Source organism: Pseudomonas sp. AC083 (assembly GCF_979253165.1).
This window is the reverse complement of the sequence record NZ_CEEDDH010000005.1, coordinates 90,076-203,424: the sequence shown is the minus strand read 5'-3', so window position 1 is coordinate 203,424 and position 113,349 is coordinate 90,076. Positions and strand designations below refer to the sequence as shown.

The window sequence follows — 113,349 nt, the reverse complement described above, 5'->3', positions numbered from 1 at the left end:
CACCATCAGATTGCACAGGAAGCCCAGCACCAGCAGGCCGGCGAGGATGTACAGGGTGATGTCGTAAGCGGCAGCGCGTTCCACGCCGATGCTCAACTGATATTCACGCAGGTAGTTGACCAGCACCGGACCGAGCACGCCGGCAGCGGCCCAGGCAGTCAGCAGACGACCGTGGATCGCACCGACCATCTGCGTACCGAACAGGTCGGCCAGATACGCCGGAACGGTGGCAAAACCACCGCCGTACATCGACAGGATGATGCAGAACGCCGCCACGAACAGCGCAACGTTGCCCAGATGGCCCATGTTCGGAATCAGCGCGTACAGGGCAAAACCCAGCGCGAAGAACACGAAGTAAGTGTTCTTGCGGCCCAGGTAGTCGGAGAACGAGGCCCAGAAGAAGCGGCCACCGATGTTGAACAGGCTCAGCAGACCGGTGAAGCCCGCTGCGATCGCCGCGATCGAGGCCAGTTGGCCAGCGTCGAGTTGACCGAACGGTACATCGACGCCCAGCAGTTTGCCGCCGAACACTTCCTGCAACAGTGGCGAAGCCATGCCGAGGATACCGATACCCGCCGACACGTTCAGGCACAGCACCAGCCAGACCAGACGGAATTGCGGGGTTTTCCACGCTACGTTCACGTGGACGTGACGGTTGGTGATCATGGCGTTGGACGCTTTCTTCGCCGGAGCGGTCCAGCCTTCAGGTTTCCAGCCGGTTGGCGGCACGCGGTAGGACAGTGCGCCACCGATCATGAACACGAAGTAAATGGCCGCCATGGCCACGAAGCTCTGCCATACGCCCACGCCTTCTGGCGATGCGAAGTGGCTCATCAGTGCAGTCGCCAGTGGTGCGCCGACCATCGCGCCGCCACCGAAGCCCATGATCGCCATGCCGGTCGCCATGCCGCGCTTGTCCGGGAACCACTTGATCAGGGTCGACACCGGCGAGATATAGCCCAGGCCCAGACCGATACCGCCGATCACGCCGGAGCCGATCCACATCAGCCAGATCTGGTGGGTATAGATACCCAGCGCGGAAATCAGCAGACCGCCGCACCAGCACAAGGCCGAGACCACGCCCGCTTTACGAGGCCCGGCGTGTTCCAGCCAGCCACCCCAGATCGCTGCCGAGCAGCCGAGGAAGATGAAGAACAGCGTGTAGATCCAGCCGAGCATGGAGATCGGCCAGTCGCAGTTCGACGAAAATACCTGTGCGATGAAGCTCATGTCCGGCGCGCAAGCCACCGGCGCGGTAACGCCGAGTGCCTTGGACAGCGGCAACCAGAACACCGAGAAGCCGTAGGCCATGCCGATGCACAGGTGAATGGCCAAAGCGGCCGGTGGAACCAGCCAGCGGTTGAAACCGGGCTTGGCGATGATGCGTTCCTTGGACAGGAACGCAGGCTGGTCGGCCTTGAGGCCGTCCGCCGTGATGCTCGTGCTCATTGTGTATCCCCCAATTGTTAGTATGGTTCGCCAGCCACTGCTCACCCTCGGCCTTATGCACGCAGGGCATGACCGTTTTTTTAGGTGAAGCTCCTTGAAGGCGCGACGTTAAGTCGCAGACGGGCGGACGAACTAGCGAAGGTTACCATTCTCAGGTGACAGAAAAACCAAACTGATATCACCTTTTTTCAAGTCATCTGTTCTCGTACGACTCGGGAAGCCGTCAACCCCGCGTCTGCAAAGGCACCACGCCGTTTGCTACTTGTCCCATTTATGCGTGTGAAAAGTTACCCGTCGCCTGGGCGTGACTGAACGACGGGTGAACCAAGCGCAAAAAATGGCGTCGCAAGCGGGGGCCGGATTGCGCCCTCTGGCGCCCGCCGGGCATCCTCAAGCGCAGGCCCTGTGGCGAAGTTGCAGGTGCCGCCGCCGACCCTCGGCAGATGACGCCGCACCGAACCGGGTGCCGGCAGCGCTATACTCCCCGGCCATATGACCAATTCGACTAACTACAAGGACTCGCCCATGAAAGCGTTCGGCAAAATCCTGGGTCTGGTACTTCTCGGGCTGTTGCTGATCATTGTGGCGGCAGGCTTTGCCCTGACCCACCTCTTCGATCCCAACGACTATAAAGACGAGATCCGCCAGATTGCCCGCGACAAGGCCCACATCGAGCTGACGCTCAATGGCGATATCGGCTGGAGCCTGTTCCCGTGGCTCGGCCTGGAATTGCACGAAGCCAGCGTCGCTACCCTGGCCAAACCTGCCGAACCGTTTGCCGACTTGCAGATGCTCGGCCTGTCCGTGCGCGTGCTGCCGTTGTTACGCCGCGAAGTGCAGATGAGCGACGTGCGCGTCGAAGGCCTCAACCTGCGCCTGAACCGTGACAAGAACGGCCACGGCAACTGGGAAGACATCGGCAAGGTGCCTGTGGCGCCGGGCTCGACTCCATCCGCCACAGCGGGCGCGACCGCCAGCGAGCCGACCGTCGCCGTGGAAAAACCGGCGCAACCGATCCGCCTCGACATCGACAGCCTGACCGTCAACAACGCCCGCGTTGAATACACCGATGAGCTGACCGGCAAGCAGTTCAGTGCCGAAAGCATTCAGTTGAGCACCGGCCCGGTACACGATTCGACCAATATCCCGGTGAAAGCCACCGCGTTCCTTGGCACCAACCAACCGGTACTGCGCGTGCGCACCGAGCTCAACGGCGAGCTGCGCTTCGAGCGCGCCTTGCAGCGTTACAAGTTCGAAGACCTGAAGCTGACCGGCGAACTCGCTGGCGATCCGCTGCAAGGCAAGACCATGACCTTCTCCGCTCAAGGTCAGTTGCTGCTGGACAAGGCAGCGAATGTCGCCGAATGGACCGGCATCAAGATTTCCGCCAACCAGTTGCGCGCCCTGGGCGAGCTGAAAGCCAACGACCTCGACAAGACGCCACAGATCAGCGGCGGCATTTCCATTGCCCAGTTCGATCTGGCGAAATTCGTCGACAGCATCGGCCAGACACTGCCGGCGATGGGCGAAGGCAGCCTGAGCAAGGTCGAACTGGTCAGCCGCGTTGCTGCCACTCCGACCAGCCTGTCGTTCGACAACATCAACCTGAAACTCGATGACAGCAGCTTCAGCGGCCGCATCGCCATCGAGGACTTCACCAAACAATCGCTGCGCGCGATTCTCAAGGCCGACACGTTCAACGTCGACCGTTACCTGCCACCGAAATCGGCCCAGGCCAACAGCGCCACGCAAACCCGTCAGGCCGAAGTCGCCAGCACCGAGGCCGGCGCCGTCGCAGGCACCACGCCGCTGCCGGACAAACCGAGCAAAACCGCCTGGAGCACCGAGCGCCTGCTACCGGTCGAACGCCTGGCCAAACTCGACGTCGATGCCGACCTGACTTTCGGCCAACTGACCCTCGACAAGCTGCCGATCCAGAACGCCGCGCTCAAAGCCACCGGCCAGGGCGGCCTGCTGACGCTGACTAACCTGAGCGGTGATCTGTACAACGGCGGCTTCGTCGCCAACGGCACACTCGACGTGCGCCCAAGCGCGCCGGTGCTCAACCTGCAGACCCGGCTCAACCGCGTGCCGGCGGAAAAAATCATCGAAAGCCAAGGCAAGAATCCGCCGGTCAAAGGTCTGGTAACGCTGACCAGCAGCCTCACCGGCAGCGGCAACAGCCAGCAGGCGCTGATCGATACGCTGAACGGCAACGCCAGTTTCGTCATCAACAACGGCGTGCTGCTCAACGCCAACCTTGAACAGCAATTGTGCAAAGGCATCGCCACCCTCAATCGCAAATCCCTCAGCGGCGAGCCACGGGGCAAGGACACGCCGTTCGAAGAGCTCAAGGGCAACCTGACCGTGCGCAACGGCGTCGCCAGCAACCCCGACCTGAAAGTGCGCATCCCCGGCATGACCGTCAACGGTGACGGCGACATCGACCTGCGCGTGCTCGGCATGGACTACCGCGTCGGCATCATCGTCGAGGGCGACACCAGCGCCATGCCCGACCCGGCCTGTCAGGTCGGCGAGAAATTCGTCGGCATCGAGTGGCCACTGCGCTGCCGTGGCCCGCTGGAACTGGGCGCCAAGGCCTGCCGCGTCGACAATGACCGTCTCGGTCAGGTCGCCAGCAAGATGGCTGGCAACAAGCTCAGCGAGAAAATCGACGAAAAACTGGGCGACAAAGTCAGCCCGGAATTGAAAGACGCGTTGAAGGGGCTGTTCAAGCGATGACAGCGGAGCAATTTTCCACGGCGGTGCTGGAGTGGTTCGACCGCCATGGCCGCCACGACTTGCCGTGGCAGCAGGACATCAATCCGTATCGGGTCTGGGTGTCCGAGATCATGTTGCAGCAGACTCAGGTCAGCACCGTGCTCAACTATTTCGAGCGTTTCATGGCGGCGCTGCCAACAGTCGAAGCGCTGGCCGCAGCGCCGGAAGACGAGGTGCTGCACCTGTGGACCGGGTTGGGTTACTACACTCGCGCACGCAATCTGCAGAAGACCGCGAAGATCGTCGTCAGCCAGTACGCTGGCGAATTCCCGCGCGACGTGGAAAAACTCACCGAGCTGCCAGGTATCGGCCTGTCCACCGCCGGGGCGATCGCCAGCATCAGCATGGGCCTGCGCGCGCCAATCCTCGACGGCAACGTCAAACGCGTACTGGCGCGCTTCACGGCGCAAGAGGGCTACCCCGGCGAACCGAAAGTCGCCAAACAGCTGTGGGCCAACGCCGAGCGCTTTACCCCCCATGATCGGGTCAACGCTTACACCCAGGCGATGATGGATCTTGGCGCGACACTCTGCACGCGGAGCAAGCCGAGCTGCCTGCTGTGTCCGCTCAAGCGTGGCTGTGAAGCGCACATGCTTGGCCTGGAAACCCGTTATCCGATTCCCAAGCCGCGCAAGGCCATCCCGCAGAAACGCACGCTGATGCCAATGCTCGCCAACGGCGAAGGTGCGATTCTGCTTTATCGCCGCCCCTCGACGGGCCTGTGGGGCGGTTTGTGGAGCCTGCCGGAACTGGATGATCTGGAAGATCTGCAGCATCTGGCCGATCAGCACTCGCTGACCATGGGCCAGCAGCAGGCGCTGCCGAGCCTGGTGCATACCTTCAGCCATTTCCAGTTGTCCATCGAACCGTGGCTGGTTCAGGTGCAGGAAGCCAGCCATCACGTGGCCGAGGCCGACTGGCTCTGGTATAACCTCGCCACCCCGCCGCGCCTGGGCCTTGCTGCCCCGGTCAAGACCTTGCTCGAACGCGCGGCCGCCGTCTTGAATGCAGGAGAATCGCCATGACCCGCACCGTAATGTGCCGCAAGTACAAAGAAGAACTGCCCGCGCTGGAACGTGCCCCTTTTCCAGGTGCCAAGGGCCAGGATATTTTCGACCACGTCTCGGCCAAGGCCTGGGCCGACTGGCAGAAACACCAGACCCTGCTGATCAACGAAAAGCGCCTGAACATGATGAACGCCGAAGATCGCAAATACCTGCAGGGAGAAATGGACAAGTACTTCTCCGGCGAGGAATACGCCAAGGCCGAAGGCTACGTGCCGCCCGCCGAATAACCCGCAGATTTCGTAAGCGACGGAATTAATTTAAGAAATTTTCAAAAAGTCGTTGACGTAAATCCGAAAAACCCTTTTAATGCGCCCCGTTGCCCAGATAGCTCAGTCGGTAGAGCAGGGGATTGAAAATCCCCGTGTCGGCGGTTCGATTCCGTCTCTGGGCACCAAATACCGAAAACCCTGAATCGCAAGATTCAGGGTTTTTTTATGTCCGGGATTTGATGGACACTGCTTACCCTTTACGGAAAAGGGCCATCACTCGATGAATCAGAAACGAACCCGCGTCCCCCTGCCCCATCCTCCGCCGTATCGGCAAAGCCGCTTGTGTTATTGGCTGACCGTCATCGCCGGCGTGCTGATTGCCATTGCCGTCTGCCTTTCAATCTACATGCTGATCGAAAGCTGGATCAGCGGCTCCATTACCACCAACAATCGTGGGCCGCGCAGCACCTACACCTTGGCACTGCAACCTCGGCGATACTGGTTCGAGTTCGTTTGGCAGAGCTTCTGGACGGCATTCATGCTGGCCATTGGTGTGTTTGGGTTGTGGATTTATCGCAAAGGGCGGGTGCGCGAGCAGAGGCCGAAGCGCAAGCGCACAAGTCAATAGTGCATGCCGCCTTCACAGAGTGTTGATGTAATCGACGGGCAACAAGACTGTATCCACAGCGGCATCCACTGGCAGGGATACAACAGTGATGACCGGGCAGACGATCATCATGTAACAGATGATCGCTGCCGGCATGCCATCGCTGCCTCCTCCCCGAACACCGAGCAGGTGTAGGCCGCCATCGACCCCTCGGTAATATTCGGCGTCGGACAGACCATCATTCAAGCGCCCGATAAACGTTCCGCAGCCAACCAACAGCAGTGCCAGGCCTATGACACAGCCAATTCGCAGAATCCCTTTCAAAACAGCGCTTCCTTACGTCACAAAATACTGGGCGCGGGATTGTACTCGTGCCTTTCGCTCGTGACTGCTCTACCTGCTGACTCGGCATATCGGTTAAACCAGATTGCCTGTTGCGCGACGGCGCATTCGAACGCGGTCATGTTGGCATTACGCCGCTGCGCGTTGCATGAACTGGAGCGGATGTGAAATGAACTGTCTCTCGGACTTATGTAAATCGTGACGCAGCGCGTCACCAATTCGATCACATTGAATTCGGAACGCACTGCGTTCCGTATGTTGGTCGGCGCCAGTTCCAGGCTCATTCTCGATCCACCTTCGCAAAGGCCGAGCACTTATGAACAAATGCCTTTCGACCGACCCGGTAACCATTGGCGAATCGTTCATAGAGAACGCAGCCGACGGCTACGCACTCGGCGGCTTCACCTGGCGCCACAGTTCGCCCGATCCACAGCGCCCAGTGGTCATCATCAACGCCGCCACCTCCGTGCGCTGTCGGCACTATTCACGGTTCGCGGCCTATCTGTTCTGCCACGGCTTCGACGTGATGACCTACGACTACCGGGGCATCGGCGAATCCCGCAGCGAATCGATCAAAGGGCTGCGTGCCTCGTGGACCGACTGGGGCGCGCTGGATTTCGAAGCGATGCTCAAACGCGCGCAGCAGGAGTTTCCCGGTCAGCCAATCGATGTGGTTGGCCACAGCTTCGGTGGTTGCGCGGCGGGCTTGGCGGAGTCGGGCAAAGTGATCCGACGGTTGGTAACCGTCGGTGCGCAGTTCGCTTATTGGCGCGATTACGCCCCTGAACAGCGCTGGCGGATGTTCGGCAAGTGGCATGTAGTCATGCCTTTGATGGCGCTGCTCTGCGGCTATTTCCCCGGCAAACGGCTAGGTTGGCTGGAGGACACGCCAACCGCCGTAGTCCGCGACTGGAGCACGCCCACCGCACGTTACGAGCAACGCCCAAGCGGTCGCGCACTGATGAAAAAGGCGGGCGCCCTGCCCTTCGATGGCGTCCGCGCGCAGACCCTCGCCATCAGCCTCAGCGATGATCCTTACGGAACGATCCCGGCGATCGAACGCCTGCTCGGCTACTTCAGCAACGCGGCAAAAACCCATCTGCGCATTGCGCCGCAGGACATCGGCGAACGACAAGTCGGACATTTCGGCTTTTTTCGCAGCGCATACCAAGCCACACTATGGCCAATTGCTCTGACCTGGCTGCAGACCGGCGCACTGGCCGCCGATACACCCGGCCGACAAGTGCCACGCAGCTGAGCCCCTCTCAACGCACGACGGAACACATCATGGCCTCCGCCAACAAGCAGCAAAAACGCGCCACCCGGGCCAAAGCCAAGGCCAAGCAGAACCGCACCAAGCGTGCCGAAGCGCCGGTCGAGCTGGACCCGAACGACGACCGCATCGATTTCGAATCGGTGGACCTGACCGAGCTGTTCAAGAAAATGATCGACGCCGAGAAGATCAGCCAACAGGCCATGTGCACCGCGTTCCTTGAAGATCCGCTGCTGGAACTGGTCTATGAGCAGGAAGGTGAAGAAGGCGCGATGGATTTCATCCTCGCCGCGCTGATCGAGTATCGCCAGTGGTCGCAGGAAACCGACGAGGCCGGCGCGCTGGCGTGGATCGAATCCCCGGCATTCCAGGCTGACTATGTAGCGGCATCCGACGCGATCGCTGCACAAACCCAACAGAAGAACTGAGCTCCCATGGCATCCCTGAACAAGCAACAGAAACGCGCCAAACGCGCCAAGGCCAAAGCCAAGCAGATCCGCATGGTCGGGCGCAAACCGCTGGATCAGGACGAAGATCTCGGCCACCTCGCCGAGCCGATCCCGGAATACACCCTGGCGATGTTCAGCAAAATGCGCGACGCCGAAGCCGTCAGCCGCAACGAAATGTTGCTGACCCTGCTGCGCGAACTGGCCTTCATCATCGTCGACCATCCTGAACTGCTCGACATGGAAAACGCCGACAACGAAGGCATGGCCGCCACCCACCTGGCCGCCGACATGCTGATCGACTACCGCATGTGGGCCGACGGCATGACCATCGAACAAGCCCAAGCCTGGCTGAGCGAGCCGCAGTTCATTACGGATTTCGGCGTGGCGCTGGATGTTTATGGCAAGTCGGTAGAGCCCCAGGAAGACAAGAGCGAATAAGCCCTTCTCAGAAACAAAAAACGGCCGCTAGTCATCCCTGACAGCGGCCGTTTTTGTTTGGATGGCCTAGCTACTCTTTGTCCGGTGACGATGTATATCCCATTGACATATCCCCAGCACGATCTATCCTGAGCTAATCACAGGAACAGACCCGGGAGCTCGAATATGGAGCAGACCACAATTTTCATGAGCAACAGAAGTCAGGCAGTCCGACTGCCAAAGGCAGTTGCGATGCCCGGCGACGTTAAACGAGTGGAAGTCATCGCGATTGGCAGAACACGCGTCATTACGCCTGCTGGAGAAAGCTGGGATAGCTGGTTTGATGGCGACAGCGTCAGCCCTGATTTCATGGCTAACCGTGAGCAACCCACTGAACAGGAGCGCGAGTCGTTCTGATGATCAAGTACATGCTGGATACAAATATCTGCATCTTCACCATCAAGAACAAACCACAAATTGTCCGGGAAGCCTTCAATCGACATTCCGGGCAGTTGTGCATCAGCGCTATCACGCTTATGGAGCTTATTTACGGTGCTGAAAAGTCGGCGGCCCCGGAGAAAAATCTGGCAATTGTTGAAGGATTTGTCGCGCGACTGGATGTCTTGCCTTTCGATAACGACGCAGCCGCACAGGCCGGGATGGTTCGATCTGAACTCGCGAAGGCTGGAACGCCGATCGGGCCATACGACCAAATGATCGCTGGCCACGCACGCTCACTTGGACTCATTGTAGTGACGAACAACGTACGGGAGTTTCAACGCGTTTCCGGTTTGCGAATCGAGGACTGGGTTTAACCTGACTGGAAAGCTCAGAAACAAAAACGGCCGCTAGTCATCCCTGACAGCGGCCGTTTTTACATCACGCGTTGCAGATCAGTTCAACACCACCGCACCACGCTTCTCCAGCTTGCGACGGCGCGACACCAGCAGACCAGCGGCTACCACCATCAGACTCAGCAGGCCCGTGGCAAGGATTTCCACGCGGTGGGCTTCCTGGAACAGCATGATGGTCAGCGCGGCGACGATGAAGATGATCACCGCCCAGGTCAGCCCCGGGAACAGCCACATGCTGAAGACGATCTTCTCGCCGCGCGCCATGCGCTGCTTGCGCATGCGCAGTTGCGAGAAGGCGATCACCAGGTACACCAGCAGGGCGATGGCGCCGGAGCTGGCCAGGAGGAACTCGAACACCGCTGCCGGAGCCACATAGTTGGCGAAGGTGCAGAGAAACGCAGCGCCGGTGGACAGCATCACCGCCCAGTAAGGCGTGCCGCTCTTGTTGGTGCGGGTCGACATGGCCGGGGCATCGCCGCGTTTGCCGAGGGAGAACAGCATGCGCGACGAGGTGTACAGCGCCGAGTTCAGGCAACTGGTCACCGCGACCAGTACGACGATGTCAACGATCATCTTCGCATTGGGAATGCCCATGCGCTCAAGTACGGTCTGGTAGGAACCGAGGTTGGCCAGGGTAGGATCGTTCCACGGCACCAGCGCCACCACGATGAAAATCGAAACCAGATAGAACAGGCCGATCCGCCAGATCACCGAGTTGGTGGCCTTGGAGATCTGCTTGCCTGGGTCCTTCGATTCCGCCGCCGCGATGGTGACGATCTCGGTGCCCATGAACGAGAACATGGTGGTCAGGATCGCGCCCAGCACAGCGCCCATGCCGTTGGGCAGGAAGCCGCCACTGTCGAACAGATGCGACACACCGCTGACCTGACTGGTCGGCAGGAAGCCAAAAATCGCCGCCAGACCGAGGCCGATGAAGCCGATGATCGCCAACACCTTGATCAGGGCGAACCAGAACTCGAACTCGCCGTAATTCTTCACGCTGAACAGGTTGGTCACGGTCAGCAGCATGGTGATGACCAGCGCGAAAGCCCAGATGTCCACGCCCGGGAACCACGCATGCAGGATGGTCGCGGCGGCGTTGGCTTCCAGCGGAATCACCAGGACCCAGAACCACCAGTACAACCAGCCGATGGTGAAACCGGCCCAGTGACCGATCGCGCGGTCAGCGTAAGTCGAGAACGAACCAGTGTCCGGCGAAGCCACGGCCATTTCGCCGAGCATGCGCATCACCAACACCACCAACGTACCGGCGGCGGCGTAAGCCAGCAGCACGGCCGGGCCGGCGGCAGCAATGGCGTGGCCGGAGCCGACGAACAGGCCGGCGCCGATCACACCGGCGATCGACAACATGGTCACATGACGCGGTTTGAGCCCCTGTTCGAGGCCAGTGGAGCTTGGGGTACTGCTCATAGAGACTACCTTTGCAAGGAAAGCGAGTGCATCCGGCGCGTCTGAAAATTCTTTCTCGTAAAAAGAATCCAACGGCCTGTTCCTTATTCTGCACGCAACATTTGCGCCAAAATGTTTCAAGTCCTTGAGTGCCGGGGGCTCCGGCATCCGATGCAAGTCTTTGAGTTTAATGGCTATTCGCCAGAACGTTACCCGGCGACTCACTTTCAAGACGAATCCGCGCACCAGAAACACACAGAAAAAGTGTGCGACGCACAGAAAAAGGGCGAATAAGGAACGTTCGGCCGGATAGCGCTTCCAACACCCCGCCAAAGCTGGCAACATCGCGCCTTTTTTTACGCGGCACCCACGGGTTTGCATGATCAAACACCCGTTCGGTTGTTGATGGGGCGACAGTCTGCTGCGCCGATGCGACAACCCGCCACATGCCACCCGTTTACCGCTCGTAGCGCTGTTGGCTGCCATTGAAACGCTATGCTAGCTTGGCCGCCTCGCCAGGAAGGCCCGCCAACAGCAGGAGCGCAACATATATGAGGAACGCACATGGCTGAGGCCACGCCCGCGCTTGAAATCCGCAACTTGCACAAACGCTACGGACAGCTGGAGGTGCTCAAAGGCATCTCGCTGACCGCCCGCGACGGCGACGTGATCTCGATCCTCGGCTCTTCCGGTTCCGGCAAGTCCACGTTCCTGCGCTGCATCAACCTGTTGGAAAACCCGCATCAGGGCCAGATCCTCGTGGCCGGTGAAGAACTCAAGCTCAAGGCCGCGAAGAACGGCGAACTGGTCGCCGCCGACGGCAAACAGATCAATCGCCTGCGCTCGGAAATTGGTTTTGTATTTCAAAACTTTAATCTGTGGCCGCACATGAGCGTGCTCGACAACGTCATCGAGGCCCCGCGCCGCGTGCTCGGCCAGAGCAAGGCCGAGGCCATCGAAGTCGCCGAAGCGTTGCTGGCCAAGGTCGGCATCGCTGACAAGCGCCACGCCTACCCGGCGCAATTGTCCGGCGGCCAGCAACAACGCGCCGCCATCGCCCGCACGCTGGCAATGCAGCCGAAGGTGATCCTGTTCGACGAACCCACCTCCGCGCTTGACCCGGAAATGGTTCAGGAAGTACTTAGTGTCATCCGCGCATTGGCCGAAGAAGGCCGCACCATGCTGCTCGTGACCCACGAAATGGGCTTCGCCCGCCAGGTCTCCAGCGAAGTGGTGTTCCTTCATCAGGGCCTTATAGAAGAGCAAGGATCGCCACAGCAGGTGTTCGACAACCCGCTTTCGGCGCGCTGCAAACAATTCATGTCCAGCAACCGCTAACGGAGCAACATGCATGCAGAATTTCAAGAAGGTCTTCCTGGCCGCAGCCGTCACCCTCGCATTCAGCGCCGGTGCCATGGCTGAAACCCTGAAAATGGGCATCGAAGCAGCCTACCCGCCGTTCAACAATAAAGACGCGAGCGGCCAGGTGGTCGGCTTCGACAAGGAAATCGGCGACGCCCTGTGCGCAAAGATGAAAGCCGAATGCTCCGTCGTCACCTCTGACTGGGACGGCATCATTCCGGCGCTGAACGCGAAGAAATTCGACTTCCTGATCTCCTCGCTGTCGATCACTGAAGAGCGCAAAGCAGCGGTGGACTTCACCGATCCGTACTACTCGAACAAATTGCAGTTCATCGCGCCGAAAAACGTCGACTTCAAGACCGACAAGGACTCGCTCAAGGGCAAGACCATCGGCACCCAGCGCGCAACGCTGGCCGGCACCTGGCTGGAAGACACCTACGGTGACGATATCAAGGTCAGCCTCTACGACACCCAGGAAAACGCCTACCTCGACCTCACCTCCGGTCGTGTCGACGCGATCCTCGCCGACAAGTACGCCAACTATGACTGGCTGAAAACCGACGCCGGCAAGAACTACGAGTTCAAGGGCGATCCGGTGGTGGAAAGCGACAAGATCGGCATCGCGGTGCGCAAGGGTGACGACGAACTGCGTAACAAGCTGAACGCCGCACTGAAGGAAATCGTCGCTGACGGTACCTACAAGAAAATCAACGACAAGTACTTCCCGTTCAGCATCTATTGATCTGACCTGTGGGACCGGCGCCGTGATCGAGCGGCGCCGGCTCCCGACTTTGCCTGCCGCAATTTGAACAGAAACCCATGATTATCGACCTCTACGGATTCGGCCCGGCGCTTGCCGCCGGTGCGCTGATGACCGTCCAACTGGCCCTCACCGCCCTGTGCCTGGGCCTGGTGCTCGGCCTGCTCGGCGCCTTGGCCAAGACTTCCCCGTACAAGCCGCTGCAATGGCTTGGCGGCACTTATTCGACGCTGGTACGCGGCGTCCCGGAATTGCTCTGGGTGCTGTTGATCTACTTCGGTACGGTCAACCTGATGCGCGCCCTTGGTGAGTATTTTGGCAACCCCGACCTGCAACTCAACGCCTTTGCCGCCGGCGTGATCGCACTGGGTCTGTGCTTCGGCGCCTACGCCACGGAAGTGTTTCGTGGTGCCCTGCTGGCCATTCCCAAAGGTCACCGTGAGGCCGGCCAGGCCCTGGGCCTGTCGAAATGGCGGATTTTTACCCGGCTGATCATGCCGCAGATGTGGCGCATCGCCCTACCGGGCCTGGGCAACCTGTTCATGATCCTGATGAAAGACACCGCGCTGGTCTCGGTCATAGGCCTGGAAGAAATCATGCGCCACGCGCAAATCGGCGTGACCGTGTCGAAACAACCGTTCACCTTCTATATGGTCGCCGCGATCATGTATTTGGGCCTGACCGTGCTGGCGATGGCCGGCATGCACTTTCTGGAAAAACGCGCCGCTCGCGGCTTTGCGAGGAGCGCGCAATGAACTGGGAAGTCATCATCAAGTGGCTGCCGAAACTGGCACAGGGCGCGACCCTGACGCTGGAACTGGTCGCCATCGCGGTCATCGCCGGCCTGCTGCTCGCCATTCCCCTGGGCATCGCCCGTTCTTCGAAGCGCTGGTACGTGCGCTCGCTGCCTTACGCCTACATCTTCTTTTTCCGCGGCACGCCGCTGCTGGTGCAGCTGTTCCTGGTCTATTACGGCCTGGCGCAGTTCGACGCGGTGCGTGAAAGCGCGTTGTGGCCCTACCTGCGCGATCCGTTCTGGTGCGCGACCGTGACCATGACCTTGCACACGGCGGCGTACATCGCCGAGATTCTGCGCGGTGCCATTCAGGCGATTCCACCGGGCGAAATTGAAGCCGCGCGGGCCTTGGGCATGTCCAGGCCGAAAGCGATGTTCTACATCATCCTGCCGCGTGCCGCGCGTATCGGCCTGCCGGCCTATAGCAACGAAGTGATCCTGATGCTCAAGGCCAGCGCGCTGGCCAGCACCGTGACCCTGCTGGAACTGACCGGCATGGCGCGCACGATCATTGCGCGCACCTATCTGCCGGTGGAAATTTTCTTTGCCGCCGGCGTGTTCTATCTGGTCATGGCTTACGTGCTGGTTCGCGGCTTCAAGCTGCTGGAACGCTGGCTGCGCGTCGATGCCTGCCAAGGCCGCTGAAACGTCCCACGTGCTGACGGGCGAGGCCCTACTCGCCCGCTTCACCGCGCTGGATGCTTTTTTGATTGAGCATCAGGCACTGTGGAAACCTCGGCCGTTCACTCACCTACAACTTCCATGGGAAGCATCCTACGCGGAGTTGTCTGCGTGGCTACGCGAGCGGTCGCTGGAAGATGCAGAACGCGCGCATAACCATCCTGCTGATCTTGTCGATGCGCCAGAGCCGTTCGCTTCATTGGCGAAGTTGTCGGCAGAGTTGAGCGCGGTCGGTGAGTTGCCAGGGCATGCGCTGGAACCTGCGGGCCATCGATTGAATGTCGATGTTCCAGGGCGCAAGTGGCAGCAGATTGAAGCGTTTGCCAGTCGCTTGTCTTTCGCCTCGCAGCCGACGCATTGGCTGGACTGGTGCTCCGGCAAAGGGCATCTGGGACGCCGCCTGTTGGGTGCCGGGCAACAATTGACTTGCGTTGAATACGATCCTTTATTGGTCGCCAGCGGTCAGGCACTGAGTCAGCGTCATCACTTGCACGCCCTGCATGTCGAACAGGATGTACTCGCGGCGGATGCCCCAGCCGTATTGAACGCCGCGCACACACCCATCGCCCTCCACGCCTGCGGTGATCTTCATGTGCGCTTGATGCAATTGGCCAGTGCCGCAGGTTGCCAGCAAATGGCGATCGCGCCCTGCTGCTACAGCCGCATCAGTCGTAACGAATATCAGGCCTTGTCCTGCGCAGGATCGGCATCACTCCTACACCTGTCGCTGGAAGATCTGGCGTTGCCGATGAGCGAAACCGTCACCGCCGGTGCGCGCGTCCGACGTCAGCGCGACACCTCGATGACTCGTCGCCTGGCTTTCGACCTGCTGCAACGGCAAGTGCGCGGCGTCGATGAATACCTGTCAACGCCCTCCCTGCCCAGCGCCTGGCTGGACAAACCGTTCGCTGATTACTGTCGCGATCTGGCTGTGCTCAAAGAGTTATCCACAGTCGGCTCGCCAGATTGGTGGACACTCGAAGCCGCCGGTTGGCAGCGGTTGGTCGAAGTGCGCAACCTCGAATTGCTTCGCGGTTTGTTCCGACGACCGCTGGAGCTTTGGCTGAATCTGGATCGGGCACTTTTCCTCGCAGAACAGGGATACGTCGTACGCCTCGGCACCTTTTGCGACACCTCACTCACACCGCGTAACTTACTGCTCCTCGCCGAGCGCGCTTAAATATTAAAGCCTGTGGATAACTCTGTTGATGGATTTGCCGTGGATCCAATATCTGCCCCTGTTTCGTCGACTTAACAACACTGGTCATTTTTTGTTCACATAAATAAAAACCGGTAAAACAGGGATTTGCGAACAAGATGAGAATGGCTTCACAAAACCTCGCCCAAGCAGTACTCGCGCCTCTCAGTTGTGCATAAGCTGCCAATCAAAACGACATAACCGACGAATATTGGGCTAGCCGAGTGAATAACTAAAGGGTCCCGAAAGCCCAGACTCAACTGTACGCCCTGCATAAATGCCTTACCGCGCGTGAGATACAAAAGCTGCGTATAAATTTGCGCACGGCCTGATTTTTCCGGAATGCAAAAATAGTCTGAATTCAGGGGTTTACAGGATCTACCCAATCGCTATAATCGTCGCCCACACGCCGGTATAGCTCAGTTGGTAGAGCAACTGACTTGTAATCAGTAGGTCCCGGGTTCGACTCCTGGTGCCGGCACCATACAAAACAAAGCCCCTGCAGAAATGCCGGGGCTTTGTTGTTTCTGGCGTTTGGAGCTCACAAGGCCCTCGCGGATGCGAGGGCTTTTTGCGTTTCACACCTGACTGATTTCGAGCACATACGAAATCCTCTGCTCGTTCGCACTCCAGACATAGCGCAAATGCTTGCCCTGCTTCGGAATCGATACCGCCGGCGGGCGGAACGCTGCAACGCATTCATGCCCGGGCAACCGCACGCTGTTATAGAGCAAGCCCCACGATTCACCATCGCGCAACTGTCGCGCAAATACCTGCGATGGCCCATAGGCTTCCGGATCGGGCTGATGCAAATGTTCATAGCCTTGGCGAACGTCATGCAGCGGCTTTACCACCCGATTGATGTAAGTACGCATGGTCAATTCGAGATCGGCTTCCCGGGTCGCCGCGAGAAAGCGTTCCTGATGAAAACAGGTTTCAGCGATGGCCGCACTCTGGCTGCTGGCGGCGTAATAGACGCCGAAGGTGCCGTCACTGAAACGGCTGCGTTTGCCGACGTGAGTGAACGCGGCCATCACCGGGCTGGAACCAGGGCCGGACAGGCGATCTTCGGGACGTACGCGGGCCAGTACGCCAGCCTGTTCGACCAGCCGATCGTTGGTCAGCGCTTCAATTGCGTAGGCAACTTCGAGGTCTTCGGCGTCGAGCACGTCTTCGAACAGTGCAATCGGCGGGAAGCTGCTGTTGACGATGCGATACGCCCGCGGCCATGGCACATCCACCAGCGTCGGCGCTTTCAACCGCGCACTCCGTCGAGGTAGCGGCGCACATCGGCGATATCGACCACCCGGCCCGCCAGCATGTAATCCAGCGCGGTTTTGCCATTGAACGGTGCCGCGGTGTTGGGGCTGCTGACCCAGGCGTAGGCGCGTTCGCGGCTGTTGCTGAAGATGATGCTCAACGCCTTGTGAATGCCCATCAGATAAGAAATGCGCTCAAGGGTGTCGTGGGGCAGGCGGATGTTTGGCAGGTGTTTGTATTTATAGAATGTGGTGTTGCCGACTCCACCGAGCAGGGAGCGTTGTTGCTCGGCGCTACAGCCCCAATGCTCCATGAGGCTGAAGAAGAACTTCAGCGCAACGCGCCCGGCTTCGGGGGCGTCGAGTTGTTCGCGCGGGTTGAACGCAGTAGATGAAGTTGGCATTTGGCCGCCTCCAGAGAAATCATCATGCTTTGAGGTTAGTACATATCTGTACATTTACTCAAAATTAATACACAGATGAACAACCGTGCAGACTGAAAAATCCATACTGCTTGCACACATTTTTTGATCTCCATCACCCTCATCCCAGCGAAAACCCCGATCCTCTGTCAGCCTCCAGCCATCGGCGGGGAAATCAATTCGCTACTAAATCCGCGACAACTATGCTCAGGTGCAGGAATATAGCCGGCATATGGCGCCGTTTCGGTCGTTTCGTAAACAACAATACCCAGCCCACTTCAGAGGGCATTACCCATGGATAGCAGAACCTTACGCAACCTCATGCGCATCGTGCAGACCGGCTCGCTGTCGGCCGCAGCCGAGCATTCGTGCCTGACCGTGCAGGCGTTGGCCGCACAGTTGAACAAGGTCGAAGAGCAGTTCGGTTTCCGCTTGTTTCGCCGTTCCAACAAGGGCCTGACGCTGACGCCGCAAGGCACGGAGCTCACGCCTTACATCGACAAAGTGTTGATCGCCACGCGACAGATGGAAGAAAAGGTCGAGGCGCTGAAGGTACCCGGGCAGCGCACGTTGAAGGTGGCGTTGAACAACACCCTGTCGCCTGATTTCAACCGACGCATGATCGGACGCCTGATCGAGGTGTTTCCCGATTACCAGATGGAATTCAGCTACGCCGAGTCGATGGAAAACCTCAGCAAGCTGAAGAACGAAGATTTCGACCTTGCCGTGCTGATCGGCCCGCAGCGGCCGGGGCTGCCGAGCATCGTCCTGCCGGAGGTGCAGGTGCAGGTGGTCGGTGCGCATTGCGGTCAGGAAAACGATCCGCTGACGTTGCTGGGCAACAAGTTTCAGGTGCGTCCTGCGGAAGATTGTCCGTATTCCCACAGTTTTCTGCGCTTTCTCGACGCCGGACTGGGCAATCACGAGAACGGCCAGCGCATGGTCTATTCCTGCAGCGAAACCCTGACGCTGTCGTTGATCACGCAGATGGATGCGGTCGGCATGGTCTCGCGTGAAGCGGCGCAGAAGAACGGCCTGACGATTTTTCCCGGTTTCGAGGATTTCCTCGAAGTGCGCCTGGCGGTAAACAACCCGGAGTTGTCCCACCAGGCGCTGAACGACGTCGTTGATCTGCCGCTACATGAACGAGCCGAGCGCAATGTACGCAGCCGTCCCCACCGCCACACTGAGAAAGAGGTTTTTGCTGAAATACGCACATAGCAACGTCGGAATCGCGGCATAGAATTCCGGGCGATCGAGCTGGATCTGCCGGTCCTTGATCAACAGGGGCGTGAGGCTGATCGCAGCGACGATCGCCACCGGCAGATATTCCAGTGCGCGCGCCACGAAGGGCGGCCAGTGGTCGGTGTTGATCTGCAGTGGCAAGGCGCGCGGCAGGAAGGTCACCGCCATCATCAGCACCACCACCAGAATCAGGAACGTTTGGTCAGGCATACACCCACTCCGCAGCCCACGAACGTGGCGATGAATACGTTGAAGGGCGAACTGCCGATCAGGCTCAGCGCACCCATGCAGACCACGGCGGCAGCGGCAGCGATCAGTTTGTTGCGCGTGTTGCACAGCGAGACCAGCACGTAGAGCATCATCGCCGTCAGTGCATAGTCGAGCTGATATTTGATCAAGTGCGCCGCGTACTGCGCGCAAACTGCGCCAAGCAAACCGCCGAGTACCCACGAGGTGTGACAGAACAGGTTGAAACCGATCAGATAACGCACGTTGACCGGCGCGCCTGTGCCGAGCTTGACGCTGTGAAAGGCGAAGGACTCATCCGTCAGGCCACCGGCGTAAGCCCAACGCTCCATGCGGCTCAAGCCCAATGCACGCAGGGCTTTGGCCATGTACACCGACATCAGCATGTGCCGCGCATTGATCAGGAAAGTGGTCAGCACAATGGTGGTCAGCGATGCGCCGCTGGAGATCAGCGCCAGCGCGGCGAATTGCGAAGCGCCGGCATAGACAAACAAGCACATCGCCACCGGCAGCCACATCGGCAGGCCGGCGTTTACCGCCATCAGCCCGAAAACAAACGACACGGTGAAATACCCGGCGACCACCGGGCTGGCTTCGGCAAACGTGCGCGACGGCTGATGAGTCGCCATCAGCGGCGCGCTGCCGGACCTTTCATTCATAGATCCCTCTCAAATGTTCGTTCGCCGTGAGGCTCGCAAAAACCCTGGGCAGTCCAGAATCGCTTGCCCGCGAGGTTAGCATCGTCGACGAACAGAAACATCCGCAGCACCCCGACCCGTTTCATGTCGGACGACGCTGCTTCAACCAGACGCTGGCCCACGCCCTGACTGCGGTAACGCGGACTCACGGCCAGATGATTGATCGTGCCGCGACTGCCGAGCATGCCGCCGAGCACCGCGCCGACGATCTCGCCAGCCACATCGAACGCCAGATACGCCGTGGTGGTTTTCTGGATCAACACGCCGCGCAGGCATTTGGCGTCCTGCCATTCGCAGAACGACACTTCGTCGAACTGGCGGAAGAAGCGCTCCATGCGTTGCGCATCCTTGGCAGTTGCGCGGCGCAGTACCACTGGCGTCGAGCACTCGACGCCGTCGATTGGGGTGATCTGATTAGCGAACAATGTCGAAAGCGGTCCCGGGCCGCGAGAAGGAAATCGCCAGAATCTGCCGGTACGCCATGGCATGGGTGTGGGTATTGCGCGCCGGGGTCACGTAGTGGCGCATGTCGCGATCGAGGAAGTAGGTGGTGTCGAGAATTTCCTCGTAGGTGGTCGCCGCCAGTTGCTGCTGATGGATGTCATACAAACGACTCTCAGCACCCTCGACATTATTGCGCCCCCAGAAGTGCACGCCGCTGAACGGATAGCCGTCGCAATGAATGCCTTCAGGGGTGATTTCCAGCTGTTTGCCGGGTTTGATCTCGATGCGGATCTGATGGATCTGGCACTGCCAGATTTCATCGTGCAACTCTTCCGGCAGGACACTTTTGTACACTTCGAAATCGGTGTCGATCAGGCTGCGCATCACCGGCGAAGAGATCACTTCTTCGGAAAAGTCCTGAAAGTGTCGTACCACGCCACCGACGTAAGCGTTGTTCTCTTTCGATTGCACGTAAGCGCGGTGCTCAAGTTGCTTGAGCTCACGGGTTTTCGGATTGTATTCAAAGTCGCTGTAACGACGATAACGCATGCCGGCTTCGGCCTGACCGTAGTAGCTGTCAGGCTCCATGTTTTCCCAACTTTTGGTCAGTCTGACGAAGTCGGCAAAATGACCGTAGAGATTGAAGTCACCACCCTGGACGTTGACAAACTTGTCGCGCCGTAGCGATTCGCCCACTTCTCTGTTCAAAACGATCATTACCAAATTCTCCGCTGCGTTGAACGCCCTAATCTATTGGGTGGAGAATTTGCGTCCATGAGAAAGAATTTCAGGCATTTGAAGCACTGCTTGAAACGGAATCTGCAGCGCTTGAAAAACGACTTTTACATGACAAGAACACCGGTTATTTGCGGTTCGCGCTGAAAAACCGCCGAAAAAAAACCCCGAACGAATCGGGGTTTTCTCATGTTTCTTACAGCGGATCGATCATCAGAAGATGTTGATCGGATAGTCCACGAATACCCGCAGCTCATTACCGCTGACGTTGTACTCGCTGGATTTCTGCGACACGCGCAGGATCGAGCTACGCAACTTCACGCTCAGGTCTTTGGCCGGGCCACTTTGCACGACGTACTTGAACTGGTTGAAGATCTCGCGCTCGGTGCCGCCTTCGCTGGTGGACGTGGTGATGTTGTCGCCGCGCACGTAAGCGAAGTTGTAGCTCAGACCCGGAACGCCGAAAGAACCGAAGTCCAGACCGTAACCCAGCTGCCAGCTGCGTTCGTCTTCGGCGTTGAAGTCAGACCAGTAGGAGTTGGCCAGGTAGATGGAGTTGCCACCGTCGCCGACACGACCCTGGTCTTTCTGATAGCCGCCATAGGCGTAGCCCAAGTTGCTGTCGCCAGTGGAACGCTGATGCGCCACGGTGAACGAGTGCGGGCCGGTGGCGAAAGTGGCTGCCAGGCTCCAGATCTTGTTGTCGTCGCCAGTTACACCGTTTTCGCGGACATAGGAGCTGTCCAGCTTGGTGCGATAGCCGTTGAAATCCAGGGTCAGGGACTGATCCTTGTTGAACGGAATCACATAGTTGGCATTCACGTACTGTTTCTTCAAGACGTCTTCAACGTCGGACGCATACAGCGCGCCTTTGAAGTGTTCGGTGAACTGATAGCTGCCGCCCAACACGTTGATCGATTTCAGACCGCCGCTGTCGCGGCCTTCATCGCTCTTGCGCGATTCGGCGGTGAAACGGCCGGCGTTCAATTCCAGGCCTTGGATTTCACGGGAAGTGATCAAGGTACCGGTATAGCTTTCCGGCAGCAGACGCACGTTGTCGTAGCTCAGCACCGGCAGGGCCGGCATCTGGTCGCCATAGGTCAACACGGTGTTGGAAACACGGAATTTGACCGCTGCGCCGCCCTTGGCGATGTCGTGGTTCGCACGACCGTCATTTTCCTGTCTGAAAAAATCGATGCCGCCGGCGCCGCTACGGCCCTTGCCGCCGTCGAGGCGCAATGCGTACAGACCGAAAGCGTCCACGCCGACACCGACGGTGCCTTGAGTGAAGCCCGACGAGAACGTACCGATGGCCGCTTGGCCCCATTCGGCCTTGTCCTTGTTACCGTCTTTGTAATCACGATTGATGTAGGCGTTGCGCAACAGTACTTTCAGGCTGCTGTCTTCAACGAAACCCTTGGATTCGGCCTGGTCGTTAGCCATGGCCTGTGTAGCACTCAACATCCCCAGTGCGATCAGACTGATTCGCTTGTTCAACATTTTGTTTTCCTTATTACGGGTTGAAACGCGCTGTGTCGAACGGCTGAAACGGCGCTTTCTGCACTCTTGTATTCACCCCGAAACAAAAAAGCCCGCCGACGTTAACGTCATGGCGGGCCTGCTCCTTATTTTGAGTCATGGCGGTTAGCCACAGGCGTTGGGCCGAATCGTAGCCGCGCCCTGAACTGTGTGTCAATTTCAAGAATCGTCTTTAAATAGGCGAAAAACGTCTAAGAAACGTAATTTTTTTGCTGGGCGGTTGCAGAAAAAACCGATTAAACAGAGAGTTTGAACTGTGGGAGCGAGCCTGCTCGCGAAGCGCTGGATCATTCAACAAAGTCATTGGCAGGGCTGACGCCTTCGCGAGCAGGCTCGCTCCCACCTTTGAATACCTGTGGATAAAAATCAGGCAAAAAAAGCGCCGCCATCCCGGCAGCGCTTTTACCAATCCCTATTGTTCTTATCCTTCCATCACATCCCACAAGGCTTCCAGCTCGGCCTCGCTGAACAGGCCAGCGGGGTAGCGCTCGATCATCATCCGGCGCGGATCAGGTTGTCTGATCTGACGCGTTCCATTGGACTTCAACCAGTGCGCGACAAGCTGGAGCGATTCGCCGTTGACGGCCATGGGATGCACAGTCCGCTCGCTGATTACGTTCACTTCGGCGTTCATTTCAGCGCTCTCTCCCCGTTCGTGAGCGGCTACGTTATCCAAGGTTTGTGACAGAACTGTTGAAGTTCCCCTCCCTCCCTAGTGCATCAGGAGCAATACAAGAGCTATGCCAAGGCGACCCGAATGTCGACCGGCGGATACAAACAAGCCCGCGGTCCTGACGGGCCGCGGGCTTGCTTTGATGCTGAGCGAGCTAATCATTGCCTGGCTGATTTGTGAATCAACTCAAGCTGTTACGACTCAACTCACTCTTTGTGCGGCGCTGGCTGCTGTTGGGTAAGGCAGTGAATATTGCCGCCACCCAGTAACAGTTCGCGGCCCGGCACCATCACGACTTCGTGCTGCGGAAACAGCGTCTGCAGGATTTCCCTGGCCGGGGCGTCCTTCGGGTCGTCGAAGCTCGGCGCGATGATGCCACCGTTGACGATCAGAAAGTTCACGTAGGAACCGGCCAGACGCACGGAAGGATTGCGCTCCTGCGAACCGTCCACCGCATCGACGCCGGCGCACTCTTCTTCGGTCGCATAGAGCGGCCCCGGAATCGGCATTTTGTGCACCGTGAACGGGCGGCCCTTGGCGTCGGTGCTGCTTTGCAGCACTTTCATTGCGGCCTGGCAGCGCGGGTAGTTTGGATCCTGCGGATCATCGGTCCACGCCAGCAGCACTTCGCCCGGACGCACGTAGCAGCAGAAGTTATCCACATGGCCGTCGGTTTCATCGTTGAACAAGCCATCCGGCAACCAGATGATCTTGTCCACAGACAGATTGTCGCTGAGTACGGCTTCGATTTCTCCGCGGCTCAGGTGCGGGTTGCGATTGCGGTTGAGCAGGCATTCTTCGGTGGTGATCAGCGTGCCTTCGCCGTCGACATGAATCGAACCGCCTTCGAGCACGAAACCTTCAGTGCGGTAACGCGGGCTGCGCTCGATCTCGAGGATCTTGCCGCCGACCTGCGAATCACGGTTCCACGGTGCATACAGGCCGCCATCGAAACCACCCCAGGCGTTGAAATCCCAGTTCACACCGCGCACTTCGCCCTGGTTATTAATCACGAAGGTCGGGCCGCTGTCGCGAACCCAGGCGTCGTCGCTGGACATTTCCACCACGCGGATATTCGGCACATCGAGGCGCGCGCGGGCGTTTTCGTATTGGCCGGCGGAGACGGCAACGGTGACCGGCTCGAAACGGGCGATGGCTTTGGCCACGGCGGCGTGCGCGGCCTGCGCCGGTTTGCCGCCCAGACGCCAGTTGTCCGGGCGCTCGGGCCAGATCATCCAGGTCTGGGTTTGTGGCGCCCACTCGGCCGGCATGTAGAAGCCATCGGCGCGTGGGGTACTTTTCAATGTGGTCATCAGGACTCCAGGGAACCGTCGAGGGTTTTCAACGCGCCGTACAGATTCGGCCGGCGGTCGCGGAATGAACCCCACGCGCTGCGAATATGTTCCAGCTCGTCGAGGTTGAACGTGTGCACAAGAATACCTTCTTCGGTTTTATTCAGCTCCTGCACTTTTTCGCCGAACTGGTTGGCGATGAACGACGAGCCGTAGAAGGTGATGTCGTAGCCGTCCTGCTCTTCATTGCCGATGCGATTGCTGGCAATCAGCGGCATCAGGTTGGCGCCGGCATGGCCCTGCTGCACTCGCTGCCAGTGATCGCGTGAAGAGATGGTCTTGTCGTGCGGCTCGCTGCCGATCGCGGTCGGATAAAAAAGAATTTCCGCGCCTTGCAGGGCCATGCTGCGTGCCGCTTCCGGAAACCATTGGTCCCAACAGATGCCGACGCCGATTTTCGCGTAACGGGTGTTCCACACCTTGAAGCCGGTGTCGCCGGGGTTGAAGTAATACTTTTCGTGATAGCCCGGGCCGTCGGGGATGTGGCTTTTACGATAAATCCCGAGGTTGCTGCCGTCGGCGTCGATGATCGCGATGCTGTTGAAGCGTGCACGCCCGGCCAGTTCGTAGAAGCTGATCGGCAGCACTACTTGCAACTCTTTGGCGATTTTCTGGAAATGCTTGATGGCGACGTTCTCTTCAACCGTCGTCGCCAGTTGCAGGTAATCCGGATTGGGCTTCTGGCAGAAGTACGGTGCCTCGAACAGTTCCTGGATGAGGATGATCTGTGCGCCTTCGGCGGCGGCTTCGCGGACCAGTCTTTCAGCGGTTTCGAGGTTGGCTTCCAGGTCCCACGAACAGGCCATCTGCGTGGCGGCGACGGTAACGATACGGCTCATGAATCATCTCCGGGCTAGTGCTTTGACAGTCGAAGAATTCGACCGAAAAGAAAACGCGCGCACCGGACATAAGATCACCATGCCGGAGCAATGGCGACTTTATAACCGATAAATATCGACTTTAAAAGCTGTACAGAAGGAATCTATCTGTTTGAGCGCCAATTTAATCGATACAAATCGGACTTAGACCGAAAACAGATGTGGAAGCGACCCTGCTCGCGAATGCGGTGTATCAGTCAACGCATGTGGCGACTGATACACCGCTTTCGCGAGCAGGCTCGCTCCCACAGGGGATGTGCCTTGCTTACAGGCCTTCGCTCAACACCCGATCCAGCATATCGACAAAGAAATTCACGCTCTGGCGCGACGTCACCATCGGTGGCTTGATTTTGAGGATGTTCAAGTCATCGCCCGTCGGCTGCATGAAGATCCCCAACTCGCGCAGGCGATCACACAGCAATGCAGTCTCGGCAGTTGCCGGTTCCAGCGTCTGCCGATTGCGGATCAGCTCCAGCCCGAGATAAAACCCGGAGCCGTGCACCGCGCCGACCAGCGGATGTTTATCGATCAACGCTTCCAGGCGCGCCTTGAAGTGGCCGCCGACGACCTGGGCGTTTTCCCAGAGCTTTTCTTCCTCCATCACATCGAGCACCGCCATGCCGATCTGGCAACTGACCGGACTGCCGCCCGCCGACGAGAAGAAATAGCCTTCGGCCTCCAGCGCCTCGGCGATTTCCCGGCGAGTGATTACCGCGCCAAGTGGCTGACCGTTACCCATGCCTTTGGCCATGGTGATGATGTCCGGCTCCACGCCCTGCTGTTCGAAGCCCCAGAAAAAATGGCCCATGCGCCCGTAACCGACCTGCACTTCGTCAGCGATGCACACCCCGCCCTGCGCGCGGACCTTTTCATACACCTGCGGCAAATAGCCCGGCGGTAAAGAAATACCCCCGGCATTGCCGTAGACCGGCTCGCAGATGAAACCGGCCAGTTGCCGCTTCTGCTCGGCCAGTTTTTGCAGATGATGCTCGACGCTGCGCACGTAATCCGGTGCCGAATCGGCGCCACGGAATTCGCCGCGATAAGTGTTCGGTGCTGGCACTGGGTGCACCCAGTCCGGGCGACTTTCCAGGGCCTTCGGGTTGTCGGCAATCGACGTCGATACCGCATCGGCGCCGATCGTCCAGCCGTGATACGCCTCGAGCACGCTGATCATGTCGCGCCCACCGCTGAAGGCCCAGGCCAGGCGAATCGCAAGGTCATTGGCCTCGCTGCCGCTGTTGACCAGAAACACACGATCCATGCCCTTCGGCGCCAGCTTCAGCAAGCGCTCGGAAAATTCGGCGACCGCCGCGTAGTTGAAGCGCGAATTGGTATTGAGCAACGACCACTGCCGCGCCGCGACCGCCGCCATCCGCGGGTGACCGTGGCCGAGCACGGCGACGTTGTTGAGCATGTCCAGATAGGATCGGCCGTGCATATCAATCAGGTGATTGCGCCAGCCGCGTTCAATGCGCGGCGGGTCAACGTAATAGTGTTTTTGCGTGCGGGCAAAACTGGCATCGCGGCGTTCGAGCAGGGTTTTCGCGTCCAGCTCAGGCTCGGCGTCGCAGGCCAGCCCGAGCAGCATCGCCGGTGACGGGCACAACGCCTGCCAAGCCGATGCACGGGACGGCGTGCAGAACAGCGGCGCGTCGAGTTCTGCTTCTCGGCACAACTGCACGATCAGCGGCCCAGTGACTTCACCGAGTTTCTGGCCTCTATCCACTGCCACCCCATGTTCAAGAACAGGCGTCACGCCCCACAGGCGAACGCTGAACTGTGGGCCATCGAGTTGCAGCGCACCGTTTGCCGCTTGCTTCAGAACGCCGGCGAACGGCGCTTGCACTTCGGCTCCAGCCGGCACACGCAATTCGACATGCAACGGGAACGTGTCCGGCTCAGTCGCGCTGTCTGGCCGAGTATGTGACAAGCGGTACTGGCCATAACGCGTTGCCGCCAGCCCGTGCACCGCTGCGGCCTCTGTCAGCAAGCGCTGATCAATGCCCGGCTGCTCCCAATTGCCCGCCTCGAAGTGCGGGCTCAACACGCCCAGATCGATCAGCGCGAATTCGCGCCCGACCAATCCGGGCAGCAATGGCGCAAATTCCGGGTTTTCGACCTTCTGCACGGTCTGGCCCACGGCGGTGAGAATTGCCGCTTCCATCAGCGCCTGCGGCACCGAGGTCGCGACGCGAAAGATTTCCCACTCGTGACTGAGATTGTCGCGGCTATACATATTGGTGGGGTCGATGCTCACCTGTTGCTCGCCACTGAGCACCAGCACCGCCGCCCGCGCCACGATCAATGGCCACAGCGCTTGCAACTCTGCGTACTGCAACGGATTGACCGCGTGATAAGCCTGGACCGCCGGCAGGATGACAAACGGATCGCCATCGGCGTGATGCAGCAAAGCCGCACAGGTCACCGACAGATCAGTGATGCGCCAGGTGCGCACCAGATCACCGAAGTCGATCACACCCTGCAACTGCCAATGCCGCTGGGCGTCGCGCGCCCAAACGGCGTTGTCATCGGTGATGTCCATGTGAATCGCCTGCACCGGCAGTTTGTCCAGCAACGGCTGCAAACGGCGCTCGGCCTGCTCGGCGGCAGCGCTGATCGCCGCACCCTGCTGCGCGTCGGTGATCACCGGCAACAGATGACTGATCAAAGCGTTGGCGTGACGCGCGTCCCACTGCAAGGTGCGTTCAAGGCCCGGGTGATCGAAGCCTGCCAGGGCCAGATCCATCTCGCCACAGAGTCGGCCAAACCCGGCGACCACGTCCTGGCCAAGATGATCGAAATCGGTCAATGGTTGGCCGTCGATGTACTCCAGCAACCGCACATGCACCGTTTCGCGATTGGCTTGCAGCGACAACAGATCTGCACCGTTATTGGCTGCGATGACGCGCGGCACCTTGATCGCCGAGTGCTCGGCCAAGTATTTGAGCCCGGCGTGCTGGGCTTGCAGCTCCACAAGAGCGTAGTCGCCACGACAGACTTTCAGCACAAAGCGTCCACGCGCGCTGTCGACGCGATAATTCAGATCCTGCTGGCTGCCCAGCGCCTGCAACGTGCCGCTGAACCCGTAATATTCGGCCAGCCATTGCTGCGCCTGCGCCTCTGAAACCTGCGGACCGGGCAAACTGGCGCGATGAATCAACGTGGCGAGCGGCATGAAACGACCCCTGAAATTTTATTAGGCGCTTATATCGCCATCGCCTTGGCGGTTACGCAACCCCCGGCTTCAATGAACGCTCCAATTCAAACCCAACACTCGCGCCCCGCAGCGCTTTGCGCAAGAATGTCGGCCATTCACCTATCAACGGAAATCCTCATGAATGTCATCACCACCGATCTGCCCGGTGTTCTGATCATCGAACCCAAGGTGTTTGGCGACGAGCGTGGTTTTTTCTACGAGAGTTTCAATGCCGAGGCGTTTCAGGACGCCACCGGTCTGGAAACGCAGTTTGTGCAGGACAACCATTCGCGCTCGCAAAAAGGCGTGCTGCGTGGCCTGCATTACCAGTTGCAGAACACCCAGGGCAAACTGGTTCGCGTGACCGCAGGTGAAGTGCTCGATGTGGCGGTTGACATCCGTCGCAGTTCGCCGCACTTCGGCAGATCGGTGGCGGTGCGCCTGTCGGCGGAAAACCATCGTCAGGTATGGATACCGGAAGGTTTCGCTCACGGCTTCGTGGTGCTGAGCGAGTTCGCCGAATTTCTTTACAAGACCACCAACTATTACGACCCGTCTTCCGAGCGCAGCATTCGCTGGGACGACCCGGCGCTGGGCATCGACTGGCAACTGGACGAAGCGCCGAAGCTGTCGGCCAAGGATCAGGCGGCTGCGCTGCTCAAGGACGCTGACGTCTTCGCCTGAGGCCGGGCATAATGCGCCTGTCACCTGAGGCGTATCCGGCACATGAAACCACCGCTCCCCCGCAGACCTCGCTGGCGCAGCCTTGCACTGTTGGCCCTGTGCCTGGCGCCGCTGCTGTGGCCGCTGGAACACCTCGCCGAACGCTATTACCGCAGCGAGCTCGCCGGGCAGAATCGCCAGACCCTCGATCTTTACGTGGCCAACCTGCTCGGCACCCTGCATCGCTACGAAGTGTTGCCGCAGATCCTCGGCGACCTGCCGGCCCTGCGTGCGGTGCTCGGGGCGCCGGACGACGGCGTCACCCAGGGCAACGCCAATCGCCTGCTGAAAAACATCGCCGCGCAGACCGGCGCTGAAGTCATGTACCTGATGGACACGTCCGGCCAGACGCTGGCGGCGTCGAACTGGGACAAACGCGACAGCTTCGTTGGCCGCAATTTCGCCTTTCGCCCGTATTTCAGCGAAGCAATGGCCGGGCGCCTCGGACGCTTCTTCGGCCTCGGCACCACTTCCGCCAAACGCGGCTACTTCTTCGCCGCTGCTGTGCGCAACGGCGAGAAAATCATCGGCGTGCTGGTGATCAAGGTCGACCTCGACCATACCGAAAGCCTGTGGGGCAAAACCCCGGAACAATTGCTGGTGACCGACCATAACGGCGTGGTCATCCTCACCTCTCGCCCGGAATGGCGTTTTCGCGCCACCCGTGAGCTGAGCGAAACCGAGCGCGCGGCGATCACCGCGATCCAGCCCTATCCGACCCGCGAACCGCGGCCGCTGAACCTGAGCCCCGGCGCCTGGCTGACGCAGACCCACGACATCGCCGAAACCGGCTGGAGCGTCAGCATCCTCGCCCCGCGCACGCTGATCGATCGTCCGGTGCGCACGGTGGTCGCGATCGGCGGCGCCACGCTGTTGGTGGTCATGCTGCTGGTGGGTCTGATGATGCAACGTCGCCGGCACTATCTGGAGCGCATCGCATTTGAGGCCAAGGCGCGCCGCGAACTGGAAGGCCGGGTGGCTGAACGTACCAGCGATCTGGAGGGCCTCAACCGGCGTTTGAAGCAGGAAGTGCTCGAGCGTGAGCAAGCGCAGCAGGAGCTGGTGCGCGCCCAAGACGATCTGGTCCAGGCGGGCAAATTGTCGGCGCTGGGGACCATGTCGGCGAGCATCAGTCACGAACTCAATCAACCCCTGGCGGCGATTCGCAGCTATGCGGAAAACGCCGAAGTGCTGCTCGATCATCAGCGCACCGAGGACGCGCGCGGCAACCTCAAGCTGATCAGCGAATTGACCGGGCGCATGGCCTCGATCATCGCCCACCTGCGCGCCTTCGCCCGCCGCGATCGCCACGCACCGGAAAGCGTTGCCCTGCAACCGGCGCTGGACGATGCGCTGGCATTGCTGGCCAAACGTCGGCGCAGCATGGAAGTCGAACTGATCCGCGACTTGCCCGCCGCCACGCTGTGGGTAGAGGCCGGCGAAACCCGCTTGCGCCAAGTGCTGGGCAATCTGCTGGCCAACGCCCTCGATGCGCTCACCGAAAAAGGCCCGCCGCGCAAATTGTGGCTGAGTGCCGAAGCCACCGCCGACGGCGTCAATCTGTACATTCGCGACAACGGCCCCGGGTTCTGCATGGAAGCTCTTGGCCGCGCCAGCGAGCCCTTTTACACCACCAAGACCCGCACACAGGGTCTGGGTCTGGGACTGGCCATTTGTGAAACGCTGATGCGCGCCTTTGGTGGCGAGCTGTCGTTCGCCAACCACAAACAGGGCGGTGCCCTGATTACCCTGCGCCTGCGCGCCGGCGCGCCCGGAGTCAGCCTGCAACCTTCCGAGGATCGAAGTGCATGACCATCGACAATCGCATCCAGGTAGTGTTGATCGACGACGATCCGCACTTGCGCCAGGCCCTCGGCCAGACCCTGGACCTGGCCGGCCTGAAAATCCTGCCACTGTCCGAAGCCAAAGGGCTGGCGGCACAGCTTGAGCGTGACTGGCCGGGGGTGGTGGTCAGCGACATCCGCATGCCGGGCATGGACGGCCTCGAACTGTTGAGCGAGTTGCATGCACAGGATCCGGAGCTGCCGGTGCTGCTGATCACCGGCCATGGCGACGTACCGCTGGCAGTGCAGGCGATGCGCGCCGGCGCTTACGATTTTCTGGAAAAACCCTTTGCCAGCGACGCGCTGCTCGACAGCGTCCGTCGCGCCCTCGCGCTACGGCGGCTGGTGCTGGACAACCGCAGCCTGCGTCTGGCCTTGAGCGACCGCAACGAATTGAGCGCGCGACTGGTCGGCCATTCGACGCCGATGCTGCGTCTGCGTGAGCAGATCGGTGCGCTGGCGGCGACCAAGGCTGACGTGCTGATCCTCGGCGAAACCGGCGCCGGTAAAGAGGTGGTTGCCCGCGCGCTGCACGACTTGTCGAGCCGCCGCAACGGCCCGTTCGTGGCGATCAACGCCGGCGCCCTGGCGGAATCGGTGGTGGAAAGCGAGCTGTTCGGTCACGAGCCCGGCGCTTTCACCGGCGCGCAGAAACGCCGCATCGGCAAATTCGAATTCGCCAACGGCGGCACGCTGTTCCTCGACGAAATCGAAAGCATGAGCATGGACGTGCAAGTGAAATTGCTGCGCATGCTGCAGGAGCGAGTCGTCGAGCGTCTGGGCGGCAATCAGTTGATCCCGCTGGACATCCGCGTCATCGCCGCGACCAAGGAGGACCTGCGTCAGGCGGCGGATCAGGGTCGCTTCCGCGCCGACTTGTATTACCGCCTCAACGTCGCGCCGCTGCGCATCCCGCCGCTGCGCGAAAGGGGCGAAGACGCACTGGTGCTGTTCCAGCATTACGCCGATGAAGCCAGCGCCCGTCACGGCTTGCCCCCCCACGAGCTGCAACCGGCACACCGCGCGCTTCTGCTGCGCCACACCTGGCCGGGCAATGTACGTGAACTGCAAAATGCCGCCGAACGCTTCGCCCTCGGGCTTGAGCTGGCACTGGACAACAGCGCTGATGGCAGCGGCGGCACGCCGGTAGAAGTGGTCAGTGGCGGCCTCAGCGAGCAAGTGGAAAACTTCGAGAAATCGCTGATCGCCGCCGAACTGGCGCGCTCGCACAGCTCGGTGCGCAGCCTCGCCGAAGCCTTGGGTATTCCGCGCAAGACCCTGCATGACAAGCTACGCAAACACGGTCTGAATTTCGGCGACAGCAGCCACGGGGAAGACCACGAATGAGCAGCGAAAGCGAATACCTGCAAACGGTGCTGCATCACGACATTCCGCTGACCGCCGAGATGGGCCTCGAGGTGCTCGATTGGCGCGAGCAGCAACTGAGCCTGCACCTGCCCCTCGCGCCCAACGTCAATCACAAGAGCACCATGTTTGGCGGCAGCCTCTACTGCGGCGCGGTGCTGGCCGGCTGGGGCTGGTTGCATCTGCGTTTGAAGGAAGAAGGGATTGCCGACGGACACATCGTCATCCAGGAAGGGCAGATCAGTTATCCGCTGCCGGTAACGGGAGACGCCGTGGCCATCTGCCCGGCGCCGGATGCGGCGGTGTGGAAGCGCTTTGTGACGATGTATCGGCGCTATGGACGGGCGCGGTTGACGCTGGATACGCGGATCCTGAATGCGGGAAGCGAGGACGAGGCAGTGAGATTTATCGGGCAGTACGTTTTGCACCGTTGAGGATCAACAGCCCCTCACCCTAGCCCTCTCCCGAGGGAGAGGGAACCGATACGGGGATGCTACAGATTTACGTCGACCTGAAACTGCTTCGCCGAATCCACAATCGACTCGATTCTCCAGGTCGATGCATAGCGCCAGACAACTCGGTCGGCTCCCTCTCCTGGGGGAGAGGGCTGGGGTGAGGGGGAATTCCGGTTCAGCAGTTAACCTCGAGCCAACTCCAACAATCTCTCGCGCCACGCAGCCTTCGCCGGCAGCGCCAGAAAGAACTCATTCAACAGTGATTCTCGCGGCGGATAACTGAACGCCTCGCCGCTCAAATCCAGCACCTCGCCCCCCGCCCCTTCCAGCACGCCCTGCGCTGCCGCCGTGTCCCACTGCGAAGTCGGCGCCAGTCGCGGATAGCAATCGGCAGCACCTTCGGCCAATAGACAGAACTTCAGGGAACTGCCGATATTGGCCAGTTGCAGCTCACCAAGACTGGCGCTCAACCCGGCCAGCAAACGCTCTTGCTCGGGACTGGAATGGCGACGGCTGGCCACCACAGTAAACGCCTCGCCCGGTGCAGGCACATCGCGCACCTGAATCGCCGTCGGCGTACCGCCCTCGTCGCCACGCCAGGCTCCAAATCCGGCACCGCCGACATAAAAACGACCGTTGGTCGGCATCGTCACCACGCCAAACACCACCCGGCCATTTTCGATCAGCGCGATGTTCACAGTGAATTCCTCGCTACCGCTGATGAACTCCTTGGTGCCGTCCAGCGGATCCACCAGCCACCAGCGCTGCCAACCGGCGCGCACGCTCTGCGGGATGTCGGCGTCCTCTTCGGACAGCACCGGAATGCTCGGATCCAGCGCCGTCAGCCCGGCAACTATAAGATGATGTGCAGCCAGGTCGGCGGCCGTGACCGGCGAATCATCGGACTTGGCCGTGACTTCAACGCCGGCACGCCAGAACGGCAGGATCACCTCGCCAGCCTGTAAAGCCAACTCAACCACTGGCGCCATCAACGGATGGGGAAAATTCATCGACGTCTCACTCATAGCTGAATACCCCGCGCTGGCTCAGCAAGTCACGGGTCAAATACAGCGCCGCCAAGGCGCGGCCCTCGGAAAATTGCGGATTCTGCGCCAGCGCCGACAGTTCGCGCAGGTTGACCTTGTCGACCCGCATCGGCTCCGGCTCATCGCCTTCCAGCCGCTCCTCGTAAAGATCAGTGGCCAGCACCACTTGGATTTTCTGGCTCATGTAACCGGGCGACAGCGACAGCTCGGTCAGATGCTCCAGTTGACGCGCGCCATAACCGGCCTCTTCCTTGAGTTCCCGCTCGGCCGCCGCCAGCACGTCCTCGCCCGGCTCGATCAGGCCTTTGGGCAGAGACAGTTCGTATTCGTCGGTGCCGCCGCAGTATTCCTCGATCAACACTGCGTGTTCGGCATCAAGCATCGCGACGATCATCACCGCGCCATAACCCGCGCCCTTGCCGACCAGACGCTCGTATGTGCGCTCCACGCCATTGGAAAATCGCAGCTTGAGTTCTTCGACGCGAAACAGGCGACTGGTGGCGACGATCTCGCGGGCGAGTACGGTGGGTTTCTGGCGCATGCAAAGCTCCTTGGCGTGAACGCGCTACTATAACGCGGCTTTCCCGATTGTTTGCGTCGGATATCTTTTCACCGTTCGAGACGTTGCCATGCCTTCATTACCGTGGTCCGCCATCGATACCGTTCTGCTCGACATGGACGGCACGCTGCTGGATCTGCACTTCGACAACCATTTCTGGCTCGAACACCTGCCCCAGCGCTACGCCGAACTGCACGGCATCAGCCGGGCCATGGCCGAGCTGGAATTGCAACCATTGTTCGAGCGCCACGCCGGCCAGTTGCAGTGGTATTGCCTGGATTTCTGGAGCGCGGAACTGAAATTGTCGGTGCGTGAACTGAAACAGGAAACCGCCCACCTGATCGCCCTGCGCGCGGATGCCGATACCTTCCTCGACGCGATCAAACGCGCCGGCAAACGGGTGATCATGATCACTAATGCACACCGCGATTCGCTGTCGTTGAAACTGGAACGGATCGAACTCGCACCATACTTCGAGCGACTGATCAGCTCGCATGACTACGGCTATCCCAAGGAGAACCCGCAGTTCTGGGATGCCTTGCAGGCGGACATCGGTTTTGATCCGGCGCGCAGCCTGTTTATCGATGACACCTTGCCAATCCTGCGCAGTGCACGGGATTTTGGCGTGGCGCACTTGCTGGCGGTGAAAGAACCGGACAGCCGCAAAGGGCCGAAGGACACAGCGGAGTTTGCCGCCGTCGAGGATTACCGCGATTTGATTGCAGGGCTTTGACGACGCGTTGCTGCCTTCGCGATCAGGCTCGCTCCCACACTGAAATGCGTTTCAAATGTGGGAGCGAGCCTGCTCGCGAAAGCGCTTTCGAATGTTATTCGGGAATACGCAGTACTTGTCCCGGGTAGATCTTGTCTGGATGTTTGAGCTGAGGTTTGTTGGCCTCGAAAATCTTGTTGTACTGGTTGGCGTCGCCATACACGCGCTTGGAAATCGCACTCAGCGTGTCGCCCTTCTCGACCGTGACAAATTTTGCAGCAGCGGCAACGCCACCCGTCACGGTGATCTGATCGTCCACGCCACTCACGCCGGCGACGTTACCCAGGGCCAAGAGAATCTTTTCTTTCTCTTCCTGACTCGCCGCTTCACCCGTGGCGATGACCTTCTCGCCTTCAACCTTGACCTGGATCTTCGACGTATCGATACCGGTCAGCGCTTCCTGCACGTGCTTGGTCAGCGCTGCGCTGTTGGCCTCGGCCTTGTCCGGCGTCAGCGCATCGAGAATCTTTTCACCGGCTTCTTTCAAAAAACTGAACAGGCTCATTGCATTCACTCCATGTAATAAAGGGTCAGTCGTCCAAGCCTAGACCACCCTAGCCAAACCCGGTTCCGGTCCGACCAATGACGCTGCCGCGCCGCAGGCGGTAGAATCGCCACACCCCGCCAACCGCCCGGAGCGAAGATGGACATCAAGCAGCTGAAATTCCTCATCGCCCTCGACGAAACCCGCCATTTCGGCCAGGCCGCCGCGCGCTGCCACATCACCCAGCCGACCCTGTCGATGCGCTTGCGCAGCCTCGAAGAAGAACTTGATCTGCCATTGGTCAACCGTGGCCAGCGCTTCGAAGGTTTCACCGCGCCGGGCGAGCGCGTGCTGGCGTGGGCGCGCACGGTGCTGGCGGCTTACGACGGCTTGCAGGCGGAAGCGGCGGCCTGTCGCGGCAACCTGATCGGTACGCTGCGCCTGGGCGTGGTGCCGCTGTCGAGTTTCGATCCCTTGCCGCTGATGCAACGACTGCACGCGGCGCACCCGGACTTGCGCTTCGAGCTGTCGTCGCTGAGCTCCGAGCAAGTGCTCGAACACTTGGCGAACAACCGCATCGACATTGGCGTGTCGTATCTGGAGCGCCTGGACAGCGAGCGCTTCGATTCGCTGGCCTTCAACGAGACGCGCATGGGCCTGCTCTATGACGAGCGCTCGTTCAACTTCGGCGAAGAACCCCTGAGCTGGGAGTCGCTGATCGAACTGCCGCTGTGCATGCTCACCAGCGGCATGCACTTTCGCCAGTCCATCGACCACAACTTCCACAGCCGTGGCCTGACCCCGCAACCGCTGTTGCAAACCGACGCCGTGCATCAACTGCTGCAAGCAGTACACGGCGGTTTTTGCTGCGCGATCATGCCGCTTGATGGCGGCGCGGAAACCCTCGCTGATCACCTGCGTCTGCAACCGATCGAAAATGCCCACACCCTCGCGCCACTGGGGCTGATCATGCGCCGTGGCGCGCCGCGTTCAGCGCTGGCAGAAGCCTGTTTCGCGCTTTATCACAAATCGTCAAAAGACGCTTGATCGACGGCATCTATCGGTAGATCGGTAATAGCGATTAGACGCGACAACTTGCCGCGCCTAGTCTTGACCTAGATCAAACCGTCGGTGATGCCATGAACGCCAAGCGCCCAGCCTGCGCGGCGCCAGCAATTGAAACGCCCGCGCCTGCCGCCAGCCAGACCTACAGCTACAGCGATCTACCCTTTGAGGCATCGGCCAGCACCGCGCTGGCCGAGGAAGTCGCGTTGGCGATCGCCTACAACGGCATCAGCCAGGCAGTGATGCTGGTTACACCGACCGACCTTGAAGATTTCATCGTCGGTTTCAGCCTCGGCAGCGGCATCATCGAAGACGCCAGCGATATCTACGATCTGCAACTGACAGGCGCAGGCTCGGCGCAATACGCGCAGGTGACCATTGCCAACCGCGCGTTCTGGAACCTCAAACAGCAGCGTCGGCAGTTGGCCGGTACCAGCGGCTGCGGACTGTGCGGCGTTGAAGCCGTTGAACAGGCGCTGCCCGATCTCAAGGTATTGCCGGGCGCAGCCCTGCCACCGATCGAATGGCTCGACGGTTTGCGCCAGCGCATCGGCGCCTTCCAGCCGCTCGGCCAGCATTGCGGCGCGGTGCATGCTGCGGTGTTCATGAATGCCAGCGGCGAATTGCTGCTCGGTCGTGAAGACATCGGCCGCCATAACGCCCTCGACAAGCTGATCGGTGGACTGATACGCCAGAAGATTTCCACCGAAGGCGGCCTGGCGATCGTCACCAGCCGTTGCAGCCTCGAATTGATCCAGAAAGTCTTGCGTGCCGGGATCCAGACCCTGGTCAGCCTGTCGGCACCCACCGGCCTCGCCGTGCAATGGGCCCGGCGCCACAACCTCAATCTCATCCACCTGCCGCAGAAAAGTGCGCCGCGGGTGTACAGCCCCGCGATGGAGAATCAAGCGTGAGCCAACATCATCAAGCCGACCAGAAACCTGTCCCGCGCTACAAGCCTTACAAAGGTGCCGCCGGCGGCTGGGGCGCCCTGATCAGTGTGGCCCAGGCGTGGCTGACCAGCGACAACGCCCTGAAAAACCTGCGCATGATGCTCAAGACCAACCAGAATGGCGGCTTCGACTGCCCAGGTTGCGCCTGGGGTGATTCGCCGGAAAGCGGCATGGTCAAGTTCTGCGAGAACGGCGCCAAAGCGGTGAACTGGGAAGCGACCAAGCGTCGCGTCGATGCCAAATTCTTCGCCAAGCACAGCGTCACTTCGCTGCTGGAGCAGAGCGATTACTGGCTGGAATATCAGGGCCGCCTGACCGAGCCGATGGTCTACGACGCCGAGTCCGATCGCTACAAGCCGATCAGTTGGGAAGATGCCTTCGCTCTGATCGGCAAGCACCTGCGCAATCTGCCGAGCCCGGATCAGGCAGAGTTCTACACCTCGGGGCGCGCCAGCAACGAAGCGGCGTATCTGTATCAACTGTTCGTGCGGGCTTACGGCACCAACAATTTCCCTGACTGTTCGAACATGTGCCACGAGGCCAGCGGCGTGGCGTTGGCGCAGAGTGTCGGTGTCGGCAAAGGCACGGTAACCTTCGACGACTTCGAACACGCCGACGCGATTTTCGTCTGGGGCCAGAACCCTGGCACCAACCATCCGCGCATGCTCGAACCGTTGCGTGAAGCGGTGAAACGCGGCGCTCAGGTGGTGTGCATCAATCCGCTGAAAGAGCGCGGTCTGGAGCGCTTCCAGCATCCACAGCACCCGATCGAAATGCTCACCAACGGCGACAAGCCGACCAACACTGCGTACTTCCGCCCGGCACTCGGCGGCGACATGGCGGTGCTGCGCGGCATGGCCAAGTTCCTTCTGCAATGGGAACGCGATGCGCAGAAAGCTGGTGAGCCAGCGGTGTTCGATCATGACTTCCTCAATGCTCACAGCGCCAACGTGCTGGAGTACCTCGCCACTGTCGACGACACCTCATGGGAGCAGATCGTCGAGCAATCGGGGCTGACCCTGGTCGAGATCGAGCAAGCCGCGCGCATGTACGCCAAAGGCAAGAACGTGATCATGTGCTGGGCCATGGGCATCACCCAGCACCGTCATTCGGTGCCGACCATTCAGGAAATCGCCAACCTGATGCTGCTGCGCGGCAATATCGGCAAACCTGGCGCCGGTCTGTGCCCGGTGCGTGGTCACAGCAACGTGCAGGGCGACCGCACCATGGGCATCAACGAGCGTCCACCGGTGGCGTTCCTCGACTCGCTGGAGCGTCGCTTCCAGTTCAAGGTGCCGCGCCACAATGGCCACAACGTGGTCGAGGCGATTCATGCGATGGCCGAAGGTCGCGCCAAGGTGTTCATCGGCTTGGGCGGCAACTTTGCCCAGGCCACGCCGGACAGCTCGCGCACCTTCGAAGCGCTGCGCAATTGTGACCTGACCGTGCAGATCAGCACCAAACTCAACCGCAGCCACCTCGCTCACGGCAAAGACGCGTTGATCCTGCCGTGCCTGGGCCGTACCGACATCGACATCCAGACCGAAGGCCCGCAAGCGGTGACCGTGGAAGACTCGTTCAGCATGGTCCACGCGTCCAACGGCCAGTTGCAGCCGCTGTCGAACCAGATGCGCTCGGAGCCGTCGATCATCGCCGGCATCGCTGCCGCCACTCTGGGCAGCCAACCGGTCGACTGGAACTGGCTGGTGGCTGATTACGGACGCATTCGCGAACTGATCGCCGACACCATCCCGAATTTCAAAGACTTCAACGACAAGATCAAAAACCCGGGCGGCTTCTATCTGGGCAATTCCGCCGGGGCACGCAAGTGGAATACGCCATCAGGCCGGGCCAACTTCCGCGCCAACCAGTTGCCGAAAGATCTGGTTCACGAGCGCACCCGTGCCACCGGCCAGGTGCCGGATCTGATCCTGCAATCGATGCGTTCCCACGATCAGTACAACACGACGATCTACGGTCTCGACGACCGCTACCGTGGCGTGAAGGGCCAGCGTGACGTGCTGTTCGCCAACGAGGCCGACATCATTCGTCTGGGCTTCCGTCCAGGGCAGAAGGCCGACATCGTGTCGATCTGGGACGACGGTCGCGAGCGTCGGGTGAAAGGTTTTACATTGTTGGCGTTCGATATTCCTGCGGGGCAGGCGGCGGCGTACTATCCAGAGGTCAATCCGCTGGTGCCGCTGGAAAGTACGGGGGATGGCAGCCACACGCCAACGTCGAAGTTCATTGCGATCCGGCTGGAAGCGGCGAGTGAGACTGGGTTGATCATGGCTAAATCCGCTTAACCGCGGAGCCAGATCCGGCCTGCTCGCGAAAGCGATCGACCTGTCAACAGATCTGCCGTGGCGAAGATTTTCGACCGCCCACAAAAAAGGCCGTTTTTGCATGAAAACGGCCTGTCCGAAGTAGCTAAAGACCGGCGAAAATCGGTTAAGTTCCGGTGAAAAAACAGTAACTTGCAATATTGTATACAAGTCGTGTTATTCGTCGGATTTTGATTGTCACGCCCATTGCAGAGCTTCAGGATCGGCGCCGTCATCCCTTTGAGGCTCATCCTCTATGAAGTTCTCCTCGATTCTCTTGTTGTCCCTTGGCCTGGTCAGTGGCTTCGCTTCTGCCGGAGGCACCACCGAAGCAGGTGTGGGCGGCGCATTGGGCGGGGTTCTTGGCTCGGTCGTCGGTCAATCGTTAGGCGGCAATACAGGTTCCACCATCGGCGCAGCCCTGGGCGGCGCGGGTGGTAGTGCGGTCGGCGCAGACAAGCGCAGCCGTGGCGAAGCAGCCATTGGTGGTGCACTGGGTGCAGCCGGCGGTAACGTGGTTGGCCGCAGTCTCGGCGGCACCACCGGCAGCCTGATCGGCTCCGCCGCTGGTGGCGGTGCAGGCGGCGCGCTGGGTAACTACATGGGCAACAAGAGCGGCGATGATGATCGTCGCTACGACCGTGGCCATGATGACCGTCGCTACTACCGCGACCGTGGTCATCCAGGCCGCGGCCATGCCTACGGCCACCGCAAGCATCACAAGTACTATCGCCACCACTAAGGCGAAGGCATGAACAAAAAATCGCAGCTTTTGAGCTGCGATTTTTTTTGCACGTCTAAACCACCAGCCGCTCCAGCGCCCCACGCAAACCTGCCGGAATCGGCACCGGCTGATTGCTCGCGCGATCGACAAACACATGCACGAACCGCCCCGCCGCACACGCCTCGCTTTCGCCAACCTTGAACACAGCAAGTTCGTATTGCACCGAACTGTTGCCCAGCTTACCGACCCGCAGTCCGATCTCGATCAGATCGGGGAAAGCGATCGAGGCAAAGTAATCGCAGGCCGAACTCACTACGAATCCCACCACTTCGCCGTCATGAATATCCAGGCCACCGACCTGAATCAGGTAGGTATTCACCGCCGTGTCGAAGAAGCTGTAGTAGGTAACGTTGTTGACGTGACCGTAGGCGTCGTTGTCATGCCAGCGTGTGGTGATGGGCTGGAAGTGGGGGTAGTCGGAGCGTTGATTCATTCAGGGTTCTCGCATTTTCTTACTTAATTTGATCGTGAGGACGAACACTTTACCTGTGGGAGCGGGCTTGCCCGCGAAGGCGTCAGCACACCCGACCGGTGTCAACGATCAGCAAACCCCTTCCCCTGCGCCGCCAGTTCGCCAATCAATCGCGCCGGCTTCCACTGATCGCCCTGGCGTGTCTCCAGCGCCAGCAAGCGCTGATGGATACCCGCTAGCCCCTGCTGATCCGCCCAGGCCATCGGCCCACCCTTTTCTGCTGGAAAACCATAGCCGTTCAAATACACCAGATCGATGTCATGGGCCGAGCCGGCAATGCCTTCCTGCAGAATCTTCGCGCCTTCGTTGACCATCGCCAGCAAACAGCGCTCAAGGATTTCTTCGGCGCCGATGTCTCGACGCTGGAAACCCAGTTCTTCGCTGACTCGCAGCACCAGTGCATCCACTTCCGGATCATGCTCGGCCTGGCGACTGCCCGGCTCATAGTGGTAGTAGCCGTTGCCGGACTTCTGCCCGAACCGGCCCATCTCACACAGGCGGTTATCCACCTGAACCTCGGGCGCATCCTGCCCCTTGCCAGCTAGCTGCCGAGCACGCCATTCCAGATCGATGCCGACAACGTCGTACATGCGAAACGGCCCCATGGCGAAGCCGAAACCTTGCAGCGCGGCATCCACCTGCTGTGGATAAGCACCTTCGAGGAGCATCTTGCGCGCTTCGAGTACATACGGATGCAGCATGCGGTTGCCGATAAAACCGTGACAGTTGCCCGACACCACGCTGACCTTGCCCATGCGCTTGCCGAGCGCCAGCGCTGCTTCCAGGGCCGCTGGTGAGGTTTGCGCACCTCGCACTATTTCCAGCAGTTTCATGATGTGCGCGGGGCTGAAGAAGTGCAGACCCAGCACCTGTGCCGGGCGCCGGGTCGCAGCCGCGATGGCGTCGATGTCCAGCGCCGAGGTGTTGCTCGCCAGCAGGGCCTCAGGCTTGAGCAGACCATCGAGTTCGCGAAAAATCTTCTGCTTCAGTTCGAGGTTCTCGTACACCGCTTCGATCACCAGATCGACGTTGCGGATCGCCGCGTAATCCGCCGCTGCAGATACGCGAGCCATTCGCGCATCCGCCTCGGCCTGATCAATGCGGCCCTGGCGCACGTTGTGTGCATAAGTTTGCGCGACCGTCGTCAGCGCCTGCTCAAGCATCTGTGGATTGTTATCCACCCATTGCACGTTCACGCCAGCATTGGCCAGGCACATGACGATGCCACGGCCCATGGTGCCCGCGCCGATCACGGCAGCCTGCTGAATCTCGAAGCTTGTCTGGCTCATGTTGTTCTCTTGTGGGTGGCCCAAAGACAGATTCCAACCTTAGTCAGGCCACGACGCTTTTTGAAGTTTATTAGCGTGATGGTCGACATTCAGCGGATGGATGCAGCGCCCACAGACTCTCTGCTCAATCGAGCAAGTGACTGTCCGCCCACTCGCGGACCTTTGCGTAGGGATACTCTTCCAACGCAGCAAAACCCGGTATCGCCCGCGCCTTGAGTTTGGTGAACAACGGCACGCTGATTCCGCACAGGAACCGCGTCAGGCGTTCGGCCGTCGGTAGGCTGCCTGTGTGCTGCTCATGCCTGTGGATAAATTCACCACACAGCTGCGCGAAGTTTTTATCCACAAGCGGCGGCAATGGCGGCGGCTCGGGCAACCGCGCGATCTGGCCGTGACATACCGAACAATGGCCGCAATGTTCAGGGGCATTTTGGTCACCGAAATACTCGGCCAGGCGATAGCCGAGGCAGCGTTCGGTGGCGAACACCTCAAGCATGGCGTGAATTCGCGCCACTTCAGTCCGTTCATGGCGAGTGAAATACTCGTGCAGCTCAGCGCTCAGGGCGTCGCTGGCAAAATCACTTTGCAGCAGGCTGTAAACCTCGGTCATTTGCTTGCTTTCAAGCTCGACCCAGCCTTTTTCCTGGAAGTAATCAAGCGCTGTCACCACGCGATTGCGCTCGGCGGAATACTGCGAATACATCGCCTCGAAATCTACTGTGGCCCAGGTGCGTGCTCGCGTGGACGTTCTGATGATCGCCGCAACGAAGTCCCTGCGTTCGCCTTCGAAGCGCTGGAGCAATGCTTCAGGCTCAAGCAGATATTTGAAGCGGTATTCAGCGTAATAAGCGTAGCGCGGCGCGATCAGGCCTCGCAGTTCCAGCTGCACCAGCAAAGTCTTCAACGGCAACGAGCGAATGTTGCTCTGATCCGCCAATGGCCCAAGCAGAAACTCCCATTGCCCTTCCGGGACCGAGGCTTCGAGTTCATTGAGCACATAGCGAATCCCGTCGCGCTCGGGCGTATCACCGTAGACGAAGTTTTCCAGCACATTGAGGCTGTCGCGATTCGCTAGTACCAGGCAGTCGGAGGGCTGCCCGTCACGCCCGGCGCGGCCGATTTCCTGGCTGTAGTTTTCGATGGATTTGGGCAGATCGAAATGCACGACGTTACGGATGTCGCTCTTGTCGATGCCCATGCCGAAGGCAATGGTGGCAACAATGCAATTGGTCTGCCCGGCCATGAAGCGGCGTTGAATGTCTTCACGCTGATCGTGGGGCAAACCTGCGTGGTATGCCTCGGCCTGAATTCCATTGTGTTGAAGATGCTCGGCGATGTGCTCGGCGGTCTTCTGCAACGTCACGTAGACAATGCTCGGTTGCCCGGGACGCTCGCTCATCCATTCGACCAGACGCCGGCGCTTGTCCTGACCGCGTACAGGCTCGACCAGCAGGTTGAGGTTAGGCCGATAGAAACCGGTGGTCACTACATCGTCTGGAGATATGGCGAATTTGGCCTGCATGTCGGCGATGACTTTTGGTGTCGCCGTGGCGGTGAGCAGCAAGGCCTGCGGGATGTTGAACTGACGTTGGTAGTCCGGCAATTTCAGGTAGTCCGGCCGAAAGTTGTGGCCCCATTCGGAAATGCAGTGAGCTTCGTCGACTACCAGCAACGAGATCGGCACCTGCTGCAGAAAATTGCGGAAGCGCTCATTTTTCAGGCGTTCGACGGAGATCATCAGAATCTTCAATTCCCCCGAACGCGCACGGGCCATGACGTCGTTGGCATCCTCGCGGCTCTGCGCCGAATCGATACTGCCTGCGGAGATACCGTGGCGCTTGAGAAACGCCAGTTGATCCTGCATCAACGCCAGCAACGGCGAAACCACCAATGTCAGGTGTGGCAGTAAAAGCGCCGGCAGCTGATAGCAAAGCGATTTGCCGGAGCCGGTGGGAAAGATTGCCGCCGCGGAGCGCCCCGCCAGCACCGCGCTGACACCGGCCTCCTGACCGGGGCGAAACTGTGGATAACCAAAAACCTGTTCCAGGGTGTGGTGCATTTACTGTCACTCCTTTGACTGCTGCCATGCCCAAAGCCTAGCGGGCGATTGCAGCGAGTCGAGAAAAGGTCGGGGTTGAATCGATACTGAATGATACATGGGAAGCGAAAACCAAGCGTGTAACAATCGAAGCGTCTCGACAAACTTTCGAAAAACCAAGCTACATATATATAACAAACTTAAAAATTACAAACGCAGACACAACAGCACCCTTTATTTATAAAAACACTTCAAACTAACTTGACCGCTCTTATTCATAAGCAAGAGCAACGAAATGACAACTTTAACAATCTTTTTCTGCGGCACCGGCTCCAACAAGTTTGACGAAAACCATAAAAGCTTCTGGGACGGCGAAATCGTTTCTACGCTCGCTGCACACCACAGCGGACGCGAATTTGCCGAGTGGATCGTCGTCGACGGCCCTGGCAGCGGCAATCTGCAAGCCGACGACCTGTTCACCAAGACGTCTGAATACGGCTTGTCCGGCACGCTGTTCGGCAAAGGCTGGGATGAAAACGTGCAGCACGCGTTGAATATCATCAAAGGCAAATGCGATTGGCAGCGTAAACAACTTACCGAGGCAGAATATAACCGTCTGAAAGCCGCAGGTATTCCTATTGAAGATGTAAAAGTGGAAGGCTCCTGGTTCTGGCGCCAGTACAACTATGGCGACCGGAGTATCACGCAACAGAAGTTGCAGGAACAGATCATCAAGACTTTCCGCAAGGACGGCATTATTCCGACGCGTGTCAATCTGCTCGGCTGGAGCCGGGGTGGTATCAGTTGCCATATGCTTGCCAATGCAATGTCCAGGGACGCTGCGCTCAAACATATTCCGGTGAATATCTTTGCGATTGATCCAGTCCCGGGAATTGGCAACTTCCAGGAAAACCGCGTCAAACTCGAATCCAACGTCAAGGAATACATCGCTTTCTATGCCCGCGACGAGCGCTCAAAAGGCTTCAGCTGCGTGATCCCGCAAACCGCTACCGGCACCAGGACTTCGATCTATCCAATGGCCGGTCGCCACGCCACCCTTGCTGGCAACGCCACGGCGCTCGGCGGCGAGCCGAGTAGCAGCAGCGACCTCAACGCGCTGATCGAGCCCGGCCGCATCGTTCGCCATCTCGCCGAGACCTGCCTCAAGCGCTGGGGCGCGCCACTGAGCAAAACTCTCAACCTGAACGATACCGACCTGCGCCGCCTCACCGGCGCCATCGTCAGCGACGAAGCTCGCTACAAGAAGATGCATACTCAGTCCTACACCTACTTCACCGAGCTGGATAAAGGTGAACGCTATGTCTCGCTGGGCAGCAACGGCGTGCCATTCTCGGCAGTCAAAGGCACGATCTACCGGCCGGCGACCGGACTGACCACAAGCCTGCTGGATATTTCCGGTTACCAGCATCTGCGTTGAAAGGCGTTGAAGAATCGGTAGCAACGTCTGGCGCTTTGTTCGTCCCATTCCTACTTCACGCGATGCCTTGTCGGCTATCGCGAGGCGGTGGTGCGAACCTATAGTCGTGGGTGTCGCTGCTTTGATCAGCGACACCCACATCACCCACGCTCTGTACCTGCTGACAGGACGGCTGCGAGCTGCTGCAAGTCGCGCAGACACAGATGCTCAACTGGAAAGCCCCTGCCTAAGGCGAGCAGCCTGATCGCCGCCAATCATCTGTCGGCGACCAGGCACCAGTCATCGTTATCAACACTTCAGCATTGCCTGAAAGTAAGTCACTGGCGTACATTGACCATGATTTTTATTGAGACTTCAGTCTTCACCCGCCGAGTAAGAGAGTTACTGGACGACGATGCCTACGCCACCTTTCAAAAGCAGTTGGTCGCAAACCCGTCTATTGGCGATGTAATCGAAGGAACCGGCGGGGTGCGTAAAGCACGAGTCGCCTCCAAAGGCCAAGGCAAACGGGGTGGCGCACGGGTTATCTACTACCACTTCGTTTCAGCATCACAGATCGCGTTGTTGATGATTATCCAAAAAACGAGCAGCAGGATCTTACCCATGACGAACGGAAAGCACTGAAGGCCATGATTGGAAACTGGAGGTAACCATGAGCAAGTTTTTTGATGAGCTGATGGAAAGCGTGCAGGAAATGGATGAGATTCTTCGGGGTGAAAAAAAGCCGTCCCGCGAATTCTATGTGGATGCATTACAGGTTAAACAGATTCGCAAAGCGACGGGAATGACGCAGGCAAAGTTCGCAGCCTTGATCGATGTCCAATTGGGAACGTTACGCAATTGGGAGCAAGGTCGTCGTCAGCCGACTGGCCCGGCCAAAGCACTACTCAAGGCCATTCATAACGATCCTGTCCATGTGCTGAGTGCACTGGCTGATTGACACATAGCCAGGGCAAGCCACGTCTTTGACGTCCAACCAAGCTGCATTTCAGATCGGAAATAAAAAACCGCCCCAAAGGGCGGTTTTTTATTCACTGCAAACCGCTACTTACAACTTCGGCCCAGCCGCCTTGATCGCGTCGCTCACTTCGAACTTCTTGAAGTTCTCGATGAACAGACCGGCCAATGCTTTCGCTGCCTCGTCGTACGCCGCCTTGTCAGCCCAGGTGTTGCGTGGGTTGAGCAGGTTGGTGTCGACGCCCGGAACGGCCAGTGGCACATCGAGGTTGATGGTGTCGAGGTGCTCGGTGGCGGCACCGATCAGTGCGCCGCTCTGGATCGCTGCGATCACCGCGCGGGTGGTCGGGATGTTGAAGCGTTGGCCGACGCCGTAGCCGCCGCCGGTCCAGCCGGTGTTGACCAGGTAGACCTTGGAGCCGAAGCCGCGGATGCGCTTGATCAGCAGTTCTGCGTACTCACCAGCCGGACGCGGAAAGAACGGTGCGCCGAAGCAGGTGGAGAAGGTCGACTTGATGCCGCTGCCCGAACCCATTTCAGTCGAGCCCACCAGTGCGGTGTAGCCGGACAGGAAGTGGTAGGCCGCTTGCTCTTCGTTGAGGATCGACACTGGCGGCAGCACGCCGGTCAGGTCGCAGGTCAGGAAGATTACCGCGTTTGGCTCGCCACCCAGGTTCTTCTCGGAACGCTTGGCAACGTGCTCCAGCGGGTAGGCGGCGCGGCTGTTCTGGGTCAGGCTGACATCGGCATAATCGGCGTGCTTGGCATCGTCGATGACGACGTTTTCCAGCACTGCGCCGTGCTTGATGGCTTTCCAGATAACCGGCTCGTTCTTCTCGGAGAGGTCGATGCACTTGGCATAGCAACCGCCTTCGATGTTGAACACCACGCCTTCGCCCCAGCCGTGTTCATCGTCACCGATCAGGTAACGGCTTTCGTCAGCCGACAGGGTGGTTTTACCGGTGCCCGACAGACCGAAGAACAGGGTCACATCGCCTTCTTCGCCGATGTTGGCAGCGCAGTGCATTGGCAGCACGTCAGCGGCCGGCAGCAGGAAGTTCTGCACCGAGAACATGGCTTTCTTCATCTCGCCGGCGTAACGCATGCCGGCGATCAGCACTTTCTTCTGCGCGAAGTTGATGATCACGCAACCATCGGAGTTGGTGCCGTCACGCTCAGGCACGCACTCGAAGTTGGCGACGTTGAGCACTTGCCATTCTTCACGGCCAGCCGGGTTGTACTGGGCCGGGTTGATGAACAAGCAACGACCGAACAGGTTCTGCCAGGCAGTCTGCGTGGTCATTTTCACGGCCAGGTAGTGATCTTCCGCCGCGCCTACATGCACGTGGGAAACGAAGTGCTCTTGCGCGTTGTTGAAGGCCTCGACGCGAGCCCACAGGGCATCGAACTTGTCGGCCGGGAACTTGCGGTTGATCGGGCCCCAGGCAATAGCGGCCTGGGTGGACGGTTCTTCAACGATGAAACGGTCGACTGGCGAGCGGCCGGTGCGGTGACCGGTGCGAACAACCAGAGCGCCGGTATCGGCAAGCTCGCCTTCACCGCGATTCAGGGCTTCTTTTACCAGATCATCAACACTCAGATCGGTGTACACGGCGTTATTGGCTTGCGTCATGAGGTTCCCCGTCGGCCAGTGGCCGAGTGTGCTCCAAACGTTTTGTAGTAGAAAGTCGTGCACTACTACCGCGAAAAAAGTGGGCCGGATTATGCCAGAAAAGCCCAAAAAGAGTAGGGTCCTCCCGTCGTAACGGCGATATTCCGTCATTACGCAGTGAATTTACCTGCGCTGAACCGTTTTAGTGACGGGTATCTGACGGCGTATCGACGCCTGCGCCAGCGAACAATTGAGCAATATCGGCCGCGTCGAACAGGTACTGCTGATTGCAGAACTGGCAATCGATCTCGACTTTACCGCCCTGCTCGGCTGCCAGCGCCAGCGCATCTTCCAGCCCAAGACTGACCAGCGCATTGCCGGAGCGTTCCCGCGAGCAACTGCAACTGAAGCGCAAATGCTGCACATCGAACAGGCGCACCTGTTCTTCGTGGTACAGGCGATGCAGGACGGTTTCGTTGTCCAGGCTCAGCAGCTCATCGGCGCTCAAAGTGCTGGCCAACGCGGTAACGTGCTGCCAGCTGGCGGCGCGATCCTCTTCGTCTTTCAAGCGATCGGCGGGGAGTTGTTGCAGCAGCATGCCGCGGGCACGACGACCGTCGGCGAACAGCTTGAAGCGCGTGCCAACCTGCTGCGACATGACGAAATAGTTGGTGAAGCAATCCGACAGGGTTTCGCCGTCGAGATCAACAATGCCCTGATAGCGCTGGCCAACAGTCGGGTCGACGGTGAGGGCTAGAACGCCGTCCGGCATCAGATCGCTCAGGGTGGCGTCTGCGGCGATCTGCTCGGCGTTGTAACGCGCCAGACCACGGATCTCACGCTCGCTGGAGCACTCGATCATCAGCAGCGGAATAGGCCCTTCCGAACGCGCCTGCAAGATCAGCAAGCCATCGAACTTGAGCGTGCCGACCAGCAACGACGCGGCCGCCATCAGTTCGCCGAGCAACTGCGCGACCGGCTCCGGGTAGGGGTGTTTGGCGAGGACTTCGGCGTAGCTGCGCTCCAGCGCTACCAGTTCGCCGCGAGTGTCGCTGTCATCGAAGATGAAGCGTTGAGTGAAATCGGTATCCGCTAGGTCGGTCATAGGTCTGGGTATCTGAATGTGATGACAAAATGATTACAAAACGTGAAAATTTGCGCTTGCTGGCACTTTTTTTGGTGCCGGCGCTTTTTCGCCATGGGAGGCATTTTATGAACAATCCGGGTTTGTTCCAATCAAGGTGGAACCTCGGCCGGCTGGTTCTGTGTAACGTAGTGCCGTTGGCGCTGCTGGCTTTCTGGTTATGGCCTACCGGCCAGATGCTGTGTGTGATTTTCGACGAGTGGCTGTTCCGCTCGCTGAATGCACCGCTGGCCAGCAACCCGATATGGCTCCACATTTGGGCAATTGCAAGTCTGCGCCCGTTCGACATCGTCGTCGGACTGATTCTGCTGACGCTGCTGATCAAGGGCGACTGGGTCTTCAGGGCGATCGACGTGCGTCGCGCGTTCTTCGGTTTTTTCTCGATCCTGCTGCTGATGGTGGTGATCCGCGCGCTGTTTTCCAAATTCGCCGATCACATGGGCTGGCAGCACAGCAGCCCGTCAATGGTGCTTGAGGGCGCCGTGCACATCAGCGATTACTTTCCGCACCTGGAAAAAACCTGGGAGCTGAAGGACCGTTCCGGCCAGAGTTTCCCCGGTGATCATGCCTCAGTGCTGTTGATCTGGGCATTGTTCATGGGCGTGTTCAGCCGCACCGTCGGACAATTTCTAACAGTATGGGGTCTGGCAGTGTTGTTCATGCTGCCGCGTCTGGTGGCCGGTGCGCATTGGGGACAGGACGATTACATCGGCGGCGTGCTGCTGGCGGTGTGGGCGTTGGGCTGGGGTTACTACACGCCGTTCGCCTGGCACGCGGCGAACTTCTGGTTGAAGCTGACCGCGCCGGTTTTCGCGCTGCTGGGCAAGCTGCCGATGGTGTCGCGGATGAGTGTGGTGCGTAGCGCCTGATACCGCGTCGTACTCGATTCGCGAGCAGGCTCGCTGCCACAGACGACTCGATCGAATGTGGCAGCGAGCCTGCTCGCGAAGAGGCCGGCACAACGTTTCAATCTTCGTTGCTGCTACCGCGAAACTTGAACAGATCACGCCGCTGTTTCTTGCTCGGCTTGCCATCGGTGCTCACGCCCAACGACCCTGCCTTGCGCATTGCCGCAGCCGCTTCACGCTTGGCGACACTCGCCTCGGTCTCGGCATACAAGGTCTGCGCCTCGGGTGCGCCACGACGCACGATCGACAATGCCTCGACCCTCACCGTGCGCACTTCGAAGCCGGTACGAATCTCGAACTCATCACCGATGCGCGGCTCCTTGCCCGGTTTGCAGCGCTCGCCACGGCAATGCACCTTGCCACTTTCAATGGCGGTTTTGGCCAATGCACGGGTCTTGTAGAAACGCGCTGCCCATAGCCATTTATCGAGACGGACCTTGTCGTCCTCCTCCTGCTTCTGTCCCATATGAATTCCTCGCTCAGCCAGTAGTCGGAACTGTACTACCGTTTCTGTCGGGCGCAAGAACTCGGCCCTCCAGATAGACTGTGATCTTCGCCGCCTGACCGGCCTGGAGTGACCGTGACTAAATTTCCATCTTCGTTGACCTCACCCAAGGGCGGTTGCCAGGGCTGCCAGCAGAGCGAGCCGCTGGACTTCGATTTTGCCTTCGCCTACCAGCCGATCGTCGACCTGCGCGACCAATCGGTATTCGCCCATGAAGCGCTGGTGCGAGGCGTGGCCGGGGAAGGTGCACTATCGGTGTTAAATCAGGTTACAGAAGATAACCGCTACCGTTTCGACCAGCTCTGCCGGACCCGCGCCATCGAAGGCGCGGCGAGCCTTAATATGCAGACACACTTGTCGATCAACTTTTTGCCCAACGCCGTCTACCGTCCAGAGCTATGCATTCGCAGCACGCTGGAGGCCGCACGCAAACACAACTTTCCGATCGACCGGCTGATTTTCGAAACCCTGGAAATCGAGCACGTAGATAATTATCGCCATTTGACCAATATTCTGCGTGAATACCGCGAATTCGGCTTCAAGACCGCCATCGACGATTTCGGTGCCGGTTATTCGGGGCTCAATCTGCTGGCTGATTTCCAACCGGACCTGATCAAACTCGACATGGCGCTGATCCGCGATGTTGACCAGGACCGTGTCCGTCAGGTGATCGTGCGGGGGATTGTCACAATGTGTGCGGAGTTGGACGTTACAGTCATTGCCGAAGGCATAGAAAGCGCCGGGGAACGGGATTTCCTCGCGGACTGTGGAATATTCCTGATGCAGGGCTACTGGTTCGCCAGACCCGCATTCAAAGCATTGGCCCAGGTGCCGGACGAGGCCTGGAAGCGTTAACCCTTGGTTTTTTTCTTTGAAGACATTTGATCATTTGACCGTTGTCGGTCTGCGCGAGTGGGTGGCGCTCCCGGGCCTGGGAGTCGCCGGCCTGCGCGCCAAAATCGACACTGGCGCCAGCACCTCCAGCCTGCACGCCACCGATATCGAACCGTTCGAACGCGACGGCGAGAAATGGGTGCGCTTCACTGCGCATCTCGGCACGGTGGTGCAGTTGCGTCACCGGCGCTGCGAAGCGCCGCTGGTCACGCGCAAAACCATCAAGAGCTCCAACGGCCATGCACAAGTGCGCTATGTGATCAGCACCACGCTGGCCCTGGGCGATCGGGTCTGGCCGGTAGAGTTCACCCTGGCCTGCCGCAAGTCCATGCGTTATCGCCTGTTGCTCGGTTCCAAAGCCCTGATCGATGGCCAGTTGGTGGTCAATCCGGGCATCAAGTATGTACAAGACAAGCCGGTGTTCCCGGTATCTACCTCCTCCACAGGTGTTGCATGAAGATCGCTGTGCTGTCGCGTAATCCGCGTCTGTATTCCACCCGCCGTCTGGTCGAAGCCGGAATCGAGCGCGGGCATGAAATGGTGGTGATCGACACCTTGCGCGCCTACATGAACATTGCCAGCCACAAGCCGCAGATCCATTACCGCGGCAAACCGCTGGAAGGTTTCGACGCGGTGATCCCGCGGATCGGCGCGTCGGTGACGTTCTACGGCTGCGCGGTATTGCGTCAGTTCGAAATGATGGGCGTGTTCCCGCTCAACGAGTCGGTGGCCATTGCCCGCTCGCGGGACAAATTGCGTTCGCTGCAACTGCTATCGCGGCGCGGCATCGGTTTGCCGGTCACCGGCTTTGCCCACTCGCCGGACGACATCCCCGATCTGATCGCCATGGTCAACGGCGCACCGCTGGTGATCAAGGTGCTCGAAGGCACTCAGGGCATCGGCGTGGTGCTGTGCGAAACCGCGACGGCGGCAGAGTCGGTGATCGAAGCGTTCATGGGCCTGAAGCAGAACATCATGGTTCAGGAATACATCAAGGAAGCCGGCGGCGCGGATATCCGCTGCTTCGTGGTCGGCGACAAGGTGATCGCCGCAATGAAGCGCCAGGCCAAACCGGGCGAATTTCGTTCCAACCTGCATCGCGGCGGCAGCGCCAGCCTGATCAAGATCACCCCGGAAGAACGCATGACCGCATTGCGCGCGGCCAAGGTCATGGGCCTGGCAGTGGCGGGTGTGGATATCCTGCGTTCCAATCACGGGCCGCTGGTGATGGAAGTGAACTCGTCGCCGGGACTGGAAGGCATCGAGACCACCACTGGCAAGAATGTCGCCGGGATCATCATCGAGCATCTGGAAAAGAATGGCGGGCCGAATATGACCCGCACCAAGGGCAAGGGCTAGAGAAGCAGCTGCTAGCGGCAAGCTTCAAGCGGCAAGTGAAGTCGCTCTTGCTTGTAGCTTGTAGCTTGTAGCTTGTAGCTTGTAGCTTGTAGCTTGCAGCTGCCTCTAAACCGCATCTCTCGGCAACATCAATCCCAGCGGCAATCTCACGCGGGCCTCAAGTCCACCCCCGGAGCGGTTGCGCAATTCGACATTGCCGCCATGCATCGCCGCAATCCTTTTCACGATCGCCAGCCCCAGCCCGGTGCCTTTGCCACCGCGAGCCCGATCACCTCGGGTAAACGGGTTGAAGATCGCCTCCAGCTCGGACGGATCAATCCCGGCGCCACGGTCCATCACGCTCAGGACCACATACGGCGCGCTGGTATCTCCGGACACATAAGCCGCGACCTCAACTCCCGTGCCGGCATGGTTCAAGGCGTTGCCGATCAGGTTGTTGAGCAGGCGTTTCATCGACACTCGACGCAGCGGAAACGGCTGGATCGGTTCCAGGCGCAGACGCACTTTCTCTTCGTTCTGGTTGTACGGCGCGGCGACTTCGCGCACCAGATCGCTGAGGTCGACCTCTTCCACCGACTCATCACGACCATCGCGAATGAACGCGAGGAACTGGTCGAGAATCGCGTCCATGTCTTCGATATCGCGAACCATGTCGTCGGTGAGGTCGGTGTGATCGCCCATCAGTTCCAGCGACAGGCGCAAGCGCGTCAGCGGTGTACGCAAGTCGTGAGAAACCCCCGCCAGCATCAGCTCGCGCTCACGCCCGGCCTGTTCGACGTCCTCGGCCATCTGGTTGAAGGCGCGATAAACCTCGGTCATTTCGCTCGGCGTATCACTGATCGGCAGACGTACGCTGCGGCCCTGGCCGAGTTGCCGCGCGGCATACACCAGACGCTTCAACGGCTGGTTGAGCTGGCTGACGAAAATCCATGCGGAGGCTGTCGACAACAGGCCGATGGCGAGGAACCAGCCGAGCACGTTCCAGATTTTCTGGCCGCGCAGCGGATGCGGATACAACGGCACTTTCAGCCAGCCATCGCCCAGACTCGGCGCCCTCACCCACAGCGCTGGTGGCGAGTGCATGCGCAAACGCACCTCGGTGTCGGCACCCAGTTCCGCCTGCATCTGACGTTGGTAGATTTCGCTGTACGGCCAGTGCTGCTCGCCTTCCGGCACACCGGCGCCAACCACGCGGATCAGGGTCGCGGCATCGGCGATTTTTGCGCGGTTTTCTTCGTCGGCGGCCCAATAGGCGCGCAGCGTCAGAGCGACGCCATGGCTGTATTGGCGATCCACCAGCACGTCCTCGTTCATCAACAGATAAACCAGGGTCAGCGCCTTGGAAAACAGCACGACGATCAGCACCAGCCAGAGGGTGCGGGAGAAAAAACTTTGGGGGAACCAGACGGGGGTTTTCATCTTTAACCGCTACACACTTGCAGGAGCGAGCAATGCTCGCATATTGCGGATTGCGAGTCTGTGGCAATGGCCGTGCGGCCAGAGCCTTGCAGACCCGCTCCTACAAATCACCGATCACTTGGTGGCGGTGCCATCCGGTACGAACACGTAACCCACGCCCCAGACGGTCTGGATGTAGCGCGGTTTCGACGGATCGGGTTCGATCATCCGGCGCAGACGCGAGATCTGCACGTCGATGGAACGCTCCAGCGCATCCCATTCACGGCCACGGGCGAGGTTCATCAGCTTGTCGCGAGTCAGCGGCTGACGCGCGTTCATTACCAGCGCCTTGAGTACAGCGAACTCACCGGTGGTGAGCATGTGCACTTCATCGCCACGCTTTAGCTCGCGGGTCGCCAGCGACAAAACGTAATCACCGAAGGTGACGTTTTCGTCCTCACTGCCCGGTGCGCCCGGCACCGGTGCGGCCTGACGGCGCAATACCGCTTTGACCCGAGCCATCAGCTCGTCGGGGTTGAACGGCTTGGCCAGGTAATCGTCGGCGCCCAGTTCAAGGCCCTTGATACGGCTCAGCTCATCGCCCTTGGCGGTGAGCATGATGATCGGAATCTGGTTGTTCGCGCTGCGCAGGCGGCGGCACGCGGTCAGGCCGTCTTCGCCCGGCAGCATCAGGTCGAGGACGACCAGATTGAACACTTCACGCGCCAGCAGACGGTCCATCTGCTCGGTGTTCGGAACGGTACGGGCACGGTAGCCCTTGCTGACGAAGAAACGCTCCAGCAGGCTGCTCAGCCCCGGATCGTCATCAACGATAAGAATTTTTTCGCCTTCAGCCGTTTGTGCAGTGCTGCTCATTGGATGCTCCTTTTAGCTCGGCGCGCATTATGGCGTAGCTGTCGTTATACGCACCGTGTGCATTGTTAGCAGATTTTTCCTTCACTGCCAGAAAACCGGGGTTTATGCCTACAGCCTGCAACGCCCCCGAATGACAGAACGCTGGTTATAATGCGCGGCGTTTTGCGCCAGGCAACGTCTGAATCGTTACCGTAAGTGGCCGGTATTTTTTCCGGCACTGTGCAGTAACTGTTCGATTTCACGGGTCAATGGGCAGCTTCTTGATCCAGGCAGCGGCAATTTTCCAGCCGCTCAATCAGCCTCCAGGCCATTATCTGCGTGCCTGCGAGCCTGCTTTCATACTATGTCAGGTGGTTTTATGGACAGCATCAACAGCCGCATCGCCGAGGAACTCGGCGTACGCCCACAACAGGTCGAAGCGGCCGTCGCGCTACTCGATGAAGGTTCTACCGTCCCCTTTATCGCCCGTTACCGGAAAGAAGTCACCGGCAGCCTCGATGACACCCAGTTGCGTCATCTGGAAGAGCGCCTGCGCTACCTGCGAGAACTCGACGAACGGCGTATCAGCATCCTCGCCAGCATCGAGGAGCAAGGCAAACTCACCCCTGCCCTCGAGCGCGACATCAAGCTCGCCGACACCAAAACCCGTCTCGAAGACTTGTACCTGCCGTACAAGCAGAAGCGCCGCACCAAGGGCCAGATCGCCCTCGAAGCCGGCCTCGGCGAACTGGCCGACGGCCTGTTCAACGATCCGAACCTGGCGCCGGAAACCGAAGCCGCGCGCTTCGTCGACGCCGAAAAAGGCGTGGCCGATGTCAAGGCTGCCCTGGAAGGCGCCAAGTACATCCTCATGGAGCGCTTCGCCGAAGACGCCAGCCTGCTGGAAAAACTGCGTAATTTCCTCAAGCAGGAAGCGATCCTCAGTGCCCGCGTCATCGCCGGCAAGGAAGAAGAAGGCGCCAAGTTCCGCGATTACTTCGAACACGACGAGCCGCTGAAAAGCATGCCGTCGCACCGCGCCCTGGCGATCTTCCGTGGCCGCAACGAAGGCATCCTCAGCTCGGCGCTAAAGGTCGGCGATGAGTTGCCTGGCACCATGCACCCGTGCGAAGGCATGATCGCTCAGCAGTTCGGCATCCAGAACCAGAACCGCCCGGCGGACAAATGGCTCGGTGAAGTGGTGCGCTGGACCTGGAAGGTCAAGCTCTACACCCACCTGGAAACCGACCTGCTCGGCGAGTTGCGCGACGGTGCCGAAACCGAAGCGATCAACGTGTTCGCACACAACCTGCACGACCTGCTGCTCGCCGCTCCGGCCGGCCCGCGCGCGACCCTGGGCCTAGACCCGGGCCTGCGTACCGGCTGCAAGGTGGCCGTGGTCGACTCGACCGGCAAGCTGCTCGACCACGCCACGGTTTACCCGCACGTGCCACACAACAAGTGGGATCAGACCATCGCCATCCTCGCCGCTCTATGCGCCAAGCATTCGGTGGACCTGATCGCCATCGGCAACGGTACTGCCAGCCGTGAGACCGACAAGCTGGCGATCGAACTGATCAAAAAATATCCAGCGATGAAAATGACCAAGGTCATGGTGTCCGAAGCCGGCGCCTCGGTGTACTCGGCCTCGGAACTGGCGGCCAAGGAATTCCCGGATCTGGACGTGTCGATCCGTGGCGCCGTATCGATCGCCCGTCGCTTGCAGGATCCGCTGGCCGAACTGGTGAAAATCGATCCGAAATCCATCGGTGTCGGCCAGTACCAGCACGACGTCTCGCAGCTGAAACTGGCGCGCGGTCTGGATGCCGTGGTCGAGGACTGCGTGAACGCCGTGGGCGTGGATGTGAACACTGCCTCCGTGGCATTGCTGGCGCGGATTTCCGGCCTCAATGCAACGCTGGCGCAGAACATCGTTGCTCACCGTGACGAACACGGCGCGTTCAAGACCCGTGCAGCGCTGAAGAAAGTTGCGCGACTGGGCGAGAAAACCTTCGAACAGGCCGCCGGTTTCTTGCGCGTGATGAACGGCGACAACCCGCTGGATTCCTCGGCGGTTCACCCGGAAGCCTATCCGCTGGTGCAGCGCATTGCCGCTGAAACCGACCGCGACATCCGCTCGCTGATCGGCGATGCCGCGTTCCTCAAGCGCCTGGATCCGAAGAAGTTCACCGACGAAACCTTCGGTCTGCCGACCGTCACCGACATCCTGCAAGAACTGGAAAAACCCGGTCGCGATCCACGTCCGGAGTTCAAGACTGCCGAATTCCAGGAAGGCGTCGAGGACCTCAAGGACCTGCAACTGGGGATGATCCTTGAAGGCGTCGTCACCAACGTTACGGCGTTCGGTGCGTTCGTCGACATCGGTGTGCATCAGGACGGTCTGGTGCACATTTCGGCGCTATCGGAGAAGTTCATCAAGGACCCACGCGAAGCGGTCAAGGCCGGTGACGTGGTGAAAGTGAAGGTCATGGAAGTCGACATTCCGCGCAAACGCGTCGGCCTGTCGATGCGCATGAGCGACACTCCCGGCGAGAAAATCGACGGTGCCCGTGGCTCGCGTCCGGGCTCGGCACCGCGCCAGTCTTCGGGCAACGCGCCGCGCAAGGAAACCGTTACCGCCGCGCCGGTGAACAACGCGATGGCCTCGCTGTTCGCCAACGCCAAACAGTTGAAGAAACGCTGATGGACATGCCGGCCGGGCTCGTCGAGAGCGCGTTTTTCAAGCTGTTGGGCTGTCGCCTGCACAGCCTCGAAACCGGGGTGGCGCAAGTCGCCCTGGCGCTTGAGCCCGAGCTGCGCAACCGCGGCGGCAAACTGCACGGCGGCGCGCTGTTCAGTCTGGTCGACATTGCCATGGGCCTGGCCTGCTCCAGCAGCCATGGCTTCGATCAGCAGAGTGCGACCATCGAATGCAAGATCAACTACATCCGCGCCGTTTCCGAGGGCGAGGTGCTGTGCACGGCGCGAGTGATCCACCCGGGCCGGCGCACGCTGGTGGTCGAAGCCGAGGTGATGCAGGGCGACAAACTGGTCGCAAAAGCGCAAGGCACCTTCGCTGTCCTGTAGATGTTGCTCATCATTTTGAGTTAATTTCGGCGCAACGAATCCTGTGGGAGCGAGCCTGCTCGCGAAGACGGTGTGTCAGTCGACGATGATATTGACTGCAAAACCCTCTTCGCGAGCAGGCTCGCTCCCACAAGGATTGAGCAGTTCTTGACTGACCGGCAAATGGCCTGCCGCTACAAACCAGGCGATAACGCCAGTTTCAACTTCACCCTTGTAGACCGTCCTGCCCACCCCCATATTGGGGCGACTGACGCGTGAAGGAATCCAAATTGAGCGAACTTCTCAACCGCCGCCTGGCTCTGCTCGGCGAGCGCGCTAACCTCTCTCTGCTCAAGCAGTGCCTGCACGGTATCGAACGTGAATGCCTGCGCGTGACCAGTGAAGGTCGCCTGGCGCAAACGCCGCACCCCGAAGCCCTGGGTTCCGCGCTGACCAACGAACAGATCACCACCGACTACTCCGAGTCGCTGCTGGAATTCATCACGCCTGCCCTGCCGGACCCTGCCGACACGCTGGCGAGCCTGGACAAGATTCATCGTTTTGCCTACAGCAAACTCGGCAACGAGTACCTGTGGAGTCCATCGATGCCGTGCCCGTTGCCGGCCGAGGAAGACATCCCGATTGCCTATTACGGCACCTCCAACATCGGTCAGCTCAAATACGTCTATCGCAAGGGCCTGGCCCTGCGTTACGGCAAGACCATGCAGTGCATTGCCGGGATTCACTACAACTTTTCCCTGCCGGAACAACTCTGGCCGTTGCTGCGCGAGGCTGAAGGTTTCGTCGGCACCGATCGCGATTTCCAGTCGGTGTCCTACATCGCGCTGATCCGCAATTTCCGTCGCTACAGCTGGCTGCTGATGTACCTGTTCGGTGCCTCGCCCGCGCTGGATGCCGGCTTCCTGCGCGGGCGTTCGCATCAGCTCGAACAGCTCGATCCCGACACGCTGTATCTGCCGTACGCGACCAGCCTGCGCATGAGCGATCTCGGTTATCAGAGCAACGCCCAGGCCGGCCTGACACCGTGCTACAACGATCTGGCGAGCTACACCGACAGCCTGCGCGAAGCCGTGGCCACGCCGTACGCGCCGTACGTGGAAGTCGGCACGCACAAGGATGGCGAGTGGGTGCAGCTCAATACCAACATCCTGCAGATCGAAAACGAGTACTACTCCAACATCCGCCCGAAACGCGTGACCTACACCGGCGAGCGGCCGATCCAGGCGCTGATGGCGCGCGGCATCCAGTACGTCGAAGTGCGCTGCCTGGACATCAACCCGTTCCTGCCGATGGGCATCGACCTCACCGAATCGCGCTTCATCGACGCCTTCCTGCTGTACTGCGCGCTGAACGACAGCCCGCTGCTGACCAACACTTCGTGCGGCAACGCCACCTCGAACTTCCTCAGCGTGGTCAAGGAAGGTCGCCGTCCGGGCCTGCAATTGCAGCGTGACGGTCAGCCGGTCGAGATGAAGCAATGGGCCGCTGAACTGCTGGAACAGATTGCTCCGCTGGCGGCGATGCTCGACCAGAGCGTTGGCGGCGATGCCCACAGCAAGGCGCTGGATGCGCAACTGGCCAAGATCAACGACCCGTCCCTGACCCCATCGGCGCAGGTGCTGGCGGCCATGGCCGAGCACAAGGAAAGCTTTGCGCAGTTCTCCCTGCGCCAGAGCCAGACCCACGCCGAGTTCTTCCGCAGCGAGCCGTTGGCGGCTGACGAGCAAGCGAAGTTTGAAGAGCTGGCGCGCGCGTCGCTGGCGCAGCAGACCGAGCTTGAGCAGAACGAAGTCGGCGATTTCGATGTGTTTGTCGGCGCGTATCAGGCGAGTATTCTCGCCATCAGCAATTAAAGCCGCCCCGGCCTTGATCGTTCCCACGCTCTGCGTGGGAATGCAGCCTGTGACGCTCCGCGTCACTTTGGACGCAGAGCGTCCCTTGAGGCGTTACCACGCAGAGCGTGGGAACGATCAGTCAAAGGCTCACATCCTCTCCTGCCTTAGATTTTTCCGCTCATAAGCTCATTCGAAAAAGTTATTTATTTCTGGATTCTTAGATCATTTAGTCTCCACTCACGCCGACATTCGGTCGCCTGATCTGGAGCTCTCACTTGAAACTGAATTTCCCGCTTCGCCTGCTCGCCGCCGCCTCACTGGCCGCTGCAAGCTTCCTGGCCCAGGCGGCCGATCTCACCGTCGCCTACCAGACCACCGTCGACCCGGCCAAAGTCGCTCAGGCCGACGGCGCCTACGAGAAAGCCACCAAGGCCGATATCAGTTGGCGCAAGTTCGATAACGGCGCCGACATCATCGCCGCCATCGCGTCCGGCGATGTGCAGATCGGCTACCTCGGTTCGAGTCCGCTGACCGCCGCGATCACCCGCAAGGTACCGGTAGAAACCTTCCTGATTGCCACGCAGATCGGCGCCGCTGAAGCACTGGTCGCGCGTGACGGCTCCGGCATCAAGACTCCGCAGGATCTGATCGGCAAGAAAATCGCCGTGCCGTTCGTGTCCACCGGGCACTACAGCCTGCTCGCCGCGCTCAAGCACTGGAACATCGACCCGTCGAAAGTCACCGTGCTCAACCTCGCGCCGCCAGCGATCATCGCGGCGTGGAAACGCGGCGATATCGACGCCACTTACGTGTGGGATCCGGCACTGGGCGTGGCCAAGGAAAACGGCAAAGTGCTGATCACCTCCGGCGAGCTGGCCAAGTTCGGCGCACCGACCTTCGACGCGTGGATCGTGCGCAAGGACTTCGCCGAAAAGCACCCGGAAATCGTCACCGCGTTCGCCAAGGTCACCCTCGACGCCTACGCCGATTACCGCAAGGATCCGCAGGCCTGGCTGGCCAATCAGAGCAACGTCGACAAACTGGTGAAACTCTCCGGCGCCAAAGCCAGCGACATCCCATTGCTGCTGCAGGGCAACGTCTACCCATTGGCGGCGGATCAGGCCAGTGACCTCGGCGCGCCGACCACCAAAGCCATCACTGACACTGCCGCGTTCCTCAAGGAGCAAGGCAAGGTCGAAGCCGTCCTGCCGGACTACGCGCCTTACGTCAGCGCCAAATACATCACCAACTGATCGGGAGATACAGCGATGGCCATGCTACAGCTGGAGCGCATCAGCGCACAGTACCCGGGCAGCCCCGAGCCGGTGCTGGCGGATATTTCTCTGAACCTGGGGCCGCAGCAGTTGCTGGTCGCCCTCGGCCCGTCCGGCAGTGGCAAGACTTCGCTGTTGAACCTGATTGCCGGCTTCGTCGAGCCGAGTGCCGGGCGCATCACCCTTGACGGCGTGCCGGTCAAAGGCCCGAGCGCCGAACGTGGCGTGGTGTTTCAGGACGACGCCTTGCTGCCTTGGCAGGATGTGTTGGCCAACGTCGCCTTCGGCCTCGAACTGGCCGGTGTCGGCAAGGACAAGCGGGAAAAAATCGCCCGTGAAATGCTCGCGCTGGTCGATCTCGCCGGCTTCGAAGACCGACGCATCTGGCAATTGTCCGGTGGCCAGAAACAACGCGTCGGCCTCGCTCGCGCCCTCGCCGCCGACCCGCGCGTGTTGCTGATGGACGAGCCGTTCGGTGCGCTTGATGCATTCACTCGCGAGCAGATGCAGGAGCTGTTGCTGCAAGTCTGGCAGCGCACGGCCAAGCCGGTGTTCCTGATTACCCACGACATCGAAGAAGCGGTGTTCCTCGCCACGGACCTGATTCTGCTGGCGCCGAATCCAGGGCAGATCGTTGAGCGTCTGCAATTGGATTTCGGTCAGCGTTATGCCGCTGGCGAGTCGGCCCGCTCGATCAAATCCGATCCGCGTTTTATCGAAACCCGCGAGCACGTGCTGAGCAAAGTCTTCTCGCAACGCAGCGCCGTACCCCGGCAGGAGCGCGCATGAGCAGTTACGAGGTTTCCGCTGCGGCGGTGAAAACACCTTCGGTGAGCATCCCGGTGCGCCGCAGCCTCAGCACTCGCTGGATCAGCCTGCTGACCCTGTTCGGCCTGTTGGCGGTCTGGTGGGCGGTGACCGCTACCGGGATGATCGAACCGCTGTTCCTGCCGCCACCCTCTGCCGTGCTGCAAAAGGGCTGGTTGCTGGCGACCTCGGGATATATGGATTCGACGCTGTGGCAGCACCTGGGCGCGAGCCTGAGCCGCATCGGCCTGGGCCTCGCTTTTGCGATTCTCACCGCCGTGCCGGTGGGCATTGCCATCGGCGCCAACCGCATCGCCCGTGGTGTGCTCGATCCGCTGATCGAGTTCTACCGCCCGATCCCGCCGCTGGCGTATCTGCCGCTGATCGTGATCTGGTGCGGCATCGGCGAGTTGTCGAAAGTGCTGCTGATCTATCTGGCGATTTTCGCCCCGATTGCCATCGCCACCGCGACTGGCGTGCGTACCGTCGACCCAGCAAGACTGCGCGCGGCGCAGTCGTTGGGCGCGACGCGCGTGCAGTTGATTCGCCATGTGATTCTGCCCAGCGCCCTGCCGGACATTCTCACTGGCGTACGCATTGGCCTGGGGGTTGGCTGGTCGACCCTGGTCGCCGCGGAACTGATCGCGGCCACCAGTGGCCTGGGTTTCATGGTGCAGTCGGCCGCGCAGTTTCTGGTTACCGATGTGGTGGTGCTGGGAATTCTGGTCATCGCCCTGATCGCCTTCGCCATGGAAATGGGCCTGCGCGCATTGCAGCGCAGACTGGTGCCGTGGCACGGCCAGGCGCACTAAATCGCCTTGTGAAAATTCCCCTGTGGGAGCGAGCCTGCTCGCGAAAGCGTCAGATCAGTCACTGCACTGTCGCCTGACACTCTGCATTCGCGAGCAGGCTCGCTCCCACAAAAGCATGACACTCCGAATTCGAAGAGAAAGACCATGAGCACCCTCGACATCACCCCGTTAAGCTCGGCCCTCGGCGCGCAGATCAGTGGCGTCGACATCAGCCAGCCGCTGAGCCTGGAACACCGCGACGCCATCGAGCAGGCGCTGCTCAAGTATCAGGTGCTGTTCTTCCGCAACCAACCGATCGAGCCAGCGCAACAGGCACGCTTCGCGCATTATTTCGGCGACCTGCACATTCACCCGATCTACCCGAATGTGCCGGAACAACCGGAAGTACTGATCCTCGACACCGCCGTCACCGACGTGCGCGATAACGCGATTTGGCACACCGACGTGACCTTCCTGCCGACGCCGGCGATGGGCGCAGTGCTCAGCGCCAAGTTGCTGCCGGAGTTCGGTGGCGACACGTTGTGGGCCAGCGGGATCGCGGCATATGAAGCGTTGTCGGCGCCGATGAAAACCCTGCTCGAAGGTCTGACCGCCACCCACGATTTCACCCGATCGTTTCCGCTGGAGCGCTACGGCAACACGCCTGAAGCGCTGGCGCAGTGGGAAGAAGCGCGCAGCAAGAATCCGCCGCTGTCGCACCCGGTGATTCGCACGCATCCGGCCAGTGGAAGGCGATCGCTGTTCGTCAATGAAGGGTTCACTTCGAAGATCAACGAACTGTCGGAAACCGAGAGCGAGGCGATTCTGAAGTTTCTGTTCGCCCATGCGACGCGACCGGAATTTACCATTCGTTGGCGTTGGCAGAAGGACGACATCGCCTTCTGGGATAACCGCGTGACCCAGCATTACGCGGTGGATGATTACCGCCCGGCGCGGCGGGTGATGCAGCGGGCGACGGTGTTGGGGGATGTGCCGTTCTTTCGCTGAGCCTGATCGTTCCCACGCTCTGCGTGGGAATGCATCAACGGACGCTCCGCGTTCGGCTTTAGATGGGACGCGGAGCGTCCCGGGCGGCATTCCCACGCAGAGCGTGGGAACGATCCTCTCAGCGGCTTATTCGGCTGTCGAAGGCTTCTCCCACAGATTGATCCCACCCTCCTGGGCAAACCGGTCAATCTCCGCCAGCTCTTCAGCACTGAAATTCAGATTCTTCAGCGCACCGACGTTCTCGATGATCTGCTCCGGCCGGCTCGCGCCGATCAGTGCCGAGGTCACCCGTGGATCACGCAGCGTCCACGCCAGTGCCAGTTGCGCCAGGCTCTGCCCGCGACGCTGGGCGATCTCGTTCAACGCTCGCACGTGAGCGATGTTGGCCTCGGACAAGTGCGAAGCCTGCAGCGAGCCGCCGCCCGGGCGATTGACTCGCGCATCGGCCGGTACGCCGTTGAGATATTTGTCGGTGAGCAAGCCCTGCGCCAGCGGCGTGAAGGCGATGACGCCCGTGCCGAGTTCGTCAGTAGTATCGAGCAGATCCTTTTCCACCCAGCGGTTGAGCAGGTTGTACGCCGGTTGATGAATCAGCAGCGGCACTTTCCACTCTTTCAGCAGCGCGGCCATCTCGCGGGTTTTCACCCCGGAATAGGACGAGATACCGATGTACAGCGCCTTGCCCTGCTGCACAGCGGTGGCGAGGGCGCTGGCGGTTTCTTCCAGTGGGGTGTCCGGGTCGAAGCGGTGCGAATAGAAAATATCCACATAGTCCAGACCGAGGCGTTGCAGGCTCTGGTCGAGGCTGGCCAGCACGTATTTGCGCGAACCGCCGCCCTGACCATACGGGCCGGGCCACATGTCCCAACCGGCCTTGCTCGAGATGATCAGCTCGTCGCGATACTGCTTGAAGTCTTCGCGCAGCAGGCGACCGAAATTGATCTCGGCGCTGCCATAGGGCGGGCCGTAGTTGTTGGCCAGATCGAAATGGTTGATGCCCAGATCGAACGCGGTGCGCAGCAAGGCACGCTGGGTCTCGATCGGTGTGCTGTCGCCAAAGTTGTGCCACAGGCCCAGCGACAAGGCCGGCAGCACCAGACCGCTGCGGCCGACGCGGCGGTAGGGGATGGAGTCGTAGCGGTTTTCGGCAGCGGTGTAAGTCATCGAATCCTCTCTTGTTTGATTAACAGCAGATTGAGGGTGAAACCAAACTATGTGGCGAGGGGATTTATCCCCGATGGGTGGCGAAGCCGCCCCAAAACCTGAAACCTCGGTGAATCAGGTGTACCGAGTTCGCTGGTTTTACGACTGCTTCGCAGCCGAACGGGGATGAATCCCCCCACCACAAAGGCCCCATCAATCATGCGAAGCGGTTTACAGGTCGGGCGAGCCCCAGATTCTGCCGCAACGTGCGGCCTTCATATTCAGTTCTGAACAACCCGCCCAGCATACGCCCAAGCGGCGCGGCGCCGACCTCGGGTTCCACCAATTGCTGAAACGTTTCACATTTTTTCTGCGCTTCAGCCTCGCTGGAGATTGGCGTGCTGGCGGCAACGCGGGTGCTGGAAAGCCTTGGCGTGTTGCCGAGCGACGAAGTGCAGCGGCTGAATCTGCTGCGATGCCAAGTGATCGAGCGCGAAAGCATCTGATGAATATGGCGGGGGCTGGATTGGCTATGCTCTAGGTCATACCGAGGTGGCCCCTTCGCGGGCAAGCCCGCTCCCACAGTGATTTCCTGTGTACATGAAATTTATGTCCAGCCGAGATCCAATGTGGGAGCGAGCCTGCTCGCGAAGGGGCCCTTCCCGGCACTGCACCTCCATCAGGCAGAACGCACCATGCACACCACCATCATCATTGTCTTCGGCCTGGTCCTGCTCGCGCTGATGCTCTACATCGGCGAGCGCATCGGCTTCAGTCGCCAGACCATGGCCTACAGCTTCGCCGCCCTGTGGCTGGCTTTGACGGTGATCAATGGTGCGGTGGGGGTAGTGCATGCCGGCCATTCCGTAGGATCGGAAATAGCCATTGGCAGCGCGGTTTTCGGTGTGCCGGCGGCGGCGATGGTGTTGTTCATGGTGCTGAGCGCCGAGGCGTGAAACGTCCCGGCGCTCAGGGGCCATTCAACGCACCAGATGCAGGAACTGCATGTGCCGTTCGTACTGGTCGAGGATGTCGTTGATGATCTGCTCTTTGGTGTAGCCGACCAGATCGTAGTCCTGACTGCCCTCGCTCAAGTGCACTTCGGCGCGGTAGTAGCGGCGATTGTTGAGTTGCTTGGAACCCATGCCGCCGCGCGCGAACGATGGCGTGAAGTAGCCGCGCATCTGCACCTGATAGATGAACGGATGCTGCTCGCCATGACCGATTTCCAGGCTGACGTTGTCATGCGCCGGATCCGGCTGAGTGACCACGTGCAAACCTTTTTCGACGAACACGGCGGTCACTTCCTCGATCGCCGGGCGCACCGTGCTTTCCATGAAGCGGTACACCTCGTCGCGGGAAGGGAAGTGCACGGCCTGACTCAGGCGCTGACGCCAGCCACCGGTGCCACGCCGCGAACCGGAGACCGGCGCCAGCGAATGCAGCTGCGCAATCTGCTTCTGCGATTCCAGATAGAACGCCTTGTGCAGGCCCCACATCATCAGCAGCAGAATCAACGAGAACGGCAACGAGGTCAGCACCACCGCCGACTTCAGCGCATCAATGCTGCCGGAAAACAGCAGTGCGCTGGTGATCAGCGCGGTCATCGCGCCCCAGAACACCCGCAGCCATTTCGGCCCGTCTTCATCCGGGTTGCCGCCCTTGGCCGACAGGGTAGAGAGCACCACGGTGCCGGAATCCGCAGACGTCACGAAGAAGACGAAGCTGATGAACACCGTCACGGCGATGACGGTCTTGCTCCACGGATAGGTTTCCAGCAGCAGGTAAATGCTCATCGACGGATTGTCGATGGCCGACATGCCCAGCGCGCTCATGCCGTGATTGAGCACTTGATCCAAGGCGCTGTTGCCGAAGATCGACATCCACGCCAGGGTGAAACCGAGCGGGATCAACAGCACGCCGAAGACGAATTCACGGATGGTGCGACCACGGGAAATCCGCGCGATGAACAGGCCCACGAACGGCGACCATGCAATCCACCAGGCCCAGTAGAACACGGTCCAGCCGCCCAGCCAGTCGCTCGGTTTGTCATAGGCGTAGAGGTCGAAACTCTTCATCGGCAAGGCGCCGAGGTAATCGCCGACGTTCTGGATCAGGGTGTTGAGCAGGTGCTGTGTCGGCCCGGCAAACAACACGAACAGCAGCAGCGCACAGGCCAGCAGCATGTTGATGTCGGACATCACCCGCACACCTTTATCGACGCCGGAGACGGCCACAATGATCGCCGCGCCCATCATCAGCGTAATCAGGCCGACCTGAATCCACTGGGTGTGGGCGATGCCGAACAGATAATCCAGGCCCGAATTGAGGTGCAGCACACCGAAGCCCATGTCGGCACCAAGACCGAACACCGTGGCGATGATGCCGAAGCCGTCCACCGCGTAGCCGATCGGGCCGTTGATGCGTTTACCAATCAGCGGGTACAACGCCGAACGCAGGGCCAGCGGCAGATTGTGCCGATAAGCGAAATAGGCCAGTGCCATGCCGACAAAGGCAAACACGCCCCAGCCATGCAGGCCCCAATGCAGAAACAGAATCTGCATCGCCTGGCGCGCGGCGTCGGCGGTGCCGGCTTCGCCCTGCGGCGGCTGCAGCATGTGCGTCAGCGGTTCGGAAACGCAGAAGAAAAACAGGGTGATGCTGATCCCGGCGGCGAACAGCATGCCGGCCCAGGACAGGTAACTGAATTCGGGCTCGTCGTGGTCGGCACCGAGTTTTATCTTGCCGTAGCCGGATAAGGCGGTGACCACCACGAAGACCAGATACAGGGTCATCGCGAGCATGTAGTACCAGCCGACCGTATTGGCCGCCCAGTTTTGCGCTTCCAGCAACCAGGCGCCGGCCTGTTCGGGGATGGCGATAACGACCAGACCAAACAGCAGAATGACCGTCGCGGCGAAGTAGAACACCGGCGGATTCATGCGTACCAGACCGCTGGCGGGGGTAGACGATGCACTCATGAAACGTGCACCTCGAAGGGTTGAAACGTGGCTGAAATGATCGGACTCAGCAAAGGCAAGCCTCCTGTTGTGAGCGGGCAGCGAACCACCGGTTTAACTTGAATGAACGTTCAAGTTAAACATGAATGGGGTGGTAAGGACTAATCGCAGGGCTGGGCGGTAGGTTTCCTACAGCGCCCAGAGAGGGGTATGACGCGGGTTTGGAGAGATTCGTTCACTGATGAATTGGCTTAAGGCCACTACCTTGATCCGGCCTGGAAATCTCGCGAGCAGGCTCGCTCCCACATCTGAAACGCATTCCAATGTGGGAGCGAGCCTGCTCGCGAAGAGGCCCGATACAACAACACAGATTCAAGACTTACTTCTGCGTCCCGTCATCATGCTGCAGATTCGCCTGGGTCAGATTCGCCCCCGCCGGCACGCTGCGCGTCAGCCAGACGTTGCCGCCAATGGTCGAGCCCTTGCCGATTGTGATCCGTCCGAGAATCGTCGCCCCGGCGTAAATCACTACGTCATCCTCAACGATCGGGTGACGCGGATGGCCCTTCTGCAACTGGCCGTCCTCATCTGCCGGGAAGCGCTTGGCCCCCAGGGTCACCGCCTGATAAATGCGCACTCGCTCACCAATGATCGCGGTTTCGCCAATCACCACACCGGTGCCGTGATCGATAAAGAAGCTGCGGCCGATCTGCGCGCCCGGGTGGATATCGATGCCCGTCGCCGAATGCGCGATTTCCGCGCTGATCCGCGCCAGCAGCGGCAGCCCGGCACGGTATAAATGGTGCGCGAGGCGATGGTGAATCACCGCAAGAATGCCCGGATAGCAGAGCAGCACTTCATCAACGCTGCGTGCCGCCGGGTCGCCGTGATAGGCCGCGAGCACATCGGTGTCGAGCAGCGTGCGCAGGCCCGGCAAGGCCAAGGCGAAATCCTGCACGATCTGAATGGCGCGGGTTTCGACTTCACTGTCGTCCTGCGCGCTGTGGCGGGCAACGTAACGCAGCTCCAGGCGCGTCTGCGCCAGCAATGCATTGAGCGCTACATCAAGCGTGTGGCCGACGTAGAAATCTTCACTTTCTTCACGCAGATCGACCGGCCCCAGACGCATCGGGAACAGCGCGCCACACAGCGCCTCGAGGATTTCCGCCATCGCTGCTCGCGATGGCAATTCGCGGCCGCCCTGCTCCCCTGAAGCGCGACCATTCTGTGCGCGCCACTGATCCCGCGCGCTGCGCAGCTGGCTGACGATGGTCTGCAATTGCCAATGGCTGGAACGCTCGCTCACGGTAAAGACTCCTCACGGGCGGCCGGACTGTCTGGCCGCGTCATCGGCGCCTACTTTACGGCATGCCTTTGCCGACGAATTAAGAACCGATAGTGCTGGCTTCAGTCCATTTGGCTATAAGCGATTGGCGGTTGCCCGGGCAAAAACGCGTGCCTATAGTCCTTTCATTCTTCTGCGCCAGTACGGACCCATGATCAAACAACAGCTGCAACGCTTCCCCCGTCTCGAACTGCTGAGCCACCCTACTCCGCTGGAAAAACTCGAACGCCTGTCCATCTGGCTCGGTCGCGAGGTGTACATCAAACGCGATGACCTGACACCGCTGGCCATGGGCGGCAACAAGCTGCATAAACTCGAATACCTGGCCGCCGACGCGCTCGCGCAAGGTGCTGACACGCTGATCACTGCCGGTGCGCTGCAATCGAACCACGTGCGCCAGACCGCCGCACTGGCGGCGAAACTCGGCCTCGGTTGTGTGGCGCTGCTGGAAAACCCGCTGGGCACTGATGACGGAAATTACACCGGCAACGGCAACCGCCTGCTGCTGGATCTGTTCGACACCAAGGTCGAGTTGGTCGACAACCTCGACAACGCCGACGAACAACTGACTGCCCTCGCCGCCCGCCTGCGCAGCAACGGCAAGAAGCCGTATCTGGTGCCAATCGGTGGCTCCAATGCCCTCGGGGCGCTGGGTTATGTGCGCGCCGGGCTGGAGCTGGCTGAGCAGATCAAGGACAGCGGCCTCGATTTCGCCGCGGTGGTGCTGGCTTCAGGCAGTGCCGGTACTCACAGTGGTCTCGGACTGGCGCTGAGTGAGGCGCTGCCGCAACTGCCGGTGATCGGCGTGACCGTTTCGCGCAGTGAAGAAGATCAGCGCCCGAAGGTGCAGGGGTTGGCCGAACGCACCGCTGAGCTGCTGGGCGTCGAGTTGCCGACCAGCTTCAAGGTCGAGCTGTGGGACGAATATTTCGGCCCGCGTTACGGCGAACCGAATGCCGGTACTTTGGCGGCGGTGAAACTGTTGGCAGCTCAGGAAGGTCTGTTGCTTGACCCGGTCTACACCGGCAAGGCCATGGCCGGTCTGCTCGACGGGATCGGCCGGCAGCGCTTCGATGACGGCCCGATCATCTTCCTGCACACCGGTGGCGCGCCGGCGTTGTTTGCCTACAAGGATTTTCTGACAAGATGATCACTGCAGATTGCAGATACCTGTGGCGAGGGGATTTATCCCCGTTGGGCCGCGGAGCGGGCCCCTTCCTTTCGCAAGTGAGGACAACGTCGCAGGCTTTGCAACTGTTGCGCAGCCGAACGGGGATAAATCCCCTCGCCACAACTGAACGGGCGCATATTCCAAAAAACCCTAAAAGAAACACAATCTAGTATTTTCAAGTCTAAAACAGACATCTTATAGTCTCGCCGCAGGCGAATTTCGGGCGAGACGCTTAAGCTGCTTTAAGGCAGGATAGCGCTGTCGTTCAAATCACCAATTTGCCTACATTCCTTAAGCGTCTTCCATAAGAAAACACAGGGGCTTGTCATGAATTTTTCCGCACTACGTCGCACTCTGCTGGTCGGTTCGCTGGGTCTGGCGCTCAGCGCTGGCCTGATCGGTCAGGCAGTGGCCGGTGAGCAGTTGCAACAGATCAAGGACAAGGGCGTTCTCAACGTCGGCCTGGAAGGCACCTACCCACCGTTCAGCTTCGTCGACGAGAACGGCAAGCTGTCGGGTTTCGAAGTCGAACTCTCCGAGGCGCTGGCGCAAAAGCTCGGCGTCAAGGCCAAGATCCAGCCGACCAAATGGGACGGTATCCTCGCTGCGCTGGAATCCAAGCGTCTGGATCTGGTGGTCAACCAAGTGACCATCTCCGACGAGCGCAAGAAGAAATATGATTTCTCCGAACCGTACACTGTCTCCGGCATCCAGGCCCTCGTGCTGAAAAGCAAAGAGTCGGCCCTGAACATCAAGACTGCCGCTGACCTCTCCGGCAAGAAAGTAGGTGTCGGCCTGGGCACCAACTACGAGCAGTGGGTCCGCGCCAACGTGCCGGGTGCTGACGTGCGCACCTACGATGATGATCCGACCAAATTCGCCGACCTCAACAACGGTCGTACCGATGCCATCCTGATCGACCGTCTGGCTGCCCTCGAATACGCCAAGAAAGCCCCGAAAACCGTGGCTGCCGGTGAGGCCTTCTCGCGTCAGGAAAGCGGTATCGCCCTGCGCAAAGGCGAGCCGGAACTGCTGGCTGCGGTGAACAAGGCGCTCGACGAACTGCGTGCCGACGGCACTCTCGAGAAACTGTCGAAGAAGTACTTCAACGCAGACGTCACTAAATAATGGAAGAGGCTTTCCAACTCGCGCTGGATTCCGCGCCCTTTCTGTTGAAGGGCGCGTACTACACGGTAATCCTCAGCCTCGGCGGGATGTTCTTCGGTCTGCTGCTGGGCTTCGGCCTCGCGCTGATGCGCCTGTCGCGCTTCAAATCGGTCAGTTGGCTGGCACGCATCTACGTATCGTTCTTTCGCGGCACGCCGTTGCTGGTGCAGCTGTTCGTGATCTATTACGGCTTGCCGCAACTGGGCCTGGAGCTTGATCCGCTGCCGGCAGCGCTGATCGGTTTCTCGCTGAACATGGCCGCCTACGCCTGTGAAATCCTGCGTGCCGCGATCGGTTCGATCGAACGCGGTCAGTGGGAAGCTGCTGCGAGTATCGGCATGACCCGCGCGCAGACTCTGCGCCGGGCCATCCTGCCGCAAGCGATGCGCACGGCTTTGCCGCCGCTGGGCAACAGCTTCATTTCACTGGTCAAGGACACCGCCCTCGCTGCGACCATTCAGGTGCCGGAACTGTTCCGCCAGGCGCAACTGATTACCGCCCGGACTTTCGAAGTCTTCACCATGTATCTTGCCGCCGCACTGATCTACTGGATTCTGGCCACGGTGCTTTCGCACTTGCAGAACAAGTTGGAAGAGCGGGTCAATCGGCACGACCAGGAGTCCTGACGCGATGATTGTCGTGGAAAAACTGACCAAGCAATTCAAGGGTCAGGTCGTGCTCAACGGCATCGACCTTGAGGTAAAGGAAGGCGAAGTCGTCGCGATCATCGGCCCCAGTGGCTCGGGGAAAACGACGTTTCTGCGTTGCCTGAATTTCCTTGAAGAACCCACCAGCGGCCGGATCAAGGTCGGCGATATCGAAATCGATACCAGCCGCCCGCTGAACCAGCAGCAAAGTCTGGTGCGCAACCTGCGCCAGCACGTCGGCTTCGTGTTCCAGAATTTCAACCTGTTCCCCCACCGCACAGCTTTGGAAAACGTCATCGAGGGCCCGATCGTGGTCAAGAAGATGCCGCGCGACCAGGCAGTTGCTCTGGGTAAAAAGCTGCTGACCAAAGTGGGGCTTGCCGGCAAAGAGGACGCCTATCCGCGCCGTCTCTCCGGTGGCCAGCAACAGCGCGTGGCAATCGCCCGGGCGCTGGCGATGGAGCCGGAAGTCATTCTGTTCGACGAACCGACTTCAGCGCTCGACCCGGAACTGGTCGGTGAAGTGCTGGCGACCATTCGCGGTCTTGCCGAAGAAAATCGCACCATGGTGATTGTCACCCACGAAATGGGTTTTGCCCGTGACGTGGCCAATCGCGTGGTGTTTTTCGACAAGGGCGTAATTGTTGAACAGGGTGAAGCCAAGGCACTGTTTGCCAACCCGAAAGAAGAACGCACCAAACAGTTTCTCAGCAAGTTTCTGAATCACGCCTGAGAACTTTCTCAGCAATACCCCTCCACTTCCACGGATGGAAGTTACCTCTCTCCCGGCATTTCAATCTTCTCTACATTTGTTACTTGCGAGCGCAGATATATATTGCGCAACGGTTACGCTCATCTTCGAATCGTCATATTTCCATACGTTTGCCTGCGAACAAACCCGCACAAAACCCTGCGCAATTGCCGTTTATCTGTAGCTGGTTTCGCGCGTACCACTAGGCATATTGCCTCGGTGACGTAGGAGCTTTCTGATTAACTTGTAATTCACGCATTAACTAATCCGCTCTATTGACACCCCTCTCCGCAGACTTTTATCTAGTCGACAACCGACGCCAATTAGTTCAAACAACTCACACTAAAACCGAACAAATAGTTTTCGCTTTTATTGCCAGTTGATTCGCGTCTTTTTTGTTTTCCAGAAACGGATTTCGCTGCAAGACTTCAAGGAGAGAAACCGATGACCCGCACTTCGCACACCCCCGAACTTGCAGCGCCAACGCTGGCATGCGCACAAAAAACCGGCATTAACCTGGCAACAGCAGCGCACCTGCTGGTCAATGTGCCGCCCTACTGCGGCATGGACGATGGCGATCTGATCGAACTGTTCTGGAACAAATGCTATGTCGCGTCAAAAGTCCTCAGCGCAGACGATGTGGGTGAGTCAGTGAGCCTTCGGGTGCCAGAGAGTTTCATCACCAATGGCACCGCGCGCATTCACTACCGCGTGATGCAGGTCGGCCAGGGTCCGGCACTGTCGGCGGCGACTCGGGTGCAGGTCAAACTCGATTGCCCCGGTGGCCAGCCCACTGGGCAGTGCGAAGACGAAAATCAGCAACTGGCACCAGTGATCATCCCCGAAGCGATTCGCCGTCAGGGCGTGAACCCCAGCCAGATCAAACGCGGCGTGCCGCTGACCATCGAGCCTTATCTGAACATGGCAGAAGACGACGCCATCACATTGCGCTGGGGCGATGTGCGCATGGATCTGGCGCCAGTCACTGCGGCCGATGTAGGGCTGCCGATTCAGGTCTGGGTGCCACCGGCGGTGATTGTCGAAGCGGGCGAAGACCTGCGACTGGACGTGACGTACTGCATCCTCGACCGGGTCGGTAATAACTCGCGCTGGGCGCCGCCGCGCACGTTGAAAATCGGTTGCGTAAATCCGTACGTAAAAGTCCCGTTGAAACCCGAATTCAAGGCTGCCGAATCGCGTACCAAGTGAGACCTGCTCAAGGTGGGAGGTTAGTCACCTCTCACCCGAAACTCGTTAACCAAGCCGAACATCCCTCTTCTATACATATTCCTAAAAGTTAGTTTATTTTATTTTTATACACGCTTAGGGTATATGCACCGGACCACCGGACATTCTTTCAATCGTCGCACTTCGCGGCGTTTTTCATGAGATGTGAGGTAGGTATGGTCCGGAACACAATCACCCCAGTGCAGATCGCCAGGGCATTGCGTGCAGCCAGGGAGCGGCACTGATGTCCAGTCTTGCAGATGCCAACGTGCAGTCCGATCTGGACATCGCCCCGCTGTTGTTGCCCGCGCAAGTACTGCGCAACGACGCTCAAGCGATCAAGGCCGCCTTTGATCTGGCGCAAGCCGCCCGTGTGCAGGCGGCCAAACGCGACCGGCAGCGCAAGCTGCCGTGGTCGGAAATTGAACAGTTCACCCGCAGCGGTCTGGGCAGCATTGCCATCCCGCGTGAGTACGGTGGCCCGCAGGTTTCCTTCGTCACGCTGGCCGAAGTATTCGCGATCATTTCTGCCGCCGACCCGGCGCTCGGGCAGATCCCGCAGAACCAGTTCGGCATCATCCATCTGCTGCTCGGCACCGCTACCGAAGCGCAGAAAAAGCAGCTGTTCCAGAGTGTTCTGGAAGGCTGGCGCATCGGCAATGCCGGACCGGAACGTGGCACGAAAAACACCTTGGAACTGAAGGCGCGAGTCAGCGCCGACGGCGACGATCACGTGATCAACGGCCAGAAGTTCTACTCCACCGGCGCGCTGTTTGCGCATTGGGTCGCGGTGAAAGCGCTCAACGATGACGGTAAACAGGTGCTGGCCTTCGTCCGTCGCGGCACGCCGGGTTTGCGCATCGTCGATGACTGGTCGGGCTTCGGTCAGCGCACCACGGCCAGCGGCACGATCCTGCTGAACAACGTGCGCGTCGAGTCGAGCCTGGTCATCGACAACTGGAAGATCAACGACAAGCCGAACACCCAAGGCGCAGTGTCGCAGCTGATTCAAGCAGCCATCGACGCCGGCATCGCCCGTGGCGCCATCGACGACGCCATCGACTTCGTCAAAACCCGCGCGCGGCCATGGATCGACGCCAAGGTCGAGCGCGCCAGCGACGACCTCTACGTGATTGCCGATATCGGCAAACTGAAAATCGAACTGCACGCCGCCGAAGCGCTGCTGCGCAAGGCCGGCAAAGTGCTCGATGAAGTCCACGCCGCGCCGCTGACTGCCGAATCCGCCGCACGCGCTTCGATCGCCGTGGCCGAAGCAAAAGTGCTGACCACCGAGATTTCGCTGCTGGCCAGCGAAAAGCTCTTCGAACTGGCCGGCAGCCGCGCGACCCTTGCCGAATTCAATCTGGATCGCCACTGGCGCAACGCCCGCGTGCACACCCTGCACGACCCGGTGCGCTGGAAATATCACGCGGTCGGCGCCTATCGCCTGAACGGCACTTTGCCGGCTCGCCATTCCTGGATCTGAGACGACCAGTCATCTGGAGAACCCCCTATGACGCTTTCCCATCACGTCGCGCTCATCACCAGCGATGAGCAAGCCCTGATCGTCGCCAGCGACCTGGCCGAAGATTTCAAACGCGACAGCGCCCTGCGCGACCGCAAACGCCGCCTGCCATTGGCCGAGCTGGAAGTGTTTTCCCGCTCCGGCCTGTGGGGCATCAGCGTGCCAAAAGAATATGGCGGCGCGGGCGTATCCAACGTCACCCTGGGCAAAGTCATCGCACTCATCGCTCAGGCCGACGGCTCGCTCGGGCAGATTCCGCAGAACCATTTCTACGCACTGGAAGTGCTGCGCGTGAATGGCAGCGATGAACAGAAACAGCGCCTGTACGCCGAGGTCCTCGCCGGCCAGCGCTTCGGCAATGCGCTGGCGGAACTGGGCACCAGAACCGCTCACGACCGCGTCACCAGCCTCGAACGCGACGGCGCTGGTTATCGCATCAACGGTCGCAAGTTCTACTCGACCGGGGCGATTTACGCGCAGCGCATTCCGACGTCGGTGGTCGATGAAAACGGCGTACAGCAACTGGCCTTCGTCCCGCGCGAAAGCAAGGGCGTGACGGTAATCGACGACTGGAGCGGCTTCGGCCAGCGCACCACCGGCAGCGGCTCGGTAGTGTTCGAAGATGTGTATGTAGCGGCGGAAGACGTGCTGCCGTTCCAGAGCGCTTTCGAGCGCCCGACCACGGTCGGCCCGCTGGCACAGATTCTCCACGCCGCCATCGACACCGGCATTGCCCGCGCCGCTTACGAAGATGCCTTGCATTTCGTGCGCAGCAAAACCCGTCCGTGGATCGATTCCGGCAACGACAAGGCTACCGACGATCCGCTGACGCTGAAGAGCTTCGGCCACTTGAGCATTCGTCTGCACGCCACCGAAGCCTTGCTCGAACGTGCCGGTGAATTCCTCGATGCCGCGCAAGCTGAAACCAATGCCGAAACTGTCGCCGCCGCGTCGATAGCAGTTGCCGAAGCGCGGGCGATCAGCACGGAAATTTCCCTCGCCGCTGGCAGCACGCTGTTCGAACTCGCCGGCAGTCAGGCGACGCTGAGCGAACACGGCCTCGACCGGCACTGGCGCAACGCGCGCGTGCACACCCTGCACGACCCGGTGCGCTGGAAATATCACGCCGTGGGCAATTACTACCTCAACGATGAAAACCCTCCGCTGCGAGGGACGATCTGATGACTGCTGCGAAAAAGAAGATTCTGCTCAACGCGTTCAACATGAACTGCATCGGCCACATCAATCACGGCCTGTGGACCCATCCGCGCGACACCTCGACCCGCTACAACACGATCGAGTACTGGACCGAACTGGCGCAGTTGCTTGAGCGTGGATTGTTCGATGGCTTGTTCATCGCTGACATCGTCGGCGTCTACGACGTCTACCAGGACTCGGTGGACGTCACGCTGAAAGAGTCGATCCAGTTGCCGGTCAACGATCCGCTGCTACTGGTTTCAGCGATGGCTGCTGTAACCAGAAACCTCGGCTTTGGCCTCACCGCCAATCTCACTTACGAGCCGCCGTACCTGTTCGCCCGACGCATGTCGACGCTCGATCATTTGAGTCGCGGCCGGGTTGGCTGGAACATCGTCACCGGTTACCTGGACAGCGCCGCCAAAGCCATGGGCCTGCGCGAACAGGTCGAACATGACCGCCGCTACGACCAGGCCGAAGAGTATCTGCAGGTGTTGTACAAGCTCTGGGAAGGCAGTTGGGAGAACGGCGCGGTGCGCAACGACCGCGAGCAGCGCATCTACGCCAACCCGGACAAAGTGCACAAGGTCGAGCACCAGGGCGAGTTCTATCAGGTCGCGGGTTATCACCTCTGCGAGCCGTCACCGCAGCGCACGCCGGTATTGTTCCAAGCCGGCAGCTCCGATCGCGGCTTGCTCTTCGCCGGGCGTCATGCCGAGTGCGTATTCATCAGCGGCCAGAACAAAGCATCGACCAAAGTGCAGGTCGACAAGGTCCGTGCCAGCGCCGTCGAAGCCGGGCGCAATCCTCAAGACATCAAGGTATTCATGGGCCTCAATGTGATCGTCGGCGCCACCGAAGAAGCGGCGTGGGCCAAGCATGCCGAGTACCTCAGCTACGCCAGCGCCGAGGCCGGCGTGGCGCATTTTTCCGCCTCCACCGGCATCGACTTTGCCCAATACGAAATCGATGAGCCGATCCAGTACGTGAAGAGCAATGCGATTCAGTCGGCGACGAAAAACCTGCAAAACAACGACTGGACCCGGCGCAAATTGCTCGACCAGCACGCCCTCGGTGGTCGTTACATCACCGTGGTCGGCTCGCCCGAGCAGGTGGCGGATGAACTCGAATCGTGGATCGCCGAGACCGGTCTGGACGGCTTCAACCTGACCCGCATCGTCACCCCGGAAAGCTATGTCGATTTCATCGAACTGGTGATTCCCGAGTTGCAGCGACGCGGCTCGTACAAGACTGCGTATGACAGCGGCAGCTTGCGCGAGAAATTGTTTCACGGTGAGGCGCAGTTGCCTGAGCAACATACCGGCTCTTCGTACCGGCATTAAAAGTTTCGCGAGCAGGCTCGCTCCCACATTTGAAATGCGTACCCCTGTGGGAGCGAGCCTGCTCGCGAAGAGGCCCTCCCCGGCACCACAAAATCATGCACTGACTGGAAAAACCACCATGACCAAAAAACTCTTGTCCCACCCAGTCAAAGCACTGGCCCTGGCCTTCGGCCTGTTCAGCTCGGCGCTATTCGCTGCCGATGCGCCGCTGAAAATCGGCACCACCGCCGCTTTCGCCATCCCGCTGGAAGCCGCCGTCGAAGAGGCCTCCAAACAAGGCCTGAAAGTCGAGCTGGTGGAATTCACCGACTGGATCGCGCCCAACGTCAGCCTCGCCGCTGGCGACATCGATGTGAATTATTTCCAGCACATTCCGTTTCTGGAAAACGCCAAAGCCGCGTCCGGTTTCGATCTGGTGCCATTCGCTCCTGGGATCATCAACAACGTCGGCCTGTATTCGAAGAAATACAAAAGCTTCGATGAACTGCCCGAAGGCGCCAGCGTCGCCATCGCCAACGACCCGATCAACAGCGGTCGCGGTCTGCAATTGCTCGCCAAGGCCGGTTTGATCACCCTGAAACCGGGCGTCGGTTACAAGGCCACCGAGGACGACATCGTCGCCAATCCGAAAAAGATCAGGATCCTGCAGGTCGAAGCCGTGCAGCTGGTGCGCGCCTATGACGACGCCGATCTGGTCCAGGGTTATCCAGCCTATATTCGCTTGGCGAAGACCTTCGATGCCGGCTCGGCGCTGCTGTTCGACGGTCTCGATCACAAGGAATACGTGATCCAATTCGTCATCCAGCCGAAGAGCAAAACCGACCCGCGCCTGATCAAGTTCGTCGACATCTATCAGCATTCGCCGGCCGTTCGCGCGGCGCTGGACAAGGCCCACGGCAAGCTCTATCAGGCCGGCTGGGAAAGCTGAACATGACCGCAGCGATCCAACGGCGACTGGAGCTTCCAGAGCCACACAATGCTGAAAAAACCCAGCTGCACCCCGAGTTGAATCGCGCCCACGTACGCTTTATCGGCGTGGGCAAAACCTACAACGGCCGGCAAGGTCCGGTCGCGGCTTTGCAGGGCATCGACCTGGCGATTCAACGCGGCGAAGTGTTCGGCATCATCGGCCGCAGCGGCGCTGGCAAGTCGTCGCTGATCCGCACGATCAATCGCCTGGAGCAGCCAACGTCGGGGCGGGTGTTGATCGATCAGGTCGATATCGGCGAGTTCGATGAAGACCGCCTCGTCGCCCTGCGCCGGCGCATCGGCATGATCTTCCAGCACTTCAATCTGATGTCGGCCAAGACCGTCTGGCAGAACGTCGAGTTGCCGCTGAAAGTCGCCGGCGTGCCGAAGGAGCAGCGCGACAACAAGGTCCGCGAACTGCTTGAACTGGTCGGCCTGCACAGCAAGCACAAGGCTTATCCGGCGCAGCTCTCCGGTGGGCAGAAACAGCGTGTCGGCATTGCCCGCGCGCTGGTGCATGACCCGGACATTCTGCTCTGCGATGAGGCGACATCGGCGCTGGATCCGGAGACCACGCAGTCGATCCTCGGCCTGTTGCGCGAGATCAACAAACGCCTGGGCCTGACCATTGTGCTGATCACTCATGAGATGGCGGTGATCCGCGAGATCTGCGATCGCGTCGTTGTGCTAGAGCACGGCCATGTGGTCGAGCAAGGCCCGGTGTGGCAAGTGTTCGGCAATCCGCGACACGCAGTCAGCCAGACCTTGCTCGCACCGCTGCAACACGCCTTGCCGGAAGAACTGCAAAGCCGCTTGCAGGCGCAATCTACGGCTTCAAATGCAGCGGTGGTGTTGCGTTTGCAGTTCACCGGCAGTGCCGCTGATGAGCCGGATCTGGCCGCGTTGTTTGCGGCGTTGGGTGGGCGTGTGAAGCTGCTTCAGGGCGGCGTCGAACGAATTCAGGGACACGCGCTGGGGCAGCTATTACTGGCCGTCAGCGGTTCGGCGTTCAGCGCCGAGCAATTGCGCGAGCGCGCCGGGCAGTGGGCGCAACGAGTGGAGGTATTGGGCTATGTGGTTTGATCGCTTGCTGCAGGGTTTTATCGACACCTTCCTGATGGTTGGCGTGTCCTCGTTGATCGCGCTGCTGGTGGGGATTCCCATGGCGGTGATTCTGGTCACCAGCGACAAGGGCGGGATCTACGAAGCGCCACTGTTGAACCGTGCGCTGGGCGCCTTCGTCAATCTGTTCCGCTCGATCCCGTTCCTGATTCTGATGGTCGCGCTGATTCCATTCACCCGCCTGATCGTCGGCACCACGTATGGCGTGTGGGCCGCTGTGGTGCCGCTGACAATCGCCGCAACGCCATTCTTCGCGCGGATCGCCGAAGTCAGTCTGCGCGAGGTCGATCATGGCCTGATCGAAGCCGCGCAGGCCATGGGTTGCCGGCGCTGGCACATCGTCTGGCATGTGCTGCTGCCCGAGGCGCTGCCGGGGATTGTCGGGGGGTTCACCATCACCCTGGTGACGATGATCAATTCGTCGGCCATGGCTGGGGCAATTGGTGCTGGTGGGCTGGGGGATATCGCTTACCGCTACGGTTATCAGCGCTTCGATAGCCAGATCATGTTGACGGTGATCGTCTTGCTGGTGGCGCTGGTGGCGGTGATTCAGTTGGGTGGCGACAGGCTGGCGCGGGGGCTGAATAAGCGCTAAGGTCAATAGCGGCAGGTGGCCATCAACCGAGCCCATCTGATCGCGTTATTTTGGGCGATGCCCTTCATTAAAATCAGATGCTTCCTACACCACTTTTGTCGTTTCGCCAGCCTGAAGCACGCGGGTTTGCAGGACGATTCCTAGAATAATTTGCCCGCTTGTACCCGAAATATCCTGTAGCTAATCTCCGGTCGTCACTGTTTTGCGGTGACTGGATTCAGTTGTCCGGCCGGCAACTGATCCTCGTGCAGCCGCCGTCCTGCTCGTTTAGTCGCGAAATGGTTGGCTCCCACTTGAAGTCAGGAGTTTACCCATGGAAAAGAAACTTGCCGATCCGCCACTTAGCCTTACCTCAAGCAAGCGGTTCACCGAGGATTTGCTCAAGGATCGCTCTGCACTGTGCCGCGCCGTCGACTCACATCTGGCCGGCAATCAGGTCACGTTGGCTGGACAGAAACGCGTCTACAGCATCAGCGAAGATGTGACGCTGGAGGACGCCCAACTGTATGTTGCCGATCTGCTGCGCTGCGCTTCGGTGACCGTCCATCAATGCGGTGACCAGCTCGGGGGCGCGGATCGGGCCATGGTGTTCTCGGTCTGGCATCTGCTGGAAATGGCCAAAGCGATGATGGATCGCTCGATCGATTGTCTGGGAGCGAAGCAGCACTGAAGCCTGGCATCCGGCGCCGCCTGCACTGGCCCCCAGCGCAGGCGGCGTTTTTTTGCCGGTGAAAAAGCTTATAGTCCGCCCTCACACCACCAATACAGCATCGAACATGAAGCAAACGCCCAGCGACCTCGAACAGATCACCGCCACTACCCTCGGTCACTACAACTCGGTGGCCGAGGATTTCCGTGAAGGCACGCGCGACCACGATGTCAGCCAGAACATTGAGGCCTTGCTGCGCCACATTCACGGTGAAGCACCTTTCACGATTCTCGATTTCGGCTGCGGGCCGGGCCGGGATTTGCAAACCTTCACGCGCATGGGCCACGTCGCGATCGGCCTTGATGGCTCACAGGAATTCGCGCGCATGGCCCGCCAGGACAGCGGTTGTGAAGTCTGGCAGCAGGACTTTCTCAAGCTTGATCTGCCGGCCGAGCGCTTCGACGGCATCTTCGCCAATGCCGTGCTGTTTCATGTGCCATTGCAGGTGTTGCCGCAAGTGCTACGGCAACTGCACGGCACTTTGAAACCGGGTGGCGTGCTGTTCAGTTCCAATCCGCGAGGCGACAACCAAGAGGGCTGGAACGGGCCGCGCTATGGCTCGTATCACGATCTCGAGGCCTGGCGCGGGTTGCTGACGGCGGCGGGTTTTGTCGAGCTGGAGCATTATTACCGGCCTGCGGGCTTGCCGCGCGAACAGCAGCCGTGGCTGGCGAGCGTGTGGCGCAAAGTCTGAATCAGGGCGCCGCTTGTACCTGATACTGGCTGTCGCTGCCGTCCGCTAACAGTGCAGTCATGCTGTGTCCCGGTAACGTCCGGCCCTGCCAGTTGCGTGGAGCGGCGTCGAAATTGGCCAGCAGTCGCGTGCCGTCGGCAAACGTCGTCTGCTGGACCAGGCGATCCTCGCTCAACCAGTCAAAAGCGGTCAGCGCTTGCGTCGCCAGACGTTCGTGCAGCGGACGAAAGAATCGATCCTGACGCACGATCAGCGGCAAGCGCTGATCAAGGCTGGCCGCGCTCAGGTGATACAGCGGCGGTACGTTGTAGAGCAACTGGGTGAGCTCGTTTTCCACCCGCACGTCGCTGAGTTTCAGGTTATCGAACAACCAGTGATGACTGGTGATGACAGAGCCGTGGAACACCGCCTGATACAGCGGTAAACGGCTGGCGGGGGCGAAATGAACGCGTCGGTAGTCAGCCTTCAACCGGGTCGGTTTGAAGAACACCGCCGGCTGCTCCGGTGGGTACCATGGGCCGACGAAAAAATCCGCTGTGCCCGGCTGCTGCATGTCGCGATCGCCCCAACCGATCACTGGCGTCTGCATGCCATGTGCGAACAAGACCCCCTGAGCGGTGGCCGCATTGCCATCCTCCGAACCGCTCGGCAGCTGCAACACTTCGCTGATCCAGCGCGATGCTGCAACGTTGCCCGCGGCATTCTGCGCCTGGGTCATCGGTGCGCCGGGACGATAACTGTCGAAAAGCATCCCCGCGGCATAAGCATCGAGAAACCAACTGTTGAAGCCGGCAACCTTCTGGATTGCATCGATGCGCCGCTCAAGCAACGGTCGCACACATCGCGGATCGGTATAGTGACCGGACTGCTGAAACCCGCTTTTCAGCGCACCGTTTTGCTCCACGATCGCACACTCGGTATTGGCCCGATCGCCGAGGTGCGCGGTGGTCCAGTCCGGATTTTCGTCCTCGCGCAACGCGGTTTCGTATGAGTCATAGGGGGCAATCAGATATCCCGCAGAGACGGCGGCGCGCACCGCCTCCGGATGCCAGAGTCCACCTTCCCAGCCTTCGCCGAGCCCAAGCCATAAACGCGAAAGTCCAGCGCTCTGCAAGCGTTCAATGGTTCGCCGCGACAAGGTGCGCCCCCAGCGCGAAGGATCAGGCGCCAGCGTATCCTTCAGAACAACGGCCAGCTGCACGCGCACCTCAGCGTACCCGTTGGCCAGCGCCTGCATGTCCGGCACCGCACGCGCCTGCCAGGTTTTGCGCGCCTGAACGTTCAGCGCGCGATTGAGACTGCGCAGCATCACAGTCTGTTGATAGCGATTGAGTACGGTCTCGCTGGCGAGCAACCGCAGCGCTTCAGGATCCATCGCTGCCCGAAGTTCACTGACCAGCACACCCGAGCCGCGCAACCGGGCAATCAGCAGCGGCCAGTTGCGCACATCGTCAGGGCCGAGGAGATCGTTGCCCCATAGATAGACATGCGCGGCACCGATCAGCTTGGCGGCTTGCGGGGTCTTGATCAGCTTGTTCGCCAAGGTCTCATATTGATCGCTATCGATGAGCCACTGTTTGTAGCGCTTGGCCCCGGCCAAGGGATCGAGAGTGCCGAGAAACAGGCTGAAGGTCAGCGGTTTTGAGGGTTCAAGCGATGTGAATCGATGCCGGGTCGACAGCCCCAGCGCATCGCCATTGGCCTTGAAGCGCAGTTGGTTGTTGTAAGGATTGGTCAGCAACCAGTGCAGGCTGAACTTCTCGTACTCCATCCCCCAAAGCGGCAGGCTCAAATCCTGGGTGGTATCGAGCGCGCCCTGCGCGAGCAGGAACTTCTGCCACACCCGGTCACCGCGCGGCACGTAGCGCCCTTCGGCAAGCGGCCAGATCAGCGCCTGGCCCATTGCACTGGCGGGCTGATGAATAAACTCGATCTGCGAGGGCGAGTTAGCCGTAATCGAAAACGTCAGGTCACGCTGATTCAGGTCAACACTGAGCAACCAGCGCCCATTGTCCCATTGCCAATCGATGCGATTGCCGCGCCTGACCATGTCGCTGACCTTGTGCCGCAGCACACCGGCCGAGGCGTGCACCGGCGCAGCGCCTGCAACTTCAACGCGCACCGCCAGCGTCGCAGGATCGACCTGCACCCGCCAAAGCTGGTTTTCCAGCAGCACTTCGGCCAGTACTGCCGGCGACAGGCTCAAGCCAGCGAGCAGCAACCATCCGCGTAACCAGCCGGAAACAGTCGACATGGCACGTCCCTCTTCGAATGAAGAAGGGACGTTAGCGCAGTCCGCTCACCCTGTAAGTCAGACCTTTCCCAAAGATCGCAGGGGCTATCTCACTGCGCCGGCTTTTCATCCTTCTGCGGTTCGCGAATCTTGTACCAGGCCACATACAGCGCCGGCAGAAACAGCAGCGTCAGCAGGGTCGCCACGACGATGCCACCAATCATTGCGTAAGCCATCGGCCCCCAGAACACTTCGCGGGCAATCGGGATCATGCCCATGCTCGCTGCCGCTGCGGTCAGCAGGATCGGCCGGCGCCGGTGTTCGGTGGCTTCGACCACCGCGTCCCACGGCGCATAGCCTTTCTGCTCGAACTCATCGATCTGCGTCACCAGAATCACCGAGTTGCGGATGATGATGCCGATCAGCGCAAGAATCCCGAGGATCGCCACGAAGCCCATCGGCGTGCCCGTCGGCACCAGCGCCAGGACCACACCAATCAACCCCAGCGGCGCAACACTGGCGACCAGGAACATCTTCTGCACGCTGTGCAACTGAATCATCAGGAACGTCGCCATGAGGAACAGCATCAGCGGCAGCACCTTGGCAATCGGCCCCTGGGCCTTGCCGCTTTCCTCGACCGTACCGCCGGTGGCGACTTTGTAGCCGACCGGCAGCTTCGAGGCAAAAGCGTCGATCGACGGCTTGAGCAGTTTTACCAGATCGGTCGGCTGGATTTCGTCGCGCACCGAGGCCTTGATGGTGATGGTCGGCAAGCGGTCACGACGCCACACCAGCGGCTGTTCCAGTTCATAACGCACGGTGGCGAACGCCAGCAGCGGAATCGAGGTGCCGCTCGGCGTGACAATCTGCAGGTTCTGCAGGGTTTCCGGCGTGCCGCGTTCGGAATCCACCGCGCGACCGACCACGTTGATCAGGTAGATATCGTCATCGACCTGGGTCAACGGCGAGCCACTGACAATGCTGTTCATCAGGTTGGCGACGTCTTCGGACGACAGCCCGAGTTGCCGCGCCTTGTCCTGGGCGATGTCGATGCGCAGGACTTTGCCCGGCTCGTTCCAGTCATAAATGATCTCGCCGATGTGCGGGTTCTTGTCCAGTTCGGTGGCCAGGTCGATGGCGTGTTTGCGCACCTGATCGACATCTTTGCCGCTGACTCGATACTGAATCGGACGCCCCACCGGCGGGCCCATTTCCAGGGCCTGCACGTAGCTGCCGATGCCGACGAAGTCCTTGTGCAGGCGCTCACGCAAGCGCTGGCTGAGTGCCTCGCGGGCTTCGAAGTCCTTGCTGACGATCACCAGTTGCGCGTAGTACGGGTTCTGCAATTGCTGGTCCAGCGGCAGGTAGAAACGGATCGCGCCCTGACCGATGTAAGTGCTCCAGCGCACGATGTCCGGATCGCCCTTGAGCGTCGCTTCGAGCTTGTCCACCGCTTTGCGGGTTTCATCGATCGAGGCGTTTTGCGGCAGGTTCAGGTCGACCAGAATTTCCGGGCGGTCGGAAGCGGGGAAGAACTGGTTCTGCACGAAACGCATGCAGAATACCGCCAGCACGAACAACAGCACGGTGACACCGATTGCCCACCAGCGATTGCGCATGGCCCACAACAGGCCGCCGTTGAACGCCCGGCCGACGCGACCCGGCTCGGCATCGTGGGCCTTCACCTTGTCACTGAGAATGTGCACGCCGATCACTGGTGCGAAGAACACCGCGACCACCCACGAGACGATCATCGCCACGGCGATCACCGCGAACAGCGTGAAGGTGTATTCACCCGCCGAACTGGCGTTGAGGCCGATGGGCACAAAACCGGCGACAGTCACCAGCGTACCGGTGAGCATCGGGAATGCGGTCGAGGTGTAGGCGAACGTCGCCGCCTGCTCCTTGCTCTCGCCCATTTCCAGGCGCGTGACCATCATCTCTACGGTGATCATCGCGTCGTCCACCAGCAGACCGAGGGCAATGATCAATGCGCCGAGGGAAATCCGCTGCATGGTGATGCCGCTGTACTCCATGAACACGAAGACCATGGCCAGCACCAGCGGAATCGAGCAGGCCACCACCAGACCAGCGCGCACGCCGAGGCTGATGAAGCTCACCACCAGCACGATGATGACTGCTTCGAACAGCGCGCTGGTGAAACCGCCAACGGCCTCTTCCACCACCACCGCCTGGTCGGAAACGGTGTGCACGCCGACGCCCACCGGCAAGTCAGCGGTGAGCTGGTCGATGCGCTCGTGCAGCGCCTTTCCGAATTCCTGAACGTTGCCGCCCTTCTGCATGGCAATCGCCAGGCCGATCGCCGGTTTGCCGTCGAAGCGGAATTCCGGTGTCGCCGGATCGACGTAGCCACGGCTGATCTCGGCGATGTCGGCCAGACGATAGAAGCGATCGTTGAGTTTGAGATTGACCTCGGCCAGATCTTTCTCCGACTCGAACTGGCCCGAGGTGCGCACGGAGATCCGCTCCGGCCCCGCCTCGATCACCCCGGCCGGAGTCACTGCGTTCTGCGATTGCAGGCTCTGCACCACTTGGCGCTGGTCGATACCCAGTGCGGCGAGTTTGCGCGTGGAGAAGTTCAGGTAGATCGTTTCGTCCTGCTGGCCGACCATTTCGATCTTGCCCAGCCCCGGCACGCTGCGTATTTCTGCGCGCGCCTGTTCCACGTAATCGCGCAACTGACGCATGGTCAGGCCATCGGCGGTGAAGGCGTAGACCGAGCCGTACACGTCACCGAACTCGTCGTTGAATCCCGGCCCCTGAATGCCCTGGGGAAACTGGCCGCGAATATCGTCGATCTTCTTGCGCACTTGGTACCAGATTTGCGGAATGTCCTCAGCGCTGGTGGTGTCGCGCAGGTACACGTACACCGTCGATTCGCCGGGGCGGGTGTAGCTTTTCACATAGTCGAGAGAATCGAGCTCTTCGAGTTTTTTCTCGATGCGGTCGGTGACCTGCTTGAGGGTTTCTTCCTGGGTCGCGCCGGGCCATTTGGTCTGGATCACCATGGTCTTGATGGTGAAGGACGGGTCTTCTTCGCGGCCGAGATTGAAGTACGAAAACACCCCCATCAGCAGCCCGACGAACATCAGATACCACACGAAAGACTGGTGCTTGAGGGCCCATTCGGAGAGGTTGAAAGAGCCTTTCATTGACTGTCCTCGTCAAGTTTTACCGATTGTCCGGGTTTGAGACTGTTGACGCCGGCGCTGACAACGCGCTCGCCATTCTGCACGCCACCGGCCAGCACCACGCTGTTGTCGCCACGGCTGACCACGCTGACGTCGCGCGGGTTGACGGTTTTGTTTTGCGTATCGATCACCCAGATGCGGGTTTTGCCGTCGATTTCCTGCAACGCCGTCAGCGGCAGTTCGATGCGCGGTTTGATCGCCGAGCTAAGGGTCACGCTGATCGCGGTGCCGAGGCGGAAACCGTCCGGCGTATCCGACAGGGTCAGGCGCGCGCGGCGGGTGCGTGTGGCGCTTTGCGCCTGGGGTTCGATCTCGCGGATGATCGCCGTGGTGTTGATGCTCGGGTCGAGCTGCGCAGCCACCGAGAACACCACGTCGCTGGGCAACTGATCGACCAGGGTATCGGGCAGATCGATCACCGCTTCCTTGATGTCCGGTTGCGCCAGCGTCACCACTTGTTGCCCGGCAGTTACCACTTGCCCGGCTTCGGCGTTCCACGCGGTGACCACGGCTTTGTGATCGGAGCGCAGCTCGGTGTAGCTCAGTTGATCCTTGCTCTGGCTGACCGCCGCGCGTGCCTGATCAAGCGAGGCCTGAGTGGTTTTCAGATCGGTATTGGCGACGTCCAGTTGCGCCTGCGCACCGACGCCGCGATCGAACAGCGCTTGCTGACGACGTGCATTGGCCTGGGCGTTGATCAGTTGCGCCTGGATTCTCGCCAGATCGCCCTGCGCCGAACGTAACTGGTTCTGCTGGTCGGACGGATCGAGGGTGGCAAGCAACGTGCCCTTCTGCACCTCGGCGCCGACATCGACGTTGCGACTGGCGATGCGTCCACCGACGCGGAAACCGGTGTTGCTCTCGTAACGCGCCTGAATGCTGCCGGCAAAGCGCCCGAGGCTTTCTTCGTTCAGCGCTTTGACCGTGACCGACAGCACCGGACGTACCGGTTCCGGCGGCGTTTCCTTTTCCGAACAAGCGCCCAGCAGCAGCGCCATGCACAACAGGCCGAGGCGCTTCATGGCTGCGCTCCCGGTTGCAGATCCTTGTAGGTGTTTTCGGCAATCTCGACTTTCATGCCGGGGTGCAGCAACTGGCCGCCGGCGACAATGACTTTCTCGCCGCCCTTGAGGCCTTCGCTGATGATCACTTTGCCGGTCAGGTAGCGACCGACCGTGACCGTATGCAACTGCGCCTCGCCCTTGTCATCGACCAGCCATACCGCCGGGTCGCTGATGTTTTTTGTCAGCGCCGACCAGGGCAGTTCCACCGCCGATTTGCCGGTGCCCTTGGCGGTGGCACTGACCACCGAACCGAGCTGCATGCCCGGCGGCAGCTTGTCGAGGCTGACCTTGACCTGCACGGTGCCCGATTGCGCCGACACCGATGGCGTGATCTCACGCACGGTGCCGGTGGTTTTGATTTCGGGATTGTCGAGCAGGCTGACCACGATCGAACGATCGGACGGACGCTCGGCCAGCAGCGATTCGTAGACATTGAATACCGCGTCGCGGTCGCCATCGCGGGCGAGGCTGAAAATCGGCGCAGTGGCCTGCACCACCTGGCCGACTTCGGCCTGGCGCTCGGTGATCACCCCGGGCGCATCGGCGATCAGCGCGGTGTAACTGAGCTGGTCCCTGGCGTTGGCCAACTGCGCCTGCGCCGCACTCAATGCGCTCTGGCTGCTGCGCAGCGCGGCTTGCGCCGAATCGTATTCGCTCTGGCTGGTGTAGCCCTTGGGCAGGAGTTTTTGCTGACGCACGAAAGCGGCTGCCGCTTGCTTCACGCGGGCCTGTTCGGCGACGACCTGGGCCTGAGCGGAATCGACGTTGGTCTGCAGATCTTTCGGATCGAGTTTGGCCAGCACCTGCTTGGCCGTGACGCGGTCGCCGACATCGACCATGCGCTGGATGATCTTGCCGCCGACGCGGAATGACAACTGGGTCTGCACCCGCGCCTGCACATCACCGGTGAGGGTCACCGCGGCGGCGTAGTTGGCCGGTTCGACCTCTTGCACAAAGACCCGTGGCAAGTATTCCTGAGCAGGTTTCTTGTCGCCGCATGCGGTGAGCAACGCCATGGCGCTCACGGCCATCAGCACTTTCAATCCGGGACCCGCCATGCACACTCCTTGGCCTTAAATGCTGCTGTCGAGACGATACGACTTCAGAGCTTAGAACAGGGTTCCACGGTTGCGGGCGCCAACACCAGATTTATCTCATTAAAGGTATGCTGCCCGCGTATCGCAGTGACCCGGAGAAGGATTTCATGCTCAACACCCTGGCGGTGGCCAATTACCGCTCGATCAACAAACTGGTGATTCCGCTCGGGCGCCTGAACCTGATTACCGGGCCCAACGGCAGCGGCAAGTCCAACCTCTATCGCGCCTTGCGCCTGCTGGCGGAAACCGCCCAGGGCGGCGTGGTCAATGCGCTGGCGCGTGAAGGCGGGCTGGACTCGACGTTCTGGGCCGGACCGGAAACCATCAGTCGACGCATGCGCAACGGTGAAGTGGCCATCGAGCCGACGGTGCGCCACGGCGCCAAGCGCTTGCGACTGGGATTCGCCGGCGAGGATTTCAGCTACGCCATCGGCCTGGGCCTGCCGGAGCCGAGCACTTCATGCTTTGCCCTCGACCCGGAAATCAAGCGTGAGTGCATCTGGGCCGGCCCGGTGTTTCGCCCGGCGAGCCTGCTGGTCGACCGCAACGGTCCGATGATCCGCGCCCGCGAAGGTCGCGCCTGGGATGTGCTGGCGCAACACACGCCGAACTTCGACAGCCTGTTCGATCAGGTCGGCAATCTGCGCAGCTCGCCGGAAGTGTTCCAGATGCGCGAATTCATCCGGCGTTGGCGCTTTTATGATCACTTTCGCAGCGATGCCGACGCGCCGGTGCGTCAGCCGCAACTGGGCACACGCACGCCCGTGCTGCATCACGATGGCCGTGATCTGGCAGCGGCCCTGCAGACGATTATCGAGATTGGCGATCCGCAGGCGTTAACAGCGGCGATCAGCGATGCGTTTCCCGGCGCGCGACTGAAAATCGCGCCGTTGGCCGGTGGACGCTTCGCTATCGAGTTTTATCAGGAAGGCTTGTTGCGGCCATTGTCGGCGGCGGAATTGTCAGACGGAACCTTGCGCTATCTGCTGCTGGTTGCGGCGTTGCTGACACCGCGACCGCCGACACTAATGGTGCTCAACGAACCGGAAACCAGCCTGCACCCAGACCTGCTGCCGGCGCTGGCGCGCTTGATCATTCGCGCTTCGGAGCAGTGTCAGGTGTGGGTGGTGTCACATGCGCGGCGATTGATCTCGGCGTTGCAGCAAGACCCGGAATGCAATTGCATCGTGCTGGAGAAGACGCTGGGGCAGACCGGGATTGTCGGGCAGCGGGTGCTGGATGAGCCGGCGTGGCAGTGGCCGGATTGAGCGGTGACTGAAAAATTCGCGAGCAGGCTCGCTCCCACAATCGTACGCGGTCAAATGTGGGAGCGAGCCTGCTCGCGAAAGCGATTCAAGCGTCACCGCTGAATCAAGGCACTAGCCCTGCCACTTGCCCCCTTCAACAATCACACTCTCAGGCCGGGTGTCATCACTCAGTTCTTTGCGCACATATTGGTCATACAGCTTGAGCAGGTATTTCTCCTCGCCCAACCTGGCCAATTCGCTGTTGACCCAATCACGCAACTCGAGATTGCCCTTTTTCACTGCCGGCGCAATCGGCGCCTCGGCTCCGAGCTTTTCCTCGAGCACGCGATAGCCCGGGTTCTGCTTGGCCCAGCTGAACAGCACCAGATTGTCCTGTGCATAGGCATCGCCACGGCCATTGGCCAAGGCTTGCAGCGATTCGGAGTTCTTCTCGAACTTGAGCAGTTTCCAGTCCGGGTGGTTCCTGGTCAGCCAGATATCCGCGGTGGTGCCGGTGGTGACAATCGTGGTGCGCGTCGCCAGATCATCCAGTTTTTTCACTGAACTGCCCTGCGGCACCAGCGCCTGCACGGCCACCTTGAGGTTCGGGTTGGTGAAATCCACCGCTTCCTTGCGCTCCGGGGTGACGGTCATGTTGGCGAGGATCAGGTCGACCTTGTCGCTCTGCAAAAACGGAATGCGACTGGCCGGCTCGACGGCAACAAACTCGACCTTCTTTTCATCGCCGAGCAGATCTTTGGCGAAGCGCCGGCCAATGTCGGTGTCGAAGCCAACGTAGCGCCCGGCCTCATCGACGAAACCGAACGGGGGCTTGTCAGTGAAGACGCCGACGATCAGTTTGTCGCGGGCCTTGATCTTGTCCAGATAACCGGCCGGCGCGGCGCTTTCGCTGGCGACTTTCGGCTTTGGCGGCTCTTCGGTTTTACCGCAACCGGCAAGCAAGGCGAGGCTGAGCAGAGGCATTAACAAAGCTGCAGTTTTCATAGCGGTTCCAGTTCCTTTGTCGGATTCGTTTCTGGCAGTGTGGCAACGAAGGAGAACTTCTCCAGAAACTGCTGCGCGCGTGCGGTTTGCGGGTTCGTAAAGAAAATCTCGGGTGGGGACTGTTCAAGGATGCGCCCGGCATCCATGAACACGATGCGGTCGGCCACCGCGCGGGCGAAGGCCATTTCGTGGGTGACGATCAGCAGGGTCATGCCTTCGCGGGCCAGGCCTTGAATGACTTGCAGCACTTCCTTGACCATTTCCGGGTCGAGGGCGGCGGTGACTTCGTCGAAGAGCATGACCCGTGGATTCATGCACAGCGAGCGGACAATGGCGATGCGCTGCTGCTGGCCGCCCGAGAGCTGACGCGGGAAAGCATCGCGCTTGTCCAGCAGGCCGACACGCTCAAGCAAGGCTTCGGCCTGCTGCTGCGCTTCGCGGCGCTGACGCTTCTGCACCTTGAGCGGGCCGAGCAGCAGATTGTCCAGGACGCTCATGTGCGGGAACAGGTGATAGCTCTGGAAGACCATGCCGATCTGCTGACGGATTTCGCGCCAGTCAGTGGCCTTGTCCAACAGCTCTCGGTCGAGGAATTTCAGGCTGCCGCTGTGGGCCTCATCCAGACCATTGAGGCAACGCAGCAAAGTGCTTTTGCCGCAACCGCTGGGACCAAGAATGACGAGTACTTCGCCGCTCTGCACTTGCAGGTCAATGCCGTCGAGCACCTGCTGCGCGCCATAGAATTTGTTGAAGCCGTGAAACTTGATCAGTGCGCTCATGCTTGCGTCCAGCGCCGCTCCAGCACGCGCGAAGCGGCCGAAAGCGGGTAGCAGATGAAAAAGAAAAACAGGAACAGCGCACCGTAAATCAGTACCGATTCGTAGGTGCGCTCGATGATCTGTTGGCCGACCTTGATCACATCGACGACGCCGATCAGCACCGCCAGGGAACTGGTCTTGATGATCCGCGTATAGACGTTGATGGTCGGCGGCGTCATGCGCTTGAGCGCTTGCGGCAGCAGCACGTAGCCATAGAGTTGGGCCGCATTGAGGCCGATCGACAGCCCCGCTTCACGCTGTCCGCGCGGCAACGAATGCAGCGCACCGCGCGCCACTTCGCCAACCTCGCTGGCGCCCCACAGCGACAGCACCAGCACCGCGCACCAGAAGCTCGGCAGGCTCAGGCCGAAGAAAATCGGCAAACCGAAGAACAGCAGATACAACCAGACCAGCACCGGAATCGCCCGGAACAGCTCCAGATAGATGCGCAGAATCGCGTTCAGCCACGTTACGTTCAACGTGCGCAGAACACCGTAGAGCACACCGCCGACAGTGCTGATGGCGATGCTCAGAAACGAGATCGAGAGGGTCTGCCCGGCGCCTTTGGCCAGTTGAGGCAACGATATCCACAGCAACTCAAGACCCGAACTGGCCATGCTGGAGCCTCCTTTCCAGACGGCTGAGCAACAGCGACAGCGACAAGAACAGCAGCACGCAGATCAGCGTCAGCACGGCGAGCATTTCGTAGGTTTTGTAATAGATCGCGATGTAGCTTTTGGTGGTGTAGAGGATTTCCGGCACCGCTACCGCCGAGACCACGGTGGTTTCCTTCAACAGGAAAATGAAATTGGCGAACAGCGACGGCAGGCTGAGAATCCCCGCCTGCGGCAGGATCACATAACGCAGTAATTGCCCGTGAGACAGGCCAATCGACCGCCCGGATTCCAGTTGTGCCTGGGGCACCGCATCGACGCCGGCGCGCAGCACTTCGGTGAGATAGGCGCCACCAAGGAAGGTCATGGTGATGATCGCCGCAGTGAAACCGGAAACCTGGATCCCCACTGCCGGCAAAGCGAAGTAGACGAAGAACAGCTGAATCAGCAACGGCGTGTTGCGCGCCAGCTCTACGTAGAAGCCGACCAGTTTTTGCAGGTATGGCGTGCGAAACACCAGGATCGTCGCGTTGAGCAGCGCGACCAGCAGCGAAGTGGCGATCGCAATCAAACCGACCTGCAGAGTCACGCCGACGGCTTTGAGAAAAGCCGGCAGAGTGCTGAGGATAAAGGCGTAGTCGAAAGTCATGAAGCGTCCTGACGCTGCTTGGTAAGCGGCGATGATGCAATCCGTGGACGGCGGATGGCCGTCCGGCAGGCACTGACTTTATAGGTATAAAAACCATAATTTAAATACCGTTAAAGCATATCGATATCATCCAAAAAACTATCCTGTGGGTTTGCCGGGAAGGAATAAGACGGCTATTTTTCTTTGCGCTGTAGGACGGATCTTTTTTTCACGAAAGACCTCCAAGGAACCACAGCTTTTGGCCAGACTCTCCGGCCCATCCACCACAAGGAAGAAAGACATGGACGTAAAAGTGCCGCAGCGGCTGGATCCGCAGGACATTGTGAAATTGCTGGTGGCGTTGCGCCGGGCGTTGAAAGCGCAGGTGGCCTGAAGTATCGGCAAGATCAAAAGATCGCAGCCTTCGGCAGCTCCTACTGGGGAATGCGGTCTCCTGTAGGAGCTGCCGAAGGCTGCGATCTTTTTGTGGGCACACACAAAAACGCCGATGACCATCACAGGCCATCGGCGTTTTTGCATCTGAAGCAGATTCACTCAAGTCAGATCAGAACGCCGGCAATACCGCGCCGCTGTACTTCTTCTCGATGAACGCTTTGACTTCCGGGCTGGTCAGGGCCTTGGCCAGTTTCTGGATCGCGTCGCTGTTCTTGTTGTCCTCACGGGCCACCAGGAAGTTCACGTACGGCGAGTCAGCACCTTCGATCACCAGCGCATCTTTCTGCGGGTTCAGCTTGGCTTCCAGCGCGTAGTTGGTGTTGATCATGTCCAGATCAACTTCCTTCAGCACACGCGGCAGCAGAGCCGATTCCAGTTCCTTGAACTTGAAGTTGTGCGGGTTCTTGGCGATGTCTTTCGGCGTTGCCAAAGCATTCTTCGGGTCTTTCAGTTCGATCAGACCAGCCTTCTGCAGCAGGATCAGCGCACGGCCGCTGTTGCTGCCTTCGTTGGGGATGGCGATGGTTGCGCCGTCCGGCAGTTCAGCCAGGGTCTTGTACTTGCTCGAGTAGCCACCGAACGGTTCAACGTGTACGCCCTGCACGGTCACCAGGTACTTGGATTTGTCATCCTTGTATTTGCCCTGGTTGAAGCTGTTCAGGTACGGCAGGGTCTGGAAGTAGTTGGCGTCCAGACGCTTCTCGCCAACCTGTACGTTCGGTTGCACGTAGTCGGTGAAAACCTTGATTTCCAGATCCACGCCTTCTTTGGCCAGGGTCGGTTTGATCAGCTCAAGGATTTCAGCGTGGGGCACCGGCGTTGCGGCAACCACCAGTTTCTCGCCAGCATTGGCGAAAGAAGCCGTCAGTGCAGCCGCCAATGCGGTAAACAACAGAACCTTTTTCATGCAGTGTCCTTATCGAAAATCACGGTCGTCATCGACGACGGCATTTAATACGTGTGCCAGTGAAGTGATATCGCTGGCGTGAGGCGGACAATACCCGGATTTTTTATTCCCGGACAATAACGTTTATTCAGCTTCATATTCCATTTTGTTCATACAGCTCGATCACACCTGTAGGAGCTGCCGAAGGCTGCGATCTTTTGATTTTTCAAGGCTTTAAATCAACTGAAGATCAAAAGATCGCGGCGTGCCGCAGCTCCTACAAAATTTTGGCGTTCGCTAGAAGTTGCTTAAGGGCGGCTTGGTCAGCGGTGGAGCCGGTGGACAGAATCTGTTTGATCTGGCTTTCGATCTGCGTCAGTACCGGTGGCAGGTTCAGGTGTTCCGGCAAAATCTCGTCACCGGTGCTGACCAATAGAGCGAAATGAATGACGTTTTCCAGTTCGCGAGTGTTGCCCGGCCAGCTGTGTTGTTCGAGTACATGCTGCGCGGCTTCGCTGATCAGCGGCACGGGCAAGTCGAGACGCTGGCTGTAGATGCCAAGGAAATACTCCGCCAGCGAGAGAATGTCGCCGGTGCGCGCGCGCAACGCCGGCAGCTCCAGATGACCCTCGCTGAGGTAGTGATAGAGCCGCTCGTGGAATTTCCCGGCGTTCACGGCCTGGGCCAGATCGATGCTGGTCGCCGCGACCAGGCGCACATCCACAGGGCTCGGCTGATGCGCACCGACGCGGGTGACTTCGTGGTTTTCCAATGCCGCGAGCAACTTGATCTGGATCGGCAGCGGCAGATCGCCGATCTCATCCAGGTACAAGGTGCCGCCGTTGGCCGAACCGAACCAGCCGGCGCGGCTGCTGGCCGAACCGCTGTAGCTGCCGGCGGCGTAGCCGAACAGTTCGGCGTCGGCGTAGGTCGGGCTGATCGCGCCGCAGTTCACCGAAACGAACAGACCGCTGCGATCACTGGCGCGGTGGATATGCCGGGCGAGCAGCTCTTTACCGGTGCCGGTCTCACCGCGAATCAACACTGAAACCGAACGTGGAGCCAACTGCTCCAACTCCTCGCGCAATTGCCGCGAGCGTGGGTCGACGAACACCAGCGCCTTGGCGCGAATGCTCAGGGGGCTTTTTTCCGCATCGGGAAAGGTCAGCAAGGGCTGACCGAAGGTTTCCAAACTCATGGCAGGCTCCCGCCCAAAACCGCCAGCCGACGGGGGCGTTGAATAATAAGGTCAGGCGCGACGGCGGGCGTGATGCTCCAGACGGTTTTGCAGGCGATAGAGATAGGCAAACCCCTGCTCCCAACGCTGATGCCCGGACTTGACGTTGATGTGCCCGGCCCCGGCGAGAATCCCCGCCTCCGCGCCCCAGTTGCGCGCCAGTTCCAATGCGCGCGGCGCACTGACCGCGGCGTCGTTGTCGGAGCTGACGACCTGACTGGGAAACGGCAAAAGATCCGTCGGGATCGGTGCGAAGTTGCGCAGCGCTGGCGCACAGGCAGGACGCTCGACATCGGCCGGCGCGACCAGCAACGCCCCGCGCACCTGACGCAGGTACTGCAACGGCGCAGTCGCCGCCCAGTGAGCGACGGTGATGCAGCCGAGGCTGTGAGCGATGAGAATGACCGGCGTGCTGTCGGCGGCAATCGCTTCGGCCAGCGCGGCGACCCAGTCTTCACGGCGCGGCGTCAGCCAATCGGCCTGCTCGACCCGCGCGCTGTTCGGCAGGCTGTTCTGCCAATGGCTTTGCCAATGATCTTCTGGCGATCCTTGCCAGCCCGGCACAATCAGGTAGCGGATTGATTCGTTGCGCATGGGGAAGCTCTCCTGCGGCGTGTCTGTTCCGGGTCGAGTATAGGGATGGGAGATATATTCGTTAAGGAATAAGAAGCTATTTATTAAGACCTGTATCGAATATGTGATTTGTGTAGGGCATAAGATTCCTCCCCCTCACCCCAACCCTCTCCCCCAAGGGGCGAGGGGGAAAGGGAGCCGATCTTCAGGTTCTTCAAATCTTGAGTTCGACTGGATTTCTCATATCGGTGTATAGCCGCCAGACACCCTGGTCAGTCCCCTCTCCCTCCGGGAGAGGGCTAGGGTGAGGGGCTTTTTCAAAAACCGAACGCAAAAAAAAGGGCCGCACCCTGCCAAGGAGACGGCCCCGGAAAAACGAAAGTCTGTTACCGCGCGGTGATCACCGACAACTTGGTAATCCCCGCCCGTTCGATCGAAGCCATGGCTCGCGCCACTTCGCCGTAATTCACCCCGTCATCGGCCTGCAATTGCACGCGCACTTCCGGGTCCTTGGCTTTGGCCGACTTGAGGTTGAATTCCAGCAAGTCAGGCTGAATCTCGTCCTTGTTGATAAACAGTTTGCCGGCGCCGTCGATGCTCACCACCAGCGGATCCTTCTGCTCGACCGGTGCCACCGCTTCGGTCTTCGGCAGGTTGATCGGTATGGCGTTGGTCAGCAGCGGCGCGGTAACGATGAACACCACCAGCAGCACCAGCATCACGTCCACCAGCGGCGTCACGTTGATCTCGCTGAGCACCTCATCCGTGTCTTGCGTGGAGAAGGCCATATCAGGACGCCTCCTTCACTTTTGCCGCGTTGCCCGACGTTGCCACTTTGTGTGCGGTCGGGTGGATCAGCACGCGGAACGCGCTCTTCTGCGCCAGGCTGTAGAAGTCGTGGGCGAAGTCATCGAGATCCGCCGCGGTCAATTTCAGACGGCGCAGAAAGTAGTTGTAAACCAGCACCGCCGGCACCGCGACGGCGATACCCACGCCGGTCGCAACAAGCGCCGCACCGATTGGGCCGGCCACCGTTTCCAGGCTTGCCGAACCGGCGGCGCTGATGCCTTTCAAGGCCTCCATGATTCCCCACACCGTGCCAAACAAACCAATGAACGGCGAGGTGCTGCCGATACTCGCGACAACCGCCAGACCGGTTTCCAGCGAACGCCGTTCGCGGACGATCTGCTGGCGCAAGGCACGCTCCAGGCGATCCTGATGGTTGATCGCCTGGCTCAGATCATTCGCCTGCGGCGCCTCGCCCACCTGGATCGCCGCGTAACCGGCCTGCGCCACCCGCGCTGCGGCGCCGGGCTGGGTTTCGCTCAACTCGGCGGCGGCATCCAGGCTCGACGCCGCCCAGAAACGTTTGTGAAAGCGCCGATCCTGCGCTTTCAGACGACCGAACTGCACAGCCTTGAGCAACGCCAGGCCCCAAGTGGCGACGGAAAAAACCACCAGCAGCCAGATCACCGCGCTTTCGATGGATTCCAGTGGAGATGCCAGTAACGTCATGATGTGTTCCCTCGTGTAAACATTTCGCGCGAATTTGGTTTCGGTTTAATGAATCTTGAAATCGATGGGCACGCTGACCCAGCCGTCCTGGGCGACATCACCCTGCTTGGCCGGGACGAAACTCCAGCGCTTGACGGCATTCAGCGCCGCATCGTCGAGCTGCTGGCGGCCGCTGCTTTTGGCAATCTGGATCTCGCCCGGTTTGCCGCTGGCCAACACTTGCACCCGTAACAACACCGTGCCTTCCCAACCGCGCCGCTGGGCCAGCGACGGATATTCCGGCGCCGGGTTTTTCAGGTATGCAGCATTGGCTGAAGCCGGGGTAACGGGCGCAGGTGCCGGCGGCGCGGGGGGCGCTGGCGCTGCGACCGGGGCTGCCGGTTTCGTTGGCGCTGGCGGCTGCTCTGCCGGCTTCGGCGCGGGTTTGGGCGGCAGTTTCACCACCGGTTTGGGTTTGGCGATCGGCTTGGGCGGCGGCGGTTTCACCGCCAACTCATCCTCCACTGGCGGTGGCGGTTCGACCACGGGCGCCGGTGATGGCGGCGCAACAACCGGCGGCGCTGGCGGAGCCGGGCGCGAAAACTCGATGGTCATCGGCGGAATTTCCGGCGGCACCACCGGCAGCACCGGCGTCGGTTTCTGGCTGACCCAGTAAATCACCGCGCCATGCACCACCAGCGCGAGAACACCAAGCAGAAGGGTTTCGCGCCGACTCAAAATACCCTTGGGCGCTCGCTGCAAACGCAACTGCCCCAACGGCACCCGGTGCGGCCGGCCAAGATCGACCAGTTCGCCACTCGGCGTATGCCGCCACCGCAATTCCCCTGCGCTGGCGGCGGTCTGGACATTGCCCATTGATTCACTCCCTGCGGTCTTTTTTGCGTTCTCTACAAAAACTGCCGATCAACCGTTTGTTGAATCCCCCACGGTGGATCGATGGGTGAATCATTGAGCTTGCCGCTTATCTCCGAAAGTAATCTTTAACGTTATCCATAGGCTTTTATGGAATATATAAATTGATCAATTCCGCCAAAGCCACGTGCCACGCGGGCTGCAGCGACAGTTGAGAAAGTGCATGCTTTTCAGGCATCGAAAGTATTCATGCAACGCATCAAATTCGCCTGCCCCGGTTTTGCAGGACGACTAATACCAAGTAGATAGTTGATAATGATTTTTTCTGAATAACAAAAAAACCGGAGCACTTTCGTGCGCCGGCCTTTTAATTTTTTAAGCAAGACTACTGTTTTACGAATTCCCCGCCCAAGGTCACCACATCACCATCGAAGTTTGTACGGGAGCCGGCAGCGCGCAATTTTGCGTAGTTATGATCCGGCGAAAACAGTGTCCATGTCTGATAACCGCTATTACCATTCTGAGCAAGTACTGCAATGGTGGTCGGGTTACCGGTACTGTTCTGGAAATGGTAGTTTCCATAACGGATGTCGTAATTCACGCCACCCTGACTCAACGTTCCGCTGAACGAGCCGTTGGAATCATTACCATCGGTAATCACCAGCTTGGCGCCAGAGTTGGAATTTACATAAGTGCCATTAATGCTCGACATAACTAGATTTCCTTTATCGTTGGATAAGTGTCTTCCGATGAGAGCAAGTTTCCTCCTGGAAACTCACGACAGTCAGAATGGTCGGACATTCCCTTATTGTCCACGTGACTTACTAACGAATTTGCAATAAGCGCTATTCATCCGCCTCATAACTTATCGCCGTTCGTTCGCTCATTAATTCCAATTCAACTAACGGCTGGCATTGGTTTGCTGCACGCCGACAATGGGTGCAATAACCGCTGTCTCGGAGCGTGGCGTGCCCGTTGGCACCCAGTCATAACTCACAGGGAGCGCCCGATACACCCAGTTGCTGATCGCATCGCTGCCCGGTGCCTTGCCGAGATACGGGCTGATGTATTCCCAGACGTTTTCACCGTTGGCCGTCACCTGGAAAAACCGTCCGTTCATGCCCTCGTCGATCAGCGTGTTGCCATTGGGCAAGCGCCGCGCGCTGCTGATGAACGAGCTGTAGAACGCCCAGCCCGGCTGCTTCGAATTGGCGGCGCTGTACTGCCAGACGATTTCATTTTTCTGCGGGTCGATTTCCAGCACCCGCGAGCCGGAAATCAAGCCAAGGGTGACGTTCGGATAGCCCGCCGAACCCTGGTTATCGAACACCAGCAGATTGCCGGCCCCGGGCAGCCCGGCGGGGATGATGTGCGCGTCGTGCTGGCCGACAAACTGATCGACCGGACGCGGCAGTTTCTGCGCGGTTTTCGGATTGATCAGCGGCAGGTTCGGCCCCAGCCGCCAGACCACTTTGCCGCTGCTTTTGTCGATGATGGCGATGAAATTGGCGTTGCGTGAATCAATCAACAGATTGTCCGGATTGAAGCGCTTGTCACCGGCATCGAACCACTTGTTCGGCCCTACCAGGCTGAGGTTGTTGATATGCAGGTAGTCCGGATTTTCACTGGCACGCACCAGTTTCAACTGCTCGGCAGTGAAGCCGAATTCATTGAGATGTTCGGAGGCCAGCCACTGCCATTTCACCGCACCGTCGGGACTGACTTCATAGATCGCATCGTCGATCACCTCGGGCACTTTGAAGCCTTTGACCTTGTGCACCTTGTTCGCCAACACCACGGTGTTGCCGTTGCTCAAACGGCGCTGATCATGGTGCTGTTGCGCCGCCCCACCAGGTGCCTTGTCGCCCCATTGCCAGACGACTTTGCCGCTCCAGTCCAGCTCGCCGACGCTCTGATTACCCAGACCGTTGCCGGCCGAACCGAGCTTGCCGGGATCCTTTTCACTCAGTTGCAGCAGCACATGCCCACGCTCGCCGCCGACCAGTTTCGGATCGATAATCGCCGACGGGAAGCCCGCCTGCGGCCAGGTTTTCACCTCGTTGCCGTTCATGTCGATCAGGTGCGTCTGTTTGTCGGCGCCGCTGAAAATCACGTACTGGTTGAACGCCTTGTTCGGGTCGTAACGAGTGACGCCCGTCGGGTAAACACTCGGTGCGGCGAGGGCGCCGGCACTGAGCACTGCGCCGGACAGCAACACCGGCAAAGCCGTTTTGATACGCAACATGATGCAGCTCCTTGAATGACGAATCAGAAGTCGTAGCGACCGGTGACGCCCAACGTGCGCGGTGTGCCGAGCAGGCCTTCATAGCCGCCGTTGCCGCCGGTCCACAGAGTCGTGTAGTAGGTTTTGTCGAAGGCGTTTTTCAGCCACAGCGAGACGTCCCACTGGCCCTGATTGAAGTCGCCACGCAGGCCGGTGGAGAAGTTGACCACCGCATAACTCGGGATCTGGCCGTAGTCGGAATCCTCGACCGTACCGACGGCTTTCGAACGGAATGCGTAGCTCGCGGTGACGTAAGGTTCGAAGCCGTTAGCCAGATTCCATTTGTATTCGCCGTTGGCGTTGCCGATCCATTTCGACGCGCCGACCACTTGATGACCGCTGAGGTCGCAGGACGCCGGCGCCCCCGGGGCCTGGCTGACTTCCGGCGGGCACGGTGCATCCTTGTACGAGAGGTAGCTGACGTCGTTGTACGAACCGTTGAAGTTCAGCGTCAGGCCACGCAACGGCACCACGGTGCTTTCGAACTCGATGCCGCGCGCGCGTACCGAACCGGCGTTGGTCAGGTATTGCACGCGGTTGGCGGCGTCGTAAGCGTTGGTCTGGTAGGCGTTGACCTGGGTCCAGAATACGTTGGCGTTAAGTTGCAAACGGCGATCCCAAAGGGTGCTTTTGAAACCGAGTTCGGCGTTGTTGGCGCGCTCGGTGCCGATCAATAACGAGTCGGCGCCAGCGGTAGGTGCGGAGCCGACCGCGAGGTTGACCCCGCCGGATTTCTCGCCGTGGGACAGCGTGGCGTAACCGAGCACGTCGTCGGTGATGCGATAGCTCAGGTTGAGCAGTCCCGAGGGGCTGGAGCTGTACTGATTCAAGTCTCCGGAATCGTAGACGCCGGCACGCCCCCGACGCGCATTGGCTGCCGCACCCGCCACCGCCACGCCACCGAGCGGCGCGTTGCGGCTGACCGAGGCGTTTTTTTCCTCGTAGGTGCCACGCACCCCGGCGGTGAAATCCAGGCGTTCGCTCAGGTGCCAGGTGCCTTGGGCAAACAGGGCGAAACTGTCGGTCTGGATATGGCCGTTGCCGACGCTGGTGACGTTGGCCAGGCTGCCCGCCGGTGTGCCATTCCAGATGTCGGCCTGCGGGCCGTAATAGGAGAAGGATTTGTTGTCCAGATCCGAGCCGAAATAGTAGGCGCCGACCACATAATCGAAGAACTCATCCTTGGGCGAGGCCAGGCGAAATTCCTGCGAATACTGTTTGTCTTCCACCGACACGCCGGCGTTGTAACTGGCCGGCACGTTGAGGCCATCGTCGTTGCGCGGGGTGAAATTCCAGAAACGATAAGAGCTGACCGAGGTCAGGGTGAAGTCGCTCGGCAACGTCCAGTTGGCTTCCACCGACGTGCCGCCCTGATGCACGGTGACGTGCTGGTCGTTGTCGAGATTGACCTTGCGATGCCGGCCGTTGACCAGCGTCGCCCCGGCCGCACTGGCCCGCGATTCATACAGGTTGACGCCGTTGATGGTCGGCCCGGTGTTGTACAACACGCGGGTGCCGGCGCTGGAATCTTCTTCGTTGTAATCGCCGATCCAGCGCAGATTGAAATCTTCATTGGGCTTGAACAACAGTTGCGCGCGGAAGCCCTCGCGGGAGCCACCGTTGAGGTCGTGGCCGTCGTATTCGTTCTTGATGTCACCGTCGCTGCGGGTGCGATACGCCGAGAAACGCCCGGCCAGTTGATCGTTGAGCGGCCCGGAAATCGTGCCCTTGGTCTGGAAATAACCGTCCTCGCCGACCGAGGTTTCGATGCTGCGCTCCGGCGTGAATGACGGTGCGCGGGTACTGATGTTGATGACCCCGGCGGTGGTGTTCTTGCCGAACAGCGTGCCCTGCGGCCCACGCAGAACTTCGAGCTGCTCGATGTCCATCAGATCGAACACCGCCATCCCCGGACGGCCCAGATAAACGTTGTCGATGTACAGGCCAACGCTGCCTTCCAGGCCATCACTGGCCGGGTTGTTGCCCAGGCCACGGATGGACACGCTGGACTGCCGCGCATGCATATAGGCGACGTTGACGCTGGGCACCAGTTGCTGCAAGTCCTGAATCCGGTAAACCCGTTGCGTCTCCAGATTCTGCCCGCTGATCACGCTCATTGGCGTCGGCACGTCTTGCGAACTTTCTTCGCGGCGGCGGGTGGTGACGGTCACGGTTTCCAGCTGCGAACCGTTGGCGGCCGCTGTGCCTGCGGGGACGTGCGAAGGGGTTTCGGCTTCGGCGGCATAGCCGTGAGTCCAGCTGGCGCTGCCTGCCAGCAACAGCGCCAAAGGCAGGCGTTTGAGCCGTCGGGGAGATGGGGGTAACGCGAGATTCAACGAACTCATGGCACGGCTCCTGGTCAAAAAACACACAGACAACTTCAGTGCTGCATATTCTTTTCAGTTATTTATTTATGGATTTACAAATATTTACTGCATAAGAGATTGCCTTTATAAGGAGTCGACCTAATGCATATCCAATGCATTTCCCGGATATTTTTTATGTGAAAAATGCATATCGACTTGCGCCAATTGCGTCACTTCATCGCTCTGGTTGAGCAACGCAGCTTCGTCGCTGGCGCGCAGGCGGTGAACCTGTCGCAGTCGGCATTCAGCCGCAGCATCCAAGCACTGGAACACAGCGTCGGCTGCCAGTTGGTCGACCGTGGGCGCAAGGAATTGCCGCCTACCAAACAGGGCCAGGTGCTGCTCGAACATGCGCGGCGACTGGTCAGCGGTGCACAGCAGATGGCCAACGAGATCAGCCAGTTCAATGGCCTCGAGGCCGGGGAATTACGCTTTGGTTGCGGGCCGGCGCCGGCGGCCGGATTGATCCCGCGCGCGATCGGCGCGTTCATCGGCCGCTACCCGAAAGCGCGGGTGCAGTTTCAGGTCGATGACTGGCAGAGCCTGAGCAAACGCCTGCTCAGCGAAGAGTTCGAATTCTTCGTCGCCGATACCCGACAATTCGAGGCCGACCCGGATTACCAGACCTACCGCTTGCGGGCACGCAAATGGCATTTCTGCTGCCGCGCCGGGCATCCCCTGACGGCGTTTGAACGCATCACTGCCGAGCAATTGCTGAGTTATCCACTGGCGGTCAGCATCCGCCCGCCGAACCTGCGCAAAGTCATCGTCGACCTCAGCGGTCGTCCGGATTTCACCCCGAATGTGGAATGCGAAAACGGCTCGAGTCTATTGAGTGTGGTGTTGCGCTCGGAGGCGATCGGAATTGTCGGCGCGTATTCCGATGCGCTGCATCTGGCCAAGGGTGAGCTGGTCTGTTTGAAGATCGAAGGCCTGGCCGATGATCTGGAGGAGCTGTACACCCGCTACGGCATCGTCAGCCGCGCCGGGTATCGCTTATCGCCACTGGCCGAAGCGATGATCGAACAGATCAAGGCGATCGATTCGGTGGATGAAGAGTTGTGTTCGCTGGAGAATTTCGCGGTCTGATCCACTGCTATCGCTGGCAAGCCAGCTCCCACATGATTTGCGCCGCGCACAAATAATGTGAACAACCCCATTACCTGTGGGAGCTGGCTTGCCAGCGATAGCGGCAGTGCAGGCACCAATGCATTCCCTGCATAAAACTCATTCCCCAAATGCACTTGCCGAACACCCCACGCGACAGCGAAAACCCTCACCTGTCCCACTGACCGGTGAACTCCATGCCCACTCCTCCCAACCCCGTGCGCAACGTGCTGTACATCATGTGCGATCAACTGCGCCGCGATTACCTGTCCTGCTACGGCCACCCGCATCTGCATACACCGAATATCGATCGCCTCGCAGCTCAAGGGGTGCGTTTCAGCCGCGCCTACACCCAAGGCACGATCTGCGGCCCGTCGCGGATGTCGGCCTACACCGGGCGCTATGTCAGCAGCCATCAAGTGGCCTGGAACGGGGTGCCGTTGCCGCTGGATGAGTTGACGATCGGCGATTACCTGCGACCTCACGGCATCCGCACCGCGCTGGTCGGCAAGACTCATGCGACGGCCAATGTCGACGCCTTGCAGCGCCTGGCGATCAACCCGCAAAGCGCGCAAGCCGAGTTGCTCAATGAGGTCGGCTTCGAACCGTACCTGCGCCACGACGGTATCTACCCCGACGATCCGTCATTCGACGACAAGCGCGAATCCGCGCCCTATACCCAATACCTGCGCGCGCAGGGCTTCGATGGCAAGAATCCCTGGCACGACTGGGCGAATGCCGCCGAAGGCGAGAACGGTGAAATCCTCAGCGGCTGGAAAATGCGTCATGCGAATTTGCCAGCACGAATTCCCGAGCAACACTCAGAGACTGTCTACACTACAAATCGCGCCATCGACTTCATCACCGAGCAAGGCGAGAAATCCTGGTGTTTACACCTCTCGTACATCAAACCGCACTGGCCCTACATCGTACCGGCACCGTACCACGCCTTGTACAGTACGAAATCGATTCTCGAAGCGGTCCGCGCGACGCCCTCCGCAGCCAGCAAACACCCCGTATACACTGCCTTTCGCCAGCATGAGGAAAGCCTCAACTTCTCCCGCGACTCAGTACGATTGAATGTAATCCCCACCTATATGGGCCTGATCAAGCAAGTGGATGATCAGTTGGGGCGGCTGTTCGATTTTCTGCAGAGCAACGGGCGTTGGGATGACACGTTGATCGTGTTCACCAGCGATCACGGCGATTTCCTTGGCGATCATTGGCTCGGTGAGAAGGAGTTTTTGCTCGAGCAGGCGGTGGGCGTGCCGTTGATCGTGCGCGACCCTCGGGCGGCGGCGGATGTCACTCGCGGCACTGTCGATGAGCGGCTCGCGGAAACCATCGATGCGCTGCCGACGTTTCTTCAAGCGTTGGGATTAGCGGGCGCGGAACACCGGCTGGAAGGGCGTTCCTTGATCCCGCTGCTGCACGGGGAAAATCCCGATTGGCGCCGCTATGCGATCAGCGAATACGACTACGCCTTCCAGGCACCGGCGCGGGAACGCCTCGGCCAGCCGATCGACCGGTGCCGCATGACCATGGTGCGCAGCGAGCGCTGGAAATACCTGGCGTACGACGGGTTTAGACCGCAGTTGTTTGATCTGTTGAATGATCCGCAGGAGCTGAATGATCTGGGTGAGGATCCGGCGTACGCGGCGGTGCGCGAGGAGCATGCGGGGTATCTGTTTGAATGGGTACGCGCACTGAAGCGGCGGACGACGATCAGCCATCCGGAGATCGATTTGCGCGGGCAGCGGTTTCGTTATGGCGAGCCGGAAACCGAGAAGGTTGTTCAGATCGGAGTGTGGTAGCTGTGATCAAATGATCGTTCCCACGCTCCGCGTGGGAATGCAGCCCGGGACGCTCCGCGTCCCAAAACCGGACGCTCCGCGTCCGTTGAGGCATTCCCACGCAGAGCGTGGGAACGATCAATGTGGGAGCGAGCCTGCTCGCGAAGAGGTCCGATCAGACGCCGACGATATCCGCACCCTTGATAGTCTGGCTGCGCTGCCCATTCACCCCCACCGGCACTTCGCCCTTGAGCGTCACCCGGCGCACCACGCGATCCTGGGTGCCGTAATCATCAATCGCGTAATGCTGCGTCGAGCGGTTGTCCCAGATCGCCACATCACCGGCCTGCCAGCGCCAGCGCACGGTGTTTTCCTGGCGGATCACATGGCTCTGCAGCAAGCCGAACAGGTGCGCCGAATCGGCCTGCGAATAACCTTTGATGCGCTTGACGAAATGCCCCAGCAGCAGGCTCTTTTCGCCGCTGATCGGGTGCACGCGCACCACCGGGTGCTCGGTTTCATAAACGGTCGAGGTGAAGACTTTGCGATAGCGCTCCAGCTTCTCCGCCGAGACATCCGGTTTCGCCCCGGCATAGTCGTATTCGTTGCTGTGCACGGCGGTGAGTTTGTCGGCCAGTTCACGCAGCTCGGTCGGCAAGCCGCTGTATGCCGTTGCCGTGTTGGCCCACAGCGTATCGCCGCCGAAGGCCGGGGCGACCACCGAGCGCAGGATCGAGGCTTTCGGGTAGGCGTCGACGAACGTCACGTCGGTGTGCCAGGAGTTGGCGCGCTGACCTTCGGCGCCGTCCAGCTCGAGCAGATAACGGGTGCCCTCGCGCACCGGCACGGTCGGGTGCGCCACCGGCTCGCCGAGCAAATGGGCGAAGGCTTCCTGACGCTGATCGTCGAGCTGCGTCTGCTCGCGGAAGAACAGTACTTTGTATTCGACCAACGCCTGTTGAATCGCTTCGACGGTGGCGGCGTCCAGCTCACCGGACAGGTGCACGCCGCGGATTTCGGCGCCGATACGCCCGGCTACCGGATGAATCTGCAACGCGTGAGAAACGGCTTTTACGGCGAGTGCGGCATTGCTCATGGGAAGACCCTCATCGACTGCTTGCGGTTTTGACGGCAGCGAAACAACGCTCTATCTATATTCCATTTACATCTAATAGATATTCACATGCTTCGTTGACGGAATAAGAGCTTGCATTTAAAACCTCAAGCAACCCTCGTCGCAAATGCCTTCGAGCTATTTTTAGGATGCCGGAAAAGCATATGGATCTTCGCCAGTTGCGCTACTTCATCGCCCTCAACGAACACCGCAGTTTTGTCCGCGCGGCCGACGCCATGGGCATCACTCAACCGGCGTTCAGCCGCAGCATTCAGGGCCTTGAGCAGGAATTCGGCTGCGTGCTGGTCGATCGTGGCAACAAGGATCTGCGCCCGACTCCCGAAGGCCAGGTGGTGCTGCAACACGCCCTGAGCCTGGTGCAGGGTGCGGCATTGCTCAGCGCTGAAGTAACGCAGATGACCAAGCTCGACGCCGGCGAAGTGCACTTCGGCTGCGGTCCGGCGCCAGCGGTGAAACTGGTGCCGGATGCGGTGGCGCAATTCATCAACGCGCACCCGAAAGTGCGCACCTGTTTTCAGGTGGATAACTGGGAAAAACTCAGCCGTGCGCTGAGCCGCGAAGAGATCGAATTCTTCATCGCCGACATCCGCCAGTTCGAATCCGACCCGAATTTCCAGACGCAACCGCTGACGCCCAAGCGCGGCGTATTTTTCTGCCGGCCGGGGCATCCGTTGCTGGCCAAGGAAAGCCTGTCGACCAACGACATGTTCGACTACCCGCTGGCCGCCACACTGATCCCGCCGGGCATTCGCAAGTTGCTGGCGAATCTCAGCGGGCGCATCGATTTCTCACCGACCATCGAGACCGAGCACTTTCCGGCACTGGTCAAAGTGGTGCTGCAATCCAATGCAATCGGCGTCGGCACGGAGGAGGCGTTTATTGAGGATGTCGCCCAGGGTTCGCTGGTGCTGCTGCATTGGCGCAACCTGCCGCAGAACCTCGAAAGCATGAACGCCCGCTGCGGCATCGTCAGCCGCACCGGATTTCGGTTGTCGCCGGCGGCGAGGGCAATGATCGAGACGTTGGTCGCTGTGGATCGGCAGGACGTCAGCGTCGCTGTCTGAAAAACCTTCGTGGCACACGCCGATCGTTCCCACGCTCTGCGTGGGAATGAAACCCGTGACGCTCTGCGTCACAAAGGACGCGGAGCGTCCTCGGCTGCATTCCCACGCGGAGCGTGGGAACGATCTGGAAAGACGCTGGAGATCTAAAGCCTGGCTGCAGAAAGCTCTGGCGCCACCCAATCGCTGACCTTGAACGGCTTGCGGATCAGCTTCTGCTGCGCCGCCAGGTCGACCTTGTCCTGCAGGCCGCTCAAGAACACCGGATCCAGTGTCGACGGGAAAATCTCGCTGAGATTCTGATCCTTCAGATCCTGAGCCAGAATCACCGGCGGATAACTGGCCAGCCCTGATACCAGCTGCACATACGCATCCTTGTTGCTGTCCTGCGTCAGCCACTCGACCGCTTGCTGCTGCGCCTTGAGCAGTTTCGCAATGACCTCAGGATGGGCGTCGACAAACTTGCCATTACCCAGCAACACCGCCTGCACGCTGCCAGCGCCGCCAAGGTCCTTGGTGTTGAGCGGCAATTCCGCCAGGCCTTTGGCTTGCAAGGCACTCAGCGCGGAGCTGCCCCACGAGGCATCGATCTGCTTGGCCGCGAGCGCCGAGACCGCCGCGTTGAAATCCAGATTGATGACCTTCAGATCCTTCTCGCTCAGGCCCTGACTGGCCAGCGCCGCATCGAACGACAGTTGCGTTGCCGTTCCGCGAAAGATCGCCACGCGTTTGCCCTTGAGATCCTGCAGGGTCTTGATTCCCGAGCCGGGCACCACGCCGAGGTATTGCTTGACCCCACGCGCCGTGGCGCTGAGCAGGCGCGTGTCCAGACCATTGGATTTGCCGATGATCGCGGCGAGATCGCCGAGATAGGCCAGATCAACCTGGCCATTGGCAAACGCCTCATTGATCACCGGCCCGGCGCCCTTGAAGAAACTCCACTGGATCTTGATGCCCTGCTCGGCGAAGGCCTTTTCGAAGATCTGCTGATCGCGCAGCACATCGACGATGCCGCCGCCGCTGTGTTGAGTGCCGGCGCTGAGGTCGGGCACGGCGATGCGGATTTCCTTGAGTTCTTCGGCTTGGGCGCTAAGCGCAAGAAAGCCTGCAAGCGCCGGGGCGGCCAGCAGGCTGATGATTCGTTTGAAGGGAAGGTTCATGGGTGCGGCTCCTTGATCGCTGAGGAGCCGAAAGTAGGCTGGATGCATACCTTCACTTAAATACTATAAATGCACATTTTTATATCCATATGACCTAAGTGAGGGCGTGTGCGGCTTGCAGCGCGATATGCATTAACAGCATCGAAAATATTCTTCGAATGCATTGGATGCGCGCAAGCAGGCAAGCCTTAAATGGATTCGCTTATCTCCCGATAGCATCTAACGCAACCCTGTTAGATCAGTTTCATATATGACGAAACCCAATGTGGGAGCGAGCCTGCTCGCGAAGAGGCCATGCCAGCCGCCATTAATGCTGCCTTAAAACAGCCATTTCGCGAGCAGGCTCGCTACCACATGAAAAGCGGTTCGCCATGCAACCCGACAACGGAGGTCACCCATGGCCCGTCAATCTCTGCTCAGCCTGCCGCTGGCCGCGCCGCCGCTGAAAAGCCGTCGCACTTGGCCGAGCCTGAATCAACGCCTGTTGCCCTGGCTGTTGCCCGTCAGCCTGTTCGTCCTGTGGTGGCTGGCCGCGCGCAATCAGTGGATGAGCGAGCAGATCCTGCCGGCGCCATCGCTGGTGTGGAGCAGCGCTGTAGAACTGGCCCAAGGCGAGTTGTGGAGTCATTTGTGGATCAGCCTGCAACGGTTGTTCTGGGGTTTGTTGGCAGGCGTTTCGACCGGCGCGGTGCTTGGCGCCGCACTGGGTTTCAGTCGACGTCTGGAGCGCCTGGTTTTTCCGACATTCGCTGGATTGGCGCAGGTGCCGACGCTGGCGTGGATTCCGCTGTTCATGGTGTTCTTCGGCATCGGCGAACTGCTGAAACTGGTGGTGCTGATCAAGGCCATTGTGGTGCCGGTGACCTTGCACACACTGGTCGGTGTGCGCGATGCGCAACCGAAACTGCGCGAAGCCGCCGCCGTGTTGCGCCTGCCGGCGCATCTGCTGATTCGTCGTCTGGTGCTTCCCGCTGCGCTGCCCGCGTTCATGGCTGGCGTGCGCCTGGCACTCGCCGCCGGCTGGACCTCGTTGCTGGCGGTCGAGCTGCTGGCCTCCAGCGAAGGCATCGGTTATCTGATGGTCTGGGCGCGGCAGTTGTTCATGCTCGACATCGTGTTCGTGTGCATCGTGGTAATCGGTGTGATCGGTGTGGCGATGGATCGCGGCATCGGTCTGCTCGACCGCAGACTGGTGCACTGGCCGCACCCGGCCACCGCGCACATCACACGCGGCCCGCGCTATCAGGGCTGGCAGCGCCTGCAACCGTGGCTGTTGCCGCTGGGCTTGTTGGCGCTTTGGCAAACGGCCAATGATCAGCAGTGGGTCGACGCGAATATTCTGATCAGCCCTGCGGCTGTGCTGAGCACGACATGGGACGGACTGCTCGACGGCACGCTGGTCAACGGCATGGCGCTGAGCCTGAGCCGCACCCTCGGCGGCTTGCTGATCGGTGGCGGCCTCGGTTTCGCCCTGGGCTTGCTCCTCGGCCTGTCGCGTCTCAGCGAACGCCTGCTCGGCCCGACACTCGCCGCACTGCGGCAGATTGCGATTTTCGCCTGGGTGCCACTGCTCACCGCGTGGTTCGGTCTCGGCGAACTGGCCAAGTGGGTGTTCGTCGCTCTCGCCGCCTTCTTCCCGCTGTTCATCGCCACCCAGCGCAGCGTCGCCAACCTCTCGCCGCAACTCAACGAAGCCGCGCAAGTGCTGCGCCTGAGCCTCGGCCAGCGCCTGCGTCGACTGGTCCTGCCCGGTGCTGCGCCGGGGATCTTCGCCGGGCTGCGATTGAGCCTGATCTACGCCTGGCTCGGCACCATCGGCGCTGAATATTTCATGCCGTCCAATGGCGGCATCGGCAGTCAGATGATCGGCGCGCAGCAGCTGCTGCGCATGGATCTGATCATGGCCGGCATGCTGCTGGTCGGCCTCACCGGCGCCCTGCTCAACCTGATCGGCCAACGCCTGGAAATTCGCGCGACCCGCTGGAGACACGCATGAACGCACCGATTGTCAGCTTCAACCACGTAGGCAAATCCTTCGCCGTCAACGGTTT

At 60.0% G+C, this 113,349-nt stretch carries 105 protein-coding genes, 2 tRNA genes and 3 pseudogenes (2 of these 110 cut by a window edge); 62 read left to right on the top strand and 48 right to left on the bottom strand.

Going from position 1 to position 113,349, the window contains the following annotated elements; translation table 11 throughout:
* Positions 1-1,449, bottom strand: the 5' portion of a protein-coding gene (locus AC0IXA_RS11280; RefSeq protein ID WP_016772126.1) for an OFA family MFS transporter. The gene continues 216 nt to the left of window position 1, outside the view; only the first 1,449 of its 1,665 coding nucleotides appear in the window; its start codon is at positions 1,447-1,449; its stop codon lies off the left edge, out of view.
* A gap of 232 nt (positions 1,450-1,681) precedes the next feature.
* Between AC0IXA_RS11280 and AC0IXA_RS11275 the strand changes: the two are divergent.
* The 6 genes and pseudogenes from AC0IXA_RS11275 to AC0IXA_RS11250 form a co-directional block, all read left to right on the top strand.
* Positions 1,682-1,896 (top strand): annotated as a pseudogene (locus tag AC0IXA_RS11275) (GNAT family protein); the annotation flags it as partial.
* Between the two features lie 78 nt (positions 1,897-1,974).
* Entirely contained in the window at positions 1,975-4,191 is a 2,217-nt protein-coding gene (locus AC0IXA_RS11270; RefSeq protein WP_471813058.1) for an AsmA family protein, read from the top strand.
* The gene (gene mutY / locus AC0IXA_RS11265) at positions 4,188-5,255 is read left to right on the top strand and encodes an A/G-specific adenine glycosylase (protein WP_039756580.1); all 1,068 of its coding nucleotides are present in this window, start codon (positions 4,188-4,190) and stop codon (positions 5,253-5,255) included. The genes AC0IXA_RS11270 and mutY overlap by 4 nt, the downstream gene beginning before the upstream one ends.
* A complete protein-coding gene (locus AC0IXA_RS11260) occupies positions 5,252-5,524 on the top strand; it encodes an oxidative damage protection protein (RefSeq protein WP_016772129.1) in 273 nt (90 codons plus the stop codon). The genes mutY and AC0IXA_RS11260 overlap by 4 nt, the downstream gene beginning before the upstream one ends.
* Positions 5,525-5,615: 91 nt before the next feature.
* A tRNA-Phe gene (locus AC0IXA_RS11255) sits at positions 5,616-5,691 on the top strand.
* 95 nt (positions 5,692-5,786) lie between these two features.
* Positions 5,787-6,134, top strand: a complete 348-nt coding sequence (locus AC0IXA_RS11250; protein ID WP_471813056.1) for a hypothetical protein — start codon at positions 5,787-5,789, stop codon at positions 6,132-6,134.
* A 12-nt stretch (positions 6,135-6,146) separates the two neighbouring features.
* On the opposite strand, the gene AC0IXA_RS11245 is transcribed toward AC0IXA_RS11250, so the two are convergent.
* Both AC0IXA_RS11245 and AC0IXA_RS11240 read right to left on the bottom strand, forming a co-directional pair.
* Complete coding sequence (locus AC0IXA_RS11245) at positions 6,147-6,437, bottom strand: YceK/YidQ family lipoprotein (RefSeq protein ID WP_186548453.1); 291 nt, start codon at positions 6,435-6,437, stop codon at positions 6,147-6,149.
* 17 nt (positions 6,438-6,454) lie between these two features.
* Positions 6,455-6,739 (bottom strand): hypothetical protein, encoded by a 285-nt coding sequence (locus AC0IXA_RS11240; RefSeq protein ID WP_471813054.1) that lies wholly within the window; start codon positions 6,737-6,739, stop codon positions 6,455-6,457.
* Positions 6,740-6,771: 32 nt separating this feature from the next.
* Between AC0IXA_RS11240 and AC0IXA_RS11235 the strand changes: the two genes are divergently transcribed.
* From AC0IXA_RS11235 to vapC, 5 genes are all read left to right on the top strand, one after another.
* Entirely contained in the window at positions 6,772-7,713 is a 942-nt protein-coding gene (locus AC0IXA_RS11235) for an alpha/beta hydrolase family protein (RefSeq protein ID WP_471813052.1), read from the top strand.
* Positions 7,714-7,742: 29 nt separating this feature from the next.
* Entirely contained in the window at positions 7,743-8,156 is a 414-nt protein-coding gene (locus AC0IXA_RS11230) for a hypothetical protein (protein ID WP_016772137.1), read from the top strand.
* A 6-nt stretch (positions 8,157-8,162) separates the two neighbouring features.
* Entirely contained in the window at positions 8,163-8,615 is a 453-nt protein-coding gene (locus AC0IXA_RS11225) for a hypothetical protein (RefSeq protein WP_471813050.1), read from the top strand.
* Between the two features lie 165 nt (positions 8,616-8,780).
* Complete coding sequence (gene vapB, locus AC0IXA_RS11220) at positions 8,781-9,011, top strand: type II toxin-antitoxin system VapB family antitoxin (protein ID WP_024011210.1); 231 nt, start codon at positions 8,781-8,783, stop codon at positions 9,009-9,011.
* The gene (gene vapC, locus AC0IXA_RS11215) at positions 9,011-9,409 is read left to right on the top strand and encodes a type II toxin-antitoxin system tRNA(fMet)-specific endonuclease VapC (RefSeq protein ID WP_016772140.1); all 399 of its coding nucleotides are present in this window, start codon (positions 9,011-9,013) and stop codon (positions 9,407-9,409) included. Before vapB ends, vapC begins: the two co-directional genes overlap by 1 nt.
* Before the next feature lie 78 nt (positions 9,410-9,487).
* On the opposite strand, the gene gabP is transcribed toward vapC, so the two are convergent.
* Positions 9,488-10,879: a GABA permease gene (gene gabP / locus AC0IXA_RS11210; RefSeq protein WP_016772141.1), complete on the bottom strand. Its 1,392-nt coding sequence runs from the start codon at positions 10,877-10,879 to the stop codon at positions 9,488-9,490.
* 543 nt (positions 10,880-11,422) lie between these two features.
* Between gabP and AC0IXA_RS11205 the strand changes: the two genes are divergently transcribed.
* From AC0IXA_RS11205 to AC0IXA_RS11180, 6 genes are all read left to right on the top strand, one after another.
* Entirely contained in the window at positions 11,423-12,196 is a 774-nt protein-coding gene (locus AC0IXA_RS11205) for an ABC transporter ATP-binding protein (protein WP_024011209.1), read from the top strand.
* 13 nt (positions 12,197-12,209) lie between these two features.
* Positions 12,210-12,962, top strand: a complete 753-nt coding sequence (locus AC0IXA_RS11200; RefSeq protein WP_471813047.1) for an ABC transporter substrate-binding protein — start codon at positions 12,210-12,212, stop codon at positions 12,960-12,962.
* A 77-nt stretch (positions 12,963-13,039) separates the two neighbouring features.
* Entirely contained in the window at positions 13,040-13,735 is a 696-nt protein-coding gene (locus AC0IXA_RS11195; RefSeq protein ID WP_471813045.1) for an ABC transporter permease, read from the top strand.
* Positions 13,732-14,421: an ABC transporter permease gene (locus AC0IXA_RS11190; RefSeq protein ID WP_016772145.1), complete on the top strand. Its 690-nt coding sequence runs from the start codon at positions 13,732-13,734 to the stop codon at positions 14,419-14,421. The genes AC0IXA_RS11195 and AC0IXA_RS11190 overlap by 4 nt, the downstream gene beginning before the upstream one ends.
* Positions 14,402-15,637, top strand: coding sequence for a methyltransferase (locus AC0IXA_RS11185; protein WP_471813043.1), 1,236 nt, complete (start codon positions 14,402-14,404; stop codon positions 15,635-15,637). Before AC0IXA_RS11190 ends, AC0IXA_RS11185 begins: the two co-directional genes overlap by 20 nt.
* A gap of 426 nt (positions 15,638-16,063) precedes the next feature.
* Positions 16,064-16,139 (top strand) — tRNA-Thr (locus AC0IXA_RS11180).
* Positions 16,140-16,233: 94 nt separating this feature from the next.
* Here the strand turns inward: AC0IXA_RS11180 and AC0IXA_RS11175 are convergent.
* The gene (locus AC0IXA_RS11175; protein WP_471813094.1) at positions 16,234-16,899 is read right to left on the bottom strand and encodes an RES family NAD+ phosphorylase; all 666 of its coding nucleotides are present in this window, start codon (positions 16,897-16,899) and stop codon (positions 16,234-16,236) included.
* An 11-nt stretch (positions 16,900-16,910) separates the two neighbouring features.
* Positions 16,911-17,318, bottom strand: coding sequence for an MbcA/ParS/Xre antitoxin family protein (locus tag AC0IXA_RS11170; RefSeq protein ID WP_471813041.1), 408 nt, complete (start codon positions 17,316-17,318; stop codon positions 16,911-16,913).
* 312 nt (positions 17,319-17,630) lie between these two features.
* Here AC0IXA_RS11170 and AC0IXA_RS11165 point away from each other — a divergent pair, with 312 nt between their 5' ends.
* On the top strand, positions 17,631-18,557 hold the full coding sequence (locus AC0IXA_RS11165; protein ID WP_122611119.1) for a LysR family transcriptional regulator: 927 nt from the start codon (positions 17,631-17,633) through the stop codon (positions 18,555-18,557).
* Here AC0IXA_RS11165 and AC0IXA_RS11160 read toward each other — a convergent pair.
* The 9 genes from AC0IXA_RS11160 to AC0IXA_RS11120 form a co-directional block, all read right to left on the bottom strand.
* Positions 18,474-18,791 carry an AzlD domain-containing protein gene (locus AC0IXA_RS11160; protein WP_041477503.1) on the bottom strand — a complete coding sequence of 106 codons (318 nt, stop codon included), beginning with the start codon at positions 18,789-18,791 and terminating at the stop codon, positions 18,474-18,476. The genes AC0IXA_RS11165 and AC0IXA_RS11160 overlap by 84 nt on opposite strands.
* Positions 18,770-19,486 carry an AzlC family ABC transporter permease gene (locus tag AC0IXA_RS11155; protein WP_016772152.1) on the bottom strand — a complete coding sequence of 239 codons (717 nt, stop codon included), beginning with the start codon at positions 19,484-19,486 and terminating at the stop codon, positions 18,770-18,772. Before AC0IXA_RS11155 ends, AC0IXA_RS11160 begins: the two co-directional genes overlap by 22 nt.
* Positions 19,483-19,860 (bottom strand): GNAT family N-acetyltransferase, encoded by a 378-nt coding sequence (locus tag AC0IXA_RS11150; RefSeq protein ID WP_008080517.1) that lies wholly within the window; start codon positions 19,858-19,860, stop codon positions 19,483-19,485. The genes AC0IXA_RS11155 and AC0IXA_RS11150 overlap by 4 nt, the downstream gene beginning before the upstream one ends.
* 79 nt (positions 19,861-19,939) lie before the next feature.
* On the bottom strand, positions 19,940-20,686 hold the full coding sequence (locus AC0IXA_RS11145; RefSeq protein WP_016772154.1) for a 2OG-Fe dioxygenase family protein: 747 nt from the start codon (positions 20,684-20,686) through the stop codon (positions 19,940-19,942).
* A gap of 231 nt (positions 20,687-20,917) precedes the next feature.
* Positions 20,918-22,204, bottom strand: coding sequence for an OprD family porin (locus AC0IXA_RS11140; protein ID WP_076565096.1), 1,287 nt, complete (start codon positions 22,202-22,204; stop codon positions 20,918-20,920).
* A 460-nt stretch (positions 22,205-22,664) separates the two neighbouring features.
* Positions 22,665-22,877: a hypothetical protein gene (locus AC0IXA_RS11135; protein ID WP_016772156.1), complete on the bottom strand. Its 213-nt coding sequence runs from the start codon at positions 22,875-22,877 to the stop codon at positions 22,665-22,667.
* A 245-nt stretch (positions 22,878-23,122) separates the two neighbouring features.
* Positions 23,123-24,229 carry an agmatine deiminase gene (aguA, locus tag AC0IXA_RS11130; RefSeq protein WP_471813038.1) on the bottom strand — a complete coding sequence of 369 codons (1,107 nt, stop codon included), beginning with the start codon at positions 24,227-24,229 and terminating at the stop codon, positions 23,123-23,125.
* The gene (gene aguB / locus AC0IXA_RS11125) at positions 24,229-25,107 is read right to left on the bottom strand and encodes an N-carbamoylputrescine amidase (RefSeq protein ID WP_263470808.1); all 879 of its coding nucleotides are present in this window, start codon (positions 25,105-25,107) and stop codon (positions 24,229-24,231) included. Before aguB ends, aguA begins: the two co-directional genes overlap by 1 nt.
* A gap of 304 nt (positions 25,108-25,411) precedes the next feature.
* Positions 25,412-28,324 carry an aminotransferase gene (locus AC0IXA_RS11120; RefSeq protein WP_471813036.1) on the bottom strand — a complete coding sequence of 971 codons (2,913 nt, stop codon included), beginning with the start codon at positions 28,322-28,324 and terminating at the stop codon, positions 25,412-25,414.
* A 159-nt stretch (positions 28,325-28,483) separates the two neighbouring features.
* Between AC0IXA_RS11120 and rfbC the strand changes: the two genes are divergently transcribed.
* From rfbC to AC0IXA_RS11100, 4 genes are read left to right on the top strand one after another with little or no spacing between them, the layout of a single operon-like run.
* Complete coding sequence (rfbC, locus tag AC0IXA_RS11115; RefSeq protein ID WP_471813034.1) at positions 28,484-29,029, top strand: dTDP-4-dehydrorhamnose 3,5-epimerase; 546 nt, start codon at positions 28,484-28,486, stop codon at positions 29,027-29,029.
* 42 nt (positions 29,030-29,071) lie between these two features.
* Positions 29,072-30,880: a sensor histidine kinase gene (locus AC0IXA_RS11110; protein WP_341638377.1), complete on the top strand. Its 1,809-nt coding sequence runs from the start codon at positions 29,072-29,074 to the stop codon at positions 30,878-30,880.
* Positions 30,877-32,259 (top strand): sigma-54-dependent transcriptional regulator, encoded by a 1,383-nt coding sequence (locus AC0IXA_RS11105; protein WP_071174083.1) that lies wholly within the window; start codon positions 30,877-30,879, stop codon positions 32,257-32,259. The genes AC0IXA_RS11110 and AC0IXA_RS11105 overlap by 4 nt, the downstream gene beginning before the upstream one ends.
* Positions 32,256-32,711: a YiiD C-terminal domain-containing protein gene (locus AC0IXA_RS11100; RefSeq protein WP_341638376.1), complete on the top strand. Its 456-nt coding sequence runs from the start codon at positions 32,256-32,258 to the stop codon at positions 32,709-32,711. The genes AC0IXA_RS11105 and AC0IXA_RS11100 overlap by 4 nt, the downstream gene beginning before the upstream one ends.
* Before the next feature lie 203 nt (positions 32,712-32,914).
* Here the strand turns inward: AC0IXA_RS11100 and cysQ are convergent, their stop codons facing one another.
* Positions 32,915-33,742, bottom strand: a complete 828-nt coding sequence (gene cysQ, locus AC0IXA_RS11095; protein ID WP_341638375.1) for a 3'(2'),5'-bisphosphate nucleotidase CysQ — start codon at positions 33,740-33,742, stop codon at positions 32,915-32,917.
* 7 nt (positions 33,743-33,749) lie between these two features.
* Positions 33,750-34,319 carry an ADP compounds hydrolase NudE gene (gene nudE / locus AC0IXA_RS11090; protein WP_016772166.1) on the bottom strand — a complete coding sequence of 190 codons (570 nt, stop codon included), beginning with the start codon at positions 34,317-34,319 and terminating at the stop codon, positions 33,750-33,752.
* An 88-nt stretch (positions 34,320-34,407) separates the two neighbouring features.
* On the opposite strand from nudE, the gene yrfG reads away from it, so the two are divergent.
* A complete protein-coding gene (yrfG, locus tag AC0IXA_RS11085) occupies positions 34,408-35,070 on the top strand; it encodes a GMP/IMP nucleotidase (protein ID WP_341638374.1) in 663 nt (220 codons plus the stop codon).
* A 94-nt stretch (positions 35,071-35,164) separates the two neighbouring features.
* Here the strand turns inward: yrfG and lysM are convergent, their stop codons facing one another.
* A complete protein-coding gene (lysM, locus tag AC0IXA_RS11080; RefSeq protein WP_016772168.1) occupies positions 35,165-35,614 on the bottom strand; it encodes a peptidoglycan-binding protein LysM in 450 nt (149 codons plus the stop codon).
* A 138-nt stretch (positions 35,615-35,752) separates the two neighbouring features.
* On the opposite strand from lysM, the gene AC0IXA_RS11075 reads away from it, so the two are divergent.
* The 4 genes from AC0IXA_RS11075 (at position 35,753) to AC0IXA_RS11060 (ending at position 40,677) form a co-directional block, all read left to right on the top strand.
* Positions 35,753-36,640, top strand: a complete 888-nt coding sequence (locus AC0IXA_RS11075) for a LysR family transcriptional regulator (RefSeq protein WP_341638373.1) — start codon at positions 35,753-35,755, stop codon at positions 36,638-36,640.
* Positions 36,641-36,732: 92 nt separating this feature from the next.
* Positions 36,733-37,572: a formate dehydrogenase accessory sulfurtransferase FdhD gene (gene fdhD / locus AC0IXA_RS11070; protein WP_016772170.1), complete on the top strand. Its 840-nt coding sequence runs from the start codon at positions 36,733-36,735 to the stop codon at positions 37,570-37,572.
* Positions 37,569-39,917, top strand: a complete 2,349-nt coding sequence (locus AC0IXA_RS11065) for an FdhF/YdeP family oxidoreductase (RefSeq protein WP_313871260.1) — start codon at positions 37,569-37,571, stop codon at positions 39,915-39,917. The genes fdhD and AC0IXA_RS11065 overlap by 4 nt, the downstream gene beginning before the upstream one ends.
* Positions 39,918-40,191: 274 nt before the next feature.
* Positions 40,192-40,677, top strand: coding sequence for a glycine zipper domain-containing protein (locus tag AC0IXA_RS11060; RefSeq protein ID WP_471813031.1), 486 nt, complete (start codon positions 40,192-40,194; stop codon positions 40,675-40,677).
* A gap of 55 nt (positions 40,678-40,732) precedes the next feature.
* Here AC0IXA_RS11060 and AC0IXA_RS11055 read toward each other — a convergent pair whose 3' ends face one another.
* The 3 genes from AC0IXA_RS11055 to AC0IXA_RS11045 form a co-directional block, all read right to left on the bottom strand.
* Positions 40,733-41,152, bottom strand: a complete 420-nt coding sequence (locus AC0IXA_RS11055; protein WP_231990980.1) for an acyl-CoA thioesterase — start codon at positions 41,150-41,152, stop codon at positions 40,733-40,735.
* 101 nt (positions 41,153-41,253) lie between these two features.
* The gene (locus tag AC0IXA_RS11050) at positions 41,254-42,480 is read right to left on the bottom strand and encodes a 3-hydroxyacyl-CoA dehydrogenase (protein WP_471813029.1); all 1,227 of its coding nucleotides are present in this window, start codon (positions 42,478-42,480) and stop codon (positions 41,254-41,256) included.
* Positions 42,481-42,604: 124 nt separating this feature from the next.
* On the bottom strand, positions 42,605-44,539 hold the full coding sequence (locus AC0IXA_RS11045) for a RecQ family ATP-dependent DNA helicase (RefSeq protein WP_471813027.1): 1,935 nt from the start codon (positions 44,537-44,539) through the stop codon (positions 42,605-42,607).
* Positions 44,540-44,813: 274 nt separating this feature from the next.
* Here AC0IXA_RS11045 and AC0IXA_RS11040 point away from each other — a divergent pair, with 274 nt between their 5' ends.
* The 3 genes and pseudogenes from AC0IXA_RS11040 (at position 44,814) to nadS (ending at position 46,896) form a co-directional block, all read left to right on the top strand.
* Complete coding sequence (locus AC0IXA_RS11040) at positions 44,814-45,956, top strand: hypothetical protein (protein WP_471813025.1); 1,143 nt, start codon at positions 44,814-44,816, stop codon at positions 45,954-45,956.
* Positions 45,957-46,292: 336 nt separating this feature from the next.
* Positions 46,293-46,606: pseudogene (locus AC0IXA_RS11035) on the top strand (type II toxin-antitoxin system RelE/ParE family toxin).
* 2 nt (positions 46,607-46,608) lie between these two features.
* Positions 46,609-46,896 (top strand): NadS family protein, encoded by a 288-nt coding sequence (gene nadS, locus AC0IXA_RS11030; protein WP_016772178.1) that lies wholly within the window; start codon positions 46,609-46,611, stop codon positions 46,894-46,896.
* A gap of 108 nt (positions 46,897-47,004) precedes the next feature.
* On the opposite strand, the gene AC0IXA_RS11025 is transcribed toward nadS, so the two are convergent.
* A complete protein-coding gene (locus tag AC0IXA_RS11025; RefSeq protein WP_101156859.1) occupies positions 47,005-48,546 on the bottom strand; it encodes a phosphoenolpyruvate carboxykinase in 1,542 nt (513 codons plus the stop codon).
* 181 nt (positions 48,547-48,727) lie between these two features.
* Positions 48,728-49,630: an Hsp33 family molecular chaperone HslO gene (hslO, locus tag AC0IXA_RS11020; RefSeq protein WP_471813023.1), complete on the bottom strand. Its 903-nt coding sequence runs from the start codon at positions 49,628-49,630 to the stop codon at positions 48,728-48,730.
* A gap of 107 nt (positions 49,631-49,737) precedes the next feature.
* Between hslO and AC0IXA_RS11015 the strand changes: the two genes are divergently transcribed.
* Positions 49,738-50,538: a phosphatase PAP2 family protein gene (locus AC0IXA_RS11015; RefSeq protein WP_122693213.1), complete on the top strand. Its 801-nt coding sequence runs from the start codon at positions 49,738-49,740 to the stop codon at positions 50,536-50,538.
* Positions 50,539-50,635: 97 nt separating this feature from the next.
* Here AC0IXA_RS11015 and AC0IXA_RS11010 read toward each other — a convergent pair whose 3' ends face one another.
* Positions 50,636-51,043 carry an RNA-binding S4 domain-containing protein gene (locus AC0IXA_RS11010; protein ID WP_471813021.1) on the bottom strand — a complete coding sequence of 136 codons (408 nt, stop codon included), beginning with the start codon at positions 51,041-51,043 and terminating at the stop codon, positions 50,636-50,638.
* A 114-nt stretch (positions 51,044-51,157) separates the two neighbouring features.
* Here AC0IXA_RS11010 and rimA point away from each other — a divergent pair, with 114 nt between their 5' ends.
* The 3 genes from rimA to rimK are packed head-to-tail and all read left to right on the top strand — an operon-like array spanning position 51,158 to position 53,335.
* On the top strand, positions 51,158-51,937 hold the full coding sequence (rimA, locus tag AC0IXA_RS11005; protein WP_133337474.1) for a S6 modification regulatory phosphodiesterase RimA: 780 nt from the start codon (positions 51,158-51,160) through the stop codon (positions 51,935-51,937).
* A 16-nt stretch (positions 51,938-51,953) separates the two neighbouring features.
* The gene (rimB, locus tag AC0IXA_RS11000; RefSeq protein WP_016772184.1) at positions 51,954-52,433 is read left to right on the top strand and encodes a retropepsin-like aspartic endopeptidase RimB; all 480 of its coding nucleotides are present in this window, start codon (positions 51,954-51,956) and stop codon (positions 52,431-52,433) included.
* Positions 52,430-53,335 carry a 30S ribosomal protein S6--L-glutamate ligase gene (rimK, locus tag AC0IXA_RS10995; RefSeq protein ID WP_024011184.1) on the top strand — a complete coding sequence of 302 codons (906 nt, stop codon included), beginning with the start codon at positions 52,430-52,432 and terminating at the stop codon, positions 53,333-53,335. The genes rimB and rimK overlap by 4 nt, the downstream gene beginning before the upstream one ends.
* Positions 53,336-53,440: 105 nt before the next feature.
* Here the strand turns inward: rimK and AC0IXA_RS10990 are convergent, their stop codons facing one another.
* Both AC0IXA_RS10990 and ompR read right to left on the bottom strand, forming a co-directional pair.
* Positions 53,441-54,754, bottom strand: coding sequence for an ATP-binding protein (locus AC0IXA_RS10990; protein WP_016770645.1), 1,314 nt, complete (start codon positions 54,752-54,754; stop codon positions 53,441-53,443).
* 114 nt (positions 54,755-54,868) lie between these two features.
* Positions 54,869-55,609 (bottom strand): osmolarity response regulator transcription factor OmpR, encoded by a 741-nt coding sequence (ompR, locus tag AC0IXA_RS10985; protein WP_016772186.1) that lies wholly within the window; start codon positions 55,607-55,609, stop codon positions 54,869-54,871.
* 358 nt (positions 55,610-55,967) lie between these two features.
* On the opposite strand from ompR, the gene AC0IXA_RS10980 reads away from it, so the two are divergent.
* The 7 genes from AC0IXA_RS10980 to tauD all read left to right on the top strand — a co-directional run bounded on the left by AC0IXA_RS10980 (position 55,968) and on the right by tauD (position 64,390).
* On the top strand, positions 55,968-58,292 hold the full coding sequence (locus tag AC0IXA_RS10980) for a Tex family protein (protein WP_471813018.1): 2,325 nt from the start codon (positions 55,968-55,970) through the stop codon (positions 58,290-58,292).
* Positions 58,292-58,675 (top strand): PaaI family thioesterase, encoded by a 384-nt coding sequence (locus AC0IXA_RS10975; protein WP_071174065.1) that lies wholly within the window; start codon positions 58,292-58,294, stop codon positions 58,673-58,675. The genes AC0IXA_RS10980 and AC0IXA_RS10975 overlap by 1 nt, the downstream gene beginning before the upstream one ends.
* 269 nt (positions 58,676-58,944) lie before the next feature.
* Positions 58,945-60,528: a glutamate--cysteine ligase gene (gene gshA / locus AC0IXA_RS10970; protein ID WP_471813016.1), complete on the top strand. Its 1,584-nt coding sequence runs from the start codon at positions 58,945-58,947 to the stop codon at positions 60,526-60,528.
* 257 nt (positions 60,529-60,785) lie between these two features.
* Positions 60,786-61,763: a taurine ABC transporter substrate-binding protein gene (tauA, locus tag AC0IXA_RS10965; RefSeq protein WP_471813014.1), complete on the top strand. Its 978-nt coding sequence runs from the start codon at positions 60,786-60,788 to the stop codon at positions 61,761-61,763.
* Between the two features lie 15 nt (positions 61,764-61,778).
* Positions 61,779-62,573, top strand: coding sequence for a taurine ABC transporter ATP-binding subunit (tauB, locus tag AC0IXA_RS10960; RefSeq protein ID WP_471813012.1), 795 nt, complete (start codon positions 61,779-61,781; stop codon positions 62,571-62,573).
* Complete coding sequence (gene tauC, locus AC0IXA_RS10955; protein WP_471813010.1) at positions 62,570-63,403, top strand: taurine ABC transporter permease TauC; 834 nt, start codon at positions 62,570-62,572, stop codon at positions 63,401-63,403. The genes tauB and tauC overlap by 4 nt, the downstream gene beginning before the upstream one ends.
* 144 nt (positions 63,404-63,547) lie before the next feature.
* Positions 63,548-64,390, top strand: a complete 843-nt coding sequence (gene tauD, locus AC0IXA_RS10950; RefSeq protein ID WP_471813008.1) for a taurine dioxygenase — start codon at positions 63,548-63,550, stop codon at positions 64,388-64,390.
* A gap of 126 nt (positions 64,391-64,516) precedes the next feature.
* Here tauD and mgrA read toward each other — a convergent pair whose 3' ends face one another.
* Entirely contained in the window at positions 64,517-65,554 is a 1,038-nt protein-coding gene (gene mgrA / locus AC0IXA_RS10945; protein ID WP_016772192.1) for an L-glyceraldehyde 3-phosphate reductase, read from the bottom strand.
* Between the two features lie 362 nt (positions 65,555-65,916).
* Between mgrA and AC0IXA_RS10940 the strand changes: the two are divergent.
* A pseudogene (locus AC0IXA_RS10940) lies at positions 65,917-66,039 on the top strand (LacI family transcriptional regulator); the annotation flags it as partial.
* Positions 66,040-66,228: 189 nt separating this feature from the next.
* Complete coding sequence (locus AC0IXA_RS10935) at positions 66,229-66,489, top strand: hypothetical protein (RefSeq protein WP_341638360.1); 261 nt, start codon at positions 66,229-66,231, stop codon at positions 66,487-66,489.
* Positions 66,490-66,513: 24 nt separating this feature from the next.
* Here the strand turns inward: AC0IXA_RS10935 and betT are convergent, their stop codons facing one another.
* Both betT and epsC read right to left on the bottom strand, forming a co-directional pair.
* Positions 66,514-68,475, bottom strand: a complete 1,962-nt coding sequence (gene betT / locus AC0IXA_RS10930) for a choline transporter BetT (RefSeq protein ID WP_161984082.1) — start codon at positions 68,473-68,475, stop codon at positions 66,514-66,516.
* 397 nt (positions 68,476-68,872) lie between these two features.
* Positions 68,873-69,799 (bottom strand): serine O-acetyltransferase EpsC, encoded by a 927-nt coding sequence (epsC, locus tag AC0IXA_RS10925; protein WP_024011175.1) that lies wholly within the window; start codon positions 69,797-69,799, stop codon positions 68,873-68,875.
* Positions 69,800-69,989: 190 nt separating this feature from the next.
* Here epsC and AC0IXA_RS10920 point away from each other — a divergent pair, with 190 nt between their 5' ends.
* The 13 genes from AC0IXA_RS10920 to AC0IXA_RS10860 all read left to right on the top strand — a co-directional run bounded on the left by AC0IXA_RS10920 (position 69,990) and on the right by AC0IXA_RS10860 (position 82,955).
* A complete protein-coding gene (locus AC0IXA_RS10920) occupies positions 69,990-70,988 on the top strand; it encodes a D-cysteine desulfhydrase (protein WP_341638359.1) in 999 nt (332 codons plus the stop codon).
* A 348-nt stretch (positions 70,989-71,336) separates the two neighbouring features.
* Positions 71,337-72,137 (top strand): cystine ABC transporter substrate-binding protein, encoded by an 801-nt coding sequence (gene tcyJ, locus AC0IXA_RS10915; RefSeq protein ID WP_122508407.1) that lies wholly within the window; start codon positions 71,337-71,339, stop codon positions 72,135-72,137.
* Positions 72,137-72,802, top strand: a complete 666-nt coding sequence (tcyL, locus tag AC0IXA_RS10910; protein ID WP_320329434.1) for a cystine ABC transporter permease — start codon at positions 72,137-72,139, stop codon at positions 72,800-72,802. Before tcyJ ends, tcyL begins: the two co-directional genes overlap by 1 nt.
* A gap of 4 nt (positions 72,803-72,806) precedes the next feature.
* Positions 72,807-73,556 carry an L-cystine ABC transporter ATP-binding protein TcyN gene (gene tcyN / locus AC0IXA_RS10905; RefSeq protein ID WP_076565047.1) on the top strand — a complete coding sequence of 250 codons (750 nt, stop codon included), beginning with the start codon at positions 72,807-72,809 and terminating at the stop codon, positions 73,554-73,556.
* 462 nt (positions 73,557-74,018) lie between these two features.
* On the top strand, positions 74,019-74,783 hold the full coding sequence (locus AC0IXA_RS10900) for a hypothetical protein (RefSeq protein WP_341638358.1): 765 nt from the start codon (positions 74,019-74,021) through the stop codon (positions 74,781-74,783).
* A gap of 262 nt (positions 74,784-75,045) precedes the next feature.
* Entirely contained in the window at positions 75,046-76,287 is a 1,242-nt protein-coding gene (locus tag AC0IXA_RS10895) for an SfnB family sulfur acquisition oxidoreductase (protein WP_341638357.1), read from the top strand.
* A 27-nt stretch (positions 76,288-76,314) separates the two neighbouring features.
* A complete protein-coding gene (locus AC0IXA_RS10890; RefSeq protein ID WP_471813005.1) occupies positions 76,315-77,508 on the top strand; it encodes an SfnB family sulfur acquisition oxidoreductase in 1,194 nt (397 codons plus the stop codon).
* Complete coding sequence (locus tag AC0IXA_RS10885) at positions 77,508-78,866, top strand: LLM class flavin-dependent oxidoreductase (protein ID WP_341638355.1); 1,359 nt, start codon at positions 77,508-77,510, stop codon at positions 78,864-78,866. The genes AC0IXA_RS10890 and AC0IXA_RS10885 overlap by 1 nt, the downstream gene beginning before the upstream one ends.
* Before the next feature lie 118 nt (positions 78,867-78,984).
* Positions 78,985-79,794, top strand: a complete 810-nt coding sequence (locus AC0IXA_RS10880) for a MetQ/NlpA family ABC transporter substrate-binding protein (RefSeq protein WP_341638354.1) — start codon at positions 78,985-78,987, stop codon at positions 79,792-79,794.
* Positions 79,795-79,796: 2 nt separating this feature from the next.
* Positions 79,797-80,918, top strand: a complete 1,122-nt coding sequence (locus AC0IXA_RS10875; RefSeq protein ID WP_471813003.1) for a methionine ABC transporter ATP-binding protein — start codon at positions 79,797-79,799, stop codon at positions 80,916-80,918.
* Positions 80,908-81,552 (top strand): methionine ABC transporter permease, encoded by a 645-nt coding sequence (locus tag AC0IXA_RS10870; protein ID WP_039756400.1) that lies wholly within the window; start codon positions 80,908-80,910, stop codon positions 81,550-81,552. The genes AC0IXA_RS10875 and AC0IXA_RS10870 overlap by 11 nt, the downstream gene beginning before the upstream one ends.
* Before the next feature lie 313 nt (positions 81,553-81,865).
* Positions 81,866-82,222 (top strand): DUF6124 family protein, encoded by a 357-nt coding sequence (locus tag AC0IXA_RS10865; RefSeq protein ID WP_016772210.1) that lies wholly within the window; start codon positions 81,866-81,868, stop codon positions 82,220-82,222.
* Between the two features lie 106 nt (positions 82,223-82,328).
* The gene (locus tag AC0IXA_RS10860) at positions 82,329-82,955 is read left to right on the top strand and encodes a class I SAM-dependent methyltransferase (protein ID WP_071174050.1); all 627 of its coding nucleotides are present in this window, start codon (positions 82,329-82,331) and stop codon (positions 82,953-82,955) included.
* A 1-nt stretch (position 82,956) separates the two neighbouring features.
* Here the strand turns inward: AC0IXA_RS10860 and AC0IXA_RS10855 are convergent, their stop codons facing one another.
* The 4 genes from AC0IXA_RS10855 to AC0IXA_RS10840 all read right to left on the bottom strand — a co-directional run bounded on the left by AC0IXA_RS10855 (position 82,957) and on the right by AC0IXA_RS10840 (position 90,522).
* Positions 82,957-85,209: a glycoside hydrolase gene (locus tag AC0IXA_RS10855; protein WP_341638352.1), complete on the bottom strand. Its 2,253-nt coding sequence runs from the start codon at positions 85,207-85,209 to the stop codon at positions 82,957-82,959.
* 89 nt (positions 85,210-85,298) lie between these two features.
* A complete protein-coding gene (locus tag AC0IXA_RS10850) occupies positions 85,299-88,361 on the bottom strand; it encodes an efflux RND transporter permease subunit (protein WP_024011164.1) in 3,063 nt (1,020 codons plus the stop codon).
* Entirely contained in the window at positions 88,358-89,422 is a 1,065-nt protein-coding gene (locus tag AC0IXA_RS10845) for an efflux RND transporter periplasmic adaptor subunit (protein WP_336464073.1), read from the bottom strand. The genes AC0IXA_RS10850 and AC0IXA_RS10845 overlap by 4 nt, the downstream gene beginning before the upstream one ends.
* Positions 89,419-90,522 (bottom strand): efflux RND transporter periplasmic adaptor subunit, encoded by a 1,104-nt coding sequence (locus AC0IXA_RS10840; protein WP_133337506.1) that lies wholly within the window; start codon positions 90,520-90,522, stop codon positions 89,419-89,421. The genes AC0IXA_RS10845 and AC0IXA_RS10840 overlap by 4 nt, the downstream gene beginning before the upstream one ends.
* 146 nt (positions 90,523-90,668) lie before the next feature.
* Between AC0IXA_RS10840 and AC0IXA_RS10835 the strand changes: the two genes are divergently transcribed.
* On the top strand, positions 90,669-91,829 hold the full coding sequence (locus AC0IXA_RS10835; RefSeq protein ID WP_341638351.1) for an AAA family ATPase: 1,161 nt from the start codon (positions 90,669-90,671) through the stop codon (positions 91,827-91,829).
* A gap of 111 nt (positions 91,830-91,940) precedes the next feature.
* On the opposite strand, the gene AC0IXA_RS10830 is transcribed toward AC0IXA_RS10835, so the two are convergent.
* The 13 genes from AC0IXA_RS10830 to AC0IXA_RS10770 all read right to left on the bottom strand — a co-directional run bounded on the left by AC0IXA_RS10830 (position 91,941) and on the right by AC0IXA_RS10770 (position 105,021).
* Positions 91,941-92,813 carry a transporter substrate-binding domain-containing protein gene (locus AC0IXA_RS10830; RefSeq protein ID WP_341638350.1) on the bottom strand — a complete coding sequence of 291 codons (873 nt, stop codon included), beginning with the start codon at positions 92,811-92,813 and terminating at the stop codon, positions 91,941-91,943.
* The gene (locus tag AC0IXA_RS10825; RefSeq protein ID WP_341638349.1) at positions 92,810-93,592 is read right to left on the bottom strand and encodes an amino acid ABC transporter ATP-binding protein; all 783 of its coding nucleotides are present in this window, start codon (positions 93,590-93,592) and stop codon (positions 92,810-92,812) included. Before AC0IXA_RS10825 ends, AC0IXA_RS10830 begins: the two co-directional genes overlap by 4 nt.
* Positions 93,589-94,248, bottom strand: coding sequence for an amino acid ABC transporter permease (locus tag AC0IXA_RS10820; RefSeq protein WP_341638348.1), 660 nt, complete (start codon positions 94,246-94,248; stop codon positions 93,589-93,591). Before AC0IXA_RS10820 ends, AC0IXA_RS10825 begins: the two co-directional genes overlap by 4 nt.
* Positions 94,229-94,894 carry an amino acid ABC transporter permease gene (locus AC0IXA_RS10815; protein ID WP_341638347.1) on the bottom strand — a complete coding sequence of 222 codons (666 nt, stop codon included), beginning with the start codon at positions 94,892-94,894 and terminating at the stop codon, positions 94,229-94,231. Before AC0IXA_RS10815 ends, AC0IXA_RS10820 begins: the two co-directional genes overlap by 20 nt.
* A 544-nt stretch (positions 94,895-95,438) precedes the next feature.
* A complete protein-coding gene (locus AC0IXA_RS10810) occupies positions 95,439-96,236 on the bottom strand; it encodes a MetQ/NlpA family ABC transporter substrate-binding protein (RefSeq protein WP_016772222.1) in 798 nt (265 codons plus the stop codon).
* 256 nt (positions 96,237-96,492) lie between these two features.
* Positions 96,493-97,413 (bottom strand): sigma 54-interacting transcriptional regulator, encoded by a 921-nt coding sequence (locus AC0IXA_RS10805; RefSeq protein ID WP_471812998.1) that lies wholly within the window; start codon positions 97,411-97,413, stop codon positions 96,493-96,495.
* A gap of 51 nt (positions 97,414-97,464) precedes the next feature.
* Positions 97,465-98,046: an alpha/beta hydrolase gene (locus tag AC0IXA_RS10800; RefSeq protein WP_007918704.1), complete on the bottom strand. Its 582-nt coding sequence runs from the start codon at positions 98,044-98,046 to the stop codon at positions 97,465-97,467.
* 365 nt (positions 98,047-98,411) lie between these two features.
* A complete protein-coding gene (locus tag AC0IXA_RS10795; RefSeq protein WP_007972930.1) occupies positions 98,412-98,813 on the bottom strand; it encodes an ExbD/TolR family protein in 402 nt (133 codons plus the stop codon).
* 1 nt (position 98,814) lies between these two features.
* Entirely contained in the window at positions 98,815-99,540 is a 726-nt protein-coding gene (locus AC0IXA_RS10790) for a MotA/TolQ/ExbB proton channel family protein (protein ID WP_041477454.1), read from the bottom strand.
* A 45-nt stretch (positions 99,541-99,585) separates the two neighbouring features.
* Positions 99,586-100,395 carry an energy transducer TonB gene (locus AC0IXA_RS10785; RefSeq protein WP_471812995.1) on the bottom strand — a complete coding sequence of 270 codons (810 nt, stop codon included), beginning with the start codon at positions 100,393-100,395 and terminating at the stop codon, positions 99,586-99,588.
* A 382-nt stretch (positions 100,396-100,777) separates the two neighbouring features.
* The gene (locus AC0IXA_RS10780; RefSeq protein WP_122605710.1) at positions 100,778-101,104 is read right to left on the bottom strand and encodes a hypothetical protein; all 327 of its coding nucleotides are present in this window, start codon (positions 101,102-101,104) and stop codon (positions 100,778-100,780) included.
* 189 nt (positions 101,105-101,293) lie between these two features.
* A complete protein-coding gene (locus AC0IXA_RS10775) occupies positions 101,294-102,637 on the bottom strand; it encodes an aryl-sulfate sulfotransferase (RefSeq protein WP_341638344.1) in 1,344 nt (447 codons plus the stop codon).
* 23 nt (positions 102,638-102,660) lie between these two features.
* Complete coding sequence (locus AC0IXA_RS10770; protein WP_471812993.1) at positions 102,661-105,021, bottom strand: TonB-dependent receptor; 2,361 nt, start codon at positions 105,019-105,021, stop codon at positions 102,661-102,663.
* A gap of 165 nt (positions 105,022-105,186) precedes the next feature.
* Here AC0IXA_RS10770 and AC0IXA_RS10765 point away from each other — a divergent pair, with 165 nt between their 5' ends.
* Together AC0IXA_RS10765 and AC0IXA_RS10760 are read left to right on the top strand one after the other, a co-directional pair.
* The gene (locus AC0IXA_RS10765) at positions 105,187-106,131 is read left to right on the top strand and encodes a LysR family transcriptional regulator (protein WP_471812991.1); all 945 of its coding nucleotides are present in this window, start codon (positions 105,187-105,189) and stop codon (positions 106,129-106,131) included.
* A 215-nt stretch (positions 106,132-106,346) separates the two neighbouring features.
* Entirely contained in the window at positions 106,347-107,963 is a 1,617-nt protein-coding gene (locus AC0IXA_RS10760) for an alkaline phosphatase family protein (protein WP_471812989.1), read from the top strand.
* Between the two features lie 154 nt (positions 107,964-108,117).
* Here AC0IXA_RS10760 and AC0IXA_RS10755 read toward each other — a convergent pair whose 3' ends face one another.
* A complete protein-coding gene (locus AC0IXA_RS10755) occupies positions 108,118-109,038 on the bottom strand; it encodes a TauD/TfdA dioxygenase family protein (protein ID WP_341638341.1) in 921 nt (306 codons plus the stop codon).
* 182 nt (positions 109,039-109,220) lie between these two features.
* Here AC0IXA_RS10755 and AC0IXA_RS10750 point away from each other — a divergent pair, with 182 nt between their 5' ends.
* A complete protein-coding gene (locus tag AC0IXA_RS10750) occupies positions 109,221-110,141 on the top strand; it encodes a LysR family transcriptional regulator (protein ID WP_341638340.1) in 921 nt (306 codons plus the stop codon).
* Between the two features lie 143 nt (positions 110,142-110,284).
* Here AC0IXA_RS10750 and AC0IXA_RS10745 read toward each other — a convergent pair whose 3' ends face one another.
* Entirely contained in the window at positions 110,285-111,298 is a 1,014-nt protein-coding gene (locus tag AC0IXA_RS10745) for an ABC transporter substrate-binding protein (RefSeq protein WP_471812987.1), read from the bottom strand.
* A 397-nt stretch (positions 111,299-111,695) separates the two neighbouring features.
* On the opposite strand from AC0IXA_RS10745, the gene AC0IXA_RS10740 reads away from it, so the two are divergent.
* Positions 111,696-113,294 carry an ABC transporter permease gene (locus tag AC0IXA_RS10740; protein ID WP_471812985.1) on the top strand — a complete coding sequence of 533 codons (1,599 nt, stop codon included), beginning with the start codon at positions 111,696-111,698 and terminating at the stop codon, positions 113,292-113,294.
* On the top strand, positions 113,291-113,349 hold the 5' end (the start) of the coding sequence (locus AC0IXA_RS10735; RefSeq protein ID WP_471812983.1) for an ABC transporter ATP-binding protein. It continues 757 nt past the right edge of the window; the window shows 59 of its 816 coding nt (coding positions 1-59); the start codon lies at positions 113,291-113,293; the stop codon falls past the right edge of the window. The genes AC0IXA_RS10740 and AC0IXA_RS10735 overlap by 4 nt, the downstream gene beginning before the upstream one ends.

Excerpts from the sequence above, each read along its gene's own strand:
- AC0IXA_RS11270 (WP_471813058.1), top strand. The coding sequence starts at position 1,975 with ATGAAAGCGTTCGGCAAAATCCTGGGTCTGGTACTTCTCGGGCTGTTG.
- mutY (WP_039756580.1), top strand. The coding sequence starts at position 4,188 with ATGACAGCGGAGCAATTTTCCACGGCGGTGCTGGAGTGGTTCGACCGC.
- AC0IXA_RS11260 (WP_016772129.1), top strand. The coding sequence starts at position 5,252 with ATGACCCGCACCGTAATGTGCCGCAAGTACAAAGAAGAACTGCCCGCG.
- AC0IXA_RS11250 (WP_471813056.1), top strand. The coding sequence starts at position 5,787 with ATGAATCAGAAACGAACCCGCGTCCCCCTGCCCCATCCTCCGCCGTAT.
- AC0IXA_RS11240 (WP_471813054.1), bottom strand. The coding sequence starts at position 6,739 with ATGAGCCTGGAACTGGCGCCGACCAACATACGGAACGCAGTGCGTTCC.
- AC0IXA_RS11235 (WP_471813052.1), top strand. The coding sequence starts at position 6,772 with ATGAACAAATGCCTTTCGACCGACCCGGTAACCATTGGCGAATCGTTC.
- AC0IXA_RS11230 (WP_016772137.1), top strand. The coding sequence starts at position 7,743 with ATGGCCTCCGCCAACAAGCAGCAAAAACGCGCCACCCGGGCCAAAGCC.
- AC0IXA_RS11225 (WP_471813050.1), top strand. The coding sequence starts at position 8,163 with ATGGCATCCCTGAACAAGCAACAGAAACGCGCCAAACGCGCCAAGGCC.
- vapB (WP_024011210.1), top strand. The coding sequence starts at position 8,781 with ATGGAGCAGACCACAATTTTCATGAGCAACAGAAGTCAGGCAGTCCGA.
- vapC (WP_016772140.1), top strand. The coding sequence starts at position 9,011 with ATGATCAAGTACATGCTGGATACAAATATCTGCATCTTCACCATCAAG.
- gabP (WP_016772141.1), bottom strand. The coding sequence starts at position 10,879 with ATGAGCAGTACCCCAAGCTCCACTGGCCTCGAACAGGGGCTCAAACCG.
- AC0IXA_RS11205 (WP_024011209.1), top strand. The coding sequence starts at position 11,423 with ATGGCTGAGGCCACGCCCGCGCTTGAAATCCGCAACTTGCACAAACGC.
- AC0IXA_RS11200 (WP_471813047.1), top strand. The coding sequence starts at position 12,210 with ATGCAGAATTTCAAGAAGGTCTTCCTGGCCGCAGCCGTCACCCTCGCA.
- AC0IXA_RS11195 (WP_471813045.1), top strand. The coding sequence starts at position 13,040 with ATGATTATCGACCTCTACGGATTCGGCCCGGCGCTTGCCGCCGGTGCG.
- AC0IXA_RS11190 (WP_016772145.1), top strand. The coding sequence starts at position 13,732 with ATGAACTGGGAAGTCATCATCAAGTGGCTGCCGAAACTGGCACAGGGC.
- AC0IXA_RS11185 (WP_471813043.1), top strand. The coding sequence starts at position 14,402 with ATGCCTGCCAAGGCCGCTGAAACGTCCCACGTGCTGACGGGCGAGGCC.
- AC0IXA_RS11170 (WP_471813041.1), bottom strand. The coding sequence starts at position 17,318 with ATGCCAACTTCATCTACTGCGTTCAACCCGCGCGAACAACTCGACGCC.
- AC0IXA_RS11165 (WP_122611119.1), top strand. The coding sequence starts at position 17,631 with ATGGATAGCAGAACCTTACGCAACCTCATGCGCATCGTGCAGACCGGC.
- AC0IXA_RS11160 (WP_041477503.1), bottom strand. The coding sequence starts at position 18,791 with ATGCCTGACCAAACGTTCCTGATTCTGGTGGTGGTGCTGATGATGGCG.
- AC0IXA_RS11155 (WP_016772152.1), bottom strand. The coding sequence starts at position 19,486 with ATGAATGAAAGGTCCGGCAGCGCGCCGCTGATGGCGACTCATCAGCCG.
- AC0IXA_RS11150 (WP_008080517.1), bottom strand. The coding sequence starts at position 19,860 with ATGGAGCGCTTCTTCCGCCAGTTCGACGAAGTGTCGTTCTGCGAATGG.
- AC0IXA_RS11145 (WP_016772154.1), bottom strand. The coding sequence starts at position 20,686 with ATGATCGTTTTGAACAGAGAAGTGGGCGAATCGCTACGGCGCGACAAG.
- AC0IXA_RS11140 (WP_076565096.1), bottom strand. The coding sequence starts at position 22,204 with ATGTTGAACAAGCGAATCAGTCTGATCGCACTGGGGATGTTGAGTGCT.
- AC0IXA_RS11135 (WP_016772156.1), bottom strand. The coding sequence starts at position 22,877 with ATGAACGCCGAAGTGAACGTAATCAGCGAGCGGACTGTGCATCCCATG.
- aguA (WP_471813038.1), bottom strand. The coding sequence starts at position 24,229 with ATGACCACATTGAAAAGTACCCCACGCGCCGATGGCTTCTACATGCCG.
- aguB (WP_263470808.1), bottom strand. The coding sequence starts at position 25,107 with ATGAGCCGTATCGTTACCGTCGCCGCCACGCAGATGGCCTGTTCGTGG.
- AC0IXA_RS11120 (WP_471813036.1), bottom strand. The coding sequence starts at position 28,324 with ATGCCGCTCGCCACGTTGATTCATCGCGCCAGTTTGCCCGGTCCGCAG.
- rfbC (WP_471813034.1), top strand. The coding sequence starts at position 28,484 with ATGAATGTCATCACCACCGATCTGCCCGGTGTTCTGATCATCGAACCC.
- AC0IXA_RS11110 (WP_341638377.1), top strand. The coding sequence starts at position 29,072 with ATGAAACCACCGCTCCCCCGCAGACCTCGCTGGCGCAGCCTTGCACTG.
- AC0IXA_RS11105 (WP_071174083.1), top strand. The coding sequence starts at position 30,877 with ATGACCATCGACAATCGCATCCAGGTAGTGTTGATCGACGACGATCCG.
- AC0IXA_RS11100 (WP_341638376.1), top strand. The coding sequence starts at position 32,256 with ATGAGCAGCGAAAGCGAATACCTGCAAACGGTGCTGCATCACGACATT.
- cysQ (WP_341638375.1), bottom strand. The coding sequence starts at position 33,742 with ATGAATTTTCCCCATCCGTTGATGGCGCCAGTGGTTGAGTTGGCTTTA.
- nudE (WP_016772166.1), bottom strand. The coding sequence starts at position 34,319 with ATGCGCCAGAAACCCACCGTACTCGCCCGCGAGATCGTCGCCACCAGT.
- yrfG (WP_341638374.1), top strand. The coding sequence starts at position 34,408 with ATGCCTTCATTACCGTGGTCCGCCATCGATACCGTTCTGCTCGACATG.
- lysM (WP_016772168.1), bottom strand. The coding sequence starts at position 35,614 with ATGAGCCTGTTCAGTTTTTTGAAAGAAGCCGGTGAAAAGATTCTCGAT.
- AC0IXA_RS11075 (WP_341638373.1), top strand. The coding sequence starts at position 35,753 with ATGGACATCAAGCAGCTGAAATTCCTCATCGCCCTCGACGAAACCCGC.
- fdhD (WP_016772170.1), top strand. The coding sequence starts at position 36,733 with ATGAACGCCAAGCGCCCAGCCTGCGCGGCGCCAGCAATTGAAACGCCC.
- AC0IXA_RS11060 (WP_471813031.1), top strand. The coding sequence starts at position 40,192 with ATGAAGTTCTCCTCGATTCTCTTGTTGTCCCTTGGCCTGGTCAGTGGC.
- AC0IXA_RS11055 (WP_231990980.1), bottom strand. The coding sequence starts at position 41,152 with ATGAATCAACGCTCCGACTACCCCCACTTCCAGCCCATCACCACACGC.
- AC0IXA_RS11050 (WP_471813029.1), bottom strand. The coding sequence starts at position 42,480 with ATGAGCCAGACAAGCTTCGAGATTCAGCAGGCTGCCGTGATCGGCGCG.
- AC0IXA_RS11045 (WP_471813027.1), bottom strand. The coding sequence starts at position 44,539 with ATGCACCACACCCTGGAACAGGTTTTTGGTTATCCACAGTTTCGCCCC.
- AC0IXA_RS11040 (WP_471813025.1), top strand. The coding sequence starts at position 44,814 with ATGACAACTTTAACAATCTTTTTCTGCGGCACCGGCTCCAACAAGTTT.
- nadS (WP_016772178.1), top strand. The coding sequence starts at position 46,609 with ATGAGCAAGTTTTTTGATGAGCTGATGGAAAGCGTGCAGGAAATGGAT.
- AC0IXA_RS11025 (WP_101156859.1), bottom strand. The coding sequence starts at position 48,546 with ATGACGCAAGCCAATAACGCCGTGTACACCGATCTGAGTGTTGATGAT.
- hslO (WP_471813023.1), bottom strand. The coding sequence starts at position 49,630 with ATGACCGACCTAGCGGATACCGATTTCACTCAACGCTTCATCTTCGAT.
- AC0IXA_RS11015 (WP_122693213.1), top strand. The coding sequence starts at position 49,738 with ATGAACAATCCGGGTTTGTTCCAATCAAGGTGGAACCTCGGCCGGCTG.
- AC0IXA_RS11010 (WP_471813021.1), bottom strand. The coding sequence starts at position 51,043 with ATGGGACAGAAGCAGGAGGAGGACGACAAGGTCCGTCTCGATAAATGG.
- rimK (WP_024011184.1), top strand. The coding sequence starts at position 52,430 with ATGAAGATCGCTGTGCTGTCGCGTAATCCGCGTCTGTATTCCACCCGC.
- AC0IXA_RS10990 (WP_016770645.1), bottom strand. The coding sequence starts at position 54,754 with ATGAAAACCCCCGTCTGGTTCCCCCAAAGTTTTTTCTCCCGCACCCTC.
- ompR (WP_016772186.1), bottom strand. The coding sequence starts at position 55,609 with ATGAGCAGCACTGCACAAACGGCTGAAGGCGAAAAAATTCTTATCGTT.
- AC0IXA_RS10980 (WP_471813018.1), top strand. The coding sequence starts at position 55,968 with ATGGACAGCATCAACAGCCGCATCGCCGAGGAACTCGGCGTACGCCCA.
- AC0IXA_RS10975 (WP_071174065.1), top strand. The coding sequence starts at position 58,292 with ATGGACATGCCGGCCGGGCTCGTCGAGAGCGCGTTTTTCAAGCTGTTG.
- tauB (WP_471813012.1), top strand. The coding sequence starts at position 61,779 with ATGGCCATGCTACAGCTGGAGCGCATCAGCGCACAGTACCCGGGCAGC.
- tauC (WP_471813010.1), top strand. The coding sequence starts at position 62,570 with ATGAGCAGTTACGAGGTTTCCGCTGCGGCGGTGAAAACACCTTCGGTG.
- tauD (WP_471813008.1), top strand. The coding sequence starts at position 63,548 with ATGAGCACCCTCGACATCACCCCGTTAAGCTCGGCCCTCGGCGCGCAG.
- mgrA (WP_016772192.1), bottom strand. The coding sequence starts at position 65,554 with ATGACTTACACCGCTGCCGAAAACCGCTACGACTCCATCCCCTACCGC.
- AC0IXA_RS10935 (WP_341638360.1), top strand. The coding sequence starts at position 66,229 with ATGCACACCACCATCATCATTGTCTTCGGCCTGGTCCTGCTCGCGCTG.
- betT (WP_161984082.1), bottom strand. The coding sequence starts at position 68,475 with ATGAATCCGCCGGTGTTCTACTTCGCCGCGACGGTCATTCTGCTGTTT.
- AC0IXA_RS10920 (WP_341638359.1), top strand. The coding sequence starts at position 69,990 with ATGATCAAACAACAGCTGCAACGCTTCCCCCGTCTCGAACTGCTGAGC.
- tcyJ (WP_122508407.1), top strand. The coding sequence starts at position 71,337 with ATGAATTTTTCCGCACTACGTCGCACTCTGCTGGTCGGTTCGCTGGGT.
- tcyL (WP_320329434.1), top strand. The coding sequence starts at position 72,137 with ATGGAAGAGGCTTTCCAACTCGCGCTGGATTCCGCGCCCTTTCTGTTG.
- tcyN (WP_076565047.1), top strand. The coding sequence starts at position 72,807 with ATGATTGTCGTGGAAAAACTGACCAAGCAATTCAAGGGTCAGGTCGTG.
- AC0IXA_RS10900 (WP_341638358.1), top strand. The coding sequence starts at position 74,019 with ATGACCCGCACTTCGCACACCCCCGAACTTGCAGCGCCAACGCTGGCA.
- AC0IXA_RS10895 (WP_341638357.1), top strand. The coding sequence starts at position 75,046 with ATGTCCAGTCTTGCAGATGCCAACGTGCAGTCCGATCTGGACATCGCC.
- AC0IXA_RS10890 (WP_471813005.1), top strand. The coding sequence starts at position 76,315 with ATGACGCTTTCCCATCACGTCGCGCTCATCACCAGCGATGAGCAAGCC.
- AC0IXA_RS10885 (WP_341638355.1), top strand. The coding sequence starts at position 77,508 with ATGACTGCTGCGAAAAAGAAGATTCTGCTCAACGCGTTCAACATGAAC.
- AC0IXA_RS10880 (WP_341638354.1), top strand. The coding sequence starts at position 78,985 with ATGACCAAAAAACTCTTGTCCCACCCAGTCAAAGCACTGGCCCTGGCC.
- AC0IXA_RS10875 (WP_471813003.1), top strand. The coding sequence starts at position 79,797 with ATGACCGCAGCGATCCAACGGCGACTGGAGCTTCCAGAGCCACACAAT.
- AC0IXA_RS10870 (WP_039756400.1), top strand. The coding sequence starts at position 80,908 with ATGTGGTTTGATCGCTTGCTGCAGGGTTTTATCGACACCTTCCTGATG.
- AC0IXA_RS10865 (WP_016772210.1), top strand. The coding sequence starts at position 81,866 with ATGGAAAAGAAACTTGCCGATCCGCCACTTAGCCTTACCTCAAGCAAG.
- AC0IXA_RS10860 (WP_071174050.1), top strand. The coding sequence starts at position 82,329 with ATGAAGCAAACGCCCAGCGACCTCGAACAGATCACCGCCACTACCCTC.
- AC0IXA_RS10855 (WP_341638352.1), bottom strand. The coding sequence starts at position 85,209 with ATGTCGACTGTTTCCGGCTGGTTACGCGGATGGTTGCTGCTCGCTGGC.
- AC0IXA_RS10850 (WP_024011164.1), bottom strand. The coding sequence starts at position 88,361 with ATGAAAGGCTCTTTCAACCTCTCCGAATGGGCCCTCAAGCACCAGTCT.
- AC0IXA_RS10845 (WP_336464073.1), bottom strand. The coding sequence starts at position 89,422 with ATGAAGCGCCTCGGCCTGTTGTGCATGGCGCTGCTGCTGGGCGCTTGT.
- AC0IXA_RS10840 (WP_133337506.1), bottom strand. The coding sequence starts at position 90,522 with ATGGCGGGTCCCGGATTGAAAGTGCTGATGGCCGTGAGCGCCATGGCG.
- AC0IXA_RS10835 (WP_341638351.1), top strand. The coding sequence starts at position 90,669 with ATGCTCAACACCCTGGCGGTGGCCAATTACCGCTCGATCAACAAACTG.
- AC0IXA_RS10830 (WP_341638350.1), bottom strand. The coding sequence starts at position 92,813 with ATGAAAACTGCAGCTTTGTTAATGCCTCTGCTCAGCCTCGCCTTGCTT.
- AC0IXA_RS10825 (WP_341638349.1), bottom strand. The coding sequence starts at position 93,592 with ATGAGCGCACTGATCAAGTTTCACGGCTTCAACAAATTCTATGGCGCG.
- AC0IXA_RS10820 (WP_341638348.1), bottom strand. The coding sequence starts at position 94,248 with ATGGCCAGTTCGGGTCTTGAGTTGCTGTGGATATCGTTGCCTCAACTG.
- AC0IXA_RS10815 (WP_341638347.1), bottom strand. The coding sequence starts at position 94,894 with ATGACTTTCGACTACGCCTTTATCCTCAGCACTCTGCCGGCTTTTCTC.
- AC0IXA_RS10810 (WP_016772222.1), bottom strand. The coding sequence starts at position 96,236 with ATGAAAAAGGTTCTGTTGTTTACCGCATTGGCGGCTGCACTGACGGCT.
- AC0IXA_RS10805 (WP_471812998.1), bottom strand. The coding sequence starts at position 97,413 with ATGAGTTTGGAAACCTTCGGTCAGCCCTTGCTGACCTTTCCCGATGCG.
- AC0IXA_RS10800 (WP_007918704.1), bottom strand. The coding sequence starts at position 98,046 with ATGCGCAACGAATCAATCCGCTACCTGATTGTGCCGGGCTGGCAAGGA.
- AC0IXA_RS10795 (WP_007972930.1), bottom strand. The coding sequence starts at position 98,813 with ATGGCCTTCTCCACGCAAGACACGGATGAGGTGCTCAGCGAGATCAAC.
- AC0IXA_RS10790 (WP_041477454.1), bottom strand. The coding sequence starts at position 99,540 with ATGACGTTACTGGCATCTCCACTGGAATCCATCGAAAGCGCGGTGATC.
- AC0IXA_RS10785 (WP_471812995.1), bottom strand. The coding sequence starts at position 100,395 with ATGGGCAATGTCCAGACCGCCGCCAGCGCAGGGGAATTGCGGTGGCGG.
- AC0IXA_RS10780 (WP_122605710.1), bottom strand. The coding sequence starts at position 101,104 with ATGTCGAGCATTAATGGCACTTATGTAAATTCCAACTCTGGCGCCAAG.
- AC0IXA_RS10775 (WP_341638344.1), bottom strand. The coding sequence starts at position 102,637 with ATGTTGCGTATCAAAACGGCTTTGCCGGTGTTGCTGTCCGGCGCAGTG.
- AC0IXA_RS10770 (WP_471812993.1), bottom strand. The coding sequence starts at position 105,021 with ATGAGTTCGTTGAATCTCGCGTTACCCCCATCTCCCCGACGGCTCAAA.
- AC0IXA_RS10765 (WP_471812991.1), top strand. The coding sequence starts at position 105,187 with ATGCATATCGACTTGCGCCAATTGCGTCACTTCATCGCTCTGGTTGAG.
- AC0IXA_RS10760 (WP_471812989.1), top strand. The coding sequence starts at position 106,347 with ATGCCCACTCCTCCCAACCCCGTGCGCAACGTGCTGTACATCATGTGC.
- AC0IXA_RS10755 (WP_341638341.1), bottom strand. The coding sequence starts at position 109,038 with ATGAGCAATGCCGCACTCGCCGTAAAAGCCGTTTCTCACGCGTTGCAG.
- AC0IXA_RS10750 (WP_341638340.1), top strand. The coding sequence starts at position 109,221 with ATGGATCTTCGCCAGTTGCGCTACTTCATCGCCCTCAACGAACACCGC.
- AC0IXA_RS10745 (WP_471812987.1), bottom strand. The coding sequence starts at position 111,298 with ATGAACCTTCCCTTCAAACGAATCATCAGCCTGCTGGCCGCCCCGGCG.
- AC0IXA_RS10740 (WP_471812985.1), top strand. The coding sequence starts at position 111,696 with ATGGCCCGTCAATCTCTGCTCAGCCTGCCGCTGGCCGCGCCGCCGCTG.